This is a genomic window from Agrococcus sediminis (genome assembly GCF_007923295.1).
Taxonomy (GTDB): domain Bacteria; phylum Actinomycetota; class Actinomycetes; order Actinomycetales; family Microbacteriaceae; genus Agrococcus; species Agrococcus sediminis.
Map to the genome: position 1 here is coordinate 57,412 of NZ_VOIR01000017.1, position 96,624 is coordinate 154,035.

84 protein-coding genes, 3 tRNA genes, 1 other RNA gene and 1 riboswitch (1 of these 89 only partly in view) are annotated in these 96,624 nt (G+C 73.4%); of the genes, 38 read left to right on the forward strand and 50 right to left on the reverse strand.

Features of this window, described 5'->3' with window-relative positions; translation table 11 throughout:
• The 3 genes in view from FQ330_RS11905 to FQ330_RS13600 are tightly spaced (at most 2 nt apart) and all read right to left on the reverse strand, a layout consistent with a single transcriptional unit that may run on beyond the window.
• On the reverse strand, positions 1-355 hold the 5' end (the start) of the coding sequence (locus FQ330_RS11905) for an ABC transporter ATP-binding protein (protein WP_146357841.1). 1,670 nt of this gene lie to the left of the window's left edge; only the first 355 of its 2,025 coding nucleotides appear in the window; it begins with the start codon at positions 353-355; its stop codon lies beyond the left edge, outside the window.
• A 1-nt stretch (position 356) separates the two neighbouring features.
• The gene (locus FQ330_RS11910; RefSeq protein ID WP_146357843.1) at positions 357-2,081 is read right to left on the reverse strand and encodes an ABC transporter ATP-binding protein; all 1,725 of its coding nucleotides are present in this window, start codon (positions 2,079-2,081) and stop codon (positions 357-359) included.
• Between the two features lie 2 nt (positions 2,082-2,083).
• Complete coding sequence (locus FQ330_RS13600; RefSeq protein WP_225792847.1) at positions 2,084-2,677, reverse strand: TetR/AcrR family transcriptional regulator; 594 nt, start codon at positions 2,675-2,677, stop codon at positions 2,084-2,086.
• Between the two features lie 152 nt (positions 2,678-2,829).
• Here FQ330_RS13600 and FQ330_RS11920 point away from each other — a divergent pair, with 152 nt between their 5' ends.
• A complete protein-coding gene (locus FQ330_RS11920; RefSeq protein WP_146357845.1) occupies positions 2,830-4,596 on the forward strand; it encodes an acetyl/propionyl/methylcrotonyl-CoA carboxylase subunit alpha in 1,767 nt (588 codons plus the stop codon).
• Between the two features lie 12 nt (positions 4,597-4,608).
• Entirely contained in the window at positions 4,609-5,271 is a 663-nt protein-coding gene (locus tag FQ330_RS11925; protein WP_146357847.1) for an alpha/beta hydrolase, read from the forward strand.
• A gap of 70 nt (positions 5,272-5,341) precedes the next feature.
• On the opposite strand, the gene FQ330_RS11930 is transcribed toward FQ330_RS11925, so the two are convergent.
• Genes FQ330_RS11930 through FQ330_RS11940 form a run of 3 tightly spaced genes read right to left on the reverse strand, consistent with a single transcriptional unit; the run spans position 5,342 to position 7,765 of the window.
• Entirely contained in the window at positions 5,342-5,722 is a 381-nt protein-coding gene (locus FQ330_RS11930) for a YciI family protein (protein ID WP_146357849.1), read from the reverse strand.
• Positions 5,723-5,749: 27 nt separating this feature from the next.
• Positions 5,750-7,189, reverse strand: a complete 1,440-nt coding sequence (locus FQ330_RS11935) for an NAD(P)H-quinone dehydrogenase (protein WP_146357950.1) — start codon at positions 7,187-7,189, stop codon at positions 5,750-5,752.
• A 36-nt stretch (positions 7,190-7,225) separates the two neighbouring features.
• On the reverse strand, positions 7,226-7,765 hold the full coding sequence (locus FQ330_RS11940) for a YaeQ family protein (RefSeq protein WP_128190618.1): 540 nt from the start codon (positions 7,763-7,765) through the stop codon (positions 7,226-7,228).
• A gap of 33 nt (positions 7,766-7,798) precedes the next feature.
• Here FQ330_RS11940 and FQ330_RS11945 point away from each other — a divergent pair, with 33 nt between their 5' ends.
• From FQ330_RS11945 to panD, 3 genes are all read left to right on the forward strand, one after another.
• Complete coding sequence (locus tag FQ330_RS11945) at positions 7,799-8,641, forward strand: purine-nucleoside phosphorylase (protein WP_146357851.1); 843 nt, start codon at positions 7,799-7,801, stop codon at positions 8,639-8,641.
• Complete coding sequence (locus FQ330_RS11950; RefSeq protein ID WP_146357853.1) at positions 8,638-10,314, forward strand: phospho-sugar mutase; 1,677 nt, start codon at positions 8,638-8,640, stop codon at positions 10,312-10,314. Before FQ330_RS11945 ends, FQ330_RS11950 begins: the two co-directional genes overlap by 4 nt.
• Positions 10,315-10,387: 73 nt before the next feature.
• On the forward strand, positions 10,388-10,807 hold the full coding sequence (panD, locus tag FQ330_RS11955) for an aspartate 1-decarboxylase (protein WP_146357855.1): 420 nt from the start codon (positions 10,388-10,390) through the stop codon (positions 10,805-10,807).
• A 31-nt stretch (positions 10,808-10,838) separates the two neighbouring features.
• Here panD and FQ330_RS11960 read toward each other — a convergent pair whose 3' ends face one another.
• From FQ330_RS11960 to FQ330_RS12000, 9 genes are all read right to left on the reverse strand, one after another.
• Entirely contained in the window at positions 10,839-11,276 is a 438-nt protein-coding gene (locus tag FQ330_RS11960) for a PTS sugar transporter subunit IIA (protein ID WP_146357856.1), read from the reverse strand.
• Positions 11,273-12,379 carry an adenosine deaminase gene (locus FQ330_RS11965; protein ID WP_146357858.1) on the reverse strand — a complete coding sequence of 369 codons (1,107 nt, stop codon included), beginning with the start codon at positions 12,377-12,379 and terminating at the stop codon, positions 11,273-11,275. The genes FQ330_RS11960 and FQ330_RS11965 overlap by 4 nt, the downstream gene beginning before the upstream one ends.
• Before the next feature lie 94 nt (positions 12,380-12,473).
• Complete coding sequence (locus tag FQ330_RS11970) at positions 12,474-13,763, reverse strand: thymidine phosphorylase (RefSeq protein ID WP_225792848.1); 1,290 nt, start codon at positions 13,761-13,763, stop codon at positions 12,474-12,476.
• Positions 13,756-14,190, reverse strand: coding sequence for a cytidine deaminase (locus tag FQ330_RS11975; RefSeq protein WP_146357865.1), 435 nt, complete (start codon positions 14,188-14,190; stop codon positions 13,756-13,758). The genes FQ330_RS11970 and FQ330_RS11975 overlap by 8 nt, the downstream gene beginning before the upstream one ends.
• Before the next feature lie 5 nt (positions 14,191-14,195).
• On the reverse strand, positions 14,196-15,488 hold the full coding sequence (locus FQ330_RS11980; RefSeq protein ID WP_128190313.1) for an ABC transporter permease: 1,293 nt from the start codon (positions 15,486-15,488) through the stop codon (positions 14,196-14,198).
• Positions 15,485-16,858, reverse strand: coding sequence for an ABC transporter permease (locus tag FQ330_RS11985; protein WP_192575946.1), 1,374 nt, complete (start codon positions 16,856-16,858; stop codon positions 15,485-15,487). Before FQ330_RS11985 ends, FQ330_RS11980 begins: the two co-directional genes overlap by 4 nt.
• Before the next feature lie 29 nt (positions 16,859-16,887).
• Complete coding sequence (locus FQ330_RS11990; RefSeq protein ID WP_146357867.1) at positions 16,888-18,432, reverse strand: ABC transporter ATP-binding protein; 1,545 nt, start codon at positions 18,430-18,432, stop codon at positions 16,888-16,890.
• Positions 18,433-18,558: 126 nt separating this feature from the next.
• Complete coding sequence (locus FQ330_RS11995; protein ID WP_146357868.1) at positions 18,559-19,713, reverse strand: BMP family lipoprotein; 1,155 nt, start codon at positions 19,711-19,713, stop codon at positions 18,559-18,561.
• Positions 19,714-19,798: 85 nt separating this feature from the next.
• Entirely contained in the window at positions 19,799-20,899 is a 1,101-nt protein-coding gene (locus tag FQ330_RS12000) for a BMP family lipoprotein (protein WP_225792851.1), read from the reverse strand.
• A 165-nt stretch (positions 20,900-21,064) separates the two neighbouring features.
• Here FQ330_RS12000 and FQ330_RS12005 point away from each other — a divergent pair, with 165 nt between their 5' ends.
• On the forward strand, positions 21,065-21,775 hold the full coding sequence (locus tag FQ330_RS12005; protein WP_146357869.1) for an endonuclease domain-containing protein: 711 nt from the start codon (positions 21,065-21,067) through the stop codon (positions 21,773-21,775).
• Between the two features lie 38 nt (positions 21,776-21,813).
• Here the strand turns inward: FQ330_RS12005 and FQ330_RS12010 are convergent, their stop codons facing one another.
• Positions 21,814-22,926: a mannose-1-phosphate guanylyltransferase gene (locus FQ330_RS12010; RefSeq protein WP_146357870.1), complete on the reverse strand. Its 1,113-nt coding sequence runs from the start codon at positions 22,924-22,926 to the stop codon at positions 21,814-21,816.
• Positions 22,927-23,033: 107 nt separating this feature from the next.
• Between FQ330_RS12010 and FQ330_RS12015 the strand changes: the two genes are divergently transcribed.
• From FQ330_RS12015 to FQ330_RS12050, 8 genes are all read left to right on the forward strand, one after another.
• On the forward strand, positions 23,034-24,185 hold the full coding sequence (locus FQ330_RS12015) for a glycosyltransferase family 4 protein (protein ID WP_146357871.1): 1,152 nt from the start codon (positions 23,034-23,036) through the stop codon (positions 24,183-24,185).
• 77 nt (positions 24,186-24,262) lie between these two features.
• Positions 24,263-24,700 (forward strand): succinate dehydrogenase, cytochrome b556 subunit, encoded by a 438-nt coding sequence (gene sdhC / locus FQ330_RS12020; RefSeq protein ID WP_128188796.1) that lies wholly within the window; start codon positions 24,263-24,265, stop codon positions 24,698-24,700.
• Entirely contained in the window at positions 24,700-25,158 is a 459-nt protein-coding gene (locus tag FQ330_RS12025) for a succinate dehydrogenase hydrophobic membrane anchor subunit (protein WP_146357872.1), read from the forward strand. The genes sdhC and FQ330_RS12025 overlap by 1 nt, the downstream gene beginning before the upstream one ends.
• Before the next feature lie 28 nt (positions 25,159-25,186).
• Positions 25,187-26,974 carry a succinate dehydrogenase flavoprotein subunit gene (sdhA, locus tag FQ330_RS12030; protein ID WP_146357873.1) on the forward strand — a complete coding sequence of 596 codons (1,788 nt, stop codon included), beginning with the start codon at positions 25,187-25,189 and terminating at the stop codon, positions 26,972-26,974.
• Between the two features lie 122 nt (positions 26,975-27,096).
• Positions 27,097-27,897: a succinate dehydrogenase iron-sulfur subunit gene (locus tag FQ330_RS12035; protein WP_128188828.1), complete on the forward strand. Its 801-nt coding sequence runs from the start codon at positions 27,097-27,099 to the stop codon at positions 27,895-27,897.
• Between the two features lie 116 nt (positions 27,898-28,013).
• Entirely contained in the window at positions 28,014-28,805 is a 792-nt protein-coding gene (locus tag FQ330_RS12040) for a tryptophan-rich sensory protein (protein WP_146357874.1), read from the forward strand.
• A gap of 38 nt (positions 28,806-28,843) precedes the next feature.
• Positions 28,844-30,772, forward strand: a complete 1,929-nt coding sequence (locus tag FQ330_RS12045; RefSeq protein ID WP_192575943.1) for a dynamin family protein — start codon at positions 28,844-28,846, stop codon at positions 30,770-30,772.
• Positions 30,769-32,388, forward strand: a complete 1,620-nt coding sequence (locus FQ330_RS12050) for a GTPase family protein (protein WP_146357875.1) — start codon at positions 30,769-30,771, stop codon at positions 32,386-32,388. The genes FQ330_RS12045 and FQ330_RS12050 overlap by 4 nt, the downstream gene beginning before the upstream one ends.
• Here FQ330_RS12050 and ptsP read toward each other — a convergent pair.
• Complete coding sequence (ptsP, locus tag FQ330_RS12055; protein ID WP_146357876.1) at positions 32,385-34,031, reverse strand: phosphoenolpyruvate--protein phosphotransferase; 1,647 nt, start codon at positions 34,029-34,031, stop codon at positions 32,385-32,387. The genes FQ330_RS12050 and ptsP overlap by 4 nt on opposite strands.
• A 53-nt stretch (positions 34,032-34,084) precedes the next feature.
• On the opposite strand from ptsP, the gene FQ330_RS12060 reads away from it, so the two are divergent.
• From FQ330_RS12060 to FQ330_RS12075, 4 genes are all read left to right on the forward strand, one after another.
• On the forward strand, positions 34,085-35,050 hold the full coding sequence (locus FQ330_RS12060) for a YihY/virulence factor BrkB family protein (RefSeq protein WP_128188803.1): 966 nt from the start codon (positions 34,085-34,087) through the stop codon (positions 35,048-35,050).
• A gap of 69 nt (positions 35,051-35,119) precedes the next feature.
• Entirely contained in the window at positions 35,120-35,950 is an 831-nt protein-coding gene (locus FQ330_RS12065) for an exodeoxyribonuclease III (RefSeq protein WP_128188804.1), read from the forward strand.
• Between the two features lie 20 nt (positions 35,951-35,970).
• The gene (gene trpS / locus FQ330_RS12070) at positions 35,971-36,966 is read left to right on the forward strand and encodes a tryptophan--tRNA ligase (RefSeq protein ID WP_146357877.1); all 996 of its coding nucleotides are present in this window, start codon (positions 35,971-35,973) and stop codon (positions 36,964-36,966) included.
• A complete protein-coding gene (locus FQ330_RS12075; protein ID WP_146357878.1) occupies positions 36,963-37,538 on the forward strand; it encodes a GNAT family N-acetyltransferase in 576 nt (191 codons plus the stop codon). Before trpS ends, FQ330_RS12075 begins: the two co-directional genes overlap by 4 nt.
• A 26-nt stretch (positions 37,539-37,564) precedes the next feature.
• Here FQ330_RS12075 and lipA read toward each other — a convergent pair whose 3' ends face one another.
• The 3 genes from lipA to FQ330_RS12090 form a co-directional block, all read right to left on the reverse strand.
• A complete protein-coding gene (lipA, locus tag FQ330_RS12080; RefSeq protein ID WP_146357954.1) occupies positions 37,565-38,539 on the reverse strand; it encodes a lipoyl synthase in 975 nt (324 codons plus the stop codon).
• A 77-nt stretch (positions 38,540-38,616) separates the two neighbouring features.
• On the reverse strand, positions 38,617-39,297 hold the full coding sequence (gene lipB / locus FQ330_RS12085; RefSeq protein ID WP_225792853.1) for a lipoyl(octanoyl) transferase LipB: 681 nt from the start codon (positions 39,295-39,297) through the stop codon (positions 38,617-38,619).
• A 227-nt stretch (positions 39,298-39,524) separates the two neighbouring features.
• The gene (locus tag FQ330_RS12090; RefSeq protein ID WP_146357879.1) at positions 39,525-40,385 is read right to left on the reverse strand and encodes a DUF559 domain-containing protein; all 861 of its coding nucleotides are present in this window, start codon (positions 40,383-40,385) and stop codon (positions 39,525-39,527) included.
• A 259-nt stretch (positions 40,386-40,644) separates the two neighbouring features.
• Positions 40,645-40,787: riboswitch (FMN riboswitch) on the forward strand.
• Positions 40,788-40,837: 50 nt separating this feature from the next.
• Between FQ330_RS12090 and ribD the strand changes: the two genes are divergently transcribed.
• From ribD to FQ330_RS12115, 5 genes are all read left to right on the forward strand, one after another.
• Positions 40,838-41,854 carry a bifunctional diaminohydroxyphosphoribosylaminopyrimidine deaminase/5-amino-6-(5-phosphoribosylamino)uracil reductase RibD gene (gene ribD, locus FQ330_RS12095; RefSeq protein ID WP_146357880.1) on the forward strand — a complete coding sequence of 339 codons (1,017 nt, stop codon included), beginning with the start codon at positions 40,838-40,840 and terminating at the stop codon, positions 41,852-41,854.
• Positions 41,854-42,483, forward strand: coding sequence for a riboflavin synthase (locus tag FQ330_RS12100; RefSeq protein ID WP_146357881.1), 630 nt, complete (start codon positions 41,854-41,856; stop codon positions 42,481-42,483). The genes ribD and FQ330_RS12100 overlap by 1 nt, the downstream gene beginning before the upstream one ends.
• Entirely contained in the window at positions 42,480-43,748 is a 1,269-nt protein-coding gene (gene ribB, locus FQ330_RS12105) for a 3,4-dihydroxy-2-butanone-4-phosphate synthase (protein ID WP_146357882.1), read from the forward strand. The genes FQ330_RS12100 and ribB overlap by 4 nt, the downstream gene beginning before the upstream one ends.
• Positions 43,748-44,221 (forward strand): 6,7-dimethyl-8-ribityllumazine synthase, encoded by a 474-nt coding sequence (gene ribH / locus FQ330_RS12110; RefSeq protein WP_146357883.1) that lies wholly within the window; start codon positions 43,748-43,750, stop codon positions 44,219-44,221. Before ribB ends, ribH begins: the two co-directional genes overlap by 1 nt.
• 223 nt (positions 44,222-44,444) lie before the next feature.
• Positions 44,445-45,800 (forward strand): MFS transporter, encoded by a 1,356-nt coding sequence (locus tag FQ330_RS12115; RefSeq protein WP_146357884.1) that lies wholly within the window; start codon positions 44,445-44,447, stop codon positions 45,798-45,800.
• 60 nt (positions 45,801-45,860) lie between these two features.
• Here the strand turns inward: FQ330_RS12115 and surE are convergent, their stop codons facing one another.
• Genes surE through FQ330_RS12140 form a run of 5 tightly spaced genes read right to left on the reverse strand, consistent with a single transcriptional unit; the run spans position 45,861 to position 50,179 of the window.
• A complete protein-coding gene (surE, locus tag FQ330_RS12120) occupies positions 45,861-46,619 on the reverse strand; it encodes a 5'/3'-nucleotidase SurE (protein WP_146357885.1) in 759 nt (252 codons plus the stop codon).
• Positions 46,619-47,548: a 1-phosphofructokinase family hexose kinase gene (locus tag FQ330_RS12125; protein ID WP_146357887.1), complete on the reverse strand. Its 930-nt coding sequence runs from the start codon at positions 47,546-47,548 to the stop codon at positions 46,619-46,621. Before FQ330_RS12125 ends, surE begins: the two co-directional genes overlap by 1 nt.
• Positions 47,549-47,577: 29 nt before the next feature.
• On the reverse strand, positions 47,578-48,402 hold the full coding sequence (locus tag FQ330_RS12130) for an ABC transporter permease (protein ID WP_128188815.1): 825 nt from the start codon (positions 48,400-48,402) through the stop codon (positions 47,578-47,580).
• Positions 48,399-49,256, reverse strand: coding sequence for an ABC transporter permease (locus FQ330_RS12135; RefSeq protein ID WP_146357889.1), 858 nt, complete (start codon positions 49,254-49,256; stop codon positions 48,399-48,401). Before FQ330_RS12135 ends, FQ330_RS12130 begins: the two co-directional genes overlap by 4 nt.
• Positions 49,253-50,179, reverse strand: a complete 927-nt coding sequence (locus FQ330_RS12140; RefSeq protein WP_128188817.1) for an ABC transporter ATP-binding protein — start codon at positions 50,177-50,179, stop codon at positions 49,253-49,255. The genes FQ330_RS12135 and FQ330_RS12140 overlap by 4 nt, the downstream gene beginning before the upstream one ends.
• A 54-nt stretch (positions 50,180-50,233) precedes the next feature.
• Here FQ330_RS12140 and FQ330_RS12145 point away from each other — a divergent pair, with 54 nt between their 5' ends.
• Positions 50,234-52,024, forward strand: a complete 1,791-nt coding sequence (locus FQ330_RS12145) for an ABC transporter ATP-binding protein (protein WP_146357891.1) — start codon at positions 50,234-50,236, stop codon at positions 52,022-52,024.
• Between the two features lie 10 nt (positions 52,025-52,034).
• Positions 52,035-53,063: an NAD(P)H-dependent flavin oxidoreductase gene (locus FQ330_RS12150; protein WP_146357893.1), complete on the forward strand. Its 1,029-nt coding sequence runs from the start codon at positions 52,035-52,037 to the stop codon at positions 53,061-53,063.
• A gap of 19 nt (positions 53,064-53,082) precedes the next feature.
• Here the strand turns inward: FQ330_RS12150 and FQ330_RS12155 are convergent, their stop codons facing one another.
• The 3 genes from FQ330_RS12155 to FQ330_RS12165 all read right to left on the reverse strand — a co-directional run bounded on the left by FQ330_RS12155 (position 53,083) and on the right by FQ330_RS12165 (position 57,461).
• Complete coding sequence (locus tag FQ330_RS12155; protein ID WP_146357895.1) at positions 53,083-54,552, reverse strand: NAD-dependent succinate-semialdehyde dehydrogenase; 1,470 nt, start codon at positions 54,550-54,552, stop codon at positions 53,083-53,085.
• An 82-nt stretch (positions 54,553-54,634) separates the two neighbouring features.
• Positions 54,635-56,794, reverse strand: a complete 2,160-nt coding sequence (locus tag FQ330_RS12160; protein ID WP_225792854.1) for an MMPL family transporter — start codon at positions 56,792-56,794, stop codon at positions 54,635-54,637.
• Between the two features lie 94 nt (positions 56,795-56,888).
• A complete protein-coding gene (locus tag FQ330_RS12165; RefSeq protein ID WP_128188821.1) occupies positions 56,889-57,461 on the reverse strand; it encodes an isochorismatase family protein in 573 nt (190 codons plus the stop codon).
• A gap of 117 nt (positions 57,462-57,578) precedes the next feature.
• On the opposite strand from FQ330_RS12165, the gene FQ330_RS13385 reads away from it, so the two are divergent.
• The 4 genes from FQ330_RS13385 to FQ330_RS12180 all read left to right on the forward strand — a co-directional run bounded on the left by FQ330_RS13385 (position 57,579) and on the right by FQ330_RS12180 (position 60,655).
• Positions 57,579-57,740 (forward strand): hypothetical protein, encoded by a 162-nt coding sequence (locus FQ330_RS13385; RefSeq protein WP_164877051.1) that lies wholly within the window; start codon positions 57,579-57,581, stop codon positions 57,738-57,740.
• A 107-nt stretch (positions 57,741-57,847) separates the two neighbouring features.
• A complete protein-coding gene (locus FQ330_RS12170) occupies positions 57,848-58,891 on the forward strand; it encodes an alpha/beta hydrolase (RefSeq protein WP_225792855.1) in 1,044 nt (347 codons plus the stop codon).
• Positions 58,888-59,820: an alpha/beta fold hydrolase gene (locus FQ330_RS12175; protein ID WP_146357897.1), complete on the forward strand. Its 933-nt coding sequence runs from the start codon at positions 58,888-58,890 to the stop codon at positions 59,818-59,820. Before FQ330_RS12170 ends, FQ330_RS12175 begins: the two co-directional genes overlap by 4 nt.
• A gap of 1 nt (position 59,821) precedes the next feature.
• Positions 59,822-60,655, forward strand: a complete 834-nt coding sequence (locus tag FQ330_RS12180) for a glycosyltransferase family 2 protein (RefSeq protein WP_192575944.1) — start codon at positions 59,822-59,824, stop codon at positions 60,653-60,655.
• A 39-nt stretch (positions 60,656-60,694) separates the two neighbouring features.
• On the opposite strand, the gene FQ330_RS12185 is transcribed toward FQ330_RS12180, so the two are convergent.
• Positions 60,695-60,770, reverse strand: a tRNA-Thr gene (locus tag FQ330_RS12185).
• A 107-nt stretch (positions 60,771-60,877) separates the two neighbouring features.
• Here FQ330_RS12185 and FQ330_RS12190 point away from each other — a divergent pair.
• On the forward strand, positions 60,878-63,295 hold the full coding sequence (locus FQ330_RS12190) for a phosphoketolase family protein (protein WP_146357901.1): 2,418 nt from the start codon (positions 60,878-60,880) through the stop codon (positions 63,293-63,295).
• A gap of 30 nt (positions 63,296-63,325) precedes the next feature.
• Here the strand turns inward: FQ330_RS12190 and FQ330_RS12195 are convergent, their stop codons facing one another.
• The 9 genes from FQ330_RS12195 to FQ330_RS12235 form a co-directional block, all read right to left on the reverse strand.
• Entirely contained in the window at positions 63,326-64,912 is a 1,587-nt protein-coding gene (locus FQ330_RS12195; protein WP_128188825.1) for an alpha/beta hydrolase, read from the reverse strand.
• A gap of 38 nt (positions 64,913-64,950) precedes the next feature.
• Positions 64,951-66,111 carry a DNA polymerase III subunit delta' gene (locus FQ330_RS12200; protein ID WP_128188826.1) on the reverse strand — a complete coding sequence of 387 codons (1,161 nt, stop codon included), beginning with the start codon at positions 66,109-66,111 and terminating at the stop codon, positions 64,951-64,953.
• Positions 66,112-66,121: 10 nt separating this feature from the next.
• Positions 66,122-66,754 carry a dTMP kinase gene (tmk, locus tag FQ330_RS12205; RefSeq protein ID WP_146357903.1) on the reverse strand — a complete coding sequence of 211 codons (633 nt, stop codon included), beginning with the start codon at positions 66,752-66,754 and terminating at the stop codon, positions 66,122-66,124.
• Positions 66,751-69,456: a type I DNA topoisomerase gene (gene topA / locus FQ330_RS12210; protein WP_318655696.1), complete on the reverse strand. Its 2,706-nt coding sequence runs from the start codon at positions 69,454-69,456 to the stop codon at positions 66,751-66,753. Before topA ends, tmk begins: the two co-directional genes overlap by 4 nt.
• A gap of 72 nt (positions 69,457-69,528) precedes the next feature.
• The gene (locus tag FQ330_RS12215; RefSeq protein ID WP_146357907.1) at positions 69,529-69,885 is read right to left on the reverse strand and encodes an Rv3654c family TadE-like protein; all 357 of its coding nucleotides are present in this window, start codon (positions 69,883-69,885) and stop codon (positions 69,529-69,531) included.
• Positions 69,886-70,206: a hypothetical protein gene (locus FQ330_RS12220; RefSeq protein ID WP_146357909.1), complete on the reverse strand. Its 321-nt coding sequence runs from the start codon at positions 70,204-70,206 to the stop codon at positions 69,886-69,888.
• A complete protein-coding gene (locus FQ330_RS12225) occupies positions 70,207-70,380 on the reverse strand; it encodes a DUF4244 domain-containing protein (RefSeq protein WP_146357911.1) in 174 nt (57 codons plus the stop codon).
• A 288-nt stretch (positions 70,381-70,668) separates the two neighbouring features.
• The gene (locus FQ330_RS12230) at positions 70,669-71,505 is read right to left on the reverse strand and encodes a type II secretion system F family protein (protein ID WP_146357913.1); all 837 of its coding nucleotides are present in this window, start codon (positions 71,503-71,505) and stop codon (positions 70,669-70,671) included.
• Positions 71,502-72,515 carry a TadA family conjugal transfer-associated ATPase gene (locus FQ330_RS12235; protein WP_146357915.1) on the reverse strand — a complete coding sequence of 338 codons (1,014 nt, stop codon included), beginning with the start codon at positions 72,513-72,515 and terminating at the stop codon, positions 71,502-71,504. Before FQ330_RS12235 ends, FQ330_RS12230 begins: the two co-directional genes overlap by 4 nt.
• Before the next feature lie 274 nt (positions 72,516-72,789).
• Between FQ330_RS12235 and acs the strand changes: the two genes are divergently transcribed.
• The gene (gene acs / locus FQ330_RS12240) at positions 72,790-74,730 is read left to right on the forward strand and encodes an acetate--CoA ligase (RefSeq protein ID WP_146357917.1); all 1,941 of its coding nucleotides are present in this window, start codon (positions 72,790-72,792) and stop codon (positions 74,728-74,730) included.
• A gap of 113 nt (positions 74,731-74,843) precedes the next feature.
• On the opposite strand, the gene FQ330_RS12245 is transcribed toward acs, so the two are convergent.
• Both FQ330_RS12245 and FQ330_RS13390 read right to left on the reverse strand, forming a co-directional pair.
• Positions 74,844-75,302: a RidA family protein gene (locus FQ330_RS12245; protein ID WP_128188327.1), complete on the reverse strand. Its 459-nt coding sequence runs from the start codon at positions 75,300-75,302 to the stop codon at positions 74,844-74,846.
• On the reverse strand, positions 75,299-75,466 hold the full coding sequence (locus FQ330_RS13390) for a hypothetical protein (RefSeq protein ID WP_164877025.1): 168 nt from the start codon (positions 75,464-75,466) through the stop codon (positions 75,299-75,301). Before FQ330_RS13390 ends, FQ330_RS12245 begins: the two co-directional genes overlap by 4 nt.
• A gap of 49 nt (positions 75,467-75,515) precedes the next feature.
• On the opposite strand from FQ330_RS13390, the gene FQ330_RS12250 reads away from it, so the two are divergent.
• From FQ330_RS12250 to FQ330_RS12260, 3 genes are all read left to right on the forward strand, one after another.
• On the forward strand, positions 75,516-78,077 hold the full coding sequence (locus tag FQ330_RS12250; RefSeq protein ID WP_146357919.1) for a transglycosylase domain-containing protein: 2,562 nt from the start codon (positions 75,516-75,518) through the stop codon (positions 78,075-78,077).
• A gap of 28 nt (positions 78,078-78,105) precedes the next feature.
• Complete coding sequence (locus FQ330_RS12255) at positions 78,106-79,008, forward strand: metallophosphoesterase (RefSeq protein ID WP_225792856.1); 903 nt, start codon at positions 78,106-78,108, stop codon at positions 79,006-79,008.
• Positions 79,009-79,052: 44 nt separating this feature from the next.
• Positions 79,053-79,126, forward strand: a tRNA-Pro gene (locus FQ330_RS12260).
• A gap of 187 nt (positions 79,127-79,313) precedes the next feature.
• Here FQ330_RS12260 and FQ330_RS12265 read toward each other — a convergent pair.
• Genes FQ330_RS12265 through FQ330_RS12275 form a run of 3 tightly spaced genes read right to left on the reverse strand, consistent with a single transcriptional unit; the run spans position 79,314 to position 82,098 of the window.
• Positions 79,314-79,928 carry a thymidine kinase gene (locus tag FQ330_RS12265; protein WP_146357923.1) on the reverse strand — a complete coding sequence of 205 codons (615 nt, stop codon included), beginning with the start codon at positions 79,926-79,928 and terminating at the stop codon, positions 79,314-79,316.
• 2 nt (positions 79,929-79,930) lie between these two features.
• The gene (locus FQ330_RS12270; protein ID WP_225792857.1) at positions 79,931-80,554 is read right to left on the reverse strand and encodes a helix-turn-helix transcriptional regulator; all 624 of its coding nucleotides are present in this window, start codon (positions 80,552-80,554) and stop codon (positions 79,931-79,933) included.
• Positions 80,555-80,577: 23 nt separating this feature from the next.
• Positions 80,578-82,098: a malate:quinone oxidoreductase gene (locus FQ330_RS12275; RefSeq protein WP_146357927.1), complete on the reverse strand. Its 1,521-nt coding sequence runs from the start codon at positions 82,096-82,098 to the stop codon at positions 80,578-80,580.
• A gap of 106 nt (positions 82,099-82,204) precedes the next feature.
• Between FQ330_RS12275 and FQ330_RS12280 the strand changes: the two genes are divergently transcribed.
• Positions 82,205-82,543 carry a hypothetical protein gene (locus tag FQ330_RS12280; protein WP_146357929.1) on the forward strand — a complete coding sequence of 113 codons (339 nt, stop codon included), beginning with the start codon at positions 82,205-82,207 and terminating at the stop codon, positions 82,541-82,543.
• 58 nt (positions 82,544-82,601) lie between these two features.
• On the opposite strand, the gene FQ330_RS12285 is transcribed toward FQ330_RS12280, so the two are convergent.
• From FQ330_RS12285 to ffs, 5 genes are all read right to left on the reverse strand, one after another.
• A complete protein-coding gene (locus FQ330_RS12285; RefSeq protein WP_146357931.1) occupies positions 82,602-83,678 on the reverse strand; it encodes an aspartate-semialdehyde dehydrogenase in 1,077 nt (358 codons plus the stop codon).
• Positions 83,675-84,949 carry an aspartate kinase gene (locus FQ330_RS12290; RefSeq protein ID WP_146357933.1) on the reverse strand — a complete coding sequence of 425 codons (1,275 nt, stop codon included), beginning with the start codon at positions 84,947-84,949 and terminating at the stop codon, positions 83,675-83,677. Before FQ330_RS12290 ends, FQ330_RS12285 begins: the two co-directional genes overlap by 4 nt.
• A 156-nt stretch (positions 84,950-85,105) precedes the next feature.
• Entirely contained in the window at positions 85,106-85,705 is a 600-nt protein-coding gene (recR, locus tag FQ330_RS12295; RefSeq protein WP_128188335.1) for a recombination mediator RecR, read from the reverse strand.
• Complete coding sequence (locus FQ330_RS12300; RefSeq protein WP_146357935.1) at positions 85,706-87,931, reverse strand: DNA polymerase III subunit gamma and tau; 2,226 nt, start codon at positions 87,929-87,931, stop codon at positions 85,706-85,708. It abuts the gene before it with no gap.
• 48 nt (positions 87,932-87,979) lie between these two features.
• An RNA gene (ffs, locus tag FQ330_RS12305) (signal recognition particle sRNA small type) lies at positions 87,980-88,076 on the reverse strand.
• Between the two features lie 60 nt (positions 88,077-88,136).
• Here ffs and FQ330_RS12310 point away from each other — a divergent pair.
• Complete coding sequence (locus FQ330_RS12310; protein WP_146357937.1) at positions 88,137-88,910, forward strand: cytochrome b5-like heme/steroid binding domain-containing protein; 774 nt, start codon at positions 88,137-88,139, stop codon at positions 88,908-88,910.
• 8 nt (positions 88,911-88,918) lie between these two features.
• Here the strand turns inward: FQ330_RS12310 and FQ330_RS12315 are convergent, their stop codons facing one another.
• Positions 88,919-90,112, reverse strand: a complete 1,194-nt coding sequence (locus FQ330_RS12315) for an acetate/propionate family kinase (protein WP_146357940.1) — start codon at positions 90,110-90,112, stop codon at positions 88,919-88,921.
• A complete protein-coding gene (pta, locus tag FQ330_RS12320; protein ID WP_146357942.1) occupies positions 90,109-92,223 on the reverse strand; it encodes a phosphate acetyltransferase in 2,115 nt (704 codons plus the stop codon). The genes FQ330_RS12315 and pta overlap by 4 nt, the downstream gene beginning before the upstream one ends.
• Positions 92,224-92,370: 147 nt before the next feature.
• Between pta and FQ330_RS13695 the strand changes: the two genes are divergently transcribed.
• Together FQ330_RS13695 and FQ330_RS12330 are read left to right on the forward strand one after the other, a co-directional pair.
• Complete coding sequence (locus FQ330_RS13695) at positions 92,371-96,318, forward strand: cell wall-binding repeat-containing protein (protein WP_146357944.1); 3,948 nt, start codon at positions 92,371-92,373, stop codon at positions 96,316-96,318.
• A gap of 90 nt (positions 96,319-96,408) precedes the next feature.
• A tRNA-Ser gene (locus FQ330_RS12330) sits at positions 96,409-96,493 on the forward strand.
• Positions 96,494-96,624 lie beyond the last annotated feature (131 nt).

The following is a 96,624-nucleotide window of genomic DNA, read 5'->3' on the forward strand; positions in this document are numbered from 1 at the left end:
CGTTCTCGCCCGCCTGGCGCAGCCCGCCGACGACCTGCTCCTGCGTCGTGCCGGGCGGCAGGTCGCGCTGCACGAGGCCGCGCACGATGACGTTCGTCGCCTCGCCCAGGATGCGGGGCCCGAGCACGACGAGCACCACGCCGACCGCGCCGAGCGCGAACACGAGCGCGAGCAGCCAGCGGTGGGGCCGCATGAGGCCCAGGAGGCGCTTCGCGGAGGCGCCGAACGACTTCGCCTTCCCGGGCGGCGGCTCCCAGCCGCCGGCGCCGATGCGGGCGGCCTCGGCCTGCTCGGCCTCGATCCGCTCCTCGTCCGTGAGCTCGGGCTCCGGGGCCGCGCCCTGCTTCCGTGCCATCTCAGGCCTCCACTGCCATCTGCGACTCGACGATCTCGCGGTAGGTGGCGCTGCCGGCGAGCAGCTCGTCGTGGCTGCCGGTGCCGACGACCCGGCCGGCGTCGAGCACCACGATGCGATCGGCGTCGACGATCGTCGACACCCGCTGCGCGACGACGATCTGCGTCGTCGCGCCCACCGCCTCCCGCAGCGCCGCCCGCAGGCGCGCATCCGTCGTGAGGTCGAGCGCCGAGAACGAGTCGTCGAAGACGAGCACGTCGGGCTCGGCGACGAGCGCCCTCGCGATCGAGAGCCGCTGGCGCTGCCCTCCCGAGACGTTGGTGCCGCCCTGCGAGATGCGCGCGCCGAGCTGCCCCTGCATCTGCTGCACGAAGCCGGCCGCCTGCGCGATCTCGAGCGCGCGCCAGAGCTGCTCGTCGGTGGCCCCCTCGTTGCCGTAGCGGAGGTTCGACGCGACGGTGCCGGCGAAGAGGTAGGGCCGCTGCGGCACGATGGCGATGCCCCGCCAGAGGGTCTCGGCGTCGAGGTCGCGCACGTCGGCGCCGCCCACGAGCACGCTGCCGCCGGTGGCGTCGAACAGGCGCGGGATGAGGTTCACGAGCGTCGTCTTGCCGGCGCCGGTCGAGCCGATGATCGCGACCGTCTCGCCGGGCTCGGCGCGCAGCGAGACGCCCTCGAGCACCGGCGTCTCGGCGCCCGGGTACTGGAAGCGCACGTCGCGCAGCTCGACGGTGCCGGGCGTCGGCATGCGGTCGCCGACCGCGACGCGCTCGATCGAGGGCACCGTCTCGAGCACCTCGCCGATGCGCTTCGCCGAGACCGCGGCCCTCGGGATCATGATCGTCATGAAGGTCGCCATGAGCACGCCCATGAGGATCTGCATGAGGTACTGCAGGAAGGCCATCATCGTGCCGATCTCGAGCTCGCCGGCGTCGACGAGCTGCGCGCCGAACCACAGCACCGAGACGCTCGAGACCTCGACGATGAGCATGATGATCGGGAACATCAGCACGAAGATGTTGCCGGTGCGGATCATCGCGTCGGTCACGCCGTCGTTCGCCACCGCGAAGCGGGCGCGCTCGCGCCGCTCCTGCACGAAGGCGCGGATGACGCGGATGCCGGTGAGCTGCTCGCGCAGCACCTTGTTGATGCCGTCGATGCGCTCCTGCAGCAGGCGGAAGATCGGCACGAGCCTCCAGACGAGGAAGCCGAGCACGAGCAGCATGAGCGGCACGGCGACCGCGATGAGCCACGAGAGCGTGCCGTCGGCCCGCACCGCCATGATCATGCCGCCGACGGCGAGCATCGGCGCCGACAGCAGCATCGTGCACGACATGAGGATGAGCATCTGCACCTGCTGCACGTCGTTCGTCGTGCGGGTGATGAGGCTCGCAGCGCCGAAGCGCTGCACGTCCTGCTCGCTGAAGTCGCCGACCGTGGCGAAGACGTCGGCGCGCAGGTCGCGGCCCGCGCGCATCGCGAGCCGCGCGCCGAAGAGGATCGCGAGGATGTTCGCGGCCACCTGACCGAGGCTCAGCCCGAGCATGAGCGCCCCGAGGCGCCATATCGTGTCGGTGTCGCCCTGCAGCACGCCCTCGTCGATGATGTCGGCGTTGATCGTCGGCAGCATGAGCGACAGCACCGACTGCGCGAACTGGAACAGCACGACGAGCAGGAGCGGGAGCCACGAGGGGCGCACGTAGCGCACGATGAGCTTCCAGAGCACGGTCAGGCCTCCTGGTCGACGAGGGCGGGTGCGGCGGCGCTGCCGATGCCGTGCAGCAGCACCTGCACCACGTCGGCGGCGGTGACCGACGGGGCGGTGTCGCCCCAGCCGGAGGCGGCCGCCCAGGCGAGCGTGCGCGTCATGTCGGCCGCGGCGAGCGGCGCGACGCGCAGTCGGTCGCGGTAGGGCTCGAAGCGCTCGGCGAGCCGCGCCTTCGACGACTCGAGCTCGCCCTGCCTGGCCTGCGCGCAGCGCTGCCCGATCGGGCCGAGCGCCATCACGAGCCGGAAGATGAAGCGCATCCGCTCGACCATCGCGTCGACCGTCGTCGTCAGCATCTCCTCGAGCGAGCCGTGCTCGAGGCGCGCCTGCTCGGCCGCCCAGTCGGCGGCGTCGAGGTGGTGGTCGGCGAGCGCGACGAGCAGCGACTCCTTGTCGCCGAACGCCTTGAAGAGCGTGCCCTCGGCGACGCCAGCGGCCTCGGCGAGCTGGCGGCTCGTGATCGCGGCGCCGTGCTCGAGCACCGCGGGCGTGACGGCCTCGATGATCTGCGCGCGCCGGTCGTCGGCGCTGAGGCGCGGGATGGGTGGGGGCACGTCCCCGAGCATAGGTGAGTGAGCGCTCACTCACCAAGGGTCGATCGACGGCGCGCAGCCGGGCGCGACTGTGGGAATCGGCAACGGATCGCCGTCACCCTGTGTGGCGAGTGCACGCATCCGTCATGCGTCGCCGCCTAGGCTGAGGAACCATGCCCCGCATCACGAAGGTCCTCATCGCCAACCGCGGCGAGATCGCCGTCCGCATCATCCGCGCGGCGCGCGATGCCGGCATCGCCTCGGTCGCCGTGTACGCCGAGCCCGACCGCGACGCGCAGCACGCGCAGCTCGCCGACGAGGCGTACTCGCTGCACGGTGCGACGAGCGCCGAGAGCTACCTCGTGATCGACAAGCTCATCTCGGTCGCGCGCCGCTCCGGCGCCGACGCGGTGCACCCGGGCTACGGCTTCCTCGCAGAGAACGCCGACTTCGCGCGCGCCGTGATCGACGCGGGCCTCATCTGGATCGGGCCGGGCCCCGACGCGATCGAGCAGCTCGGCGACAAGGTCTCCGCGCGGCACATCGCCGAGTCGGTCGGAGCGCCCCTCGCGCCCGGCACCATCAACCCCGTCGCGGGCGCCGACGAGGTGCTCGCGTTCGTCGACGAGCACGGACTGCCGGTCGCGATCAAGGCGGCGTTCGGCGGCGGTGGCCGCGGCCTCAAGGTCGCCCGCACGCGCGAGGAGGTGGAGCAGCAGTTCGACTCCGCCACCCGCGAGGCCGTCGCGGCGTTCGGCCGCGGCGAGTGCTTCGTCGAGAAGTACCTCGACAAGCCCCGCCACGTCGAGACGCAGTGCCTGGCCGACGAGCACGGCAACGTCGTGGTCGTCTCCACGCGCGACTGCTCGCTGCAGCGCCGGCACCAGAAGCTCGTCGAGGAGGCGCCCGCACCGTTCGTCTCCGCCGCGCAGGACGCCGAGCTGCGCCGCGCGTCGAAGGAGATCCTGCGCGCCGCGGAGTACGTCGGCGCCGGCACCTGCGAGTTCCTGATCGGCGCGGACGGCACGATCTCGTTCCTCGAGGTGAACACCCGCCTGCAGGTGGAGCACCCGGTCTCGGAGGAGGTCACCGGCATCGACCTCGTGCGCGAGCAGTTCCGCATCGCCGAGGGCGAGGCGCTCGGCTACGACGACCCGGAGGTGCGCGGCCACTCGATCGAGTTCCGCATCAACGGCGAGGACGCCGGCAGCGGCTTCATGCCGCAGCCCGGCCCCGTGCGCATCTTCCGCGCCCCGTCGGGCCCCGGCATCCGCGTCGACTCCGGCGTCGTCGCCGGCGACGTGATCGGCGGCAACTTCGACTCGATGCTGGCGAAGCTCATCGTCACCGGCCGCGACCGCGACGAGGCGCTCGCCCGCGCCCGCCGCGCGCTCGCCGAGTTCGAGGTCGACGGGCTGCCGACCGTGCTGCCGTTCCACCGCCGCATCGTCGACCACCCGGCGTTCGCCCCGGCCGGCGGCGCGCCCTTCTCGATCTACACCTCGTGGATCGAGACCGAGTTCGAGAACGACATCCCCGCGTGGGGCGGCGAGCCGGGCGAGCTGGGCGGCCCCGAGCCGCGCCGCACCGTGGTCGTCGAGGCCGACGGCAAGCGCATCGCCGTCTCGATGCCGAAGCGGCTCTTCGCCGAGACGAAGGACGCCAAGGGCCCGGCGCCGCGCCGCACCCGCGCTGCGCTCGCGGGCGGCGCCGCGAGCGGCGCGATCATCTCGCCGATGCAGGCGACCGTCGTGAAGGCCGCCGTCGCCGAGGGCGACCGGGTCGTCGCCGGCGACCTGCTGGTCGTGCTCGAGGCGATGAAGATGGAGCAGCCGCTCTCCTCCCCGATCGACGGCACCGTGACCGCGATCGACGCTCCTGTCGGCGGCACCGTGCCCTCCGGCCACCACCTGGTGACGATCACGCCGGACGCCGCGTAGCCGGACGGCCCGATGGCGCCCGCCGCGGACGGCATCCTCGACTCCCCGAGTGAGGACGCGGCGCCGCGGCTCGCCGTCGTGGCCGGAGACCCCGACCGGCGGCCGTGGCTGCTGCTGCACGGCACGGACGGCAGCGAGGCCGACCTCGTGCCGCTCGCGCACCGGCTCGCACCCGGAGCCGGCACCATCGCCGTGCGCGGCGCGGTGCGCACGACCGGCGGCTTCGCCCACTTCCGCCGCCGACCCGATCGGACCATCGACGAGGACGACCTCCTCGCTCGCGCCGAGACCCTGAGCGCGCTCGTCTCCGATGCGGTGACCGCGCACGGATTCCGGCGAGAGCCGATCGTGCTGGGCTACTCCAACGGGGCCATCATGGCGGCGGCGATCATCGCGCTGCGGCCCGAGCTGCTCGGCGCCGCGATCCTGCTGCGTCCGCTCGCCCCGTTCGGAAGCGGCGAGCTGCCTCGCGTGCCGGGTCTGCCGGTGCTGCTCGTGGAAGCCGCGGACGATGCGCGGCGGAGACCCGATGACGCCGAGCGCGTGTCGCGGCGGCTCGGCGACGCCGGTGCCGACGTCGTGCACCGTCGGCTGCGGACCGGGCACGCGCTGGCCGAGGACGACCGGATCGCCATCGCGGCGTGGCTCCTCGCCCGCCCCTCCCTCGACCGCTGAGGCACAGCAGCGACGCCCGCGGCGGCTCGTGCGGGCGTCTCTCAGCCCGTGCGGCCATCGCGGCGCTCGCTCACCCCATGGGGAAGACGCGCCGCCACTCGATGTGGCCGCCGGTTGGCACGAGCGGCGCGAGCTGCCGCGCGATGTCCTCCGACTCGGCCTCGATCACGTAGTAGCCGCTGATCACCTCGTCGCCCTCGAGGCTCGCGCCGTCCGTCCAGACCGCGCCCTCCACCTCGCGCCCCTCGGGCCCGGGCCGGACGACGCCGCCGTGGCGACGGTTGTGCAGCGCGTTGCCGGCGACGATGCGCGCGCCGAGCTCGGCCACGCGCCGCTCGAACGCCTCGAACCCGGGGAACTCGGCGGCGATCTGCTCGCCCGCGCCCTCGCCGACGTACGCGTCGGAGTCCCAGTCGGGCTCCACGATCAGGAACAGGTACTGGTCGGCCATCGGCGCATCCTCTCCTCGGAGCCGGCGTCAGTCCTCGACGCGGTGCATCGCCCGGGCGGCGTCCGAGACGGAGCCGGTGAGCGAGGGGAAGACCGGGAAGACGCGGGCGACCTGGTCGACGGTGAGGCGGTGCTCCATCGCCATCGTCACGGGGAAGATGAGCTCGGACGCCTTCGGCGCGACGATGACGCCACCGATGACCGTGCCGGAGCCGGTGCGCGCGAAGAGCTTCACGAAGCCGTCCTCGACGCCCATCATCTTCGCGCGGGCGTTCGTCGAGAGGTCGATCCGGTACACCTCGCCCTGCGCGATGCCGTCCTCGATCTCCTTCTGCGACCATCCGACCGTCGCGATCTCGGGCTGCGTGAAGATGTTCGAGGCGACCGTGAGCATCGAGATCGGGTCGACCGCGTCGCCGAGGGCGTGGAACATCGCCGTGCGGCCCTGCATGGAGGCGACGGACGCGAGGGGCAGGGCGTCGGCGCAGTCGCCGACCGCGTAGACGTTCGGCAGGTTCGTGCGGGCGACCCGGTTGACGAGGATGTTGCCGGACTCGGCGAGCTCGATGCCCGCCTCCTCGAGGCCGATCCCTGCCGTGTTCGGGATGGAGCCGACGGCCATGAGGCAGTGCGAGCCCTCGACGGTGCGGCCGTCGGTGAGGGTGACGACGACACCCGTCTCGGTGCGCTCGACCTTCTCGGCGCGCGACTTCGACAGCACGTGCATGCCCTGGCGGCGGAAGACGTCCTCGATGACGCGGGCGGCGTCGGAGTCCTCGCCGGGCAGCACCTGCTCGCGGCTCGAGATGAGCGTCACCTCGGCGCCGATGAGGCTGTAGGCGCTCGCGAACTCGGCGCCGGTGACGCCGGAGCCGACGACGATCAGGTGCTCGGGCACCTCCTCGAGGCCGTAGAGCTGGGTCCACGTGAGGATGCGCTCGCCGTCGGGCATCGCCGAGGGGAGCTGCCGGGGCGTCGCGCCGACCGAGACGACGATGGTGTCGGCCTCGAACTCGTCGAAGTCGGCGCCCTGCTTGCCGGTCGAGACCACCACGCGGCCGGGCCCCTCGAGGCGGCCCTCGCCCTGCACGATCGTGACGCCCGCGGCCTCGAGGTCGGCCTTCATGTCGAGCGACTGCTTCGCCGCGAGCGACAGCAGGCGACGGTTCACGGCGCGCAGGTTGACGGCGACCTCGGGCTTCTGCGGGCGGCCGCTGTCGCCGCGCACCGAGAACTGCACGCCCAGCTGGCTCGCGTCGCGGATGGCCGCTGCCGACTCGGCGGTCGCGATGAGCGACTTCGAGGGCACGACGTCGGTGAGGATCGCGCTGCCGCCGACGCCCGTGCGCTCGATGAGGGTCACGTCGGCGCCGAGCCGGGCGCCCGCGAGCGCGGCCTCGTACCCGCCGGGTCCGCCGCCGATGATGACCACGCGCTGCTTGCGCTCGAATGCACTCACGCGCTCCATCATCCCGCACATCCAGGCGGCGACGATCCCCTGCCTTCAGCCGGCGGCGCGCTCGTGCACCGCCGAGGTCAGCGACGTGCCGTTCACCTCGACGTAGAGGGTGCCCTCGGTGCGGGAGACCGACATGGTCGTCCGCCGCGCGACGGCATCGGCGACCGCGTCGACGAAGCCGTCGTCGAACCACACGAGCCGCACGTCCTCGACGCGGTGGATGCGCTTGCCCGCCCACTTCGCGGCCACTCGCTCGGGGTCGCGGTGCGTGTAGACGGCGGTGCGCTCGGCAGCGCGGCTGCCGCGGTGCACCCGCTCCGCGTCGGGCGCGCCGATCTCGATCCAGGCCATGAGCGCCCCGGTCAGGTCGCGCGCGAGCACCGCCGGCTCGTCGCCGCCCGCGACGCCGTCGCCGAATGCGATGCCCTCCTCGTGCTCGAGGCACAGGGCGAGCACCCGGGTGACCATGAACGCCGTCGTCTCCGAGGGGTGCTGCGCGACCTTGAGCGACAGCTCCTCGTAGACGCCGCGATCGACGTCCGAGAGCTGCACGTCGAACGTGTGGATCGTCGCGCCGATGGCCATGATCGCCGAGCCTACGCGCTTAGAGTGGGCGCCATGACGCACCAGCCAGGCCCCCACCCGCTCGACGACGGCGACCCGCGCGAGGTCGCCAGGCAGGCCGCCGAGGACATCCGCCGCATCACCGGCGTCGAGTCGCACGACATCGCGCTCACGCTCGGCTCCGGCTGGGCCAGGGCCGCAGACCTCATCGGCGAGACCACGCACACGATCCCCGCGACCGACGTCACCGGCTTCTCGAAGCCGGCGCTCGAGGGCCACGTCGGCACGCTCCGGTCGGTCCTCACCGACGACGGCCGCCGCGCCCTCGTCATCGGCGCGCGCACCCACTACTACGAGGGCCACGGCGTGCGCCGGGTCGTGCACTCGGTGCGCACCGCGGCCGCCGCCGGCGCATCCGTCATGGTGCTCACGAACGGCGCCGGCGGCATCAAGCCGCACTGGACGCCGGGGCAGCCCGTGCTCATCAGCGACCACATCAACCTCACCGCCGACTCGCCGCTCGAGGGCGCGACGTTCGTCGACCTCACCGACCTCTACGCGCCGCGGCTGCGCGACATCGCGCGGTCGGTGGATGCGTCGCTCGACGAGGGCGTCTACGTGCAGTTCCGCGGGCCCCACTACGAGACGCCCGCCGAGGTGCAGATGGCGAAGGCGATCGGCGGCCACATCTGCGGCATGTCGACGGCGCTCGAGGCGATCGCCGCGCGCGAGGCGGGCATGGAGGTGCTGGGCCTGAGCCTCATCACCAACCTGGCCGCCGGCATCAAGACCACGCCGCTGTCGCACGCCGAGGTCATCGAGGCGGGCCGCGAGGCCGAGGCGCGCATCTCGCGGCTGCTCGCCGACGTGGTCGCCGCGATCGGGACGCAGGCGTGAGCGCCGCCCCCGAGACCGTCGCCGCGGCGCGCGCGTGGCTCGCCGGCGACCCCGACGAGACCACCCGCGCCGAGCTCGAGGCGACGATCGCGGCCGCCGAGGCCGGCGACGGCGCGGCGATCGCCGAGCTCGCGGATGCGTTCCGCGGCCGCCTGCAGTTCGGCACGGCCGGGCTGCGCGGCCGCATCGCGCCGGGCCCCAACCGCATGAACCGCGTGGTCGTGCAGCAGGCCTCCGCCGGGCTCGCCGCGTTCCTGCTGAGCCGCGAGCCGCACCCGTCGGTCGTGGTCGGCTGGGACGGCCGCCGCGGCTCCGAGCGGTTCGCCCGCGACACCGCCGAGGTGCTCGCAGGCGCCGGCGTGCGCGCGATCCTGCTCCCCCGCCTCATGCCGACGCCCGTCACCGCGTTCGCGGTGCGCCACCTCGGCGCGAGCGCGGGCGTGATGGTGACGGCGAGCCACAACCCGCCGGCCGACAACGGCTACAAGGTCTACCTCGGCGGCGACGACGAGGGCAGCCAGATCGTGCCGCCCGTCGACGCCGAGATCGCCGCCCGCATCGCCGAGGCGGCCGAGACGCCGGTCGCCGACTACCCGCGCGGCGAGCCGGAGGTCACCGGCGAGGCCGTCTGGCACGCCTACGTCGCCGCGACCGCCGCGATCGGCCAGCCCGACCAGGGCGTCGCCGGCGCGACGAGCGGCCCCCGCGTCGTCTACACGCCGCTCCACGGCGTCGGCCTCGAGACGGTCGAGGCGGTGCTCGCCGAGGCGGGCTTCCCGCCCGTCATCCCCGTCCCCGAGCAGTCCGAGCCCGACGGCGCCTTCCCGACCGTCGACTTCCCGAACCCCGAGGAGCCCGGCGCCCTCGACCTCGCGATGGCGCTCGGCACGGCCGAGCAGGCCGACCTCATCATCGCGAACGACCCCGACGCCGACCGGCTCGCGGTCGCCGTGCCCGACGCATCCGCCCCCATGGGCTGGCGCATGCTCACGGGCAACGAGGTCGGGCTGCTGCTCGGCTGGGACGCCGCCCGCACCGCGCGCGGCCAGGGCGTGCTCGCGGCGTCGATCGTGTCCTCCCCCGGCCTCGGCGCGATCGCGCGGGCGCACGGGCTCGAGTTCGTGCAGACGCTCACGGGCTTCAAGTGGGTCTCGCGCGTGCCCGGCCTCGTCTACGGCTACGAGGAGGCGCTCGGCTACCTCGTCAACCCCGGCACCGTGCGCGACAAGGACGGCATCTCAGCGCTCGTGCGGCTGCTCACGCTCGCGAGCGACCTCCACGAGCGCGGCTCGTCGCTCGGCGAGGAGCTGCTCGCGCTCGCCGGCGAGTTCGGCGCCTTCGCGTCGGGGCAGGTGAGCGTGCGCGTCAGCGACCTCGCCCGCATCCCCGCGATCATGGCGGCGCTGCGCGCGGCGCCGCCGGCCGAGCTCGCGGGCTCGCGTGTGCTGGCCGCCGACGACCTCGCGCTGCCCGAGCACGGCTCGATCGGCGACATCCTGCGCTTCACGCTCGACGACGGCTCGCGCGTCATGGTGCGCCCGAGCGGCACCGAGCCGAAGGTGAAGGTCTACATCGACACCTCCTCGACCGACGGCGCACCCGCGGCGCGCGTGCGCGCGGCGCGCGAGCGGGTCGCGGCGATCGCCGAGGCGGTGCGGCCGCTGCTGGCCTGAGCCGGGGCCCGGCCTCGGCCGGATGCGGCACACTGGTGGGCGGATGCGCCGACCGGGCGCGGGAGGGACGCGCATGCTGCGCACGATGCTGCAGGGCAAGATCCACCGGGCGACGGTCACGCAGGCCGAGCTGCACTACGTCGGCTCGCTCACGGTCGACGAGGACCTGCTCGACGCGGCCGACATCCTCCCCGGCCAGCAGGTCGACGTCGTCGACGTCGACAACGGCGCGCGCATCACGACCTACGCGATCCCCGGCGAGCGCGGCAGCGGCATCCTGTGCGTCAACGGCGCGGCCGCCCGGCTGGTGCACGTCGGCGACACCGTCATCGTCATCGCCTACGCCCAGCTCGACGACGCCGAGGCGCGCGCGTTCGAGCCGTCGGTGGTGTTCGTCGACGACGCGAACCGCATCGTCGAGACCGGCCACGACCCGGGGCACGCGCCCGAGGGCACCCACCTGCGCACGGCCGCGCGGCCGCTGACCGACTAGCGGCCTCGGATCGTCCCGCTCCGGGCCGGCGTCAGCCGCGCAGGGCCGCGATCGCCGCGTCGCGGTCGGCGGCAGCCGCGAGGCGGTGGATGACCCCGTCGCCGTCGAGCGCGTTGGCGAGCTCGGCGAGCATCTGCAGGTGGCGGCGCGGGCTCTGCGCGGCCATCGCGATGACGACGCGCACCGGGTCGTGGTGCGGGTGCCCGAAGGCGACCGGCTCGTCGAGCACCACGATCGCGAGCGCATCGCGCCGCACGACGGCGCTCGCCCGGGCGTGGGGCACGGCGACGCCGGGCGCGACGACGCAGTAGGGCCCGGCCTGCTCGATCTGCTGCACGAGCTCGTCGACGTAGGCGCGGCCCACCGCGCGCGCGGTCACGAGGTCGACGCCGCCGGCGCGCACGGCCGCGCGCCAGTCGGCGGCATGCACCCCTGGCGAGAACGTGGCCTCGTCGAGCGGGAGCGTCATCGAAGGTCGTCGAACCCGTCGGCGATGAGGTCGGCGAGCTCCTCGCGCTCCTCGAAGGTGCAGAAGGCGCTCGCCGCCGCGTTCTGCGCGACCTGCTCGAGGTCGTCGAGCTCCCAGTCGAACGCCTCCACGAGCAGGCCCAGCTCGCGCGTGAGCGTCGTGCCCGACTGCAGGCGGTTGTCGGGGTTGACGGTGACGCAGAAGCCCAGCTGGTGCAGCAGGTCGATCGGGTGGTCGTCGAGCGCCTCGCCCCACTGCGCGATCGTGCCGGTCTGGAGGTTCGAGGACGGGCTCACCTCGAGCGCGATCTGGCGGTCCTTCACCCACTCGGCGAGCTCGCCCAGGCGCACGACGACGGCGTCGTCGGTCTCCTCCTCGACGACGATGTCCTCGGCGATGCGCGTGCCGTGGCCGAGCCGCAGCGCGCGGCCCGCGAAGAGCGCGTCGGCGATCGAGTCGAGCCCCGCACCCTCGCCCGCGTGCACCGTGGCCGGGAAGTGGGCGTGGGCGAGTCGGTCGAACGCCGACTGCAGGCGCGAGGCGGGGAAGCCTGCCTCGGGGCCGGCGATGTCGAAGCCGACGGCGCCGCGGTCGCGGTGCCGCAGCGCGAGCTCGGCGATCTCGTCGGCCCGGTCGAGGTGGCGCATGGCGCTGATGAGCTGGCCGGTGCGGATGCGGCCGCCGTGCGTGGCGACCAGGGCGGCGGCCTCGTCGATGCCGGCCTGCACCGCCTCCACCGCCTGGTCGAGGGTGAGGCCCCGCTGCAGATGCTGCTCGGGCGCCCAGCGGATCTCGCCGTAGACGACGCCGTCCTCGGCGAGGTCGAGCACGAACTCCTTCGCGACCCGGTGCAGCCCGTGCTCCGTCTGCATCACCGCGGTCGTGATGTCGAACGTCGTGAGGTACTCGGGCAGCGAGCCGGAGTTCGACTGCGCGGCGAACCACGCGCCGAGCTCCGCCGCGTCGGTCGCCGGCAGAGCGAAGCCGATCTCGTCGGCGAGCTCGATGATGGTCTGCGGCCGCAGGCCCCCGTCGAGGTGGTCGTGGAGGCTGACCTTGGGCAGGCCCTGGATGTCGACGCCGTCGACCTCGTAGCGGCTCATCTCGTCTCCGTCGTCCGATGCGGTGGATCTCGATGCTATCCGCCGAACGTTGCCGTCGTGTTGCCGACGACGCGCGCCGGCGGCGCGGCCGGCGTCAGGCGATGCGCTCCCGCACGATGGGCGGCACCGGCACCGCGGTGCCGGGCGCCGCGAGCTCCCAGGCGCCCTCGAGCGCCTCGAGCGCGCGCGGGATGCGGGTGGCGTCGTCGGCGCTGATCGTCCAGAGCGGATCGCCCTTCCGCACCGCGTCGCCCGGCTTCACGTGCAGGTCGATGCCGGCGGCGTGCACGACCGGGTCGCTCGCGCGGGCACGGCCGGCGCCCAGCCGCCAGGCGGCGATGCCGAACGGCAGCGCCTCCTGGCGCGCGAGCACGCCGTCGGCCTCGGCGACCACCGTGTGCGTCTCGCGCGCGACCGGCAGCGGCGCATCCGGGTCGCCGCCCTGCGCGACGACGAAGCGCCGCCAGACGTCCATCGCGCGGCCGTCGGCGAGCGCGGCCTCGACGTCGGCGTCGCCCTTGCCCACCGCGTCCAGCATCTCCCGGGCGAGCGCCACGGTGAGCTCGACGACATCGGCCGGGCCGCCGCCGGCGAGCACCTCGACCGACTCGCGCACCTCGTTGGCGTTGCCGATCGCGAGGCCGAGCGGCACGTCCATCGTCGTGAGCAGCGCGCGCGTCTCGACGCCCGCGTCGCGGCCGAGCTCGACCATCGTCAGTGCGAGCTCGCGAGCGCGCTCGAACTCCTGCATGAACGCGCCGGAGCCGAACTTCACGTCGAGCACGAGCGCACCGGTGCCCTCGGCGATCTTCTTCGACATGATCGACGAGGCGATGAGCGGGATCGCCTCGACCGTGCCGGTGATGTCGCGGAGCGCGTAGAGCCGCTTGTCGGCCGGGGCGAGGCCCGTGCCGGCCGCGCACACGACGCCGCCCACGGTGCGCAGCTGCTCGAGCATCTCGTCGTTCGTCAGCTCGGCCCGCCAGCCGGGGATCGACTCGAGCTTGTCGAGCGTGCCGCCGGTGTGGCCGAGCCCGCGGCCCGACAGCTGCGGCACGGCGGCGCCGAAGGCGGCGACGAGCGGCATGAGCGGCAGCGTGATCTTGTCGCCGACGCCGCCGGTGGAGTGCTTGTCGACCGTGGGCGCGTCGAGCGACGAGAAGTCCATCCGCTCGCCGGAGGCGATCATCGCCATCGTGAGGTCGTGGATCTCGCGGCGCTCCATGCCGTTCAGCAGGATCGCCATCGCGAGCGCCGCCATCTGCGGGTCCTCGACGTAGCCGCGCGTGTACGCATCGATGAGCCAGTCGATCTGCTCGGTCGAGAGCGCACCGCGATCGCGCTTCGTGCGGATGATGTCGACGGCGTCGAAGGCCTCAGCCACGATCTGCCCCTCCGGTCTCGGGATGCCCTGCGGCGTAGGCGTCGAGCGCGCCCGGGCCGAACGCATCCGGGAGCACCTCCGCCATGGTGCGGATGCCGCTCACGGTGTCGAGCAGCATGCCGGGGGCGGCGTGCTCGGAGAGCAGCTGGCGGCAGCGGCCGCACGGCATGAGCCGCTCGCCGTCGCCGTTGACGCACGCGAAGGCCACCAGCCGGCCGCCGCCGCCCATCACCATCGCGCTCACGAGCGAGCACTCGGCGCACAGCGTGACGCCGTAGGCCGCGTTCTCGATGTTCGCGCCCGTCACGACCCGGCCGTCGTCGACGAGCGCCGCCGCGCCCACCGGGAACCGCGAGTACGGCACGTACGCGTGCCGGGTCGCCCCGTGGGCCGCGTCGTGCAGCGCCTGCCAGTCGATGGTGCCCATCGCCGCTACTGCTTCACGTACGGCTTGCCGCTGGCGGCGGGCGGCCTCGACCGCCCGATGAAGCCGGCCACCGCGAGCAGCGTGATGACGTACGGGAGCATGAGCATGAACTCGCTCGGCACGGGCGAGCCGATCGCGCCGAGCGTCTGCTGCAGCGCCGACGCGAAGCCGAACAGCAGCGCCGCGAGCGTCGCCTTGATCGGGTGCCACTGGCCGAAGATGACCGCCGCGAGGGCGATGTAGCCGAGTCCGGCCGTCATCTCGCGCGTGAAGGAGCCGTTGGAGTCGAGGGTGAAGTACGCGCCGCCGAGGCCGGCGACGGCGCCCGCGAGCGCGACGTTCCAGAAGCGCAGCCGGTTCACCTTGATGCCGACCGTGTCGGCGGCCATCGGGTGCTCGCCGATGGCGCGCAGCCGCAGGCCCCAGGTGGTCTTGAACAGGCCCCACGCGATGAGCGGCACGATGACGTACATCGCGTAGACGATGATCGTCTGCTTGAACAGCGCCGGGCCGATGAGCGGGATGCTCTCGAGCAGCGGGATGGGGATCTTCGGCAGGCGCACGGGCGAGTTGAGCGCCGGGTTGTCGGTGAGCACCGACGAGTAGAAGAAGTTCGTCAGGCCCGCGACGAGCACGTTGAGCACGACGCCGACGATGACCTGCTCGACGAAGTAGCGGATCGCGAAGACCGCGAGCACCATCGACACCAGCACGCTCGCGAGCATCGCCGCGACGACGCCGACGAGCGTCGAGCCGGTGGCCGAGGCGACCACGGCGCCGGTGAACGCGCCGCCGAGCAGCTGCGCCTCGATGGCGATGTTCACGACGCCCGCGCGCTCCGAGAGCACGCCGCCCATCGCGCCGAGGATGAGCGGCACCGACAGGCCGACGGTCGCGAACAGCAGGCCCGCGATCGGGATCATGGAGCCCGCGCCCGCCCAGGTGAGGAACGCGACGACGAAGAGCACGCCGAAGACGATCGGCAGCCAGACGCCGAGCCTCCGCGCGGTGGCCGCCGCCCAGAACGACAGCGCCGTGAGCGCCGCGAGCAGGATGACGATGACGATGCCCGTCGCGCGCGCCGGGAGCACCGCATCCGGCAGCTGGAACAGGTCGCCCGACGAGGCGAGGCGCAGCGTCGCGGAGCCGTCGCGGCCGAGCACGACCGTGAGCAGGAGCGCGACGAGCGTGAGCACCGCGTACGAGATCGGCGCCTTCCAGTGCTTGACGACGGCGCGCTCGAGCTCGACGGTCTCGGCCTGCGCCGGCGCCTGGGTGGTGGGCTGCTGCGCGGTCACGACTGCGCTCCCTTCGCCTTGGTCGCGTCCGCGATCGCGGCCTCGTCGCGCAGCTGCCTGCGCGACTTCCTGCCGGGCTGCGGCAGGCCGAACATCGCGCGCACGAGCGGCGGGGCCGCGATGAACAGCACGATGAACGACTGCACGACGAGGATGATGTCGATCGGCACGCCCTCGGCCGCCTGCATGCGGAAGCCGCCGGCCTTGAAGGCGCCGAACAGCAGCCCCGCGAAGAACGTGCCCCACGGCGTGGAGCCGCCGAGCAGCGCGACCGTGATGGCGTCGAAGCCGATGCCGGCGTCGATGCCCGAGGTGAAGCCGGTGGTGACGGCGCCCGTCACCTGCTGGGCGCCCGCGAGCCCCATGAAGCCGCCCGCGAAGAGCATCGCGTAGACGGTGAGGCGCTTGACGTCCATGCCGGCGTTGAGCGCGGCGTTGGCGTTGTAGCCGACGGCGCGGAACTGGAAGCCGATGTTCGAGCGGTTGATGAGCCACGAGCAGAAGATCACCGCGGCGACCGACAGCACGAAGCCCCAGTGCAGGATGAACGGCGGGCCGAAGATCGACGGCAGCACCGCGGTCTCGGCCATCGGCGGCGAGATCGGGTTGTTGCTGCCCGGGTTCTGCAGCAGGCCCGGCGTGCGCAGCATCCAGGTGATGAACCACAGCGCGACGAAGTTCAGCATGATCGTGACGATCACCTCGTGCGCGCCCGTGTACGCCTTGAACGCGCCGGCGATGCCGCCCCAGATGGCGCCCGCGGCGATGCCCGCCGCGATCGCGACGAGCACGTGCAGCACGGGCGGCAGGGCGAACGAGTAGCCGACCCAGCCGGCCGCCGCGGCAGCCCACAGCATCTGGCCGCGGCCGCCGATGTTGAACAGGCCGACGCGGAACGCGATGGCGACGCCGAGGCCCGCGGCGATGAGCGGGGTGGCGAAGTTCAGCGTGTCGGTGAGCGGCTTGATGAGCTGCGCGAAGCCGGCGTCGGCCCGCGAGACGTTGAGGATCGAGCCCTGGAAGAGCGCCCAGTAGGCGCCGCCGACGGCGTCCCAGGCCGCGGCGAGCGTGTCGCCCGGCCGGGCGAAGAAGTAGCCGCTCGTCTCCTGCACGCGCTCGTCGGTCGCGGCGATGAGGATGCCGCCGACGACGAGCGAGGTGATGATCGCGAGCACGGCCATGACGAGGTTGCCGCCCATGATGCGGCGGAAGGCGCTGCCCCAGGGGTCCTCGTGCTCGACCCGGCGGTCGTCGGTGGGCACGACGACCGCCGGCGCGGCCACCTCCGCGGCCTCCGGCGCGTGCACGACCGCGGGGGCGACCCCGGAGTCGGGCGAGCCGCCCGGGCGCTGCTGCGCCGCGGGCTCCATCGGGTCGTCGGCGTCGCGCGGCCTGTCGTTCACGCTGCGGCTCCCTTCGAGGGGGTCGGCGCCGGGATGCCGGCGGGGCGCTCCCCGGCCATCATGAGGCCGAGGATGTCGCGGCTGGTGTCGGCGGGGACGATGCCGACCACGCCGCCGCGGTACATGACCGCGATGCGGTCGGCCAGCCCGACGACCTCGTCGAGCTCGGTGGAGACGACGATGACGGGGATGCCCGCGTCGCGAGTGGCGATGATCTGGCTGTGCACGAACTCGATCGAGCCGACGTCGAGGCCGCGGGTGGGCTGCGAGGCGACGAAGAGCGAGAGGGGGCGCCCGAGCTCGCGCGCGAGCACCACCTTCTGCTGGTTGCCGCCCGAGAGCGTGCCGACGTGCGTGTCGATGCCCTGGGCGCGGATGTCGAAGGCGCCCAGCTTCTCGGTCGCGAACTCGTCGCGGGCGCCGCGGTCGATGGTGCCGGCGCTCACGAAGGGCGCTCCGCGGTAGCGGTCGAGCATCAGGTTCTCGGCGATCGTGAAGTCGCCGACGAGGCCGTCGACCTTGCGGTCCTCCGGCACGAACCCGACGCCGGCGTCGAGCACCTCGCGCACGGAGTCGCCGAGCAGCTCGTTGCCGTTGAGGTCGATCGAGCCGGTGGCGCGGGGCTGGAGGCCCAGGATGGCCTCGGTGAGCTCCGTCTGGCCGTTGCCCTGGACGCCGGCGACGCAGAGCACCTCGCCGCCCTGCACCGTGAACGAGACGTCATTGACGACCTTCTGGCCGATCGCATCCAGCACCGTCAGGCCCGTGACCTCGAGCCGGTTGTCGGTGAGCACCGGCGGGCGCTTGTGCACGGTGAGCTCGACCGGGCGGCCGACCATCATCGACGCGAGCTCGGTGCTCGACGACTGCGGGCTCGCCTCGCCCACGACCTTGCCGAGGCGGATGACCGTGATGCGGTCGGCGATCGCGCGCACCTCGCGGAGCTTGTGGGTGATGAAGACGATCGCGGTGCCCTCGTCGCGGAGCTGCTGCATGATCGCCATCAGCTCGTCGGTCTCCTGCGGCGTGAGCACGGCGGTGGGCTCGTCGAACACGAGCACCTTCGCGTCCTGCGAGAGGGCCTTGATGATCTCGACGCGCTGCTGGACGCCGACGGGCAGGTCCTCGATCCTGGCGTCGGGGTCGATGTGGAAGCCGAAGCGCTGCGAGATCTCGCGCACCTTCTGCTTCGCGCCCGCGAGGCCGCCGAGGGCGCGCTCGTGGCCGAGCAGCACGTTCTCGGCGACGGTGAAGACGGGGATGAGCATGAAGTGCTGGTGCACCATGCCGATGCCGGCGTGCATCGCGTCGCCGGGGCCCGCGAAGCGCTGGGGCGCGCCGTCGAGCAGGATCTCGCCCTCCTCGGCGTGGTACAGGCCGTAGAGCACGTTCATGAGCGTCGACTTGCCGGCGCCGTTCTCGCCGAGGAGGCAGTGGATCTCGCCGGCCCGGACCTCGAGGTCGATGTGGTCGTTCGCGACCAGCGCGCCGAAGCGCTTCGTGATCCCCCGGAGCTCGAGGGTGGGGTGCTCGACGGCCATGTGCCTTCCTTCGACCTTGACGACGCCTGTGAATCTAGTCGGATTGCGCGGGAGCCGCAGGTGCCTCGGCTCCGCTCACGCGCGTGGGGGCCGACCGGAGCCGACCCCCACGCGCGTGCCTGCGGACTACTGCTGCGGGCTCGCCGGCGACTCGACCGTGATCTCGCCGGCGATGATGCCCGCGGTGATCTCGTCGAGCTGCGCCTGCAGCTCGGGGTCGACCTCGCCCTCGAAGTCGTGGAACGGCGCGATGCCGACGCCCTCGTTCTCGAGCGTGCCGACGTACGGCTCGTTCGAGAACTCGCCCGCGGCGGCCTGCTCGACGACGGCCTGCGTGCCCTGCGCCATGCCCTTGAGCACCGACGTGAGGAAGAGGTCGGCGTTGTCGGGCGACGTCTCGTAGAGGTCGGCGTCGACGCCCACCATCGTGATGCCCGAGTCCTCGCCCGCGTCGCGGATGGCCTCAGCGGCCGAGAGGAAGATCGGGCCGCCGACCGGCATCAGCACGTCGGCGTTCTGGCCGATGAAGGTCTCGGCCATGGCCTTCGCCTCCACGCCGGCCTCGAAGCCGCCCGTGAACGAGCCGTTCTGCGCCTCGGGGTCCCAGCCGAGCACCTGCACGTCCGTGCCGTTCTGCTCGTTGTAGTACATGGCGCCCTCGTAGAAGCCGTCCATGAAGATCGTCACCGGCGGGATCTGGATGCCGCCCCAGGTGGCGATGATGCCCGTCTCGGTGTGCGAGGCGGCGGCGTAGCCGGCGAGGAACGCGGCCTGCGCGGTGTCGAAGACGATCGGCTGCACGTTCGGCAGGTCGATCGAGCTGTCGTCGATGATCGCGAACTGGATGTCGGGGTTCGCCTCGGCGGCGGCCGCGGTGGCCTCGGCGAGGAGGAAGCCCACGGTCACGACCATGTTGCAGCCCTGGTCGATGACGCTCGAGATGTTGGGGGCGAAGTCGGCCTCCGACTGCGACTCGACCTCGATCGCCTCGACGCCCAGGCCCTCTGCCGCCGCGCGGACGCCCTCGGCGCCGAGCTGGTTGAAGGAGCGGTCGTCGAAGCCGCCCGAGTCGGAGACGATGCAGGGCTGGATGTCGACCGTGGCGGCCGGCTCCTCGGTGGCGGGCGACGAGCCGCTGGGCGCCTCAGGGGCGGCGGCGCAGCCGGCGAGCAGCAGCATCGCGCCGACGGCGATGGCGCCGCCGCGCGCGGCGGTACGGGTGAACTTCCTCAAGGGATCCTCCAGTGCAAAGGATGCTCGCCGCGACGCGGCTGAGCGCATGATGGTTGAGCATACGGCCGCGCGACGGCGGTTCGAGACGGTCTGAGGGCACCGCAACGCAATCGTTGCAATCCCGAAACCGCGGTCACGGGCTCGAGGGCGACTCCACCGTGATCTCGCCGGCGATGATCTGCTCGCGCAGCGCATCCAGCTCGGCCTTCGTCTCGTCGCTGACCCGGTCGTCGAGGTCGTGGAAGGGGGCGATGTCGACGCCGCCGTTCTCGAGCGTGCCGATGATGGGCTCGTCGGAGATCGTGCCGTCGGCGGCGTCGGCGACCGCGCCCACCACCGCGTCCTCGGTGTTCTTCAGCACGCTCGTGAGCAGCAGCGGCCGGAACTCCTCCGGCAGGGTGTCGTAGCCGTCGTTGTCGACCCAGAGCACGAGCACCTCGCCGCCCGCGTCGAGCGAGGCGCGGAACGCGCCCTCCCCCACCTGGCCGGCGACCGGCAGGATCACGTCGGCGCCCTGCGCGATGAAGGCCTGCGTCTGCGACTGCCCGAGGCTGACGTTCTCGAAGTCGCCCGTGAAGGTGCCGTCCTGGGACTCCGGGTCCCAGCCGAGCAGCTGCACGTCGGCGCCCTTCGCCTCGTTGAACGCGTCGATGCCGGCGGCGAAGCCGTCCATGAAGAGGGTGACGGGCGGCTGGTTGCCGCCGCCGAAGGTGGCGACCGTGCCCGTCTCGCTCACGGATGCGGCGGCGTAGCCGGCGAGGAAGGCCGCCTGCGCGGTGTCGAACACGATCGAGCGCACGTTGGGCGCCTCGACGATCTCGTCGACGATCGCGAACTGCACGTCGGGGTTCGCCTCCGCCTGCTCGGCGGTCGCGGCGGCCAGCTCGTAGCCGACGGTGAGCACGAAGCCGCACCCGGTGTCGACGGCGGCCTGCACGTTGGGCGCGAGGTCGCTCTCGGTGGTGGAGACGAGCACGTTCGCCTCGACGCCGAGCTCCTCCTGCGCGCGCTCCATGCCCGCCCAGCTCGTCTCGTTGAAGGAGCGGTCGTTCAGTCCGCCGGAGTTCGTGACCATCTGCGCGCACTCGAGCGACTGCTCGGGGGCGTCGCTCGCACCGGGCGCAGCGGTCTCGGCGGGCGGCGGCGCCGAGCAGCCGGCGAGCAGCAGCAGGGCTGCCAGCGCCGGGGCGGCGAGGACGGTGGCGGCCCTGGCGGGCGAGAGCGTGCGGGACACGGCGACTCCTTCGTGCGGTGGCGCAATGGTAACCGCCATGGCGCGTGCGGGCACCCCGCCATCGCTGCGCCCGCGCGCGCGATCGGGCAGAGCGACGCCGCGGACCCGCATGCAGCGCGACGGTGCGCTCAGGCCGATCGAGCGCACCAGGATGCGCTGAGCGCGGTGGCCCGGAGCGGATGCGTCAGCTGCCTGACCGCGCTCGGGCACCACGGCGCGTGGCTGCCGCGGGGCAGCGCCCTGCGCTGCCGGCTGGCGGACGGCCAGCGCGACCGGGTCGCCGGCGCGCTGAAGGGCTGCCGCCCCTTCGGCGCGAACCCGGCCGTCGCGCGAGCGATCGACGACGTCGAGACGGCCTTCCGCTGCGCGCTCCGCTGCGCCGGCGCGGAGGACCTCGTGGCGGTCGCGGACTCGCTCGTGCACCGCCGGATCGCGACGCTCGAGCAGCTGCGCGCCTGGGCGACCGGAGCACCGGCGTCGCGTCGGCGGCTCCTGGACCTCGTGGGTGCGGCCGCCGAGTCGGGCACGGAGTCGATGGTGCGCGTGCGCCTCCGCGGACTGCGCATCCGCTGCCGCACACAGGTCGTGCTCTGGCGCGGCCGCCGCGTCGACCTGCTGGTGGGCGACCGCCTCATCATCGGGTGCGACTCCGTGGAGCACCACACCGACCGCGACGCCTACCAGCGCGACCGGCGCCACGACCGCATCCACGTGTCGCAGGGCTACCTGGTCGTGCGGCTGACGTGGCAGCAGATCCACGACGAGTGGCCGGCCATCGAGCAGGACCTCCTCGCGATCGTCCGCCGAGGCGACCATCGGTGGCGTGGCGCGCGCTCGATCGGGCAGAGCGGCGCGTCGGCGCCGCATGCGGGGTGACGGCTCGCCCCGGCCGATCCAGCGCGCGGGGCGCGGCGTCAGAGGGCGTCGGCGTTCCCCGAGCGGCGCACCGCGTCGACGACCTGCTTCACGCGCTGCGCGTTGTCGGTCGTCGTCACGAGCAGGGCGTCGGGGGTGTCCACGATCACGACGTCCTGGATGCCGACCACCGAGATGATGCGCTTCGACTGCGAGACGACGATGCCGGAGGCGGAGTCGGCGAGCACGGTGCCCTCGCTGCCGAGGATCGCGAGGCGGCCGCGCCGGCCGCCGTTGTGCAGCTTCGCGACGGCCGAGAAGTCGCCCACGTCGTCCCAGTCGAAGTCGCCCGGCACCACGACGAGGCGCCCGCGCTCGGCCGCGGGCTCGGCGACCGCGTAGTCGATCGCGATCTTCTTCAGCTGCGGCCAGAGCCGGTCGACCGCCGGGCCGCGGCGGGCCGGCTCGTCCCAGGCCTCGGCGAGCTCCTCGATCTGCGCGGCGAGCTCGGGCTCGCCGATCGCGAGCTCGGCGAGCAGCACGTCGGCGCGCGCGATGAACATGCCGGCGTTCCAGAGGTGGTGGCCGCCGGCGAGGTACTGCCTCGCGACCTCGGCCGAGGGCTTCTCGACGAACGCGCTCACGGCCGCCGCGTGCGGCGCATCCGCGATCCCCGTCGGCTCGCCGGCGCGGATGTAGCCGAAGCCGATCGCGGGCTCCGTGGGGGTGATGCCGATCGTGGCGATGAAGCCGGCGCGCGCCGCCGCGGCCGCCTCCAGCACCGCGCGACGGAACGCGCGCTCGTCGTGGATCACGTGGTCGGCGGCGAACGAGCCGACGATCACGTCGGGCTCCCGCCGGCGGAGGATGGCCGCCGCGAGCGCGATCGCCACGGTGGAGTCGCGCGGATCGGCCTCGAGCACGATGCTCGCGTCGTCGAGCTCGGGGATCTGCGCCTCGACGGCGGAGCGGTGGGCGCGGCCGGTGACGACCATCGTGCGTCCCGGTCCCGACAGCGGCACGACCCGGTCGTAGGTGGCGCGCAGCAGCGTCTTGCCGCTGCCGGTGAGGTCGTGGAGGAACTTCGGCGCATCGGCGCGCGACAGCGGCCACAGCCGGGAGCCCGCGCCGCCGGCGGGGATGATGCTGAAGAAGTCGTCGATCGCCGTCACGGTGCGAGCCTAGCCAGCGGCGGGCGGCCGGCCGCCGCCCGGGGTGTTCACGCGCCGTTCACCGCGCGCTTCCAGCCTCGGCCGCGCCGCCGACGTACGGTTGCCCCGTGCGCATCGAGCGGGTGACCATCGTGACGGAGAGCTTCCTCCCCACCGTCAACGGCGTCACGACCTCCGTCTGCCGGGTGCTCGACCACCTGGTCGACACCGGCCGCGAGGCGATGGTCATCACCCCCCGGTGCGGCGCGCCGATGCACTACCGCGGCGTGCCGGTGCACGAGGTGCCCTCGTTCGCCTACCGCCAGTTCCCGGTCGGGCTGCCGAGCCCGCAGGTCGCGTCGCTCCTCGCGCGCTTCCAGCCCGACGTGCTGCACGCCGCGAGCCCCTTCATGCTCGGCGGCCAGGCGATCGCCGAGGCAGCGCGCATCGGCCTGCCGAGCGTCGCGATCTACCAGACCGACGTCGCCGGCTTCGCCCGCCGCAACCGGCTGGGCGCCGGCGCGGCCTTCGCGTGGCAGATCATCCGCCGCATCCACAACGCCGCCGACCGCACGCTCGCTCCCTCGACCGCGGCGATCGCAGACCTCGAGGAGGCGGGCGTGAAGCGCGTGCACCCGTGGGTGCGCGGCGTCGACCTCGACGGCTTCCACCCCGACAATCGCCAGGGCCCGGCCGCCGCGGCGCTGCGCCGCCGCATCGCGCCCCACGGCGAGGCGATCGTCGGCTACGTCGGCCGCGTCGCGCCCGAGAAGGGCCTCGACCGGCTGCGGGCGCTCGAGGGCGTGCCGGGCATCCGCGTCGTGATCGTCGGCGACGGCCCCGGCATGGCCGAGACGCGCTCACGGCTCTCGCGGCTGCGGCCGCTCTTCCTCGGCCAGCTGCACGGCGACGCGCTCCGCGCGGCCTACGCCGCGATGGACGTCTTCGTGCACACCGGCGCCGAGGAGACGTTCGGCCAGACCCTGCAGGAGGCTGCCGCGAGCGGCCTGCCGGTCGTCGCGCCCCGCGCGGGCGGGCCGATCGACCTCGTGGACCACGGCACCACCGGCTTCCTCTTCGCACCCGACGACGCATCCGCCCTCCGCCGCGCGGTCGAGGCGCTCGCCGCCGACCCGGCGATGCGGGCGCGGATGGGCGAGGCCGGCCGCCGCCGCGTGCTCGGCCGGTCCTGGCCCGCGGTCGCCGACCAGCTGCTCGAGCACTACGAGGCGGCGGCGCGGCGCGCCCTCCGCGGCGCGGGCGGGCTCGTCGACGCCTAGCCCGACGGGCCGACGGCGTCGGCGGGCGGGCATAGGATGGATGCACCTTGCCCGGTCGACCAACGGAGGGAACGCGCGTGTCTGAGACATCGAGCAGCCTCACCCTCCCCGACCCCAAGCCCCAGAGGACCAGGTTCAGCGGCACGCTGTATCGCGGCAACGAGGGCATGTGGTCGTGGGTGCTCCACCGCATCACCGGTGTGGCGATCTACTTCTTCCTGCTCGTGCACGTGCTCGACACGTCGCTGATCCGCGTGAGCCCGGAGGCGTACAACGCGGTGATGGAGTCGTACAAGAACCCGATCATGGGCCTGGGCGAGGTGGCGCTCGTGGGCGCCGTCGTGCTCCACGCGATGAACGGGCTGCGCATCATCCTCGTCGACGTGTGGCCGTGGGCCACGCGCCACCAGCGCCTGCTGTTCTGGATCGTGATGGGCGTCGTCGTCGCGCTGATGCTCTACTTCACGCCCAACCACCTGGTGAACGTGTTCTCGCCGACCGAGGGGGGCGAGTGATGAGCACCACGATCGAGAGCCCCAACTACGCCTACCCGGCGCGCTCGAAGGGCCGTCGCGGCCCCAACCTCGAGAAGGCCGGCTGGATCTTCATGCGCGCCTCGGGCGTCGTGCTCGTGGTGCTGATCTTCGGCCACCTCGCCTACAACCTGCTCTGGACGCCGGGCGGCATCCGCGCCATCGACTTCGGCTTCGTGGGCGGCAAGCTCGCAGACCCGTTCTGGCAGTGGTGGGACGTCACGATGCTGTGGCTGGCGATCCTCCACGGCTCGAACGGCATGCGCACGATCGTCAACGACTACGTGCACAAGCCCAAGATCCGCACCGTCGCGATCGGCGCGATCGGCGTCGCCGCCGCGGTGCTGATCATCCTCGGCACGCTCATCACCTTCACGTTCGACCCCTGCCCGACGGCCGCCGACCCCGCGCTGCTGCCGGAGTTCTGCGCGTCGCTCTAGTCGAGATCTACGGAGACCCCCACCTTCCATGGCTGATCACAGTTCCGTCACCGACGGCATCCACTACCACCAGCACGATGTCGTCATCGTCGGGGCCGGCGGCGCCGGCATGCGCGCGGCGATCGAGGCGGCGCCCAAGGCGTCGACCGCGGTCATCACGAAGCTCTACCCGACGCGCTCCCACACGGGTGCGGCGCAGGGCGGCATGGCCGCGGCGCTCGCCAACGTGGAGGAGGACAGCAACGAGTGGCACACCTACGACACCGTCAAGGGCGGTGACTACCTCACCGACCAGGACTCCGCCGAGATCCTGACGCGCGAGGCGATCGACGCGGTCTACGACCTCGAGAACATGGGCCTGCCGTTCAACCGCACGCCCGACGGCAAGATCGACCAGCGGCGCTTCGGCGGCCACACGCGCGACCACGGCAAGGCGCCCGTGCGCCGCGCCTGCTACGCGGCCGACCGCACCGGCCACATGATCCTGCAGACGCTCTACCAGAACTGCGTCAAGCACGGCGTCGAGTTCTTCAACGAGTTCTACGCGCTCGACCTCATCATGGCCGAGGTCGACGGCGTCAAGCGCGTCTCGGGCGTCGTCGCCTACGAGCTCGCGACCGGCGAGATCCACGTCTTCCAGGGCAAGTCGGTCGTCTTCGCCACCGGCGGCTTCGGCAAGATCTACAAGACCACCTCCAACGCGCACACCCTCACGGGCGACGGCGTCGGCATCGTGTGGCGCCAGGGCCTGCCGCTCGAGGACATGGAGTTCTACCAGTTCCACCCGACGGGCCTCGCGGGCCTCGGCATCCTCCTCACCGAGGGCGCCCGCGGCGAGGGCGCGATCCTGCGCAACGCCTCCGGCGAGCGCTTCATGGAGCGCTACGCCCCCACCATCAAGGACCTCGCGCCGCGCGACATCGTCGCCCGCTCGATGGTGCAGGAGGTGCTCGACGGCCGCGGCGCGGGCCCCAACAAGGACTACGTCTACCTCGACTGCACCCACCTCGGCGCCGAGGTGCTCGAGACGAAGCTGCCCGACATCACCGAGTTCGCCCGCACCTACCTCGGCGTCGACCCGGTGGTCGAGCGCGTGCCCGTCTACCCCACCGCGCACTACGCGATGGGCGGGATCCCCACCAACAACGACGCGCAGGTGCTGAGCGACAACGAGACCGTCATCCCGGGCCTCTACGCCGCCGGCGAGTGCGCGTGCGTGTCGGTGCACGGCGCCAACCGCCTCGGCACGAACTCGCTGCTCGACATCAACGTCTTCGGCAAGCGCGCCGGCAACAACGCGGTCGCGTACGCGCAGACGGCCGACTTCGTCGACCTGCCCGCAGACGCCGCGGACGGCGTCGTGAAGATGCTCGCCCAGCTGCGCGAGGGCGAGGGCACCGAGTCGGTCGCCGAGATCCGCAAGGCGCTGCAGGAGACGATGGACCGGAACGCCCAGGTGTTCCGCACCGAGGAGACGCTGCAGACGGCGCTCGCCGACATCGCCGCCCTGCGGGAGCGCTACCCGAACGTGCGCATCCACGACCGCGGTCGGCGCTTCAACACCGACCTGCTCGAGGCCGTCGAGCTGGGCTTCCTGCTCGACCTCGCCGAGGTGGTCGTCGTCTCGGCGATCAACCGCAAGGAGTCGCGCGGCGCCCACATGCGCGACGACTACCCGACGCGCGACGACGTGAACTACATGCAGCACACGATGGCGTACCGGACCGACGCCGAGACGGGGGCCAGCCAGGGCATCCGCCTCGACTGGAAGCCCGTGCGCGTCACCCACTACCAGCCGACGGAGCGGAAGTACTGATGGCCGAGAGCGAGCAGAAGAACGAGAACAGCGCCGGCTTCGAGCGCGAGGCCGAGACCGGCGACCCCGCCGCGCAGGCCGACGCCGCCGTCGAGGCGACGACGGCCGACGCAGAGAGCGCGATGTCCTCGAGCGGCACGAGCGCCGCGCCGGTCGACTCCGCGGCCGAGGCCGCCGACCGCCCGGTCGAGGCCGCGCCGGTCGAGGTGCCCGAGAGCTTCACCGTCACGCTCATCGTGCGCCGGTACGACCCCGAGGTCGACGACGAGCCGCGCTGGGTCGACTACGACGTCCAGATGTACCAGACGGAGCGCATCCTCGACGCCCTGCACCGCATCAAGTGGGAGCAGGACCCGTCGCTCGCCTTCCGCCGCTCGTGCGCGCACGGCGTGTGCGGCTCCGACGCGATGCGCATCAACGGCAAGAACCGCCTCGCCTGCAAGGCGCTCGTGAAGGACTTCGACATCTCGAAGCCCATCTACGTCGAGGCGATCAAGGGCCTGCCGCTCGAGAAGGACCTCATCGTCGACATGGAGCCGTTCTTCGACTCCTTCCGCGAGATCCAGCCGTTCCTGCAGGCCTCGGGCAAGCCCGAGAAGGAGCGCCACCAGACGATCGCGCAGCGCGAGCGCTTCGACGACACCACGAAGTGCATCCTCTGCGCCGCGTGCACGACCTCGTGCCCGGTGTTCTGGACCGACGGGCAGTACTTCGGCCCGGCGGCGATCGTGAACGCGCACCGCTTCATCTTCGACAGCCGCGACGAGGCGAGCCAGGTGCGCCTCGACATCCTCAACGACCGCGAGGGCGTGTGGCGCTGCCGCACCACCTTCAACTGCACGGATGCGTGCCCGCGCGGCATCCAGGTGACGAAGGCGATCGCCGAGGTCAAGCAGGCGATGCTGACGGGCGTCAAGCTCTAGGCGAGCGCCCGCCTCTCGAGGGCCCGCTCCCGACCACCATCGGTCGGAGGCGGGCCCTCGGCAGATCCACGGCGACCGCTCGTCGAATAGTTAGCCTGGCAATGTAGTCTGCGTGCATGGACCGCACCTCGACGCTCGACCGCATCCGTCCCTGGGCCGTGCTCATCGCGCTGCCGGTGACGCTCGCGATGGCCGCGCTCGGCTCGGGCGCGTTCGGCGGCGCCGAGGTGCAGGCCTCCTCGAGCGGCGCGCTCGCGGCGGACGCGACGCCGCTCGCGCCCGCGAGCCCGGCCTTCTCGATCTGGTCGGTCATCTACCTCGGGCTCGCCGTCTACGCGGTCTGGCAGGTGCTGCCCGCCCAGCGCCACGACCGCCGGCAGCGCGCGATCGGCTGGCTCGCGGTGGCCTCGCTCGTGCTGAACGCGGCGTGGATCCTGTGCGCGCAGGCGGGGCTGCTGCCGGTGACGGTCGTCGTGATCGTCGTGCTGCTGGCGGTGCTGGCCGCGATCTTCGAGCTGCTGTGCCGCATCCGGCCCGCCTCGCGCCTCGAGGCGGTCGTCGTCGACGGCACCTTCGGCCTCTACCTGGGCTGGGTGTCGGTCGCGACGGTCGCGAACATCGCGGCCTGGCTCGCGGATGCGGGGGTGCGGCCGGAGCCGTTCGAGCCGCTCGCGATCGTGGTGCTGGCGGTCGTCGCGCTCGTCGGCGCGCTGATCGCCGCCCGCGGCGGCGGCCGCATCGCCCCGGCGCTCGCCATGCTCTGGGGGCTGTCGTGGATCGGGATCGGGCGCGCGCTCGACGAGCCGGCGTCGTTCCCCGTCGCGGTCGCCGCCGCGGCGGTGTGCGTGGCGATCGGCGCCGCAACGGTCATCGCGCGGCTGCGGCGGGTGCCGGCGCCGATCAGGTAGCCCGGGCGACGCTCGGGCTCGTGGGGCAGACTGGCCGTGTGACCGACGCCACCATCGCCGCCCTCGACCGGCTCGACGCCCTGCGCGACGCCCTCGACGGCGTCGCCCTGCCGCTGTCGGTGGCGGGCGCCGACGCCGCGCGCGACGCGCGGAGGGCGGCCGTGCGGCAGATCGACGACTACATCCAGCCGCGCCTCAGCCACCTCGACGCACCGCTGCTCGCAGTCGTCGGCGGCTCGACCGGCGCCGGCAAGTCGACGCTCGTGAACGCGCTCGTGGGCCATCCCGTCACCCGCACCGGGGTCATCCGCCCCACCACCCGGCAGCCGATCCTGCTGCACTCCCCCGCCGACGCCGGCTGGTTCGGCTCGACGCGCATCCTGCCCGGCCTCGCGCGGGTGCGCGGCGTCGTGCGCGAGGCGCCCGCGAGCGAGGCGGGCGACGAGCCCGACGCCGCGCTCATCGGCTCGGTCGTGCTCGTCGCCGACGAGCGCGTGCCGCGCGACCTCGCGATCCTCGACGCGCCCGACGTCGACTCGATCGCCGACGAGAACCGCGCGCTCGCCGCGCAGCTGCTCGCCGCCGCCGACCTGTGGCTCTTCTCGACCACCGCCAACCGCTACGCCGACGCCGTGCCGTGGAAGCTGCTCGACGACGCCGCCGCCCGCGACATCACCGTCGGCGTCGTGCTGAACCGGGTGCCGCCGGGCGCCGAGGCCGAGGTGGAGGCCGACCTGCGCCAGATGCTCGCCGTGCGGGGGCTCGCCGACGCGCCGGTCTTCGTGATCGCGGAGTCGCCGCTCGACGGTCGCGGCATGCTCCCCGATGCCGCGACCGAGGCGATCCGCGGCTGGCTGACCGGCATCGCCGGCGACCGCGCCGAGCGGGCCCGCATCGCCGGCCGCACGCTCGCGGGCACGGTCGAGCGGCTCGGCGTCACGGCGCGCGCCGTCGCCGACGCGCGCGACGAGCAGCTGGTGGTCGCGCAGGACCTCCGCGACACGGTGCGCACCGCGCACGCCGACGCCGCCGAGCGCGTCACCGACGCGACGCGCGACGGCGTGCTGCTGCGCGGCGAGGTGCTCGCCCGCTGGCAGGACTTCGTCGGCACCTCCGACGTGTTCCGCACCGTCGAGTCCTGGTACTCCCGCACCCGCGACCAGGTCGTCGCGTGGTTCCAGGGCAAGCCCCCGCCCGCGGTCGAGGTCGAGCACGAGATCGAGAGCGGCCTGCACGCGGTCATGGTCGACGAGGCCGGCCGCGCCGCCTCCGACGCGTGGCAGCGCGTGCGGCACAGCGCCGTCGGCCGGCAGCTCACGAGCGGCGCCGACCTCGCGCATCCGTCGCCCGACCTCTCGGAGCGCGCCGCGACGCTCGTGCGCGACTGGCAGCAGGCGCTCATGGCGCTCATCACCGAGCAGGCCGCAGGCAAGCGCACCAAGGCGCGGGTCATGTCGCTCGGGCTCAACGTGATCACGGTGGCGCTCATGGTCGTGGTGTTCGCGTCGACCGGCGGGCTCACCGGTGGCGAGCTCGCGATCGCCGGCGGCTCGGCGGTGGTCGGGCAGAAGCTGCTCGAGACGATCTTCGGCGAGGACGCCGTGCGGCGCCTCGCCGCGCAGGCGCGCGACGACCTCGAGACCCGGGTGCGCGCGCTGCTCGAGCGGGAGGCGTCGCGCTGGGATGCGCTGCTCGCGCCCGTGGAGGCGGGCACGGCGGCGGATGCGCTGCGGGACGCGGCGACGGAGCTCGAGACCGCGATGGCGGCCGTCGGGCGCGCCGACGGACGCACCGACGAGCGGCCCTCGCGCGCGCTGCAGCGGAGCGACCTCGTCGAGGGCGAGGCGCTCGACGACGACGCCGAGCCGCCGGTCGACGGGGAGGCCGACGACGTGCGCGCGCTCGAGCCGGGCCCGCACGCCGCCGACGAGCGCGAGCGCGACGACCGCCCCGGGGCGCCGCGATGAGCGAGCCGACCGTCGACGCGCTGCTCGGCGCGCTCTCGGAGGCGGCCGAGCTCGGCGCAGGCCGCGTGCCGGAGGCCGAGCTCGAGGCGGTGCGCCGCATCGCCGCGAGCGCCGGCGAGCGCCGCGCGCTGTCCTCCGAGCACACCGTCGTCGGCCTGTTCGGCGCGACCGGATCCGGCAAGTCGTCGCTCATGAACGCGCTGGCGGGCGAGGCGCTCGCGCGCACCCACGTGCGGCGGCCGACCACCTCGGAGCCGCTCGCGGCCGTCTGGAACCCCCGCGGCGCATCCGCCCTGCTCGACTGGCTGCAGGTGCGCGACCGGCGCATCATGGAGCGGCCCTTCGCCGCCGGCCAGGAGCTGTCGCTCATCGTGCTCGACCTGCCCGACTTCGACTCGGTCGCGCTCGAGCACCGCGCGATCGCCGAGCGGCTCGCCGGCCAGGTCGACGTGCTCGTCTGGGTCGTCGACCCGCAGAAGTACGCCGACGCCGTCATCCACCGCGACTTCATCGCGCCGCTCGCGACGCACGCGGCCGTCACGGCGGCGGTGCTCAACCAGGTCGACCGGCTGCCGGCCGACGAGGTGCAGCACGTCGTCGGCTCGCTGCGCGGGCTGCTGCGGCGCGACGGGCTCGAGGGCGTGCGGGTGCTGCCGGTCTCGGCCGTCACCGGCGAGGGCATCGACGACCTGCGGGCGCTCATCGCGCGCTTCGCCGCCGATCGGAAGGCGGCCTCGCAGCGCCTCGCCGCCGACATCCGCGGCATCGCCGGCAGGCTCGAGCAGTCGGGCGTGCCGGGCAAGCTGCGCTCGGCCGACGTGCAGCAGCTCGAGCGGGGCCTCGGCGCCGCCGCGAACGTCGAGGCGGTCGCGCAGGCGGTCGCCGGCAGCTACCGCAAGCGCGCCGGCCAGGTGACCGGCTGGCCGCTCACGGCGTGGATGCTGCGGCTCGCGCCCGACCCGCTGCGACGGCTGCACCTCGCGCTCGGCCGCGAGCGCGGCCGCGACGCCGAGGTGCACCGCACCGGCATGCCGCCCATGAGCGCCGCGCAGCGCGCCCAGGCGGGCACCGCGGTGCGCGCCTACGCCGACGCGGCCGCCGCGGGGCTCGGCGAGGGCTGGTCGGCGGCGATCCACGAGCACGCGGCGGATGCGCTCGAGCGGCTCCCGGCGGAGCTCGACCGGGCGGTCGCGCGCACCGACCTCGGCGCGCGCGGCTCCTGGTGGTGGCCGCTCCTCGCCGCGATCCAGTGGATCGCGCTGCTCGCGGCGGTCGTGAGCGGCATCTGGCTGCTGCTGCCCGTGCTGCTGCCGCTCTGGGGCATGGTCGCGCCGACGATCCCGCAGGTCGAGGGCACGGCGACGTGGCTCGACGGCTGGCCGGTGCCGCTCGTGGGGCTCATCGGCGGGGTGCTCCTCGGTATCGTGCTCGGCCTCGTGGGCGCGCTCATCGGCGGCGCGGTCGGCGCGTCCCGGCGCGCGCGGGCGCGGCGCCGGCTGCGCAAGCAGGTGCACGCCGTCGCCCACGAGGTCGTGGTGCTGCCGATCGAGGGCGAGCGGGAGCGCGCCCGGGAGTTCGCCGTCGCGGTCGCCCGCGCGGCCGGGCGGAAGCGCTAGGCGGCAGCCGCCGCCCTCGCGCCGGCCGCCGATCGGGCAGCGACGGCCCGCGCGGCGCGCTCGCGCGCCTCGTCGAGCGTCACCGTCAGCAGCTCGGCGCGCACGTCGGCGAGCGCCGAGGCGCTCATCGACAGCGACGTCACGCCGAGGCCGACGAGCACGACCGCGAGCGCCGGATCCGCCGCGGCCTCGCCGCACACCCCCACGGGCTTGCCGGCCTTCGCCCCGGCCTCGCCGAGCATCCCCACCAGCCGCAGCACCGCCGGGTGCCACGGGTCCTGGAAGGCGGCGACGGAGCCGAGCTGCCGGTCGGCGGCGAGCGTGTACTGCGTCAGGTCGTTCGTGCCGATCGAGACGAAGTCGGCCACCTCGAGCACCTGGTCGGCGACCACCGCGATCGACGGCACCTCAGCCATTGCGCCGACCGTGCGGAGGCCCAGCTCCCGCCCGAGCCCGACGAAGTACTCGGTCTCCTCGACGTCGGCGATCATCGGCGCCATCACCCACAGCTCCGCCTCGGTCGCCGCCTGCGCGTTCGCGAGCGCCGTGAGCTGGTCGCGCAGGATCTGCTCGGTCGCGCGCAGCGCCCGGATCCCGCGCAGGCCCAGCGCCGGGTTCTCCTCGTGGGCGTCGTTCAGGAACGGCAGCGGCTTGTCGGCGCCGGCGTCGAGCACGCGCGCGACGACCTTCTTGCCGGGGAACGCCTGCAGCAGCTCGGTGTAGGCGACGGTCTGCGCCTCGACGCTCGGCGCGCTCGACGAGTCGAGGAAGAGGAACTCCGTGCGGAAGAGCCCTACGCCCTCCGCGCCCAGCGCGACAGCCGCGGGCGCGTCCTTCGGCGAGCCGACGTTCGCGAGCAGCGGCACCTTCGTGCCGTCGGCGAGGGCGCCCTCGGTGATGGGCGCGCTCGAGGCGGCCGCCCGCGACTCGCGCTCGACGAGGGCGGCGGCGACGGATGCGTCGTCCGGGTCGAGCACGACGGTGCCGGCCCGCGCGTCGACGATCATGCGCTGGCCGTCGGCGACCGCCGACAGCAGCCCCACGACCCCGACGACCGCCGGCAGCGACTTGGAGCGGGCGAGGATCGCCGTGTGCGACGTGGGGCCGCCCTCCTCGGTCACGAGGGCGAGCGTGCGCTCGAGGTCGAGGGTCGCCGTGTCGGCGGGCGCGAGGTCGCGCGCGACCAGGATGAACGGCTCGTCGGACTGCGGCACGCCCGGCGCCGCGACGCCGCGGAGGCGCGCGACGACGCGCTGGGCGACGTCGTCGAGGTCGGTCGCGCGCTCGGCCATGTAGCCGCCCATCGCCGTGAGCATGTCGCGGAACGCGCCGTACGCATCCCACGTCGCGCGCTCGGCGTTCGCGCCGCCGTCGAGGCGCGCGCGCACGTCGTCGAGGATCGCCGGGTCCTGCGCCATGAGCGCGGCGGCCTCGAGCACCTGCTGCGCGTCGCCGCCCGCGGCGGCCGCGCGCGCCTGCAGCTCGTGCGCGACGCCCTCGAGCGCCTGCCGCACGCGCTCGTGCTCGGCACCGGCGTCGGCGGCGAGCGGCTCGTCGCTCGGCGGGGCGAGTGGCTCCGGCATCCGCAGCACCTTCGCGACAGCGATGCCCCGACCGACCCCGACCCCTGAGAGCGCACCCATCCCGCCACACTACGCTGGGCCCCCTGCCCGCCACGACCCCGACCGGAGGCACCATGAAACCGCTGCTGGAGCGCGTGATGCGGTCGTGGCCGGTGCGGGCGTGGCAGCGCTACAGCGAGCAGCGCGGCCCCGTGCTCGCGCAGGGCATGACCCTCCAGGCGTTCCTGTCGCTGTTCGCCGCGCTGTTCGTCGCGTTCGCGATCTTCATGGCGGTGCTGGGCGGCAACGTGGCGCTCCGCGAGGCCGTGATCGACTCGATCTCGTCGTCGATCCCCGGGCTCATCGGCGAGGGCGGCGCGCTCGACGTCGAGCAGCTCACCGGCTCGACGATCGTCGGCTGGGCGGGCGCCATCGCCGCCGCCTCGATCCTGATCACCGCGATCGCCTGGATCGGCGTGAGCCGCGAGGGCTTCCGCGCGATGTTCGACCTCGGCGCCCCGCCGTCGAACGTCATCCTGCTGAAGCTCGGCGACCTCGGCGTCGCGCTCGGCATCGGCCTGCTCGTCGTCGTCTCCTCGGGCCTGCTCGTCGTCACGCAGACGCTCGCCGATGCGCTCGGCCTCGGCTGGGCGGGCCGGGTGCTCGGCTTCGCCATCCAGCTGCTGCTCGACACCGGCATCGTGCTGCTGCTGTTCCGCTTCGGCGGCCGGCTGCGGCTGCCCGCCAAGCAGGTCGTGCTCGCCGCCCTCGCCTGCGCGGTGGCCTTCCAGGTGCTCAAGCTGCTCGCGTCGCTGCTGTTCGGCGCCGTCGAGAACAACCCGCTGCTCGCCGGCGTCGCCGCGGTCGTGATCATCCTCATCTGGCTCGGCTTCATCATGCAGATCCTGCTCGTGGCGCTCGCGTTCGTCGCGGTCACGCCCACCGGCCGCGCCTACACGCGGCTCGTCGAGGCGGGCGGCATCGATGCGCGCCTGAGCCCCGCGCAGGCGAAGGAGCTCCTCGTCGAGGTGCAGGCCAACCGGCGCGAGGGCGGCGACCACGCCCGGCTCCACAAGCGGCTCGCGCGGCGCATCCGCTGACCTCCTCCCGCCACTTCGGGGGGCCCCGGCCGTCCGGGACCCCCGTGCCCGCTCGGTAGGCTCGAGGGCATGGTCCGCATCGCCTCCGTCAATGTCAACGGCGTGCGCGCCGCGTTCCGCAAGGGCATGGGCGAGTGGCTCGAGGCCGGCGGCTTCGACATCGTGGCGCTCCAGGAGGTGCGCGCGCTCGACGAGGACCTCCTGCCGCTCGTGCCCGGCTGGCACGTGCTGCACGACCCGGCCACCGCGAAGGGCCGCGCCGGCGTCGCTGTGCTCTCGCGCGAGCCGTCGATCGAGCACCGCACCGACATCGGGCTGAAGACCTTCGACACGAAGGGGCGCTGGCTCGAGGCCGACTTCCTCCTCGGCGAGACGCTGCTGACGGTCGTCTCCGCCTACGTGCACTCGGGCGGCGAGGTCGGCAGCGAGAAGCAGGACGCGAAGTTCCGCTTCCTCGAGTCGATGGCGAAGCGCCTGCCGCAGCTGCGCTCGCACGCCGAGCACGCCGTGGTCATGGGCGACTTCAACGTCGGCCACACGCCGCTCGACATCAAGAACTGGCGCGGCAACCAGAAGAACGCGGGATTCCTGCCCGAGGAGCGCAGCCACCTCGACCGCTTCTTCGGCACCGGCATGGTCACCGGCGTCGACGGCCGGCGCGGCCGCGGCCACGGATGGGTCGACGTGGGCCGAGCCGCGCATCCGGGCGTCGACGGGCCCTACACGTGGTGGTCGCAGCGCGGCAAGGCGTTCGACACCGACACGGGCTGGCGCATCGACTACCACATGGCCTCGCCCGCCCTCGCGGCGGTCGCCCGCGACTACCGCATCGATCGCGCGAGCGCGTGGGACACCCGATGGTCCGACCACGCCCCCGTCATCGTCGACTACGACCTGTGATCACTCAGACTGGAACCGCCATGCCCAAGCCCCGCCTCTACTCGGGGATGCAGCCCTCCTCGGGCTCGCTCCACCTCGGCAACTACATCGGCGCGCTGCAGCAGTGGCGCGGCATGCAGGACGAGTACGACGCCTTCTTCTCGATCGTCGACCTGCACGCGATCACGGTCGCGCAGGACCCGAAGGTGCTGCGCGAGCAGGTGCGCACCCTCGCCGCGCAGTACATCGCGGGCGGCATCGACCCCGACCGCTCCTGCCTGTACGTGCAGTCGCACGTCGCCGCGCACGCGCAGCTGCAGTGGCTGCTCTCGACCATCACCGGCTTCGGCGAGGCGAGCCGGATGACGCAGTTCAAGGACAAGACCGCCAAGGGCGGGCAGGAGACGGCCTCCGTGGGCCTGTTCACCTACCCGATCCTGATGGCCGCCGACATCCTGCTCTACGACACCGAGGTCGTGCCGGTCGGCGACGACCAGAAGCAGCACGTCGAGCTCACGCGCGACCTCGCCGAGCGCTTCAACAAGCGCTTCGGGAGCACCTTCACGGTGCCGAAGCCGGTGATCCTCGCCAACGGCGCCCGCATCTACGACCTGCAGTCGCCGGCGTCGAAGATGTCGAAGTCGGCCGACAACGACAAGGGCGTGGTGTGGCTGCTCGACGAGCCCGCCCGCACCGCGAAGAAGATCCGCTCGGCCGTCACCGACACCGAGGGCTCGATCCGCGCCGACCGCGCCGAGAAGCCGGGCGTCACGAACCTGCTCGACATCCTCTCCGCGATGACGGGCACGCCGGTGCCCGGCCTCGAGGCGGAGTTCGCCGGGCAGGGCTACGGCGTCTTCAAGACGGCCGTCGCCGACGCGGTCGTCGCCGAGCTGGCGCCGGTGCGCGAGCGCACGCTCGAGCTGCTCGCCGACCCCGCAGAGCTCGACCGCCTGCTGGCGGCGAACGCCGAGCGCGCGGCGGCGGTGGCGGATGCGACGCTCGGCCGCGCGCTGGAGGCGATGGGGCTGCGATGACCGGCGGGTCGCTCGCGGGGCCGTCGCTGCCCGTCGTCGGCGGGAAGGTGCTGCTCACGGCGCTCCGCGAGGCCGACGTCGACCGGGTCGTCGAGGCGTGCACGACGCCCGAGGCGGAGCGATGGCTCGAGACGCCCGTGCCGTACCGCCGCGCGGACGCCGAGTCGTTCGTGCGGGAGTTCGCGCCCGCCGGCTGGCGCGGCGAGCACGACGAGCGCGTGTGGGCGATCCGCGAGTCGCTCGGCGGGCCGCTCGCGGGCGTCATCGGGCTGCGGGAAGGCAGCCGCGAGGTGGGCTTCTGGCTGCACCCCGCGGCGCAGGGCCGGGGCCTGATGGCCGACGCCGTGCGCACCGCGGTCGGCCACGCAGACGGCTGCCTGACGTGGCCCGAGGTGCGCTGGGCCTGCTACGACGGCAACGTCGCGTCGATGCGCGTCGCCCGCGCGGCCGGCTTCCACTACCTCGGCACGCGCGAGGGCCTGCACCGCGGCGTGCCCGAGCTGCAGCACCACGCGGTGCGGCCGGCCCACGGCGAGCCGGCCGACGCCCTCCCCTGGCCCGACCTCGGCTGACCGGCCCGGCGCATCCGCACGCCCGCTCAGCGTGCGTTGTTCGTGATGCCCGCCGCCGCCGGAGCCGCGGCACCCATGCCGGTGATGATCGGCGCCGGCGCCGCACCGCCGCGCACCTCGAGCGCCCGCCGGTAGAGCGTGCCCGCGCGGTACGACGAGCGCACGAGCGGCCCCGACATGACGCCCGAGAAGCCGATGCGGGTCGCAATCTCGCCGAGCTCGGCGAAGCGCTCGGGCTCCACCCAGCGGTCGACCGGGTGGTGGCGCGGCGAGGGCCGCAGGTACTGCGTGATGGTGATGAGCTCGGTGCCCGCCTCGTGCAGCGCCTCGAGCGTCTCGACGACCTCGTCGTCGGTCTCGCCCATGCCGAGGATGAGGTTCGACTTCGTCACGAGCTCCTCCTCGCGGCTCCAGCGCAGCACGTCGAGGCTGCGCTCGAAGCGGAAGCCGGGGCGGATGCGCTTGAAGATGCGCGGGACGGTCTCGACGTTGTGGGCGAAGACCTCGGGCCGCGTCTCGAACAGCTGCTGCAGGAGGTGCCGGCGGCCGGTGAAGTCGGGCGCGAGCATCTCGACGCCGACGCCGGGGTTGGCCTCGTGGATGCGCCGCACCGTCTCGGCGTAGAGCCAGATGCCCTCGTCCTCGAGGTCGTCGCGGCAGACGCCCGTGACGGTCGCGTAGCGCAGCCCCATCGTGCGCACCGACTCGGCGACCCGCACCGGCTCCATGAGGTCGAGCAGCGCCGGCTTGCCGGTGTCGATCTGGCAGAAGTCGCAGCGGCGCGTGCACTGGTCGCCGCCGATGAGGAACGTCGCCTCCCGGTCCTCCCAGCACTCGTAGATGTTGGGGCAGCCCGCCGACTGGCAGACGGTGTGGAGGTCCTGCGCCTGCACGAGCTCCTGCAGCTCGCGGAACTGCGGGCCCATGCGGGCGCGCGTCTTGATCCAGGCGGGCTTGCGCTCGATGGGCGTCTCGGCATTCCGCGCCTCGATGCGCAGCATGCGCCGGCCCTGCGGCTCGGGGCGGGCGGCGTCGGCCTGCGCCGGCGCCTGCGCCTGCGCCGGCTGGCTGCACGCGCTCACGCGTGCACCGCCGCGCGGTCGTCGAGCGCCACCGAGGTGAACGGCGCGAAGTCGAGCAGCGGCTCGAGCTCGGCCGCGAAGCGGCGCCCGATCGCCATCGGGTCGTGCGTGCTGCCGGTCTCGAGCTCGACGGTCGTCACCCCGGCGTCGGCGATGCCGCAGGGGACGATCGTCGTGAAGGGCGCGAGCGAGTTGGCGACGTTGATCGCGATGCCGTGCATCGAGGCGCGCGAGGCGACCCGCACGCCGACCTGCGCGACCTTGCGCTCGCCCGACGCATCCGCCACCCAGACGCCCGCGCGGCCGCGGATGCGCCGGGTCGCGAGCCCGCTCGCCGCGAGCGCGCGGATGATGGCCTCCTCGAGCCGGCGCACCCAGTCGACGACCTGCACCGCGTCGGGCAGCGCGACGATCGGGTAGGCCACGAGCTGGCCCGGGCCGTGCCACGTGATGCGGCCGCCGCGGTCGACCTCGATCGCCTCGCTGCCGTCGGTCGGGAGGTCGCCGGGCTGCGTCGAGGTGCCCGCCGTGTAGACGCTCGCGTGCTCGAGCAGCAGCAGTGTGGGCCGCGCGCCGTCGACCACCTGCGCGTGGAGCGCGCGCTGCAGGGCCCAGGTCTCGCGGTAGTCGGCGCCCGCGCCCAGCTCGACCACGTCCATCCGTCGCTCGATCTCCACGTCGCCGTGCCCCCATCCGGGATTGCTATACCCAGTACGACAATACCCGACAGCGCGCTTGCAGCCATCGTTCGTCCGACCCCCCTGCACAACGCAAGCCCAACGGCCCCAATCAGCGGCAGATCGACCGTCCCCGCCTCCGGCGCCGCAAGAAGCTCCGAAGCGGCTTGCGTTGTGCGCGGGGGCCGACGCGGACCCGGTGCGGCACCCGCCGGAGAGGCTGGGACTCAGCCGCGCGGGTGGAGCTCGAGCGCCGCGCGCACCAGCGCGATGAAGCGGTGCGCGTTGTCGTCGAGCCAGCGCGCCGAGAGGCGCACGGTGACGTAGCCCTGCAGGAGCGCCTCGGCGTCGCGCCGGCGGTCCTCCTCGAAGCTGCCCTCGTGGTGCTCGCGGCCGTCGATCTCGACGATGACGCAGCCGCACACGACGAAGTCGACCCTGCCGACACGCGGGATCCGCACCTGCTGCTCGTAGTGGAGTCCCGCGGCGAGCAGCAGCAGCTTCGCGTCGGTCTCGTAGCCCGAGCCGCACTTCCCGTCGACGGCCGCGGCAGCAGGCATCCCGTCCCAGTCGAGCCCCTCGAGCGCCCGCTCGATGTCGGCGGGGCTCGCCAGCCCGCGGTCGAGCGCCGAGTCGGCGACCCGGATCGCCTCGTGCACGCCGAAGCAGCGCGCGATGCACGCGACCGCGGCAGCCGCCGACGTTGCGCACCGGTCGCCGTCGTCCGGGTCGAGGTCCTCCCAGTGGAGCACGAGCCCCTCCCGCCGCTCGAGGCGCCGGTGCCGGTCGCGCGGATCGCGCAGCCGCGTCGATCCGTCCCACAGGTGCACGTGGAGCCGGTCGTCGCTCGGCACCCAGAGCCCGAGGTGCGCGGCGGCAGACGCGCACGCGAGCCGTCCGCCGATCCGCAGCGCCGAGACGAGCGCGTCGGATGCTGGCTGCCAGACGTAGACGTCGCGGCGGGCCCGCACGAGCAGCCCGAGCCGCAGGCCCTCCTCGATCGCCGCGCGGCTGCTGCCCTCCTCGCGCAGCTCGCGGTACTCATCCACCCGGACGGCGCCCTGCGAGAGCGGCCTCAGCGTCGACATGCGCGGCAGGATGGATCGTCCGCCCGCCGCTGCGCGCATCAGCTGCACCGACCTGTGCAGAAGCGGCCGCGCACAACGCAAGCCGCCCAACCGAGATCTGCGACGGCTGCGGCGCCGGCCCCGCGCCGCCCGCTGGTCGGGCGCCGCGGGCTTGCGTTGTGCGGCGGCGGGCGGCGGGGCCGCCGCCGCGGCGCCGCCGGGCAGGGATGCGCGGGCACGGGAATGGGCACGGCCGGAGTCGAGTTGTAGGCTGGCAGTGCAACGTGCCCGGGGTCAGTGCAAGTCTGAACCGGCGGTGATAGTCCGCGACCCGAGCGGCGCTCTCCAGCAGGAGGTGCTGCTCGGCTGAGCTGGTGGAACTCCAGCACCGACGGTGAGAGTCCGGAGGGGAGGCGCACGTGGGGTCGCGACGCGACCCCTCGGATCCCCGCGCGCGTTCTGGAGAGGACGGCATGGCAGGGATCAGCGGCGCTGAGCAGGGCGCCACGGCGCGCGCCCGCGAGCTCGCGCTGCGCGGCCCCCGCGGCGTCAACCCGCAGGTCGGGGCCGTCGTGCTCTCCCCCGACGGCCGGGTGCTCGCCGAGGGCTGGCACCGCGGCGCCGGCACGCCGCACGCCGAGGTCGACGCGCTCTCGCGGCTCACGCCCGCTGAGGCCCGCGGCGCGACCGCCGTCGTCACCCTCGAGCCCTGCAACCACACCGGGCGCACCGGCCCGTGCGCCGTCGCGCTGCTCGACGCGGGCGTCGCGCGCGTCGTCTACGCCGCGGCCGACCCCGGCGACGCGTCGAGCGGCGGCGCGCAGCGCCTCGCAGCGGCAGGTGTCGAGGTCGTGCGCGCCGACGAGGCCGAGGGCGCGGCGCTCATCGCCGACTGGCTCTTCGTGCAGCGCACCGGCCGGCCGCGCGTGACGGTGAAGTGGGCGCAGTCGCTCGACGGCCGCGCCGCCGCCGCCGACGGCAGCAGCCGGTGGATCACGGGGCCCGAGGCCCGCGCGCACGTGCACCGCGAGCGCAGCGCCCACGACGCGATCGCCGTCGGCACCGGCACCGTGCTCGCCGACGACCCGCAGCTCACCGCCCGCATCGAGGGCGAGCCGGATGCGCCGCAGCCGATCCCGGTCGTCTTCGGCGAGCGCGGCGTGCCCGGCTCCGCCGCCCTGCACCGGCACCCCCGGGGCTTCCGCACGGCCGGCCACGAGCTCGAGCGCGAGCTCTTCGCCCTCGCCGCCGCAGGCATCCAGACCCTCTACGTGGAGGGCGGGCCGACGCTCGCGAGCGCGTTCATCCGCGCGGGGCTCGCCGACCGGCTCACCGTCTACCTCGCGCCGACCCTCCTCGGGGGCCCGCGCACAGCCCTCGACGACCTCGGCGTCGGGACGATCGACGAGCAGCGCCGCCTCACGGTGACGCGGCTCGAGCAGCTCGGCCGCGACCTCCTGGTCGAGGCCACGACAGAGAGCGAGCAGTGATGTTCACCGGCATCATCGAGGAGCTCGGCGAGGTCGTCTCGTTCGAGCCCCACGGCACCGGGCAGGGCGAGGCCTGGCGCCTCACCGTGCGCGGCCCCCTGGCCGTCAGCGACGCGTCCCACGGCGACTCCATCGCCGTCAACGGCCTCTGCCTGACCGTGGTCGAGCGGACGGCGGATGCGTTCACGGCCGACGTCATGCAGATCTCGGTCGACATGTCGACGCTCGCCGACCGCCGCCCGGGCGACCGCGTGAACCTCGAGCGCGCCGCCGCCGTCGGCGACCGCCTGGGCGGACACATCGTGCAGGGCCACATCGACGGCACCGCGCGGGTGCTCTCGGTCGTCGACGCCGAGGGGCAGCGCACCGTGCGCTTCGCGCTCGACCCGGCGCTCGCGCACCTCGTCGCGCGGAAGGGCTCGGTGGCCGTCGACGGCATCAGCCTGACCGTGTCGGCCGTGAGCGAGCCGGTCGAGGCCGAGCAGTGGTTCGAGGTGTCGCTCATCCCTGAGACGCTCGAGTCGACGACGCTCGGCTTCCGCGCCGCCGGCGACCGGGTCAACATCGAGACCGACATCGTCGCTCGCCACGTCGAGCGCATGCTGCAGCTGCAGCGGGAGGCATCATGAGCATCACCACCATCGACGCCGCGCTCAAGGCGCTGCGCGAGCGCAAGCCCGTCATCGTCGTCGACGACGAGGGGCGCGAGAACGAGGGCGACCTGATCATGTCGGCGCAGCTCGCGACGACCGAGTGGATCGCCTTCATGGTGCGCCACACCTCGGGCTACCTGTGCGCGCCGCTCACCGGCGAGCGCGCCGACGAGCTGGGGCTGCCGCTCATGGTGCTCGAGAACGAGGACGCGCGGCAGACGGCGTACACGATCACCGTCGACGCCGCCGACCGCGACTCCACCGGCATCTCGGCCGACGACCGCGCCCACACGCTGCGCGTGCTCGCCGACCCCGCGACCACCCCGCAGGACCTGCGCCGCCCCGGCCACATCGTGCCGCTGCGCGCGGTCGAGGGGGGCGTGCGCGAGCGCAAGGGCCACACCGAGGCAGGCGTCGAGCTCATGAAGCTCGCGGGCCTCGAGCCGGTCGCCGTGATCGGCGAGCTCGTCGAGGACGGCGGCGAGATGCGCCGGCTGCCCTCGCTCATCGCCTTCGGCGAGGAGCACGACCTGCCGGTCATCACCATCGAGGACCTCATCGACTACCTCGACGCGGGCGGGCTGCCGACGGCGTGCAAGGGCGCGAACGACGAGTCGGCGCGCGTCTCCTTCGAGGTCGAGACCAAGGTGCCCACGCGCTTCGGCACGTTCCGCGTCGCCGCCTACCGCGACCGCCAGACCGGCGCCGACCACGTGGCGATCATCGCCGGCGACGAGCTCGCCGACGGCGCGCTCGTGCGCGTGCACTCCGAGTGCCTCACCGGCGAGGCGCTGCACTCGCTCAAGTGCGAGTGCGGCCCGCAGCTCGACGCGGCGATCCAGGCCATCCAGGAGGCCGGCAACGGCATGGTGGTCTACCTCCGCGGCCACGAGGGGCGCGGCATCGGCCTCATCAACAAGCTGAAGGCGTACCGCCTCCAGGAGGACGGGCTCGACACGCTCGACGCCAACCTCGCGCTCGGCCTCCCCGCCGACGCGCGCGAGTACGGCGCCGCCGCCAGCATCATCCGGCAGCAGGGCGTGCAGTCCATCCGGCTGCTCTCCAACAACCCGCTGAAGCAGGAGGCGCTCGAGCGCCACGGCATCGAGGTCTCCGAGCTCGTGCCGCTCCTCGTGGGCGTCGGCGAGCACAACGAGCAGTACCTCTCGGCCAAGCGCGACCGCATGGGTCACCAGCTGCCGGCCGTGATCGCAGCCACCGACGAGCAGGGAGAAGACTGATGGCCGGAGCAGGAGCACCGCGGACGAGCGGGCTGGACGCGAGCGGGATGCGCATCGCGATCGTGCACGGACGGTGGCACGAGCAGATCGCAACCGGTCTGCTCGAGGGCGCCCGACGCGCGCTCGCCGAGATGGGCGCCGACGTGGTCGAGCTGCCCGTGCCCGGCTCGTTCGAGCTGCCCGTCGTCGCGCAGGCGGCGCTCGAGGCCGGATGCGACGGCGCGGTGGCGCTCGCCGTCATCATCCGCGGCGGCACGCCGCACTTCGACTACGTCGCGCAGGCGGCGACGGTCGGCCTCACCGACGTCGCCATCCGCACCGGCAAGCCGGTCGGCTTCGGCGTGCTGACCCTCGACGACGAGCAGCAGGGCATCGACCGGGCCGGCATGCCCGGCTCGAAGGAGGACAAGGGCCGCGAGGCCGCCGAGGCGGTCGTCGAGGCCGCGCTCGCGCTCCGCTCCCTGCAGGGCTGAGCCCGGCGCATCCGCCCTCCCACGACGGGCGGATGCGCCGCGGCGGCGGGCGGACAACGGTCGTCGAGGCCATGGCCGGTTACCCGGCTCGGTACACTGGGCTGTCGTCGTCCCGGGGCCGCAGCCGTCCCCCAGACGGCCGGCCCGTCACGAGCGGACCGCACCGTTCGCGCGCGCCGCACCACCCCGCATCCAGCGCGCGCCACCGCATCCAGGAAGCAGCATGTCCATCTCCGCAACCCAGACGACCGCCGCGTCGTCGCAGCCGGCCAACTCCCGCGGCCGCGTCATCTTCGCCAGCCTCATCGGCACGACGATCGAGTTCTACGACTTCTACGTCTACGCGACCGCCGCCGTGCTGGTGTTCCCGCACCTCTTCTTCCCCACCGGCGACGACACGACGGCCCTCCTCGCCTCGTTCGCCGCGTTCGGCGCCGCGATGGTCGCGCGCCCCATCGGCTCGGTCGTCTTCGGTCACCTCGGCGACAAGTTCGGCCGCAAGGCGACGCTCGTCGGCGCGCTGCTGACGATGGGCATCGCCACGTTCCTCATCGGCGTGCTGCCCACCTACGCGCAGGTCGGCTGGTTCGCCGCCGCGCTGCTCGTGCTCATGCGTCTCGCGCAGGGCTTCGCGCTCGGCGGCGAGTGGTCGGGCGCGGCGCTCGTCGCGACCGAGAACGCCCCCGCCGGCAAGCGCGCCTGGTACGGCACCTTCCCGCAGCTCGGCGCGCCGATCGGCTTCATCATCGCCAACGGCCTCTTCCTCATCATCGCCGCGCTGCTGCCGAGCGACGACCCCTCGCGGCCCTCGCAGGCGTTCCTCGACTGGGGCTGGCGCATCCCGTTCCTCTTCTCGGCCGTGATGGTCGTCGTCGGCCTGTGGGTGCGGCTGCGGCTCGTCGAGTCGACGTCGTTCGAGAAGGCGAAGCAGTCGGGCACCATCCAGCGGCTGCCGCTCGGCACCGTCGTGCGCCACCACTGGCGCGAGCTGCTGCTCGGCACCTTCTTCATGCTCGCGACGTACGTGCTCTTCTACCTGATGACCACGTTCTCGCTCACGTACGGCCGCACCCCCACCGACGCGGCGATCCCCGGGCTCGGCTACTCGTACAACGCGTTCGTCATCATGCTCATCGTCGGCGTGGTGTTCTTCGGCATCTTCACGCTCGTCTCGGGGCCGCTCGCCGACCGCTTCGGCCGCCGCGCGACGCTCATCGTCGTGACGCTCGGCATCATCGCCTTCGGCCTGCTGTGGGTGCCGCTCACGAGCCTCGGCTTCGTCGGCGTGATGGCGTGGCTCATCATCGGCATGTCGCTCATGGGCTTCACCTTCGGCCCGATGGGCGCGCTGCTGCCCGAGCTGTTCCCGACCAACGTGCGGTACACGGGCTCGGGTGTCTCGTACAACGTCTCGTCGATCCTGGGCGCCGCGGTCGCGCCGTTCATCGCGGTGGCGCTGTGGACGGCGGGCGGCGGCAGCATCTTCTGGGTCGGCGTCTACCTCGCGGGCGCCGCGATGCTGACGCTCATCGCGCTGCTGCTGTCGAAGGAGACGAAGGACGTCGACATGGAGCGCTGACGCGCCCCATCGACCGCGGCCCGCCGCCCCTCGGGGTCGCGGGCCGCTCGTCGTCGCGCGTCAGGCGCCGCGGTCGGCGATCGTGCGCACGACCGTCACGGTCGCGTTGCCGGCGGCGAGCCGCTCCATGTCGCTGCCGGGCGCGTCGGCTGCGCGGTGCTCGCGGATCGACAGCCGCACCTCGTCGCCGTCGAGCTCGGTCATCGTGGTCTGGACGATGCCGAACGGCGCGAGCGGCGCCTCGACGAGCTCGAGCGCCGCGGGGTCGGGCACATCGGGCACGTTGACGTTGAGGATGGTGCCCGCCGGCGCGCCGACGAGCGTCGCGAGCGCGCGGCCGGCGACCGCCGCCGCGGTCTCCCAGTGCTCGTCGCCGCCGTCGCGCAGCCCCACGTCGAGCGAGACGGCGAGCGCGCGCACGCCGCCCTGCGCCGCCGTGAGCGCGGCGCCGACAGTGCCGGAGTGCATGATCGCGCCGCCCACGTTCGCTCCGCGGTTGATGCCGCTCAGCACGACGTCGGGCACGCCGCCGAACGATCCGTGCAGCGCGAGCAGCACGATGAGCGCGGGCGCCGCGTGCACCGCGTAGGCCTCGCCGTCGACACCCGGCACCGTGCGGCGCTCGGAGCGCACCGTGCCCTTGCCGCCCGCGGCGGTCACCGCCGTGCCCTGCGTGGCGATGATGGATGCGCTGGCGCCGGAGTGCTCGTGGGCGGGGGCCGCGACCACGACCTCCATGCCCGCGTCGGCGGCGGCGCGCGCGAGGGCGGCGAGCCCCGGCGAGTCGATGCCGTCGTCGTTCGTGATGAGTGCGCGCATCAGCGCTCCTTCCCGATCGGCTCGAGCTCCACCCGCTCGGCGATGGCGCGGATGGCCTCGGCGTCGCCCGTGCCGAGCCCGCGCCGCGTGGCGTTGACGGCGCCGGCCGCGGCGCCGAGGCGCACCGCGTCGGCGTGGCTGCCGCCGGCCGCGAGCGCCGCGGCGAGGCCCGCCGTGTACGAGTCGCCGGCGCCTCGCGTGTCCACCGGCTCGAGCTGGGGCGCGACCACGCGCCACGCGCCCTCCTCGCCGACGACGACCGAGCCGGCGTCCGCGCGGGTGACCGCGACGAGCGCGATGCCGTCGTCGGCGAGCTGCTGCGCGGCCGCGACGAGCTGACCCTCGTCGTCGCCGTCGTCGACCCGGCCGTCGTCGACCAGCTCCTCGTGGCTGACCTTCAGCACGTCGACGCCGCCCTCGAGCGCGGCAGCGAGGCGCTCGCCGGCGAGGTCGACGAGCACGGTGCGCCCGAGCTCGCGCATGTCGCTCGCGAGCCTGCGGTAGACATCCGCCTCGAGCATCTCGTCGCCGTCGGGCCCCGAGAGGATGACGAGCTCAGCGTCCATCGCCGCGCGCAGCGTCGCCGAGTAGAGCGCGTCGAGGTCGTGCCGGGTCAGCGGCTCGCCGTGCGCCTCCACGACCTCCCGCCGGTCGCCGCTGCGCCGGTCGTGCACGTAGGCCGGGCCGTTCCCGTCGCGGTCGATCGCGACGACCTCGAAGCCCTCGCGGTCGAGCAGCTGCCGCGCCACCGCGCCCGTCTCCCCCGCCACCGTGCACACGACCGTCACGTCGGCGCCGAGCGCCGCGAGCATCCGCGCCTGCCACACGCCCTGCCCGCCGACGTGCAGGTGCACGTCGGGTGCGCCCTCGTGCTCCTCGACCGTGATCGTGAGCGTCGGAGCGGGGGCGAAGACGAGCACGCGTGCCATGCGCCCACCCTAGGCACGCCGCCTGGGCGTCAGCGCAGGAAGAGGGCCCGCAGGCGCGAGGTCGTGAACCACAGGCCCACGACGATCATCACCGCGAAGTACAGCAGGTGCAGCAGGATCGACGGCTGGATGAGCCCGGTCGTCAGCTGCCGGATCATGTCGACGCCGTGCCACAGCGGCATCGCCTGGATCACCCACTGCAGGCCCTGCGGGTACACCTCGATGGGGAAGAACGTCGCCGACAGCAGGAACATCGGCATCATGACGAAGTAGACGTAGTCGAGGTGCTGGAAGGTCTTCATGTAGCTCGTGATGGCCATGCCGAACGAGGCGAAGCCGAACGCGACGACGAGCGCCGCGGGGATCGCGAGGATCGCCGTCCACGAGAGGTTGAGCCCCATGAGGGTCGTCACGAGCATGAAGCCCGACGCGTACAGCAGGCCGCGGAACAGCGCCAGCAGGATCTCGCCGAGCGCGACGTCGAGCGGGCCGAGCGAGGTCGACAGCATCTGCTGGTAGAGCTTCGCGTAGTTCATCTTGAAGAAGACGTTCATCGTCGAGTCGTACACGGCGCCGTTCATCGCGCTCACCGCCATGAGCGCCGGCGCGATGTAGGCCGCGTACGGCACCTCGGCGCCGTAGAACTCGACGGTGCCGATGAGGGCGCCGAGGCCGATGCCCATCGAGAGCAGGTAGAAGACCGGCTCGAAGAAGCCGGTGACAACGATGAGCCAGTTGTTGCGGGCGATCACCTGCAGGCCGCGGGCCACGACCGAGCGCGTGTTGCCGGCGTAGATGCCGCGGAGCGGTCCGCGGACGGTCGGCGCGGGCGCCTCGAGCAGCTGCTCGTTCATCGGTCGAGCCTCCGTCGGAAGGTGCGGATCGAGAGCAGGCAGGTGGCGGCGGCCAGCAGCACGAGGTAGCCGACGTGCACGAGCGCCATGCCAGGGGCGAGCGCGGCGCCGTACAGCGCCGCTCGGCCGAGCTCGGCCGCGTGCCAGAGGGGCGAGATCCAGCCGATCCAGTGCAGGAACCAGGGCAGCGTCTCGAGCGGGAAGTAGGTGCCCGAGAAGAGCGTCAGCGGCACGACCACGAAGCGCTCGATGAAGGAGAGCTGGCCGCGGTCCTCGGTCTGCGTCGCGACCCACGACATCACCGCGAAGCCGACCGCGGCGCCGAGCAGCAGCCCGATGGGCACGAGCAGGATCGCCCCGGCCGCGGAGCCGATGCCGAAGAGCACCATCACGAGCACGAAGGCGACGAGCGGCAGCAGCACCCGCACGAGCACCGACACCTGGAAGCCGATCACGATGTGCGCGGGCCCGATCGGGGTGCCGTTCATGGCGAAGAACATCGGGAACCACTTGAAGCCGCCGAAGACGCCGTAGGTGTTCTCCTGCGACGCGGTCTGCATCACCGTCGCCATCGCGAGCGCCGGCGCGAGGAAGGTCAGGTACGGCACGCCGTCGACGCCCGCGGCGCCCTGGTTGGCGTCGACGAGCAGCCCGAGGCCCACGCCGAGCCCCAGCAGGAACAGGAACGGCGAGCCGACGCCTATCGCGACCCACGACGCGACGTACGAGCGCATCGACCGGATGCGGTGCTCGGCGACGAACCACCAGCCCCACGACCGCGAGGAGCGCGCGACGGCGGCGTGGTCGACGCCGCCCACGTCGACGAGCCCGCGGCGCTGCACGGTGCCGCTCATTCGATCAGCGACCTTCCCGTCAGCCGCAGGAAGACGTCCTCCAGGCTCGAGCGCCGCACGAGGCTCGTGATCGGCTGCAGGCCGCGCTCGTGCACCGCCGACATCGCCGCCTCGCCGTCGTCGTCGTAGACGAGCACGCGGTCGGGCAGCACCTCGATGCGCGAGCCGATGCCCTCGATGACGGTCGCGGCCTCGGCGTTGCGGCTCGAGCCGAACCGCACCTCGAGCACCTCGCGGGTGGAGTACTGCCGGATGAGCGCGGCGGGACTCCCCTCGGCGACGATGGTGCCCTTGTCGACCACCACGAGCCGGTCGCAGAGCTGCTCGGCCTCATCCATGTAGTGCGTGGTGAGCACGAGCGTCGTGCCCTCCTCCTTCAGCCGGAAGAGGCGGTCCCACAGCACGTGCCGCGCCTGCGGGTCGAGGCCCGTGGTCGGCTCGTCGAGCAGCATCGCCTTGGGGCTGTTGATGAGGCCGCGCGCGATCGTGAGCCGGCGTTTCATGCCGCCCGAGAGCCCGTCGACGCGGGCCTTGCGCTTCTCGGTGAGCTGCGCGAACTCGAGCAGCTCCTCGGCCCGGCGCTTCACGTACGGCAGCGGCAGGCCGAAGTAGCGGCCGTAGACGATGAGGTTGTCGATGACCCGCAGCTCCTCGTCGAGCTGGTCGGCTTGCGGCACGATGCCGAGCTGGGCGCGGATCTCGGGCCCGTGGCTCTCGGGGTCGAAGCCGAGCACGCGGAGCTCGCCCGACGTGCGCGTCGACGTCGCCGCGATCATGCGCATCGTGGTCGACTTGCCCGCGCCGTTGGGGCCGAGGAACCCGAACGCCTCCCCCGGCTCGATCGCGAAGTCGATCCCGTCGACCGCCGTGAAGTCGCCGTACTGCTTCGTCAGGCCCTTGGCCTCGATCACCGGTGCTGGCACGGTTCCCGATGCTAGGCCCTGCCGCCGACATCGGCGCCCCCGGGAAGCGGGAGAATGGATGCGATGAGCGAGCGACGAGGGATCTTCGGCCGGCGGCGGGGCGACGACGGGCCGCGGGCGAGCCTCCGCGAGCTGCTGCCCTACCTCTTCCCCAAGAAGGGGCTGCTCGCCGGCGCGATCGTGCTGTCGGTGCTGGGCGCCGCCTTCTCGCTCGCCCAGCCCGCCCTCGCGCAGGAGCTCATCGCCCGCGTCGAGCGGTCGGAGCCGCTCGCGTGGCTGCCGCTCCTGCTGCTCGTGATCGTCGTGGTGGGCGCGGTGCTCGACGGCTTCCAGCACTTCCTGCTGCAGGTGCTCGGCGAGCACGTCGTGCTGCGCACGCGCCGCACGCTCGTCGGCTCGCTCCTGCGGCTGCCGATCGCCGAGTTCGACGCCCGCCGCGTCGGCGACCTCGTCAGCCGGGTGGGCAGCGACACGACGCTGCTGCGCGCCGTGCTCACCCAGGGGCTCGTCGAGTCGATCGGCGGCCTGCTGACGCTCGTGGGCGCGGTGATCGCGATGCTCGTCATCGATCCGCTGCTGCTGGGCCTGACCGTGCTCGTGCTGGGCGTCGCGATCGCCGGGATGCTCGCGGTGATGCCGCTGCTCACGCGCGCCTCCGGCCGCGCGCAGGAGCAGGTCGGGCACCTCACGAGCGCGCTCGAGCGCGCCATCTCGGCCGTGCGCACGGTGCGCGCCGCGGGCGCGACCGAGCGCGAGGCACGGGCGATCGGCGACCGCGCCGGCGACGCGTTCGCGGCCGGTGTCGGCGTCGCGCGCATCTCGGCGCTCGTCGTGCCGATCTTCGGCGTCGCGATGCAGCTCGCGTTCCTGGTGGTGCTCGGCGTCGGCGGCCTGCGGGTCGCCACGGGCGAGATCGGCATCGCGCAGCTGGTCGGCTTCCTGCTGTTCCTGTTCCTCATGATCATGCCGCTCGGCCAGCTCGCCGGGGCGATCTCGGCGGTGAGCGTCGCGCTCGGCGCGCTGGGGCGCATCCAGGAGATCGTGCGCCTCCCCTCGGAGACGGATGCGGATGCGCGCGTCGCGCTCGAGCCGCGGCCGGGAGCGCCGATGGTCGCCTTCGAGGACGTCGCCTTCGCGTACCCGTCCTCCCCCGACCGGCCGGTGCTCGAGGGGGTGTCGTTCGCCGTGCCGGCGGGCACCCGCACGGCGATCGTCGGCCCGTCGGGCGCGGGCAAGTCGACGGCGTTCGCGCTCGTCGAGCGCTTCTACGACGCGGACGCGGGCCGCGTGCTCGTCGGCGGCGAGGACGTCCGCGACGTGGACCGCGCATCCCTGCGCTCCCGCATCGGCTACGTCGAGCAGGACGCGCCCGTGCTCGCCGGGTCGCTGCGCGACAACCTGCTGCTCGGCGCGCCCGACGCCACCGACGAGCAGCTGCTCGCCGCGCTCGAGTCGGTGAACCTGGGCGAGCTCGTGCGCCGCGCCGAGGACGGGCTGGGCGCCGAGGTCGGCGAGGGCGGCGTGCTGCTCTCGGGCGGCGAGCGGCAGCGGCTCGCGATCGCGCGGGCGCTGCTCGCCGCGACGCCGATCCTGCTGCTCGACGAGTCGACCGCCAACCTCGACGCGCGCAACGAGGCCTCGCTCAAGCTCGCGCTCGACGTCGCGAGCGAGGGCCGCACCACGCTCGTGATCGCACATCGGCTCGCGACCGTCGTCGACGCAGACCAGATCGTCGTCCTCGAGGCCGGCCGCGTGCTCGCGACGGGCACGCACGCCGAGCTGCTCGAGACCTCGCCGCTCTACCGCGAGCTCGCGGCCCACCAGCTGCTCGCCCCGGCGGCGTGACGGAGGCACCATGACCGCCAGGAGCTCCCTGCTCTCGACCGACCTGCCGCTGGCCGCCGCACCCATGGCGGGCGGCCCGACCTCGGTGGCGCTCGCCACCGCCGCGGCGGCGGCCGGCGCCTTCCCGTTCCTCGCCGCCGGCTACAAGGCGCCGGAGGCGATGGCGGGCGAGATCGAGCAGCTCCGCGCGCTCGACGCGCCGTTCGGGGTCAACCTCTTCGTGCCCGCGAGCGCCGCGGTGGACCGCGCGGCGTTCGCGGCGTACGCCGAGCGCCTGCAGCCGGAGGCGGACGCCTACGGCCTGCGACTCGACCCCGAGCCCGTCGAGGACGACGACGCCTGGGAGGCCAAGCTCGACCACCTGCTCGCGCACCCCGTGCCGGTCGTCTCGCTCACGTTCGGCCTGCCGCCGCGGTCCGAGATCGCGGCCCTGCAGCAGCGCGGCACGCGCGTGCTCGCCAGCGTCACGACGCCGGAGGAGGCCGGCCGCGCCGCCGCAGCAGGCGTCGACGGACTCGTGGTGCAGGGCCCCGACGCCGGCGGGCACTCCGCGACCCACGACCCGCTCCGCGCGATCGAGCCGGCCTCGACGGCATCGGTCGTGCGCGGGGTGCTGCGCTCGGTCGACCTGCCGGTGATCGCCGCGGGCGGCGTCGACGGGCCGGCCGCGGTGCGCGCGCTGCTCGACGCCGGCGCGGAGGCGGTCGCCGTGGGGACGCTCCTGCTGTGCACCGACGAGGCCGGCACCTCGCCGACGCACCGCGCCGCGCTGCGGGATCCGCGCTTGAGCGAGACCGTGCTGACCCGGGCGTTCACCGGTCGACCGGCGCGGGCGCTGCGCAACGGCTTCATCGACCGGCACGACGCCGCGGCGCCGGCGGCCTACCCCGCCGTGCACCACCTCACCCGCGAGCTCCGCCAGGCGGCGGGCCGAGCGGGCGATGCCGACCGGCTGCACCTGTGGGCCGGCACCGGCTGGCGCAGCGCGACCGAGGGCCCCGCAGGCGAGGTGCTCGCGCAGCTCGCCTCGCAGGTGTGAGGCGGCGCGGCCGGACCGATCAGGCGAAGGGGTTGGGCATGAGCGTGTACTTCGTCTCGAGGTACTCGTGGATGCCCTCGGCGCCGCCCTCGCGGCCGAGGCCCGACTGCTTCACGCCGCCGAACGGGCCCGCCGCGTTGGAGACGACGCCGACGTTCAGGCCCATCATGCCCGTGTCGATGCGGTCGATCATGCGCTGGCCGCGATTGGTGTCCTCGGTGAAGACATAGCCCACGAGGCCGTACTCGGTGGCGTTCGCGAGCCGCACCGCGTCGTCCTCTGTCGCGAAGCGCTGGATCGCCACCACCGGCCCGAAGATCTCCTCGATCGACACCGCCATCGACGCATCCACGCCGTCGAGCACGGTCGGCTCGAAGAACGAGCCGGGCCCGTCGATCGCCTTGCCGCCGGTGACGAGCGTCGCGCCGTCGGCCACCGCCGACTCGACGAGCCGCACGGCGTTGTCGACCGCCTTGTCCTCGACGAGCGGGCCGATCTGCACGCCCTCCTCGGTGCCGCGGCCGATCTTCATCGCCTTCACCGCGTCGCCGACGCGACGTGCGAACTCGTCGGCGATCGACTCGTGCACGATGAAGCGGTTCGCGGCCGTGCAGGCCTGCCCGATGTTGCGGAACTTCGCCAGCAGCGCGCCCTCGACCGCCTTGTCGAGGTCGGCGTCGTCGAACACCACGAACGGCGCGTTGCCGCCGAGCTCCATGGATGCCTTCAGGACGTTGTCGGCCGCCTGCTTCAGCAGCTGCACTCCCACGGGCGTCGAGCCCGTGAACGACACCTTCCGCAGCCGCGGGTCGGCCAGCAGCCGCTCCGAGAGCGCGCCGGTCGACTTCGTCGTGATGACGTTCACGACGCCCTTCGGCAGGCCGGCCTCCTCGAGCAGCCCCACGAGCGCCAGCGTCGTCAGCGGCGTCAGCGTCGCCGGCTTCACGACCGCGGTGCAGCCCGCGGCGAGCGCGGGAGCGATCTTGCGGGTCGCCATCGCGAGCGGGAAGTTCCAGGGCGTGATCAGGAAGCACGGGCCGACCGGCCGGTGGGTCACGATCATCTGGCCCGTGCCCTCGGGCGTCATCATGTAGCGGCCGTCGATGCGCACCGCCTCCTCCGAGAACCAGCGCAGGAACTCGCCGCCGTAGGCGACCTCGCCGCGGGCCTCGGCCAGCGGCTTGCCCATCTCGAGCGTCATGAGCAGCGCGAACTCCTCCTTGCGCTCCTGGAGCAGGTCGAACGCCTTCCGCAGGATCTCGCCGCGCACGCGAGCGGGCGTGCGCGCCCACTCCTCCTGCGCCGCGACCGCCGCGTCGAGCGCTCGCACGCCGTCCTCGACCGAGCCGTTCGCGATCTGCTTGATGACCTCGCCGGTCGCCGGGTCGCGCACGTCGATCGTGCCCTGCTCGCCGTCGATCCACTCGCCGCCGATGAACAGCCGGCCGTGGACGGCCTCGAGGACCTGGCTCTCGGTGGTCGCGCTCATGAGGACTCCTTCGCGGGATGATTGCGGTTGATCGTATACGATCGTCGCCCGGTCGCGCGAGCGGCGACGAGCTCCTCCAAGCCTACGACTCGGCGCCCTTCCGCCCCAGCCTCGACGGCCACCACGTCCTCGGGCCGATCTCGAGCGCGAGCGCCGGCACCAGCAGCGAGCGCACGATGGTCGTGTCGATCAGCACGCCGAGCGCGACGATGATGGCGAGCTGCAGCAGGAACAGCACCGGGATCACGCCGAGCGCCGCGAAGGTCGCCGCGAGCACCACGCCGGCGGAGGTGATGACGCCGCCGGTGACGCGCAGACCGCGCAGCACGCCCTCCCGGTGCCCGAGCCTGCCGACCTCCTCGCGCACGCGGGTCATGAGGAAGATGTTGTAGTCGACACCCAGCGCGACGAGGAACACGAAGGCGAACAGCGGCACCGAGGGGTCCATCGCGGGCACGCCGAGCGCGGTGAGGATGACGGCGCCGACGCCGAGCGCCGTCCCGTACGACAGCACCGTGGTGGCGATGAGCAGCACCGCCGACACGATCGAGCGCAGCAGCGCCATCAGGATCAGCAGGATCACCGCGAGCACGACCGGGATGATGAGCGCGCGGTCGCGCTGGGATGCGTCGTTCGTGTCGATCGCGGTCGCGGTCGGCCCCCCGACGATCGCGTCGGGCGTCACGGCGGCCACGCGCTCGCGCAGCTCCCGCACGGTCTCCTGCGCGGCGTCGGAGTCGGGCGCATCGACGAGCGTCGCCTGGATGAGCACCTGCCCCTCGACGACCGTCGGGGTGGCCGCGGCGAACGGCGAGGCCGGGTCCACGGGCAGCGGGATCGAGCCGGCGGGCGAGTCCTCGCTCGCGACCGCGACCCCGTCGACGCCGTCGACCTCCGCCGCGGCCTCGGCCACCGCATCCAGCTCGCCCTCCGGGGCGAGGATCTGCGTGGGCGAGCCCGAGCCGCCCGGGTAGTGCGCCGAGAGCAGCTCCTGCCCGTCGCGCGCCTGCGACTCCCCCACCACGAACTCGCTCGAGGGCACGCCGTTCGCCTGCAGCTGCACGAGCCCCACCGCGCCGACGCCGAGCACGAGCGCCGAGGCGATCCACACGGCGCGGGCGCGACGGTCGACGAGCTGCGCGACCGCGTTCCACAGGCCCTTGCCCTCGGGCTTCGTGCGCGGCCGCTCGGGCGTCGGCGCGAACGGCCAGAAGGCGACCCGCCCGAACGCCAGCAGCAGGGCGGGCAGCAGCGTGAGGCCGGCGAGGATCGCCGCCGCGATGCCGATGGCGGCGACCGGACCGAGCTGCTGGTTGGAGACGAGGTCGCTCAGCAGCAGGCACAGCAGGCCCGCGATCACTGTGCCGCCCGAGGCGATGATGGGCTCGAACGAGCCGCGGAGCGCCTGCAGCGTCGCGCGCCAGCGCGAGCGCTCCTGCCCGAGCGCCTCGCGGTAGCGCGCGGTGTAGAGCAGGCCGTAGTCGGTCGCCGCGCCGACGACGAGGATGAAGAGGATGCCCTGGGTCTGGCCGCTGAGCGTCAGGACGCCGGCCTGCGCCAGCAGGAACACCACGAGGATCGCGAGGCACAGCGCGGCGACCGAGGTCAGCAGCACCAGGATCGGCAGCAGCGGCGACCGGTAGACCACGATGAGGATGACGAGGACGGCGCCGAGCGCGACGAGCAGCAGGATGCCGTCGATGCCGGCGAAGGCTGCCGAGATGTCGGCGCTGAAGCCCGCGGGGCCGGTCACCGCGGCGGTGGCGCCGGCGGGCAGCTCGGCCTCCTCGAGCGCCAGACGCACGGCCTCGACCGTCTCGGTGAGCTCCTCGGTCGAGCCGGAGCCGTCGAGCAGCGCCACGACCTGCGCGGCCTGGCCGTCGTCGCTCGGGATGACCGGCGACACCTCGACCACGCCCTCGAGGTCGGCGATCTCCTGCTGCAGCTGCTCGACCTGCGCGAGGTCGCCCTCGTCGAGCTCGCCCTCGGTCGCGAGCACCACGATCGCGGGCACCTCGTCGGCGCCGAGGAACTCCGGCAGCAGCGACTGCACCTCGGTCGAGTCGGCGCTGGCCGGCAGGAAGCTCGTCTGGTCGTTCGACACGACCGACGAGAGCCGCCCGAAGGTCGGGCCGCCGAGCCCGAGCGCGGCGAGCCAGCCGAGGATCAGGACGGCGGGGATGAGCACCCGCAGCCAGGTGGGCACGCGGCGGGTGGACGAGGTGCGGGCGGAGGTAGCCACTTAGCCAGCCTATCTGTTAGTTCGGCTATGTAAACAGCGCATCCTCGCGGAAGCGCAATGCAGACAGGCTACATGTAGTTCCGCTACATCTCCGTCAGGGCAGCCCGACGACCTCCACGCCCGCGTCCCGCAGCTCGTCGAGCGCCGCCGCGCGCGTCACGGGCGACACCGCGGAGGTCAGGCCGTCGATGACCCGCACGGAGAACCCGGCGAGCGCCGCGTCGAGCGCCGAGGCCTTCACGCAGTAGTCGGTCGCGATGCCGACGACGTCGAGCCGATCGACGCCCTGCTCCTCCAGCACCTCGCCGAGCGTCTCGCCGTCGTCGGTCGTGCCCTCGAACGCGGAGTACGCGGGCTCGCCCTGCCCCTTCTTGATGTGCACGTCGATCGCGAGCGCGTCGAGCGCGGGGTGGTACTCGGCACCCTCGGTGCCGGCGACGCAGTGCACCGGCCAGGAGTCGACGAAGTCGGGCTCCCCTGCCGCGAAGTGCCCGCCGTTGTCGCTGTCGGGGTCGTGCCAGTCGCGGCTCGCGGCCACGAGCGCGTACTCGTGGGTGCGCAGGTGCTCGGTGATCGCGGCGGCGACCGCCGCCCCGCCCGTCGTGCCGAGCGCGCCGCCCTCGGTGAAGTCGTTCTGCACGTCGACGATCAGGAGTGCTGTGGTCATGGGCCCAGCGTAGGACTCGGATGCGTCGGCCGAGTTGCGGAGACGATACCCCGGTGGGTATTGTGGGTCGCGACTAGATACCCCCAGGGGTATTGCCGATCGCCTCGAGGAGACATCATGTGCCGTTCCGTCCGCTGCCGAACCTGCGGCAAGACCACCTGGGCAGGCTGTGGCCAGCACGTCGCCGAGGTGCGCCGCGGCGTGCCCGCCTCGCAGTGGTGCGGAGGCCACCAGGACGAGCCGAAGCGCGGCTTCTTCGCGTCGCTGTTCGGCCGCTGACCGACAGGGCATAGCGGGCGCCGAGGGCGCGGCCGTATCGTGAGGCGCCAGAGCGTCGTGCGGTGCGGCCGCACCGGTCGGCGCAGGATCGGCGAGCAGGTGCACGCATGACGACGGGACCGGGGCTGACCCGCCTCTGGCGAGCCCTCCGCCGGGCGTGGCCCGCGCGCGGCGTGCCGGTCTGGGCGTGGCGCGCCATGATGCGCGCGGTCGCGGGCCGCGAGCTGCGCACGTTCAACGCAGACCCGATCGCCGACGTCCGCTACGACCTCGACATCGACTACGTCGGGGACGGCGACGCCGCGCACCGCCTCGACGTGCTGTCGCCCGCGGGGCACGCCGATCGAGCGGGCGCCGGGGCGGCGCCGCTGCCGGTCTACGTCTACTTCCACGGCGGCGGGTGGACCTCCGGCGACAAGGCCGCGCTCACGAAGTACTGCGCGAGCCAGAGCGTCGGCGGGATGGTGGTCGTCAACGCCAACTACCGCCGCGCGACGCGCGCCCACATGGGGCACATCCTGCAGGACGCGGCAGCCGTGATGGCGTGGGTCACCGAGCACATCGCCTCCTACGGGGGCGACCCCGAGTCGGTGGTGCTCGGCGGCGACTCCGCGGGCGGGCAGATCGCCGCGCTGCTCACCGCCGCCTCCTTCCACCCCGAGCTGCAGCACCACCACGCGCTGGCCTCCGTCCCCGACCGGCGCATCGTGAAGGGGCTCGTGCAGCACTGCAGCGTGGTCGACTTCTCCGTCGTCTTCGAGCGGGGCTCCGCGCTCAGCCTCGACTTCATCCGCATGCTCGTGCCCCGCCACCGGCACGTCCGGGGCGCGACGGCGTCGGCCGCGATGCGCTGGCTGCGCGGCGAGGCCCGGTTCCTCTCGCCGATCGAGTGGCTCGCGCCGGAGTTCCCGCCCGTGCTCGTGACCACCTCCGAGCGCGACTACTTCTACCGCGCCAACATGAACTTCCTCCAGCGGCTCCGCGCGCACCGCATCCCGGTCGAGGCGCTCGTGTACGACCGGTCGGCGCGCAGGGCGGTGCACACGTGGCAGCAGAACGCCGCGCACGCCGAGTCGCAGGAGGTGTACCGCCGGCTGCACCGGTTCGTGCAGAGGGTGACGGGCGCAGCCCCGGAGGGCCTCCGCGCATGACCGCGACGCGCGGCGGCCCGGGTCCCGCTCCGGAGGGCGGCGGGCCGCTGGAGCGCTGGCACACCGGCGCCGGCGCCCGCGTCGTCGACGTCGTCGACTGGACCGCGACTCCCCGCGGCGCGTCCCGCTCGTGGTTCGACGCCCCGAGCGGACGGCTGGCGACCCTCAGCATGGGGCCCGAGGAGGGCGAGTCGGTGCTGCTCGTGCCCGGCCTGACCGGATCGAAGGAGGACTTCTCGCTCGTCCTGCCGGGCCTCGCGCATGCCGGGCTGCGCGCGCTCAGCTACGACCTCGCGGGCCAGTACGAGTCGGCCGCGGCGGGCCCGGAGCACCTCGTGCCGCCGCGCGCCCGCTACGACTACGACCTGTTCGTCGACGACCTCATCGCGCTGCTCGAGTCCCGCGGCGGCCCGTCGCACGTGCTCGGGTACTCGTTCGCCGGCATCGTCGCGCAGCTCGCGCTCGTGCGACGGCCCGAGCTGTTCTCGAGCCTGACGCTCATGAGCTGCCCGCCCCGGCCCGGCCCGGGCTTCCGCGACGTCCCCGTGGTGGGGCGGTTCAGCGTCGTCGCGAGCAGCCGCGTCAACGCGGCGATCGTGGTGTGGGCGCTGCGCCGCAACGTCGCCCGCGTCCCGCGCTCGCGCATCCGCTTCGTGCGGCAGCGCTTCGGCCTGACCCGGCGCCGATCGGTCACCGACGCCTTCGAGCTCATGCAGCACACGCCCGACGTGCGCGGGATCCTCGCCACCGCGCGCCTGCCGAAGCTCGTCGCGGTGGGCGAGCACGACATCTGGCCGCTCGAGCTGCATCGCCGCTTCGCCGCCGAGATCGGCGCGCGCCTCTCGGTGTACCCGGGCGGGCACAGCCCGTGCGAGACCTCGCCGCTCGAGCTGACCGAGGATCTCCTGCAGCTCATCCGCGGAGCCTGACGTGCGCATCTCCGTCGTGATCCCCGTGCGCGACGACGCGATCGCGCTCGAGGGCTGCCTCGCCGCGCTCGCGCGCCAGTCGCGCGCGCCCGACGAGATCCTGGTCGTCGACAGCGGCAGCAGCGACGGCAGCGCCGAGGTCGCCGCGCGCCACGGCGCGCGCGTGCTCGCGGTGCACGCGCCCGGCATCCCCGGGGCGACCGCCGCCGCGCTCGACGCGGCCGTCGGCGACGTGCTCGCGCGGCTCGACGCCGACACCGTGCCGCCGCCGCAGTGGGTCGGGCGCATCGAGGCGGCGTTCGCCGCCGACCCGCAGCTCGACGCGATCAGCGGGGCCGCGACCTTCTACGGCGGCACGTGGCTCGTGCGGTACCTCGGCCGCAAGAGCCTCACGGTGGGCGACTTCCGGCTGATCGCCGCGCTGCTCGGGCACGCGCCGCTGTACGGCTCGAACTTCGCGATGCGCGCCGACCTCTGGAGGCGGATGCGACTGGCCGTGCACCGCGACCGCGCCGACGTGCACGACGACGTCGACCTGTCGCTGCACCTGCCGCCCGGCAGCGCGGTGCGCTCCGACCCGCAGCTCACCGTCGGCGTCTCGGCCCGATCGTTCACCCGGCCCCGCGGCACGCGCGGCCAGATCGGGATGACGGCTCGCACGCTGCTGGTCACGAGCCGCGAGACGGGCCTCATGCGCCTGCGCCTCGCGTGGTTCCTCGCGGCGCTGCCCACGGGCGCTGCCGCGCGCGGCCCGCTCGGGCGGCTGGAGCGGCGGACGGCGGCGGCGTCGAGACGCGGCTGGCTGCGGCTGCTGCGCCGGTTCCCCCGCCGCTGATGGACCGCGGGGCCCGGGACGATGCCGGGGAGGAAGTGCTGGTGCCGCCTGGGAGAATCGAACTCCCGACCTATTCATTACGAGTGAATCGCTCTGCCGACTGAGCTAAGGCGGCGTGCCGAGGCACGATCATCGAGCATAGCGCATGGCCGGCCTGCGCCACGACCGGCGGGACGGCATCCGCCCTTGACGACCGAGGGCGCCGCGCACCAGGCTCGAGCCATGACGGCGACCGCCTGGCAGCGACGGAGCGGCGAGCCCTCCCCCGACGACCTCGACCGCGTCGACGCGTGGTGGCGCGCGGCGAACTACCTGAGCATCGGGCAGATCTACCTGCTCGAGAACCCGCTCCTGCGGCAGCAGCTCGCGCGCGAGCACATCAAGCCGCAGCTGCTCGGCCACTGGGGCACGACCCCGGGACTCACGTTCCTGCAGGCGCACCTGAACCGCGCCATCCGCGAGCGCCGGCAGCGCACCCTCTTCGTCACCGGGCCCGGCCACGGCGGGCCCGCGGTCGTCGCGGGCGCCTGGCTCGACGGCGTCTACGCCGAGCGCTACCCCGAGGTCGGGGTCGACGAGCGCGGCATGCAGCGGCTCTTCCGGCAGTTCTCGTTCCCCGGCGGCATCCCGAGCCACGCCGCACCCGAGACGCCCGGCTCCATCAACGAGGGCGGCGAGCTCGGCTACTCCCTCGCGCACGCCTACGGCGCCGCGTTCGACGACCCCGACCTGCTGGTCGCGTGCGTCATCGGCGACGGCGAGGCCGAGACCGGTCCGCTCGCGACCGCCTGGCACGGCAACAAGCTGCTCAACCCCGCAGCCGACGGCGCCGTGCTGCCGATCCTGCACCTGAACGGGTGGAAGATCGCGGGCCCGACCCTCCTCGCGCGCATCCCCGAGCACGAGCTCGTCTCGCTCATGCGCGGCTACGGCCACGAGCCGCTCGTCGTCACCGTCGGCTTCGACGACGAGCCGACGCGGGAGGTGCACGCGCGCTTCGCCGCGGTGCTCGACGACGCCCTCGACCGCATCGCGGCGATCAAGGCCGACGCCGCCGCGGGCACGCTCGCCGAGCGGCCCGCGTGGCCGATGATCGTGCTGCGCAGCCCCAAGGGCGGGACCTGCCCCGACGAGGTCGACGGCGAGCGCATCGAGGGCACCTGGCGCGCCCACCAGGTGCCGCTGTCGGGCGTGCGCGACGACGACGGCCACCGCCGCATCCTCGAGGAGTGGATGCGCTCGTACCGACCCGAGGAGCTCTTCGACGAGCGCGGCGCGCCCGCCGCCGCCGTGCGGGCCAACGTGCCGAAGGGCGACCTGCGGATGGCCGCGGAGCCGGCCTCGAACGGCGGCGTGCGGCGCGAGCCGCTGCGCCTCACGGCGATCGGCGGGCACGCGATCGACGTCGCACCCGACGCGCGCGGCGCCGTCGAGGCGCAGGCGACGGCGGTGCTCGGCGAGTGGCTCGCCGAGGTCATCCGCGACAACCCCCGCACGTTCCGCATCTTCGGGCCCGACGAGACCGCATCCAACCGCCTCGCCCCCGCCGTCTACGCCGCCACCGAGCGCCAGTGGAACGCGCGCATCGAGCCCGGCGACGAGCACCTCGCCCTCACCGGTCGCGTGATCGAGGTGCTCAGCGAGCACCAGTGCCAGGGCTGGCTCGAGGGCTACCTGCTCACCGGCCGGCACGGGCTGTTCAACACCTACGAGGCGTTCGCGCACATCGTCGACTCGATGCTCGGCCAGCACGCGAAGTGGCTCGAGTCGGCGATGCACGTGCCGTGGCGCGAGCCGATCGCGAGCCTCAACTACCTGCTCTCGAGCCACGTCTGGCGGCAGGACCACAACGGCTTCAGCCACCAGGACCCGGGCTTCATCGACGTCGCGCTCAACAAGAGTCCCGAGGTCGTGCGCGTGCACCTGCCGTTCGACGCCAACACGCTGCTCGTGACCGCCGACCACTGCCTGCGCTCGACGGGCCGCATCAACCTCGTCGTTGCCGGCAAGCAGCCGGCGCCGCAGTGGCTGAGCATGGCCGAGGCCGAGGAGCACTGCCGTCGCGGGCTCGGCGTGCTGCCGTGGGCGGGCACCGAGCGGGAGGGGTCGGGCCCGGATGCGGTGCTGGCGGCGGCCGGGGACGTCCCGACGCTCGAGGCGCTCGCCGCGGCCGCCATCCTCCGCGAGCGCGCGCCGGCGCTGTCGCTGCGCGTCGTGAACGTCGTCGACCTCGGAAGGCTGCAGCCGCCGGACGTGCACCCGCACGGGCTGCCGGACGACGAGTACGACCGCATCTTCCCGCCCGAGGCGCCGACCGTCTTCGCCTACCACGGCTATCCGTGGCTCATCCACCGCCTCGCGTACCGCCGGGGCCACCACCCGCACCTGCACGTGCACGGCTTCCTCGAGCGCGGCACGACGACGACGCCGTTCGACATGGTGATGATGAACGAGCTCGACCGCTACCGGCTGGCGATCGATGTGCTGCAGCGCGTGCCGGGGCTCGCCGAGGCGCACGCCGGGCTGCTCGACGAGCTCGCCGATGCGCGCGCGAGGGCCCGCGCCCACACGCGCGAGCACGGGGTCGACGTGCCGGAGGTCGCCGACTGGCGCTGGCCGGCGTCGTCGCTCGGCAGCTGAGCGCCGGACCGCCTCAGGGTCCGGCCCGCCTCAGCAGTCGATCTGTCCGGCCGGCGCGACGCCGTCGAGGAAGTACTCGTTCACCGGCCGGTCGACGCAGTCGTTGCCGCCGAAGTACTGCCCGTGGCCCTCCGCGTCGACCGAGATGAGCACGCCCGACTCGAGCATCGCCGCGAGGTCGACCGACTGCTGGTACGGCGTCGCCGGGTCGTTGATGCCGCCGATCACGATGATCGGCTCGGCGCCCGGCGCGGTGATCTCGTGCGGCTCGCGCGTCGCCTCGAAGGGCCACGCGGCGCAGCTGCCGAGCCCCACGAAGTCGGGCCCGAGCGTCGGCGCCGCGGCCATGATCTGCTCGGCGTTCGCGCGCACCTCGTCGAAGTCGGTGACCGGCGGGTAGTCGAGGCAGTTGACCGCGATGAGCGTCTCGAGCGAGTTGTCCTCGAAGGAGCCGTCCGGGCGCACGCCGTAGTACGCGTCGGCCTGCGCGAACGCGGTCTCGCCGCGGCCCGCCGCGACGTCGGCGATCACCTGGCGCAGCGTCTCCCACTGCGCGTCGCTGTAGAGGTTGGCGGCGATCGCGGTGAAGAACGCGCCGGAGCCGAGCTGGCGGCCGTCGGCGACCTCGATCGGGTCGGCGTCGATCGCGTCGAGCAGGGCGCGCGTCTGCTGCAGCGCATCCTCCTTCGACCCCTGGAAGGGGCAGTCGCGCTGCTGCAGGCAGTCGGTGACGAAGTTGCCGTACGCGAGCTCGAAGCCGGCCGCCTGGTAGAGCGTGCCCTCGAAGTCGGTCGAGTCGGGCGCGACCGCCGCGTCGAGCACCATGCGGCCGACGTTCTCGGGGAACAGGTCGGCGTAGGTCGAGCCGATGAGCGTGCCGTACGAGACGCCGAGGTAGTTGAGGCGCTCCTCGCCCAGCAGCGCCCGCAGCAGGTCGAGGTCGCTCGCGACCTGCTCGGTGCCGATGTGCTGCAGGTAGTCGCCGGTGTGCTCGAGGCATGCGTCGCCCAGCCACTGCGCCGACTCGAGCTGCTGCTCGAGGTCCTCGTCGCTGAGCGGCTCGGGTGCGGGGCCCGGCGGGATCTCCCACAGCCAGTCGTAGAGCTCCTGCGGGTCGTCGTAGCAGGAGATGGGCGTCGAGCCGCCGACCCCGCGGGGGTCGAAGCCGACGAGGTCGTAGTGTTCGCGCACATCCGGGTGCAGCAGGTAGTCGGCGTAGCTCTGCACGTACTCCACGCCGGATGCGCCGGGGCCGCCGGGGTTGTAGAGGATCGCGCCGCGGCGCTCGCCGGTCGCGGGCGCCACGGTGACGGCGAGCTCGATCGACTCCTCGCCCGCGCTGAACCAGTCCATCGGCGCGGTGACGGTGCCGCACCAGTTGGCGCCGCAGTCCTGCCAGTCGACGTCCTGACCGAAGTAGGGCTCGAGCTCGGGCGCGACGGCCTCGCCGGTGGGGCTCCACAGCGGCTCGTCGCTCGCGCCGGGCGTGCCGGAGGTGCCGGGCGTGCTCGGGCTGCCGGGCAGCGGCGGCGGCAGGATGACGCAGCCCGTGAGGGCGAGCCCGGTGGCGGCGACGACGGCCAGTGCGGTGAGGCCGCGGCGGCGGAGGCGATGCATGCTCACACCGTATTGCCCGAGCCTGTGGCCGGGGCCTGTCAGCGGCGCTGCGCCGCCCGCGCGGCGCGCACGAGCATCGCCTCGAGCGCCAGCAGCGGCGGCACGTTGGCCTCGATGCGCTCGCGGGCGATGCGGATCTGGTCGAGCACGTCGATCACGGCTGCGCGCTCGAGGTAGTCGGCCGCGGCCTGCACCGTCGGGCGCATCGCCTCGTTGACGAGCTCGCGCCCGACGCCGAGCTGCGTCATGAGGATGTCGCGGTAGAGCGACAGCAGGTCGACGAGGATGCGGTCGACGCCGTCGCGCATGCCGCGCTTCGCGCGCTGCTTCTGGGCGTCGTCGAGCTCCTTCAGCTGGCGGCGCAGCTGCGGCGGCACGGTGCCGCCCGGCTCGATGCCGAGCTGGCGCAGCGCCTGCGCGCGCTCGGCCTCGTCGCGCTCGGCCGAGAGCGCGTCGGCGTCGGCCGTCGCGATCTCGACGTATCGGGCCGCGGCGAGCACGGCCGAGGCCGCCGTCGACACCCGCATCGCGATCTGCAGCGTCTCGGCCCGGCGGGCCCGCGCCTCGTCGCTCGTCGCGAGCCGCCGCGCCATGCCGATGTGGCTCTGCGCCTCGCGCGCCGCGCGCTCGGCGACCGCGGGGTCGACCCCGTCGCGCTCGACGAGCAGGCGGGCGACGTCGGCCGGGTCGGGCACCTGCAGCGTGAGGGTGCGCACGCGCGAGCGGATCGTCGGCAGCAGGTCTGCCTCGCTGGGCGCGCAGAGGATCCAGACGGTCTCGGGCGGCGGCTCCTCCAGTGCCTTGAGCAGCGCGTTGGAGGTGCGCTCGGCCATCCGGTCGGCGTCCTCGACCACCACCACGCGGTAGCGCGCGGTCGAGGGTGCGAGCGATGCGCGCTGCACCACGGCGCGGGCCTGCGCGATGGTGATGAGCACGCCCTCGGTCGAGAGCGTCACGAGGTCGGGATGGGTGCGCGCCTCGACGAGGGTCGCCACCTCCGGCTCGATGCCGGTCGGCGCAGACAGCAGCGCCGCGGCGAAGGCGTAGGCGAGGTTGGAGCGGCCCGATCCGGGCGGGCCCGTGAGCAGCCAGGCGTGGGTCATCGCGCCGTGGGCGTCGCCCGGCTGCTCGGCCGCGGCGCGACGCAGCTGCTCGACCGCATCCGCCTGGCCGACGATCTCGCTCCAGCCGCCCGTCATCCGCTCCCCCTCAGTGGTGCGCGTCGAGCATCGCACGCACGAGCGACACGACGCTCGCGTGCACCTCGTCGGGGGTGCCGGATGCGTCGACGACGGCGAAGCGGTCGGGCTCGGCCGCGGCGAGCCCCAGGTAGGCCTCGCGCACGCGCCGCGCGAAGTCGAGCCCCGTCTCCTCGAGCCGGTCGTACGGCGCGTGCTCGCGCGCGGCCATCCGCTCGCGCCCCGCCTCGGGCTCGATGTCGAGCAGGATCGTGAGATCCGGAAGCAGCCCGTCGACGGCCCACAGCGACAGGTCGCGCACCTGCTGGCCGTCGAGCTCGCGGCCGGCGCCCTGGTAGGCGACCGAGGAGTCGAGGTAGCGGTCCTGCACGACGACGCCGCCGCGCTCGAGCGCGGGCCGCACGAGCGTCGCGACGTGCTGCGCGCGGTCTGCGGCGTACAGCAGCGCCTCGGCGCGCGGCGCGACGTGCCCCTCGGTGTGCTGCACGAGCCGGCGGATCTCGACGCCGAGCTCGGTGCCGCCGGGCTCGCGCGTGCGCACGACCGTGCGGCCGCGCTCCTCGAGCCACGCCTGCAGCATCGCCGCCTGCGTCGACTTGCCGGAGCCGTCGCCGCCCTCGAGCGTGATGAAGGCGCCGGTCACTGCTCCGCCGCGGGCTTCTTCGCCGCCGGCTTCTTCGCGGCCGGCTTCTTGGCAGCCGGCTTCTTGGCGGCGGGCTTCTTGGCGGCCGTCTTCCGCACCGGCTTCTTGGTCGGGCCCTTCTCGCGCTTCAGCTGCAGCAGCTCGATCGCGCGCTCGAAGGTGATCGCCTCGACGTCCTCGCCGCGCGGGATGGTCGCGTTCGTCTCGCCGTCGGTCACGTAGGGGCCGAAGCGGCCGTCGCGCACCTTTACCGGCTTGCCCGAGACCGGGTCGGCGTCGAACTCCTTGAGCGCCGACGCGGCGCGCCGGGCGCCGTACTTCGGCTGCGCGAAGCGCTCGACCGCCTGCTCGAGCGTGATCGAGAAGATCTGGTCCTCCTCGTCGAGCGAGCGGGTGTCCTCGCCCTTCGACAGGAACGGCCCGTAGCGGCCCGGCCGCGCGGTGATCCCGACGCCCGACTCCGGGTCGACGCCGACGACCCGCGGCAGCGAGAGCAGCTTGAGCGCGGTCTCGAGGTCGACCGACTCCGGCTCCATCGCCTTGAAGAGGGATGCGCGGCGCGGCTTGGGCGCGGCCTTCCCCTTCTTCGGGGCGACGGGCTTGCCCTCGTCGTCGAGCTCGACCGGCAGCGCCTCCTCGATGTAGGGCCCGAAGCGGCCGTTCTTCACGACCACGTCGAGGCCCGTCTCCGGGTGCTGCCCGAGCACGCGGTCCTGCACGGGCTCGGCGGCGAAGAGCTCCTCCGCCTTCTCGGGCGTGAGCTGGTCGGGCGTGAGGTCCTCGGGCAGGTTGGCGCGCTTCGTCTCGCCGTCGGGGCCGGTGCCCTCGAGGTAGGGGCCGTACTGGCCCACGCGCAGCGTGACGCCCTCGGCCACCGGGATCGAGTTGACGGCGCGCGCGTCGATGTCGCCGAGGTTCTCGACGGTCGACTTCAGGCCGGGCCGCTCGTCGCTGCCGAAGTAGAAGCGCTGCAGCCACTCCTGCCGGTCGAGCTCGCCGTCGGCGATGCGGTCGAGGTCGGCGAGCATCTCGGCGGTGAAGTCGTAGTCGACGTAGTCGCCGAGGTTGTCCTCGAGCAGCTTGATGGTCGAGAACGCGATCCAGTTCGGCACGAGCGCGCCGCCGCGCTGCGTGACGAAGCCGCGGCGCACGATCGTGTCGATGATCGAGGCGTAGGTGGAGGGCCGGCCGATCTCGAGCTCCTCGAGCGCCTTCACGAGGCTCGCCTCGGTGTAGCGCGGCGGAGGCGTGGTCACGTGCTCCTTGCGCTCGAGCTCCGCGAGGTCGACGCGGTCGCCGCCCTTGACGTCGGGCAGCGTGCCCTCGGCCTCGGCGTCATCGGCGTAGCGCGAGGCGTCCTTGCCCTCCTCGTACGCCTGCAGGAAGCCCGGCTCGGTGATGACGGTGCCGGATGCGGTGAACTCGGCGACGCCGCGGGCCGTCTTCTCGGACGCGATGGTGATGGTCGCGGTCTGCCCGGTCGCGTCGATCATCTGGCTCGCGACGGTGCGCTTCCAGATGAGCTCGTACAGCCGGTGCTCGTTGGGCGTCATCGACGCCTTGACCTCGCTCGGGGTGCGGAACGCCTCGCCGGAGGGGCGGATTGCCTCGTGCGCCTCCTGCGCCGACTTCGACTTGCCGGCGTAGTGGCGCGCGGCCTGCGGCACCGAGCCGGGGCCGTAGAGGCTGGTGGCCTGCGCGCGCGCTGCGGCGATCGCCTGCGACGACAGCGAGGGCGAGTCGGTGCGCATGTAGGTGATGTAGCCCTGCTCGTAGAGCGACTGCGCCACCGACATGGTCTGCTTCGCCGAGAGCTTGAGCTTGCGGCCCGCCTCCTGCTGCAGCGTCGACGTCGTGAACGGCGCCGACGGGCGGCGGCGGTACGGCTTCGACTCGACCCCGGCGACCGCGAAGGCGGTCTGCTCGAGCTCGGTCGCGAGCGACTCGGCCGCCTCCGCGTCGAGGATCGTGCGCACGCCCTTGATCTGGCCCCGGTCGTCGAAGTCGCTGCCGGTCGCGACGCGGGCGCCGTCGAGGCGCACGAGGCGCGCGCCGAAGCGCGACCCCTCGGCCTCGAACTGCGCGGTCAGGCTCCAGTAGCCGGCGGCGACGAACGCCATGCGCTCGCGCTCGCGGTCGACGATGAGGCGGGCGGTCGGCGACTGCACGCGGCCGGCCGACAGGCCCTGCCGCACCTTGCGCCACAGCACCGGGCTCACCTCGTAGCCGTAGAGGCGGTCGAGGATGCGACGGGTCTCCTGGGCGTCGACGAGCGGCATGTTGAGCTCGCGCATCGAGTCCTTCGCCTGCTCGATCGCGTCCTTCGTGATCTCGTGGAACACCATCCGCTTGACCGGCACCTTCGGCTGCAGCACCTCGAGCAGGTGCCACGCGATGGCCTCGCCCTCGCGGTCCTCATCCGTCGCCAGGATGAGCTCGTCGGCGTCCTTGAGCGCGCGCTTCAGCTCGGCGACGGTCTTCTTCTTCTCGTCGCTGACGACGTAGTAGGGGGCGAAGCCGTGGTCGACGTCGACGGCGAACTTGCCGTACGACCCCTTCTTCAGGTCTGCGGGCAGGTCGCGCGGGCTGACGAGGTCGCGGATGTGGCCGACGGAGGCCAGCACCTGGTATCCCTCGCCGAGGTACCGCTCGATCGTCTTGCCCTTCGCCGGGGACTCCACGATGACGAGCTTCTTGCCCATGCTCACGCTCACTGCTCTTCTTGGGGGATGGTGCGCCCGACCGGGCCACGCCTCGACACAATACACACGGTGTCATGGTGCTCCCCAGGTCGGCGGTCCGGCGACGGCAGAGCCGGATGCGCGCCACGGGCCGACCGGGACGACAGCCGTCACGCGCGCGTCGAGCCCGTCGAGCGCGCACGCCTCGAGCCGTGCGCCGCTCGCCGCGGCGACCGCTTGCGCGAGCGCGCACGGCGCGCCGTCGGCGAAGCCGGAGCGCGCATCGGCTGCCGCGAGCGCGGCCGCCTCCGCCGCGGCCGCCGCCCGCGCCTGCGCGATCGACGCGGTGCCCACGCCGACGACGAGCAGCGCCAGCAGCAGCGCGGCGCACGCCACCGCGAGCGCGAGCGCGGCGCCGGCGCCCCGTTCCTCCGCCCACCGCGAGCGCATCTACCGGCCGCCGCCGTGCGCGCAGCTGCTCGCCCGCAGCGTCAGCGCGCCGCCGAGCGCCTCGCGCGCGAGCACGGCGCAGACGAGCTCCCCTCGCGCCTCGATGCGCAGCGCGGCGCCGTCGGCGTAGAGCGCCGGGTCGTCGCCGCGCCCCGCCGCCCGCGCCGCCGCGCCCGCCGACTGCTCGAGCCCGACCTGGGCCGCTGCCGCCGACACCGCAGCGACCGCGAGGCCGATGGCGAGCACTGCGGCCGGCAGCGCCGCGGCGAGCTCGGCCGTCACCGCGCCGAGCTCGCCGCGGCGGTCGCTGCCGGGTGCCACCTACTGCACCGTCAGGGCTCGCTGCACCATGTCGGTGAGGATCCCGCGCACCTCGTCGGAGCGCAGGATCACCACCAGCAGCCCGGCGAAGCCCACCGCCGCCATCGTCGCGATGACGTACTCGGCGGTCGCCGCGCCGTCCTCCTCCTGCACCAGCCTGTCGAGCATCCGCATGCTCGCCTCCTTCCCTCGGGGAGCCCCAAGGGTGCGCCAGATGCGGGTGCGGGCGTGCGGCGATCGAGCCGCCCTGTGGAGGAGCGGCTCGATCGGGATGCTGCGGGCGACCCGGTCAGGGGTCGCCGACGGGCCTCAGCGCCGGCGCTGCTGCGGGCGGATGGGCACCGTCGCCACGATCGGGTGCGGGGCGCTGCCGAACGAGGCGGCGAGCGCGGCGAACCAGTTGACGATGGACTCGAAGAGGTTGCGCATGCCCCGACCGTAGGCGCCCGACCTGTCCGCCCCCTAGGTGAGCGGGGTGAGGGCGCCGGTGAGCATCGACGCGATGAGCGGCACGATCACGAGCAGCGAGAAGGCCGGCAGCACGCACGCGCCGAGCGGCAGCGACAGCTGCACTGCGGCTCGCTGCGCCCGCGCCTCGGCCTCGAGCCGCGCGCGGATGCGCGCCGCCTGCGCCTCGGCCAGCAGCAGTCCGCGCACCGGCACGCCCGCGCGACGCGCGAGCGCGAGCGCCGCGTCGACCTCCGCCCAGCCGCCGGCGGCCACCCCGGCATCCGCGAGCGCGGCCTCCGCCGCGGCGCGGGCGCGATCGGTCGCGCCGCCGCCCGCGAGCGCGACGGCGACCAGGTCGAGCGCCAGCCCGGGGGCCGCCTCGCCGCGGGCCGCGCGGCGCACGATCGCCCGCGACCAGGCCCACGCCGCCACCAGCAGCGCCGCGCCCAGGAGCATCGACCAGGTGCCGACCCCGCCGCTCGTCGCCGCGCCGACGACATCGAGCCCGAGCGCGAGGCCGAAGCCGATGCCGACGATCGGCAGCGCCATCACCAGCCGGGCCGTCGCGCGGGGCCCGGCGAGCGCCGCCTCGAGCGCCCGCGACTGCACCGCCTGCTCGCGCAGCAGCCCGGCGAGGCGCTCGAGCGTCGGCGCGGTCGGCGCACCCGTCTTGCGCGCGAGCGCGAGCACCGCGGCGACCGTGCCGCGCGCGCCGCCCGTCTGCGCGTCGACCGCCGACGCATCCGTGCCGAGCACCGACCACGCGCGATCGATCGGCAGGCCGCCCGCGACGAGCGCCGCGAGCCGGTGCACGGTCGCGGCAGCCTCCTCCTGCGCCGCAGCGGTCATCGACGACGCACCGCCAGCCGATCGCCCTCGAGCACGAGCGACCCGATCGCCGCCACGCGGCGCACGGGCGCCCCCGCGACCGCCGCGCGCTCGATGTGCAGCACCGCGTCGATCGCGCTGACCGCCTGCCGCGCGAGCGCCGCGGGGCCGAGGCCCGCGAGCGCGCCGAGCGCCTCCAGCCTCGCCGGCACGTCGTCGAGCGAGTTCGCGTGCAGCGTGCCCGCGCCGCCGTCGTGGCCCGTGTTGAGCGCCGACAGCAGCTCGCGCACCTCGGCGCCGCGGCACTCTCCGAGCACGAGCCGATCGGGCCGCATGCGCAGCGCCTCGCGCACGAGCTGCTCGAGCCCGATCGCGCCCGCCCCCTCCGCGTTCGCCTGCCGCGCCTCGAGCGCCACGACGTGCGGATGCTGGATGCGCAGCTCGGCGACGTCCTCGATCGTCACGACGCGCTCGCCCGCCCCCGCCTCCGAGAGCATCGCGCCGAGCAGCGTGGTCTTGCCCGAGCCGCCGGCGCCCGAGACGAGCACGTTCGCGCGCCGGGCGACGAGCCCGCGCACCTCGGCGAGCGGCACGAGCGCGAAGGCGCCCGCCGCGTCGAGCTCGGCGAGCGTCAGCGAGCGCACGCGCGGCAGCCGGATCGACAGCTGCGCGCCCGCGACCGCGACGGGCGGCAGCACCGCGTGCACGCGGATGCCGTCGTGCAGGCGCACGTCGACGCACGGCGTCGCCTCGTCGACGTGGCGCCCGCCCGCCGCGACGAGCGCGACCGCGAGCGCACGGGCGCGCTCCGGCTCGAGCCGCAGCGCCGCGGCCTCGGCGCCCCGACCGCGATCGACCCACACCTGCCCGCCCGTGACGAACACATCCGTCACCGCCGCCTCCGCCACGAGCGGCGCGAGCTCGCCGAACTCGCGCAGCGTGCCGCCGTCGGCCGCCGTGCGCGCCGGGTCGCGCGTGCTCGGGCGCGGGGCGCCGGCGACGAAGGGGATCCCGGTGGCGCGCTGCTGCATGGGCGCACGCTACGGGCGGCGAGCGCCGCGCGGGGACCGCCGCCGGGCGGCTGTGGAGAGGGCGACCGCGCCGCAACGAGGGAGGCGGCGCCCACCTGGGGGGAGGGGACGCCGCCGCAGGGAGGCGGATGGGGATCCACCGGTCACCTGCTGGTGCCGGCAGGGCCGGCGTCGCCATCGTAGGCTTCCGAGCGCGCGCCGGGCGGCGCAACACGGCGCAACCTCGCGCCGCGCCCTCGCTAGGCTCGCAGCGACGAGGAAGTCTGGAGGACCCGTGTCGGACCACATCGACCACCTGCTCACCGAGACCCGCCGGTTCGCGCCCCCCGAGGCGCTCGCGAGCGAGTCCGCGACGGACGCCGCGCTCTACGAGCGGGCCGCCGACGACCGGCTCGGCTTCTGGGCCGAGCAGGCGCGCGAGCTGCAGTGGGAGACGCCCTTCACCGAGGTGCTCGACTGGCAGCCGCCGCACGCGCGGTGGTTCCACGACGGCACCCTCAACGTCGCCGTCAACTGCCTCGACCGGCACGTCGACGCCGGGCACGGCGACCGCGTCGCGCTGCACTGGGAGGGCGAGCCCGGCGACCGCCGCACCATCACGTACGGCGAGATGACCGCAGAGGTCAAGCGGCTCGCGAACGTGCTCACCTCGCTCGGCGTGCGGGCGGGCGACCGCGTCGCCATCTACCTGCCGATGCTGCCGGAGGCGGTCGCCGCGATGCTCGCGTGCGCCCGCATCGGCGCCGTGCACACCGCCGTCTTCGGCGGCTTCAGCCCCTCCAACCTCCGCGGCCGCATCGACGACGCCGGCGCGAAGCTCGTCATCACCACCGACGGCGGGCACCGCAAGGGCAAGGTGTTCCCGCTGAAGCCGACGGTCGACGAGGCGCTCCGCGAGCCCGGCCACGGCGTCACGAACGTGCTCGTCGTGCGGCGCGGCGAGAACGAGATCGACTGGGTCGACGGCCGCGACGTCTGGTACCACGAGGCGATGGCCGACGCCGAGCCCGAGCACGAGGCCGAGGCGTTCCCCGCCGAGCACCCGCTCTTCATCCTCTACACCTCCGGCACGACGGGGCGCCCGAAGGGCATCCTGCACACGAGCGCCGGCTACCTCGCGCAGACCTCGTTCACGCACCGCCACGTGTTCGACCTGAAGCCCGAGACCGACGTCTACTGGTGCACGGCCGACATCGGCTGGGTCACCGGCCACAGCTACATCGTCTACGGCCCGATGGCCAACGGCACCACGCAGGTGATGCACGAGGGCACGTTCGACACCCCCACGCCCGAGCGCCCGTGGCAGATCATCGAGCGCTACGGCGTGACCATCTTCTACACCGCCCCCACGGCCATCCGCACCTTCATGAAGCTCGGCCGCCAGCACACGCATTCGAGCGACCTGTCGAGCCTGCGCGTGCTCGGCACGGTCGGCGAGCCCATCAACCCGGAGGCCTGGATCTGGTACCGCGACGTCGTCGGCGGCGGCACGACCCCGGTGATGGACACGTGGTGGCAGACCGAGACCGGCGCGATCATGATCTCGGGACTCGCGTCGGTGACGACGCTGAAGCCGGGCAGCGCGCAGGTGCCGATCCCCGGCATCGAGATCGACGTGGTCGACGACTCGGGCGCATCCGTCGACGACGGCGACGGCGGCCTGCTCGTCGTGACGAGCCCGTGGCCGTCGATGCTGCGCACCATCTGGGGCGATGACGAGCGCTACCGCGAGACCTACTGGGAGAAGTTCGGCGACCGCTACTTCGCCGGCGACGGCGCCCGCAAGGACGAGGACGGCGAGATCTGGCTGCTCGGCCGCGTCGACGACGTCATGAACGTGTCGGGCCACCGGCTCTCGACCGCCGAGATCGAGTCGTCGCTCGTCGCGCACGAGGGCGTCGCCGAGTCGGCGGTGGTCGGGGCGACGGATGCGACGACGGGCCAGGCGGTCGTGGCGTTCGTGATCCTGAAGGAGAGCGCCGCGCACCACCCCGTCGAAGAGGCCGAGCGCATCCTCCGCCAGCACGTGGCATCCGACATCGGCGCGATCGCGCGGTCACGCCAGGTGTTCATCGTGCCCGACCTGCCGAAGACGCGCTCCGGCAAGATCATGCGGCGGCTGCTGCGCGACCTCGCCGAGGGCCGCGACCTCGGCGACACGACGACGCTCGCCGACCAGTCGGTGGTGGAGGCCATCCAGTCGCAGCTGCGCTGACGCGCCGCCCCGCGCCGCAGATGTAGGGCGAGTTGCGCTGGATGCGCCCGCATGGCAGCCGTTGGCCCTGCATCTGCGGTGGCCTGCTCGGCGGGCGCGCCGGCGCGGCGCGGCTAGGCGAACTCGGCGATGACCTCGACCTCGACCGGGGCGCCGAGCGGCAGCTCGGCCACGCCGACGGCGCTGCGCGCGTGGCGGCCCGCGTCGCCGAAGATCTCGCCGAGCAGGTTGCTCGCGCCGTTGATCACGCCCGGCTGGCCGTGGAAGCCCTCGGCCGAGGCGACGAATCCGACCACCTTCACGATGCGGGTGATGCGGTCGAGCGAGCCGATCTCGGCGTCGATCGCCGCGAGCGCGTTGAGCGCGCACTGGCGCGCGTCGGCGGTGGCCTCGTCGGCCGACACCTCGGCGCCGACCTTGCCCGTGCGCGGCAGCGCGCCGTCGACCATCGGCAGCTGGCCGGAGGTGAAGACCAGGCGGCCGCTCGAGACGGCCGGGATGTAGGAGGCGACGGGCGGCACGACCGCGGGCAGCTCGAAGCCGAGCTCGCGGATGCGCTCGGCGACGCTCACGCGGAGGCCTCGATCGGGCGCTTCAGGAACGCGACGAGGCCGCCCTCAGGGCCGTTCGCGACGTGCACGAGCTCCCATCCGTCGGCGCCCCAGGTGTTCAGGATCGCCGTCTCTCGGTGGATGAGCAGCGGCGTCGTCGCATACTCCCAGGTCGTCTTCGCCATCGTGCGTGGTCCCCTGCCCTCATAGGTTGGTCGCGTACCCTCGTATGCTATGGCCGCATCACGACACAAGCCAGGAAGCCTGCTCGCCTCGCTCCTGGGACTCATCGGTTTCAGCGCGATCGCCGGGATCCTCGTCTCGGCGACGCTGACGCCGGCGCTCGCGGTCGCCTCGAGCACCGCGAACAGCGGCCTCGACATCTTCGAGAGCCTGCCCTCGTACGCGCAGATCAACCAGCAGGCCGAGCGCAACCGCATCTACGGCCTGCGCGACGGCCAGCCGGTCGAGATCGCCCAGTTCTACGCCCAGGACCGCCAGGTGCTGCGCTGGCAGCAGGTGCCGCGCAACACCGTCGAGGCGCTCGTCGCGGGCGAGGACCGCCGCTTCTACTCGCACGGCGGCGTCGACGCGCCGTCGGTCATCCGCGCCGGCCTCTCGCAGGTCGGCTTCGGCGGCGAGTCCGGCGCCTCGACCCTCACGATGCAGCTCGTGCGCCAGCAGATCGCCATGGACGCGTTCATCCGCGGCGACCAGGAGACCTACGAGCAGCAGTACCAGGAGAGCTACCAGCGCAAGCTCGCCGAGATGCGGCTCGCGATCGGCCTCGAGCAGCGCTACACGAAGAACGAGGTGGTGCTCGCCTACCTCAACATCGCCAACTTCGGCGGCAACGTCTACGGCATCCAGGCCGGCGCGCAGCGCATCTTCAACAAGCCCGCCTCCGAGCTGACGATCGCCGAGTCGGCCGCGCTCATCGCGACGGTGCAGAACCCGTCGATCCGCAACCTGTTCAACGCCGAGAACTGGGAGCGCAACCAGGAGCGGCGCGATTTCATCATCAACCGGATGGCCGCCGACGGCTACATCACGGCGGAGCAGCGCGACGAGGCGCTCGCGACGCCGGTCGACGAGGAGTTCGTCGACATCCAGCCCGCGAACAACGGCTGCATCGCCGGCTACGACTCGGCGCGCTTCTTCTGCGACTACGTGCAGCGCGTGCTCGCCCAGGACCAGGTGGACGGCCACTACATCCTCGGCGCATCCGAGGAGGACAACGCCGCCGCGCTCTTCCAGGGCGGCTACCGCATCTACACGTCGATCGATCTCGGCCTCAACGACTCGGTGCAGGCGCTGCTCGACCAGAACGTGCCGAACACCGAGACCCGCTGGCAGTCCGGCGGCGCGGTGACCCAGCTCGAGGTCGGCACCGGGCGCATCCTGACGATGGCGCAGAACAAGGACTACTTCAACGGCGACGGCGCACCGCCGACCGCGAGCGCGGTGAACTTCAACGCCGACTACGCGCACGGCCGCTCCGGCGGCTTCCAGCCGGGCTCCGGGTTCAAGATCTTCACGCTCGCCCAGTGGATCATCGACGGCCACTCGGTCGACGAGCAGATCGACGCGACGCGCGAGGAGTGGCCGCTGGGCGCCTTCCGCGCCGAGTGCACGGGCCTCGTCTCCGAGCCGTGGGACCCGCAGAACAACGAGGGCCAGGAGTACGCCCGCATGACGCCGACCGAGATCATGGTCAACTCGGTCAACACCGGCATCGCCCGCATGGCGAGCCAGATGGACCTGTGCGACATCCACCAGACCGCCGCGAACATGGGCGTCGTGCCCGCCGACGGCAGCGACTGGCAGATCTTCGCGCCGGCCGTGATCGGCTCGGGCTCGAACGTGACGCCGATGGGCATGGCCTCGGCCTTCGCCACGATCGCGAACGGCGGCGTCTACTGCCGCCCGATCGCGATCGACCGGATCGTGGCGCGCGACGGCTCCGAGGTGCAGCCTCCCGGCCAGGACTGCCAGCAGGCCATCACGCCCGAGGTGGCGTCGGTGCTGCAGGCCACCCTCGAGACGGTCACCGAGCGCAACCCGATCAACAACCCGCCCGGCACCACGCCCGTCATCTCGAAGACGGGCACGACGAACGGCGTCGTGCAGACCTGGGTGAACGGCGCGAGCCCTGAGATCGCGACCTCCGTCTGGGTCGGCAACATCGTCGGCAACTACTCGCTCGAGGAGCGCTGGAACGTGCGCTCGACGATCTTCCGCGGCGCGATGGCCGAGGGCATCGCGCGCTACCCGGGCGGCGAGTTCCTCTCCCCCGACGCCGACACGCTGCGCGGCAATGCGAGCCAGCTGCCGGATGTCTCGGGCCAGTCGGTCGAGGCCGCCACGGCCGCGCTCGAGGGCGCCGGGTACACAGTGCAGGTCTCCGACCCGATCGACGGCCTGCAGGCAGAGGGGCTCGTCGAGTACACGGCGCCCGGCGCCGGCTCGCTCGTGACCACCTCGACGCCGATCATCCTCTACCCGTCGAACGGCGGGCTCGCCGAGGGCGACGCGGAGGAGACCGCGCCGCCCGCCGACCCGGCCGCCCAGATGTGGCCGGACCTCGTGGCGAGCTCGCTCGCCGACGCCCGCACGACGCTCTCGGGCGCAGGGTTCGACCCGGCGCTGCTGCAGATCACCTGGCAGGACCACGGCGAGGCCAATCTCTGCACGGTGCTCGCGCAGAACCCGCTGCCCGACACCCCGGGCGAGCCCGACGACCCGATCTCGGTCGTCGTGGGCACGAACGCCTCCGGGGGCGACCCTGGCTGCTAGCCGCGCGGTCGGCGCGGTCGTCGGCGGCGTGCTCGCCGCCGGCGCCGCGGTCGCCGCGTACGCCACAGCCGTCGAGCCGCGCGCGTTCCGCATCCGCTCCGAGACGCTGCGCATCCTGCCCGCCGGCGCGCGCCCGATCACGCTGCTGCACCTCGCCGACATCCACCTCGCGCCCTGGCAGGAGACGAAGCTCGACTGGCTCGAGGGCCTGGCGACGCTCGAGCCCGACCTGATCGTCAACACCGGCGACAGCCTCGGGCACCGCGCCGCGCTGCCGGTGCTGGCGGATGCGCTGCGCGTGTTCCAGGGCGTGCCCGGCTTCTTCGTCCACGGGTCGAACGACGTCTACGGCCCCGAACTGAAGAACCCGCTCCGCTACTTCCGCGGGCCGTCGAGCGTCTCGGGCGAGTCGCGCGTCGAGCGCCTCGACATCCACGGGCTCGAGCGCGCGTACGAGGACCTCGGCTGGCTGAGCCTCAACAACACCGCCCGCGCCATCGAGGTGCGCGGCACTACCATCGCCGGCTTCGGCGTCTCGGACGCGCACCGGCACTGGGACCGGCTCGACGAGACCGAGGGCGCGCTCTCGCGCATGCGGCGGGCGCTCGGCGACGCCCCCCGCGCGACGCTGGGCGTGACGCACGCGCCATACCGCCGCATCCTCGACGCCTTCGTCGACCTCGGCGCCGACGCGATCCTCGCGGGCCACACGCACGGCGGCCAGGTGCGCGTGCCCGGCGGGCACGCGATCGTCACGAACTGCGACATCCCGCGCGAGCAGGCGTCGGGGTTGAGCGAGTGGGCCCACGGCGGCCGCTCCGTGCCGCTCACGGTGTCGCAGGGCATCGGCTCGTCGATCTTCGCCCCGTTCCGGCTCGGCACGCCGCCGGAGGCGGTCGTCGTGTCGCTCCTGCCGCGCGACATCGGGTAGACTGGCGAGGTTGCACAGCCGGGGACGCGTTCCCGGCGGAGCACCGGGGTGTGGCGCAGCTTGGTAGCGCGCGTCGTTCGGGACGACGAGGTCGCAGGTTCAAATCCTGTCACCCCGACTTGAGGCAGAAGGGCTCAATGCGGCGAAGCCGCGTTGAGCCCTTCTGCATCAAGGTCGAGTAGCGCGCACAGCGCGCGTACCGAGACCTGGCGGCTGGGCTGGCGAGCGCTCTCGTCTCGATACGCCGCCTGCGGCGGCTACTCGACGAGCGAAGGCGGCGGCTGCTCGACGAGCGGCGGCGGCGGCTACTCGACGAGCGGAGCGGGAGCGCCCAGCCGTCCGCCCGACTCCTCCAGGTAGCACGTGGCGCACAGCGACTCGTAGGTGACGGCCTCGCCGTCGATCGCGACCTGGTCGCCGTCGAAGACGAAGCGGTCGCCGACCTTGCGGCCGTTGAAGAGCGCCTTGCGGCCGCACCGGCAGATGGTCTTCAGCTCCTCGAGCGAGTGCGCCAGCTCGAGCAGCCGCGCCGAGCCGGGGAACGCGTGCGTCAGGAAGTCGGTGCGGATGCCGTAGGCGAGCACGGGCACGCCGCGCTCGACGGCGATGCGCAGCAGCTCGTCGACCTGCTCGGGCCGCAGGAACTGCGCTTCGTCGACGAGCAGGCACGCGACGGGCTCGGGGCGCTCGGCGGCGGCCGCCTCGAACGCATCCAGCACCGAGTCCTGCGGTGCGACGAGGAAGTCGACCGCGCGGGTGACGCCGAGCCGCGAGACGACGTCGCGCTCGCCCTTCGTGTCGGTGGCGGGCTTCGCGAGCAGCACGCGCTGCCCGCGCTCCTCGTAGTTGAACGCCGCCTGCAGGAGCCCGGTGGACTTGCCGGAGTTCATCGCCCCGTAGCGGAAGTACAGCTTCGCCACGGCTAGAGCAGGCCGTCTTCTTCTGCGCGGTTGATGAGCTCGGCGCGACGGCCGGCGGGCCGGTCGACGGCCGCGTACTTGGCGCGCACGCGCCGCAGGAAGGTCTTGGCGGTCTCGTAGCCGACGCCCATCTCGGCCGCGACCTGCACGGTCGTCAGGCCCTGCACGTAGTGCGTGAGCGCCCGCCGCTCCCCCGGCGACAGGCGAGGGCGCCGCTCGGCGGGCTCGTCGGTCCAGCTCGTGGTGCGGCGCCGCGTGGGTCGGCGCACCGCCGCGACCTGCTCGGCCACCGCCTCGGCGGGCTCGCCGAGCGGCACGATCGCGGCGCCGAGGCCCTCGAGCGCCCGCCGCAGGGTCGTGTCGACGTCGGCGTGCACGACGACGAGCGCGCCTGCGGCGACGCCCGTGCGCGCGTGCGCGAGCATGGTCCTGCCGGGCTCCTCGGCGAGCACGACCACGTCGCCAGGGAACCCCGGGTCGACGACGAGGTTGGCGAACCGCGACGAGATCGCGGTCAGGGTGAGCGCCTCGTCGGCGTCGATCGCGTCGCGCAGCGCGTCCCTCTGCTCGCTGCCCGCGACCGCGCTGACGCGGCGCAGCGTCCCCGCGTCGGGGGACTCGGTCATGGACATCGGTCTGCCTCTAGTCGCTAGGCGGTGCCGCTGCCCGCGGCAGCGGTCTGGAGCTCGGGCGCGGACTCGGGGACGAGGCGCAGCACGCGAGCGGTGCGCTCGAGGCTCTCCCGCGCGGCCACCGGGTCGTCGTTCAGCCGCGTGCCGTAGCTGGGGATGAGCTCGCGGATCGTCTCGCGCCACTGCGGCATGCGCTCCGGGAAGCAGCGCTCGAAGATCGTCAGCATGATGTGGACGGCGGTGGATGCGCCGGGCGATGCGCCGAGCAGGCCGGCGATCGTGCCGTCCGCACCCGTCACGACCTCGGTGCCGAACTGCAGCACGCCGCCCTTGTCGGGGTCGCGCTTCATGACCTGCACGCGCTGGCCGGCGGTGATGAGGCGCCAGTCCTCGTCGCGCGCGTTCGGCATGAACTCGCGCAGCGCCTCGAGGCGCTTCGCGCGGGACGCGAAGACCTCGCCGAACAGATAGCCGACCAGGTCGAGGTTGGCGAGGCCAGCGCGGATCATCGGGTACAGGTTGTGGCCCTTGATCGTCTCGAACATGTCGGTGTACGAGCCGGTCTTCAGGTACTTGGGGCTGAAGCCCGCGTAGGGGCCGAACAGCAGGCTCGCCTCGCCGTCGACGAGGCGCGTGTCGAGGTGCGGCACCGACATCGGCGGGGCGCCGACGCTCGCCTTGCCGTAGACCTTGGCGTTGTGGCGCGCGACGACCTCGGGGTTGTCGGTGCGCAGGAACGCACCGGTGATGGGGAACCCGGCGAAGCCCTTCGCCTCGGGGATGCCCGACTTCTGCAGCAGCTTGAGCGCGCCGCCGCCGCCGCCGACGAAGACGAACCGCGCGATCGCCTCGTTGGTGCTGAGGCCCACCTCGCGGCGCAGCTTCAGCCGCCAGGTGCCGTCGTCGAGCCGCTTGAGCCCGGTGACGGTGGTGTCGGTGTGCACGACCGCGCCGTCCGCCTGCAGGCGGTCGAAGAGCATCCGGGTCAGGGCGCCGAAGTCGACGTCGGTGCCGTCGGTCGAGCGGGTCGCGGCGATGCGCTGCGACTTCTTGCGACCGGGGATGAGCGTGGGCGTCCAGGCGCGGATGACCTCGGGGTCCTCGGTGTACTCCATGCCGGCGAAGAGCGGCTCGTCCTTCAGCAGCTCCCAGCGGCGGCGCAGGTAGTCGACGTTGTCGTCGCCCCAGACGAGGGTCATGTGCGGCGTCGGCGAGATGAAGCCGGAGGGGTCGGGCAGCGTGCCGTCCTCGACGAACGACGCCCAGAGCTGGCGGGAGAGCTGGAACTGCTCGTTGATGTCGATCGCCTTCGCGGCGGTCATCGAGCCGTCGGGGCCCTCGGGCATGTAGTTGAGCTCGCAGAGGGCGGCGTGACCGGTGCCGGCGTTGTTCCACGGGCCGGATGACTCCTGGCCGACCTCGGGCAGGCGCTCGAAGACGCGGATCGTCCACGAGGGCTCGAGGCGGTGGAGGAGGGCGCCGAGCGTCGCGCTCATGATCCCTCCGCCGATGAGGGCCACGTCGATCGTCTTCGTCACCCTTCGATTCTAGGACGTCCTCCATGGACGCTCGACCCAGATCGTGCGCATCGCCAGGTTCCCAGGCCTAGCATGGGCGCGTCACCATCCGGCGAGAGGAGCGACCATGGGAATCCTGGACGACGCGAAGGACAAGCTCGGCGACGCGGCCGAGTGGGTCAAGGACAAGGCCGAGAACCTGGGCGAGCAGGCGCAGGGCGCCGGGCAGACGCTCGGCGAGAAGGCCGCCGACGCGCGCCACTGGGCCGAGTCGAAGCTGGGCGGCGACAGCGGCGAGCCGCAGCGCTTCGCCGGCGGCGCCGCTGAGGAGCGCACCGCCGACGGCGGCAGCTTCGCCACGGAGTGGGTGGATGCGTCGACCGACCAGGCGGCGGACGCACCGCAGGCCGAGCCGTCGGCGGAGGCGTCGCACGGCGGCGACCACCCCCAGCACCCCGCGGCCTGAGCCGGTCGACGACGGAGGGCGGCGCCGATCGGCGCCGCCCTCCTCCGTTCCGCTCTGGTCAGCCGAGGCGCTGGGCGACGAGCTCCGCCAGCTGCACCGCGTTCAGCGCAGCGCCCTTGCGGAGGTTGTCGTTGGCGACGAACAGGACGAGTCCGCGGCCGGGCTCCGCTGACTGGTCGGCGCGGATGCGGCCGACCAGTGAGGCGTCGGCGCCGGCCGCCTGCAGCGGCGTCGGCACGTCGACGAGCTCGACGCCGGGCGCCTGCTCGAGGAGCGCTCGCGCCTGCTCGGGCGAGAGGTCGCGCTCGAACTCGGCGTGGATCGCGAGCGAGTGACCGGTGAAGACCGGCACCCGCACGCACGTGCCGGCGACGCGCAGCTCGGGGCGCTCGAGGATCTTGCGCGACTCGTTGCGCAGCTTCTGCTCCTCGTCGGTCTCGCCCGAGCCGTCGTCGACGAGCGAGCCGGCGAGCGGCAGCACGTTGTGCGCGATCGGCTGGGTGTAGACCCCCGGCTCGCCGAGGTCGATTGCGCCGCCGTCGTGCGTGAGCCGCTCCGGGTGCTGGCCGGCGGCGCGCACGAGCTGACCGCGCAGCTCCTCTACGCCGGCGAGGCCGGAGCCGGAGACCGCCTGGTAGGTGGCGACGACGAGCCGCTCGAGGCCCGCTGCGAGGTCGAGCGGCTTGAGCACGGGCATCGCGGCCATCGTCGTGCAGTTCGGGTTCGCGATGATCCCCTTCACGGCACCGGTGATCGCGTGCGGGTTGACCTCGGAGACCACGAGCGGCACCTCCGGGTCCATCCGCCAGGCCGACGAGTTGTCGATGACGACGACCCCGGCCTCCGCGAAGCGCGGCGCCAGCCGGCGCGACGTGGCGCCGCCGGCGGAGAAGATTGCGACGTCGAGGCCGCTCGGATCGGCTGTCTCGGCGTCCTCGATCGTGATCGAGCGGCCCTGGACCTCGATCGCGCGGCCGGCGGAGCGGGCGGACGCGAACAGCCGCAGCTCGTCGATCGGCACGGCGCGGTCGGCGAGCAGCCGCAGCACGACGCCGCCGACCTGGCCGGTCGCGCCGACGACGCCCAGGCGCAGCGGGCGCGCGGGCCCGGCCTCGTCGCTCAGGCGCCGGATCATCGCCCGGTCCCCGCGTGCACGACAGCCTCCTGGTCGCCGTCGAGCTCGAACGCCGAGTGCACGACGCGCACGGCCTCGATCAGCTGGTCGGCGCGGGTGACGACCGAGATGCGGATCTCGGAGGTGGAGATCATCTCGATGTTGATGCCCGCATCCGACAGCGCCCGGAACAGCCGCGCCGAGACGCCCGCGTTCGTGCGCATGCCGGCGCCGACGAGCGCCAGCTTGCCGATCTGGTCGTCGTGCTGGATCGACTCGAAGCCGACCTCGGCGCGATGCGCCTCGAGCGCCTGCAGCACGCTGCCGGCCTCCTCCTTCGGCAGGGTGAAGGAGATGTCGGTGCGACCGGTCGCCGCCTCGGACACGTTCTGCACGATCATGTCGACGTTCGCGCCGGACTCGGCCACGATCGTGAAGATCCGCGCCGCGGTGCCGGGCACGTCGGGCACCCCGACGACCGTGACCTTGGCCTCGGACAGGTCGTGGGCGACGCCGACGATCATCGGCTCTTCCATGGTGGACCCCGCTCTCTCTGGGTCGTAGACGATGGTGCCGTCGTCGTTCGTGAACGACGATCGGACGTGGAGGGTGACGCCGTGCCGGCGGGCGTACTCGACGCTGCGGATGTGCAGCACCTTGGCGCCGGCGGCGGCGAGCTCGAGCATCTCCTCGCTCGTGACGCGGGCGATGCGGCGGGCGCGCGGGACGACCCGCGGGTCGGCGGTGAACACGCCGTCGACATCCGTGTAGATCTCGCACACGTCGGCCTCGAGCGCGGCGGCGAGCGCGACCGCGGAGGTGTCGGAGCCGCCGCGGCCGAGCGTGGTGATGTCGCCGGTGACCTTGTTGAAGCCGGCGAAGCCCTGCACGATCGCGATCTGCCCGGCGTCGAGCGCCTGGCGCACGCGGCCGGGCGTCACCGAGACGATGCGGGCGGAGCCGTGCCGGTCGTCGGTGAGCATGCCGGCCTGGCTGCCGGTGAACGACACGGCCTCGGCGCCCTGCGACTTGATCGCCATCGCGAGCAGCGCCATGGAGATGCGCTCGCCGGCGGTGAGGAGCATGTCGAGCTCGCGACCGCCCGCGGGGAGGTTCGGCACGACGGCGTGGGCGAGGTCGAGCAGCTCGTCGGTGGTGTCGCCCATCGCGGAGACGACCACGACGACGTCGTCGCCGCGCTTCCTCGTCTCGACGATGCGCTTCGCGACACGCTTGATGCTCTCGGCGTCGGCCACGCTCGACCCGCCGAACTTCTGCACGATGAGGCTCACGCCGCTCCCCAGGTCCCGGAACACCCCAGTCTAGGCGGCGGGCGCATGCCCTCGGCGTCGACGCCTCGCCACGGTCTCGCGACGCGAGCGGCCTCCGACCGCGCGCTCCTCGACCTTGTGAGCCCTCCGCTCACCTCGAGGATGAGCGCTGCGGGCTCAACGCTCTACCGTGCGGCGGCCCTCAAACGCCCGGCCGAGCGTCATCTCGTCGGCGAACTCGAGATCGCCGCCGACGGGCAGCCCGCTCGCGAGCCGCGACACCCGCACGCCGAGCGGCAGGAGGGTGCGGATGAGGTAGGTCGCGGTGGCCTCGCCCTCGACGTTGGGGTCGGTGGCGATGATGACCTCCTCCACCGCGGCGTCCTGCAGCCGGGTCATGAGCGACGCGACGCGCAGCTGGTCGGGGCCGACGCCCTGCATCGGGTTGAGCGCGCCGCCGAGCACGTGGTACAGCCCGCGGTACTCGCGGGTGCGCTCGATGGCGACGACGTCCTTCGGCTCCTCGACGACGCAGATCGTCGTCGGCACCCGGCGAGGGTCGCGGCAGATCGCGCAGCGCTCCTCCTCGCCGATGTTGCCGCAGACGACGCAGAAGCGCACGCGCTCGCGCACCGTCTGGAGGATCGTCGCGAGCCGGTCGACGTCGAAGGTCTCGGTCTGGATGATGTGGAACGCGATGCGCTGCGCCGACTTCGGTCCGACGCCGGGCAGCCTCCCGAGCTCGTCGATGAGGTCCTGGACGATGCCGTCGTACACCTAGCGCTCCCCTCGCACCCGCGGGCGCTCCTCGATCAGCTCGGCTCCGAGCTCCTCCCGCACGACCGCCTCGCCGTAGCGCGCGGCCTGCGAAGCCGAGAGCGCGGGCTCGGGCGCCGGCGCGGAGCGCGCGAGCTCGGCGAGCGACGGCCCGGTCGGAGCCGCCCTCTGCTGCTCGACCGGCGCGGGCTCGGCCGCGACCGGGGCGTCGGGCGCGGAGACGAAGGAGAAGGGGTCGGGCTCCGGCTGGTCGGGCAGGCCCTGCTCCGGGAGGTCCTCTGGCGGCGCCTCCGCGTCGCTCGGGATCGTCGCGACGGCCCAGCCGGTGACCGGCTCCGCGGCGGCCGCTGCCGCCGCGATCTCTGGCTTCGCGCGGCGGGCAGGCGCCACCGCGACCGAGGCGTCGGGCCGGAGCGCGGGTGAGGGCGCGGCGGCCGGAGCGGGTGCGTGCGCGGCCGGGGCGCGGCCTCGGTGCGCCTCCTCGCCGCCTGCCGGAGCGGCAGGCTCGGACGCGCGGCGCGAGCCCTGACGCGTGCGCGGCACGTACCGCACGTCGAAGCCGAGCAGCTCGCGGATGGCGGTGCGCAGCGCGTCGGCGACGCTCGGACGCGTGCCCTGGGGCTGCTTGAAGCGCTCGACGTCGGCCTCCGACTGGAAGCCGAGCACGAGCACGTCGCCGTCCCGCAGGTCGATCGGCGTGAGGGTCGTCGCGACCATCCACGCCGAGCGGTGCTGGTCGGCGAGCAGCTGCAGCACCTCGTCCCAGGCGTCGCGCAGCTGGCCGAACGTGATCGCCTCCGCCGACGCCGCGACCTGCGGCGCAGGAGCAGCCGGCGTCGGCGCGGGCGCGCTCGCCGCAGGCGTCCGCACGGGCGGGACCGCGGCCGGAGCGGGCGCGGGGGCGCTCGCAGGCGGGGCGGGTGCCGATGCGGGCGCGGCCCTCGGCGCAGCAGCGGGTGCGGGCGCGGCCTTCGGCCTCGACGCGGGCGCGGACTTCGGCGGCGCCGGGGCGGGCGCGGATGCGGTGGCAGGCGGTGGCGCGGCGGCCGGCGCTGCGGGTGCGGGCGTCGCGCCGTCGAGCCGCTGCTCGAGGCGCTCGACGCGCGCGAGGGTGCCGACCTCGGGGTCGCCGCTCTCGGGCACCAGCAGGCGCGCGGCCATCAGCTCGAGGTGGAGCCGCGGGCTCGTGGCGCCCGCCATGTCGGTGAGCGCCTTCGCGACGATGTCGGCGGCGCGGGAGAGCTCGGTCGCGCCGAAGCCGCCCGCCTGCTCGACGAGCGTGGCGAGCTCGTCCTCGGGGACGCCGTGCAGGATCGCGGCGGGGTCGCTGGCCGCGTGCGCGACGATCAGGTCGCGCAGCCGCTCGAGCAGGTCCTCGACGAAGCGGCGCGGGTCCTGGCCTGTCTGCACGACGCGGTCGATCGACGCGAACAGCCTCGGCGCATCCGCCGCCGAGAGCGCGGCGACGATCTCGTCGAGCAGCTCGCCGTGCGTGAAGCCCAGCAGCGCGACCGCGTGCTCGTAGGTGACGCCGCCCTCGGAGCCCGCGATGAGCTGGTCGAGCAGGCTCAGGGTGTCGCGCGCGGAGCCGCCGCCGGCGCGCACCACGAGCGGCAGCACACCGGGCGCGACCTCGACGCCCTCCTGGGCGCACAGCTGCTGCACGTACTCGAGCATCGGCGCCGGCGCGATGAGCCGGAAGGGGTAGTGGTGCGTGCGCGAGCGGATCGTGCCGATGACCTTCTCGGGCTCGGTCGTCGCGAAGATGAACTTGATGTGCTCGGGCGGCTCCTCGACGATCTTGAGCAGCGCGTTGAAGCCGCCCGAGGTCACCATGTGCGCCTCGTCGATGATGAAGACCTTGTAGCGGTCGCGGCTCGGCGCGAAGGTGGCGCGCTCGCGCAGGTCGCGGGCGTCGTCGACGCCGCCGTGGCTCGCCGCGTCGATCTCGACGACGTCGAGCGAGCCGCCGCCGTCGCGGCCCAGCTCGACGCACGAGTCGCAGACGCCGCACGGCTCGGGCGTGGGGCCCTCGGCGCAGTTGAGGCAGCGGGCGAGGATGCGCGCGCTCGTGGTCTTGCCGCAGCCGCGGGGGCCCGAGAAGAGGTAGGCGTGGTTCACGCGGTCGGCGCGCAGCGCCGTGCGCAGCGGGTCGGTGACGTGCGCCTGCCCGATGAGCTCGGAGAACGACTCCGGCCGATAGCGGCGGTAGAGGGCGGCGACCATGCGACCCAGGCTACTTCCCGCCGGTGACGTGCCGCGCCGAGCCCGGACATGCAGGACTCCCCGCGCACCCGCCAGAGCCCGGTTGCCCTTGCTTCGTCTCCGACCTGGGGGATTTGGCCTGGATGGCGCCACGCGGGGAGCCGCATCCATCGTACCCAACGCGCGGCACCGGTGCGACGCAGGTGGGCGCCGGTACCGTGTCGGCATGCTTCCCGCGACGGGCAACCCGTTCGACCTCGCCTTCGGCCTGCCGCTGCACCCGCTCGCGGTGCACGTGCCCGTCGTGCTGCTGCCGCTCGGCGCGCTCGGCCTGCTGCTCGTCCTCGCCATGCCGCGCTGGCGGGCGTCGCTCGCCTGGCCCGTCGTCGGCGTGCTCGGCATCGCCGCCGCGGGCGCGCTCGTGGCGAAGCTCTCGGGCGAGGCGCTCGCCGCCAGGGTCGGCTCCCCCGGCCAGCACGAGCAGCTCGGCAACTGGCTGCTCGCGACCGCCGCGACGCTCTTCGCCGCCGCCCTCGCGTGGTGGCTGTGGCAGCGGCGGCTCACCCGCGCCCGGCGCTCGTCGGGCATCATCGGGCTGCTGAGCGGCATCGTGCTGGCGGCGGTCGCGCTCGGCGCGCTCATCATCGCGGTGCTCACCGGCCACACGGGCGCCACCGCCGTCTGGCAGGACCGCGTCGCGGGCATCGCCCCGAGCGCGGAGCCGGAGCCGGCGGTGGGCCCGACCCCGTCCGCGGGCGAGGACGGCATCTCGATCGGCGACGTCGCGGGGCACGACGACTCCGCCTCCTGCTGGGTCGCGATCGACGGCACCGTCTACGACCTCACGGAGTGGGTGACCGAGCACCCCGGCGGCCCCGACCGCATCCTCGGCATCTGCGGCACCGACGCGACCGAGGACTTCGCCGCGCAGCACGAGGGCATGGAGCTGCCCGCCGAGCGCCTGGCGCAGTTCGAGGTCGGCGAGCTCGCCGACCGCTGAGCCGGTCGTCAGGGGGCGTCGACCAGCGCCGCGACCTGCCGCGCGATCTCGAGCTCCTCGTTCGTCGGCACGACCCAGACCTCGATCGGCGAGCCGTCGGCCGAGACGCGGCGCTCGCCGCGGCCGCGGTTGCGCTCGGGGTCGAGCACGATGCCGAGCCCCTCGAGCCCCTCGAGCGCGATCTCGCGCACGCGCGCGGCGTTCTCGCCGATGCCCGCGGTGAAGGCGATCGCGTCGGTGCGGCCGAGGTGCGCGAGGTAGGCGCCGACGGTGCCGCGCAGGCGGTGCCCGACGATCTCGAGCGCCTCGACCGCCCGGCCGATCCCCGCATCCGCCGCCTGCAGCACGTCGCGCATGTCGCCCGTGCCGGTCATGCCCAGCAGGCCCGATCGCTTGTTCAGCAGCGTGTCGATCTCGTCGACCGACATGCCGGCGACGCGATGGAGGTGGAAGACGACGCCCGGGTCGATGTCGCCGGAGCGCGTGCCCATCACGAGGCCCGCGAGCGGCGTCATGCCCATCGAGGTCTCGATGCTCCTGCCCCCGCGCACCGCGGTCGCCGAGGCGCCGTTGCCGAGGTGCAGCACGATGCTGTTGACCTCGTCGAGCGGCCTGCCGAGCAGCTCGGCCATGCGGCGCGAGACGTACTGGTGGCTCGTGCCGTGGAACCCGTACTTGCGCACGCGGTGCTCGGCGGCGACCCGCTCCTCGATCGCGTAACGGTGCGCCGCCGGCGGGATCGTGAGGTGGAACGCGGTGTCGAAGACCGCGACGTGCGGCAGGCCGGGGAACGTCGCACGGGCCGAGCGGATGCCCTGGAGGTTCGCGGGGTTGTGGAGCGGGGCGAGCGGGGCGAGGTCCTCGATCTGCTGCTGCACGTCGTCGTCGACCCGCACCGCGCGGTCGAAGCGCGCGCCGCCCTGCACGACGCGGTGCCCGACGCCGACGAGCCCGGCCCGCTCGAGGTCGGGACCGTGCCGCTCGAACTGCCGCAGCACCCATCCGAACGCCTTCTCGTGATCCGGGATGACGCGCTGCTCGACGACGGGCTCGCTGCCGGGCACCTCGTGCTTGGCCTCGCCGGTGGTCTCGCCGATGCGCTCGATCAGGCCGCTCGCGAGCGCGCGGCCCGCGTCGACGTCGACCAGCTGGTACTTGAGGCTCGACGAGCCGGCGTTGATGACGAAGACGGAGCGCGTCATGCCTGCGCTCCCGGTGCCTGCGCCCCCGAGGCCTGCGCCTGGATCGCGGTGATCGCGATCGTGTTCACGATGTCGCTCACGAGCGCACCGCGGGAGAGGTCGTTGACGGGCTTGTTGAGCCCCTGCAGGACGGGGCCGATCGCGAGCGCGCCCGCCGAGCGCTGCACCGCCTTGTAGGTGTTGTTGCCGGTGTTGAGGTCGGGGAAGACGAAGACCGTCGCCCGCCCGGCCACCTGCGAGTCGGGCATCTTCTTGCTCGCGACCGCCGCATCCGCCGCCGCGTCGTACTGGATCGGGCCCTCGACCGGCAGCTCGGGGGCCCGCTCGCGCACGAGCTGCGTCGCGGCCCGCACGCGGTCGACCTCGGCGCCGGTGCCCGACTCCCCCGTCGAGTAGGACAGCATCGCCACGCGCGGCTCGATGCCGAACTCGCGCGCCGTCTGCGCCGAGGAGATGGCGATGTCGGCGAGCTCCTCGACGGTGGGCTCCGGGATGACGGCGCAGTCGCCGTAGACGAGCACCCGGTCGGCGAGGGCCATGAGGAACACGCTCGAGACGACCGAGACCCCCGGCTTCGTCTTGATGGTCTCGAAGGACGGCTTGATCGTGTGCGCGGTCGTGTGGGCGGCGCCGGACACCATGCCGTCGGCGTCGCCCAGGTGCACCATGAGCGTGCCGAAGTAGCTGACGTCGAGCAGCCGCTCCATCGCCTGCTCGATCGAGACGCCCTTGTGCGCGCGCAGCCGCTGGTACTCGGCCGCGTAGCGGGGCCGCAGCTCGGCGTCGTCGGTCGCGACGATGCGGGCGCCCGACAGGTCGAGGCCGAGGGCCGCCGCGCGCTGGCGGATGGACGCCTCGTCGCCGAGGATCGTCAGCCGGGCGATGCCCCGCGCGAGGACGGTGGATGCGGCCTGCAGGATGCGGTCGTCGTCGCCCTCCGGCAGCACGATGTGCCGCACGTCGGCGCGCGCCCGCTCGATGAGGCTGTGCTCGAAGATGAGCGGCGTGACGACGTCGGTCGTCGCGACCTCGAGGCGCTCGAGCAGCGCCGCGGCGTCGACGTGCTGCTCGAACAGGGCGAGCGCCGCGTCGCGCTTGCGCTGCGTGCCGTCGATGAGCGAGCCGCGCGTGCCGGCGATGCGCCGCGCCGTCTCGTAGGTGCCGTGCGGGTTGGCGCCGATCGGCAGGTCGAGGTCGAGGCCGTCGAGGAGGCGCTGCACGGCGGGGTGCAGCTCGAAGCCGCCGTTGAGGATGATGCCGGCGATCGACGGGAAGGTGTCGGACTGCTGCGCGAGCAGGGTGCCGACCACGACGTCGGAGCGGTCGCCGGGCATGACGAGGATGCCGCCCTCGATGAGCCGCTCGAGCACGTGCTCCATCGACATGCCCGCCACCACCGTGCCGAGCGACTCGCGCGACAGGAGCCCCGGGTCGCCGCGCAGCAGGGTCGCGTCGACGGCGCGGAAGAGCGAGCCGACGCTGGGCGCGCTCAGCAGCGCGTCCTCCGGGATCGACCACATGGGCACCCCGGCCGGCACCGCCCCGGCCATCGCCGCCGGGATCTCGCCCATCGCCGAGGGGTCGGCGCGGTTGACGACGACGCCGGCGATGGATGCGTGGGCCTGGGCCAGCTCGGCGGTCGTCACCTCGGCGAGCTGCCGCAGCTGGTCGGCCGTGCGGGGCGCGTCGGTCTCGGGGTCGCGACCGCCGAGCACGAGGAGCACGGAGGCGCCGAGGTTGGCCGCGACGCGCGCGTTGAAGCCGAGCTCGGTGGGGCTGCCGACGTCGGTGTAGTCGGAGCCGACGATGACGATCGCGTCGAAGCGCTCGTCGATGCGGTGGTAGCGGTCGACGATCGTCGAGAGCGCGGCCTCGGCATCCTCGTGGACCGCGGCGTAGGTCGTGCCGATCGCCTCGTCGTAGTCGAGCTCGACCGCGTCGTGCGCGAGCAGCAGCTCGAGCACGCCGTCGCGCTCCTCCTCGGAGCGGGCGACGGGGCGGAAGACGCCGACGCGCTCGACCCTCCTGCCGAGGGCGTCGAGCAGGCCGAGCGCCACGATCGACTTGCCTGCGTGGCCCTCCGGGGAGGCGATGACGATGCGGGTCGGCACCCCTCCACGCTAGTGCCATGCGTCCGGGAGGTCACGAAAAGGTAACGCTTCCTCGACACTCTTCCTCCGACCACAGCGCGCCCATAGATTCAGGCACATCTGCCCCCCACTTCACCGGGGGCTTCGTCCTGAACGAAGGATCACCTTGTGAGCACACTGAACTCGAAGCGTGTGCGCCTTCGCAGCGGCATCGCACTCACCACCGCCCTCGCGCTCAGCGCGGGGGCGTCGGTGCTTGGTGCGGCCGCAGCGAGCGCTGCTCCGCCTCAACCCCCCATCGACACGAGCGGCTTCGACAGCGGCCGCTACATCGTCGTCCTCGAGGACGACGCGATGTCGACCTACCGCGGCGGCCTGCCCAACCTGGCGCGCACCGCACCGCTCGGCACCGACGACATCGACGTCGACTCGGCAGCAGCGAACGCGTACGCCGCGCACCTCGAGACCCAGCAGGCCGAGGTCGCATCGGGGATCGGCGCGCAGATCGCGACGAACCTGACGGTGACGATGAACGGCTTCGTCGCCGATCTGTCGGCCGAGCAGGCGCTCGAGCTGGCGCGCGACTCGCGCGTCTCGCAGATCTTCCCCGACGAGATGCTCCAGATCCAGGCGAGCCCCGCCAACGAGTACCTCGACCTCGAGGGCCTCTGGTCGCAGGTCGGCGGCGTCGACGAGGCCGGCGCCGGCGTGGTCGTCGGCGTGCTCGACACGGGCATCGCGCCCGAGAACCCGCTCTTCGCGGGCGAGCCGCTCGGCACGACCCCGGGCGCGGAGCCCTACCTCGACGGCGACGCGATCGTCTTCGACAAGGGCGACGGCAGCCAGTTCGTCGGCGCGTGCGAGACGGGCTCGCAGTTCACGGCCGAGGACTGCTCGACCAAGATCATCACGGCCCGCTACTACGTCGACGGCTTCGGCGCCGACAACATCGGCACCGAGACGCAGGAGCCCGGCGAGTACCTCTCGCCGCGCGACGGCGACGGCCACGGCTCGCACACCGCCTCCACGGCGGCGGGCAACGCCGAGGTCGCCGTGACCTCCGCCGGCGGCGCCGACCTGGGCACCATGTCGGGCGTCGCGCCCGAGGCGCGCATCGCCGCGTACAAGGTGTGCTGGTCCGGCACCGACCCGTCGAGCACCGACGACGACGGCTGCGCGACGAGCGACTCGGTCGCCGCGATCGAGCAGGCCGTCATCGACGGCGTCGACGTCATCAACTTCTCCATCGGCGGCGGCGCAGCGACCTCGGTCGCGACGGCCACCGACGTGGCGTTCCTGGGTGCTGCGGCAGCCGGCGTCTTCGTGTCGGTCTCGGCCGGCAACTCGGGCCCCGGTGCGTCGACGCTCGACCACGCCGCCCCCTGGTACACCACAGTCGCCGCGGCGAGCATCCCGAACTACGAGGCCACCGTCGTCCTGCCGGGCGACGAGCGCGTCCCGGGCGGCTCCATCACGGTGCCCATGGAGGAGGGCGCTCCGGAGATCTCCGGACCGTTCATCTACGCCGGCGACATCGCCGCCGACGGCCAGGACCCGGCTGAGGCCGCGCTCTGCCTCCCCGGCACGCTCGACGCCGCCGAGGCCGACGGAGCCATCGTGCTCTGCGACCGCGGCGTCAACGCGCGCGTCGAGAAGTCGCAGGTCGTCGCCGACGCCGGCGGCATCGCCGCGGTGCTCGTCAACGTCACGCCCGGCTCGATCGACCTCGACGACCACGTGATCCCGACGATCCACGTCGACGCGCAGTACCGCGACCAGCTCCTGGCCGCTGCGCAGACGCCCGGCACGGTCGTCTCGTTCGAGGCCGGCAACACCTCGGGCATCGAGACCGTCGCGCCCGTCGTGGCCGGCTTCTCGTCCCGCGGCCCGGCCCTCGCCGAGGGCAGCGACGTCATCAAGCCCGACGTGGCATCCCCCGGTGTCGGCATCATCGCCGCCGGCCCCAACCCCGCCGACGGCGAGCCGACCTACCGGATGCTCTCGGGCACCTCGATGGCCGCGCCGCACGTGGCGGGCCTCGGCGCGATCTACCTCGGTGCGCACCCGAACGCCTCGCCCGCCGAGGTCAAGAGCGCGCTGATGACGACCGCGACCGACACCCGCAACCTCGACGGCTCGGTCTCGACCGACCCGTGGGCGCAGGGCGCCGGCTTCGTGAACACGCAGTCGATGCTCGACGCGGGCCTCGTGTACGAGAACGGCACGGCCGACTGGTTCGGCTACCTGCGCGGGCTCGGCTACGTGCTGCCCGACTCGTGGGTGGGCACCCCGATGGACCCGAGCGACCTCAACATCGCCTCGATCGCCGTCGGCTCGCTCGCGGGCACGCAGACGGTGACGCGCACGGTGACGGCCCTCGAGGCCGGCTCGTACGCGGTGTCGACGTCCGGCATGTCCGGCATCGACGTCGCGGTGTCGCCGTCCACGCTCGAGTTCACCGAGGCGGGCCAGTCGCTCTCCTACGAGGTGACCTTCACCACGGCCGGCGCTGAGCTCGGCGCGTGGACGTCGGGCTTCCTCACCTGGACCAGCTCGGAGCACACCGTCCGCTCGCCGCTCGCGGTGAAGCCGGTCGCGGTGGCCGCCCCGGAGTGGGTCGAGGGCATGGGCACCGTCGGCCAGACCCCCGTCTCGGGCATCTCGGGCATCGACGGCTCGATCCCGCTCGAGGCGAACGGCCTGGCTCCGTTCCAGCTGCTGGGAGCCGACGGCGGCGACGCCGGCGACTACTTCCAGTACGTCGTGGAGATCCCGGAGGGCGAGATCGCGCACTACTTCTCGCTCGACGCCGAGGACGACACGGCCGACCACGACCTGTACGTGCTGCGACTGAACGACGCCGGCACGCCGGTCGAGCAGTTCACGGCTGCGACCGGGTCGGCGGACGAGACGCTGCTGCTGGAGGACCCGCAGGCGGGCACCTACGTGGCGATCGCCGAGGTCTGGGCGACCGGCGAGGCCGGCGCGCCGAGCAACTTCGAGCTCGACCACGTCGCCGTCGGCACGGGCCAGCAGGAGGGCTCGTTCCGCACGGAGCCGACGTCCATCGACGACACCGTCGGCGGGCACTTCACCTACACGGCCATGTGGAACGGCCTCGACACCAATGCCGAGTACCTCGGCGTGGTGGGCTACGGCGGCACCGACGTGCGCACCTTCGTCCACGTGACGACCGGTGACCTGACGATGCCGACGCCGGAGCGCCTCGAGGGCGACGACCGCTACGAGACCGCGGTCGCGATCTCGCAGCACGGCTTCCCGGAGGGCGCTGACGTCGTGTACGTCGCCAGCGGCCAGAAGTTCCCGGACGGCCTCGCCGCTGCCCCCGCCGCTGCCCGTGAGGGCGGACCGCTGCTGCTGACGCAGGGCGGCGCGCTGCCCGACGTCGTGGCCGAGGAGATCGAGCGCCTGTCGCCCGAGCGCATCGTGATCGTGGGCGGCGAGCCCTCGGTCGCGCCCGCGGTCGCCGACGAGCTCGAGGGCCTGGCCGGCACGGTCGACCGCGTGGGCGGTGCGGACCGGTACGAGACGAGCCGCCTGATCGCGCAGTACGCCTTCGAGGAGGGTTCGGCGAACGCGTTCGTCGCGACCGGCCGCAACTACCCCGACGCCCTGTCGGCGGGCGCGGCAGCCGGTTCGATCGACGCTCCGATCCTGCTGGTTGACGGCCTCCGGGACGGCGCGGATGACGCGTCCGTCGCAGAGCTCGACCGCCTCGGCGCGGAGAACGTGTACCTGCTCGGAGACCAGAACTCGATGTCGAACGGCATCGAGCTGGACTTCGACCTGCTGGGTCTCGTCGTCCACCGCTTCGCAGGCTCGGACCGCTACCAGACGGCGGTGCTCGTGAACCAGGAGATGTTCGACGGCCCCGTGCCGGCGATGTACCTGGCCAGCGGGCAGAAGTTCCCGGATGCCCTGAGCGCCTCGGCGCTCGCGGCCGCCGAGGGCTCGCCGCTGTACCTGGCGAAGCCGACCTGCATCAACTCGGCGATCGTGACGGAGAGCCTGCGGCTGGGACAGCCGCCGGTCTTCCTGCTCGGCAGCGAGGCGACCCTGTCGTCCGCCGTCGAGGAGTACGCGATCTGCCCGTAGCAGCGCAGTGAGGGAGGGGGCGGGGACTTCGGTCCTCGCCCCCTTCTCGCTCCGCTAGGATCGCTAGGTCGGCCGTTCGCGGCCGGCTCAGGAGGATTCGCCTAGTGGCCTATGGCGCACGCTTGGAAAGCGTGTTGGGTGCAAGCCCTCGGGGGTTCGAATCCCCCATCCTCCGCCCTTGTGATGAGTCGCGACATAGGTCTCACCTGAGTCGCGACATGTGTCACGAAGAGAGAGCCCCTGGCCATCGGCCGGGGGCTCTTCTCGTGTTGCGCCAGTAGCTGCGTGCCGGGTCGATGGTGTTGG

Bases quoted from the DNA above. Each gene is read 5' to 3' on its own strand.
- FQ330_RS12315 (WP_146357940.1), bottom strand. From the start codon at position 90,112: ATGACGCGCTCCGTCTTCGTCATCAACGCCGGCTCGTCGAGCCTCAAG.
- FQ330_RS12300 (WP_146357935.1), bottom strand. From the start codon at position 87,931: ATGGTCGCCGCCCTCTACCGCCGCTATCGGCCGGAGTCGTTCTCCGAG.
- FQ330_RS12280 (WP_146357929.1), top strand. From the start codon at position 82,205: ATGGGAATCCTGGACGACGCGAAGGACAAGCTCGGCGACGCGGCCGAG.
- ribD (WP_146357880.1), top strand. From the start codon at position 40,838: ATGGCAGGGATCAGCGGCGCTGAGCAGGGCGCCACGGCGCGCGCCCGC.
- FQ330_RS11940 (WP_128190618.1), bottom strand. From the start codon at position 7,765: ATGGCCATCGGCGCGACGATCCACACGTTCGACGTGCAGCTCTCGGAC.
- FQ330_RS12025 (WP_146357872.1), top strand. From the start codon at position 24,700: ATGAGCACCACGATCGAGAGCCCCAACTACGCCTACCCGGCGCGCTCG.
- FQ330_RS11985 (WP_192575946.1), bottom strand. From the start codon at position 16,858: ATGGAGCCCGCGGCGCAGCAGCGCCCGGGCGGCTCGCCCGACTCCGGG.
- FQ330_RS12135 (WP_146357889.1), bottom strand. From the start codon at position 49,256: ATGAGCGGCACCGTGCAGCGCCGCGGGCTCGTCGACGTGGGCGGCGTC.
- FQ330_RS11935 (WP_146357950.1), bottom strand. From the start codon at position 7,189: ATGGAGCGCGTGAGTGCATTCGAGCGCAAGCAGCGCGTGGTCATCATC.
- FQ330_RS12155 (WP_146357895.1), bottom strand. From the start codon at position 54,552: ATGAGCGCGACCACCGAGAGCCAGGTCCTCGAGGCCGTCCACGGCCGG.
- FQ330_RS11990 (WP_146357867.1), bottom strand. From the start codon at position 18,432: ATGGCCGTCGAGCACCCCACCCTCGAGCTCCGGGGGATCACGAAGCGC.
- FQ330_RS12145 (WP_146357891.1), top strand. From the start codon at position 50,234: ATGGATGCGATGAGCGAGCGACGAGGGATCTTCGGCCGGCGGCGGGGC.
- topA (WP_318655696.1), bottom strand. From the start codon at position 69,456: ATGGGCAAGAAGCTCGTCATCGTGGAGTCCCCGGCGAAGGGCAAGACG.
- FQ330_RS12125 (WP_146357887.1), bottom strand. From the start codon at position 47,548: ATGGCACGCGTGCTCGTCTTCGCCCCCGCTCCGACGCTCACGATCACG.
- FQ330_RS12175 (WP_146357897.1), top strand. From the start codon at position 58,888: ATGACCGCGACGCGCGGCGGCCCGGGTCCCGCTCCGGAGGGCGGCGGG.
- FQ330_RS12200 (WP_128188826.1), bottom strand. From the start codon at position 66,111: ATGACGGGCGGCTGGAGCGAGATCGTCGGCCAGGCGGATGCGGTCGAG.
- FQ330_RS11960 (WP_146357856.1), bottom strand. From the start codon at position 11,276: ATGACGCTCCCGCTCGACGAGGCCACGTTCTCGCCAGGGGTGCATGCC.
- FQ330_RS11920 (WP_146357845.1), top strand. From the start codon at position 2,830: ATGCCCCGCATCACGAAGGTCCTCATCGCCAACCGCGGCGAGATCGCC.
- FQ330_RS12060 (WP_128188803.1), top strand. From the start codon at position 34,085: ATGAAACCGCTGCTGGAGCGCGTGATGCGGTCGTGGCCGGTGCGGGCG.
- lipA (WP_146357954.1), bottom strand. From the start codon at position 38,539: ATGCTGCGCATCGAGGCGCGGAATGCCGAGACGCCCATCGAGCGCAAG.
- FQ330_RS12235 (WP_146357915.1), bottom strand. From the start codon at position 72,515: ATGCAGCAGCGCGCCACCGGGATCCCCTTCGTCGCCGGCGCCCCGCGC.
- FQ330_RS12165 (WP_128188821.1), bottom strand. From the start codon at position 57,461: ATGACCACAGCACTCCTGATCGTCGACGTGCAGAACGACTTCACCGAG.
- FQ330_RS11995 (WP_146357868.1), bottom strand. From the start codon at position 19,713: ATGCGCTCAGCCGCGTCGCGGCGAGCATCCTTTGCACTGGAGGATCCC.
- sdhA (WP_146357873.1), top strand. From the start codon at position 25,187: ATGGCTGATCACAGTTCCGTCACCGACGGCATCCACTACCACCAGCAC.
- panD (WP_146357855.1), top strand. From the start codon at position 10,388: ATGCTGCGCACGATGCTGCAGGGCAAGATCCACCGGGCGACGGTCACG.
- FQ330_RS11925 (WP_146357847.1), top strand. From the start codon at position 4,609: ATGGCGCCCGCCGCGGACGGCATCCTCGACTCCCCGAGTGAGGACGCG.
- FQ330_RS12040 (WP_146357874.1), top strand. From the start codon at position 28,014: ATGGACCGCACCTCGACGCTCGACCGCATCCGTCCCTGGGCCGTGCTC.
- FQ330_RS11930 (WP_146357849.1), bottom strand. From the start codon at position 5,722: ATGGCCGACCAGTACCTGTTCCTGATCGTGGAGCCCGACTGGGACTCC.
- ribB (WP_146357882.1), top strand. From the start codon at position 42,480: ATGAGCATCACCACCATCGACGCCGCGCTCAAGGCGCTGCGCGAGCGC.
- FQ330_RS12050 (WP_146357875.1), top strand. From the start codon at position 30,769: ATGAGCGAGCCGACCGTCGACGCGCTGCTCGGCGCGCTCTCGGAGGCG.
- FQ330_RS12250 (WP_146357919.1), top strand. From the start codon at position 75,516: ATGGCCGCATCACGACACAAGCCAGGAAGCCTGCTCGCCTCGCTCCTG.
- FQ330_RS12150 (WP_146357893.1), top strand. From the start codon at position 52,035: ATGACCGCCAGGAGCTCCCTGCTCTCGACCGACCTGCCGCTGGCCGCC.
- ptsP (WP_146357876.1), bottom strand. From the start codon at position 34,031: ATGGGTGCGCTCTCAGGGGTCGGGGTCGGTCGGGGCATCGCTGTCGCG.
- FQ330_RS11975 (WP_146357865.1), bottom strand. From the start codon at position 14,190: ATGGGCACCATCGACTGGCAGGCGCTGCACGACGCGGCCCACGGGGCG.
- FQ330_RS12090 (WP_146357879.1), bottom strand. From the start codon at position 40,385: ATGTCGACGCTGAGGCCGCTCTCGCAGGGCGCCGTCCGGGTGGATGAG.
- FQ330_RS12270 (WP_225792857.1), bottom strand. From the start codon at position 80,554: ATGACCGAGTCCCCCGACGCGGGGACGCTGCGCCGCGTCAGCGCGGTC.
- FQ330_RS11965 (WP_146357858.1), bottom strand. From the start codon at position 12,379: ATGAGCCGCTACGAGGTCGACGGCGTCGACATCCAGGGCCTGCCCAAG.
- trpS (WP_146357877.1), top strand. From the start codon at position 35,971: ATGCCCAAGCCCCGCCTCTACTCGGGGATGCAGCCCTCCTCGGGCTCG.
- FQ330_RS13385 (WP_164877051.1), top strand. From the start codon at position 57,579: ATGTGCCGTTCCGTCCGCTGCCGAACCTGCGGCAAGACCACCTGGGCA.
- FQ330_RS12225 (WP_146357911.1), bottom strand. From the start codon at position 70,380: ATGCGGATGCTCGACAGGCTGGTGCAGGAGGAGGACGGCGCGGCGACC.
- FQ330_RS12130 (WP_128188815.1), bottom strand. From the start codon at position 48,402: ATGAACGAGCAGCTGCTCGAGGCGCCCGCGCCGACCGTCCGCGGACCG.
- FQ330_RS12065 (WP_128188804.1), top strand. From the start codon at position 35,120: ATGGTCCGCATCGCCTCCGTCAATGTCAACGGCGTGCGCGCCGCGTTC.
- FQ330_RS12100 (WP_146357881.1), top strand. From the start codon at position 41,854: ATGTTCACCGGCATCATCGAGGAGCTCGGCGAGGTCGTCTCGTTCGAG.
- FQ330_RS12170 (WP_225792855.1), top strand. From the start codon at position 57,848: ATGACGACGGGACCGGGGCTGACCCGCCTCTGGCGAGCCCTCCGCCGG.
- FQ330_RS12310 (WP_146357937.1), top strand. From the start codon at position 88,137: ATGCTTCCCGCGACGGGCAACCCGTTCGACCTCGCCTTCGGCCTGCCG.
- FQ330_RS12215 (WP_146357907.1), bottom strand. From the start codon at position 69,885: ATGCGCTCGCGGTGGGCGGAGGAACGGGGCGCCGGCGCCGCGCTCGCG.
- FQ330_RS12195 (WP_128188825.1), bottom strand. From the start codon at position 64,912: ATGCATCGCCTCCGCCGCCGCGGCCTCACCGCACTGGCCGTCGTCGCC.
- FQ330_RS12075 (WP_146357878.1), top strand. From the start codon at position 36,963: ATGACCGGCGGGTCGCTCGCGGGGCCGTCGCTGCCCGTCGTCGGCGGG.
- FQ330_RS12285 (WP_146357931.1), bottom strand. From the start codon at position 83,678: ATGATCCGGCGCCTGAGCGACGAGGCCGGGCCCGCGCGCCCGCTGCGC.
- FQ330_RS12035 (WP_128188828.1), top strand. From the start codon at position 27,097: ATGTCCTCGAGCGGCACGAGCGCCGCGCCGGTCGACTCCGCGGCCGAG.
- FQ330_RS12115 (WP_146357884.1), top strand. From the start codon at position 44,445: ATGTCCATCTCCGCAACCCAGACGACCGCCGCGTCGTCGCAGCCGGCC.
- FQ330_RS13390 (WP_164877025.1), bottom strand. From the start codon at position 75,466: ATGGCGAAGACGACCTGGGAGTATGCGACGACGCCGCTGCTCATCCAC.
- ribH (WP_146357883.1), top strand. From the start codon at position 43,748: ATGGCCGGAGCAGGAGCACCGCGGACGAGCGGGCTGGACGCGAGCGGG.
- FQ330_RS12190 (WP_146357901.1), top strand. From the start codon at position 60,878: ATGACGGCGACCGCCTGGCAGCGACGGAGCGGCGAGCCCTCCCCCGAC.
- FQ330_RS11945 (WP_146357851.1), top strand. From the start codon at position 7,799: ATGACGCACCAGCCAGGCCCCCACCCGCTCGACGACGGCGACCCGCGC.
- FQ330_RS12230 (WP_146357913.1), bottom strand. From the start codon at position 71,505: ATGACCGCTGCGGCGCAGGAGGAGGCTGCCGCGACCGTGCACCGGCTC.
- surE (WP_146357885.1), bottom strand. From the start codon at position 46,619: ATGCGCGCACTCATCACGAACGACGACGGCATCGACTCGCCGGGGCTC.